104 protein-coding genes, 3 pseudogenes, 1 riboswitch and 1 other annotated feature (1 of these 109 only partly in view) are annotated in these 115343 nt (G+C 34.3%); of the genes and pseudogenes, 77 read left to right on the plus strand and 30 right to left on the minus strand.

Annotated features, from left to right (window positions below):
- The 6 genes from addB to ACFVR1_RS00525 all read left to right on the plus strand — a co-directional run.
- Positions 1–412: the final stretch of a helicase-exonuclease AddAB subunit AddB gene (addB, locus tag ACFVR1_RS00500; RefSeq protein ID WP_387578974.1), read on the plus strand. It extends 3083 nt beyond the left edge of the window; the window shows 412 of its 3495 coding nt (coding positions 3084–3495); the start codon falls outside the window, past its left edge; the stop codon is at positions 410–412.
- 1 nt (position 413) lies between these two features.
- Positions 414–4100: a helicase-exonuclease AddAB subunit AddA gene (gene addA / locus ACFVR1_RS00505; protein WP_387579929.1), complete on the plus strand. Its 3687-nt coding sequence runs from the start codon at positions 414–416 to the stop codon at positions 4098–4100.
- Between the two features lie 17 nt (positions 4101–4117).
- Complete coding sequence (locus tag ACFVR1_RS00510; protein ID WP_387579932.1) at positions 4118–5278, plus strand: DUF418 domain-containing protein; 1161 nt, start codon at positions 4118–4120, stop codon at positions 5276–5278.
- Between the two features lie 208 nt (positions 5279–5486).
- Positions 5487–6383 carry a fumarylacetoacetate hydrolase family protein gene (locus ACFVR1_RS00515; RefSeq protein ID WP_387578977.1) on the plus strand — a complete coding sequence of 299 codons (897 nt, stop codon included), beginning with the start codon at positions 5487–5489 and terminating at the stop codon, positions 6381–6383.
- 56 nt (positions 6384–6439) lie between these two features.
- Entirely contained in the window at positions 6440–6802 is a 363-nt protein-coding gene (locus tag ACFVR1_RS00520) for a YisL family protein (RefSeq protein WP_387578979.1), read from the plus strand.
- Between the two features lie 103 nt (positions 6803–6905).
- Positions 6906–7076 (plus strand): hypothetical protein, encoded by a 171-nt coding sequence (locus ACFVR1_RS00525; RefSeq protein WP_387578982.1) that lies wholly within the window; start codon positions 6906–6908, stop codon positions 7074–7076.
- A 677-nt stretch (positions 7077–7753) separates the two neighbouring features.
- Here the strand turns inward: ACFVR1_RS00525 and ACFVR1_RS00530 are convergent.
- Positions 7754–8149 carry a hypothetical protein gene (locus tag ACFVR1_RS00530; protein WP_387578985.1) on the minus strand — a complete coding sequence of 132 codons (396 nt, stop codon included), beginning with the start codon at positions 8147–8149 and terminating at the stop codon, positions 7754–7756.
- Between the two features lie 87 nt (positions 8150–8236).
- On the opposite strand from ACFVR1_RS00530, the gene ACFVR1_RS00535 reads away from it, so the two are divergent.
- The gene (locus tag ACFVR1_RS00535) at positions 8237–9682 is read left to right on the plus strand and encodes an alpha-amylase family glycosyl hydrolase (RefSeq protein WP_387578988.1); all 1446 of its coding nucleotides are present in this window, start codon (positions 8237–8239) and stop codon (positions 9680–9682) included.
- A gap of 181 nt (positions 9683–9863) precedes the next feature.
- Here the strand turns inward: ACFVR1_RS00535 and ACFVR1_RS00540 are convergent, their stop codons facing one another.
- Both ACFVR1_RS00540 and ACFVR1_RS00545 read right to left on the minus strand, forming a co-directional pair.
- Positions 9864–10715, minus strand: a complete 852-nt coding sequence (locus ACFVR1_RS00540; RefSeq protein ID WP_387578991.1) for a DegV family protein — start codon at positions 10713–10715, stop codon at positions 9864–9866.
- 18 nt (positions 10716–10733) lie between these two features.
- Positions 10734–11549, minus strand: coding sequence for a Cof-type HAD-IIB family hydrolase (locus tag ACFVR1_RS00545; RefSeq protein WP_387578993.1), 816 nt, complete (start codon positions 11547–11549; stop codon positions 10734–10736).
- Between the two features lie 132 nt (positions 11550–11681).
- Here ACFVR1_RS00545 and ACFVR1_RS00550 point away from each other — a divergent pair, with 132 nt between their 5' ends.
- Both ACFVR1_RS00550 and ACFVR1_RS00555 read left to right on the plus strand, forming a co-directional pair.
- Complete coding sequence (locus ACFVR1_RS00550) at positions 11682–12440, plus strand: prolyl oligopeptidase family serine peptidase (protein WP_387578995.1); 759 nt, start codon at positions 11682–11684, stop codon at positions 12438–12440.
- Positions 12441–12488: 48 nt separating this feature from the next.
- Positions 12489–12797, plus strand: coding sequence for a metal-sulfur cluster assembly factor (locus ACFVR1_RS00555; protein WP_387578997.1), 309 nt, complete (start codon positions 12489–12491; stop codon positions 12795–12797).
- Between the two features lie 125 nt (positions 12798–12922).
- Here ACFVR1_RS00555 and ACFVR1_RS00560 read toward each other — a convergent pair whose 3' ends face one another.
- Complete coding sequence (locus ACFVR1_RS00560; RefSeq protein ID WP_387578999.1) at positions 12923–13618, minus strand: Crp/Fnr family transcriptional regulator; 696 nt, start codon at positions 13616–13618, stop codon at positions 12923–12925.
- Positions 13619–13841: 223 nt separating this feature from the next.
- On the opposite strand from ACFVR1_RS00560, the gene ACFVR1_RS00565 reads away from it, so the two are divergent.
- Positions 13842–15980, plus strand: a complete 2139-nt coding sequence (locus ACFVR1_RS00565) for an ATP-dependent Clp protease ATP-binding subunit (RefSeq protein ID WP_387579001.1) — start codon at positions 13842–13844, stop codon at positions 15978–15980.
- A gap of 125 nt (positions 15981–16105) precedes the next feature.
- Here the strand turns inward: ACFVR1_RS00565 and ACFVR1_RS00570 are convergent, their stop codons facing one another.
- On the minus strand, positions 16106–16294 hold the full coding sequence (locus ACFVR1_RS00570) for a YjzD family protein (protein WP_387579004.1): 189 nt from the start codon (positions 16292–16294) through the stop codon (positions 16106–16108).
- 162 nt (positions 16295–16456) lie between these two features.
- Here ACFVR1_RS00570 and ACFVR1_RS00575 point away from each other — a divergent pair, with 162 nt between their 5' ends.
- The 8 genes from ACFVR1_RS00575 (at position 16457) to ACFVR1_RS19560 (ending at position 25528) form a co-directional block, all read left to right on the plus strand.
- Positions 16457–17392: a beta-ketoacyl-ACP synthase III gene (locus ACFVR1_RS00575; protein WP_387579006.1), complete on the plus strand. Its 936-nt coding sequence runs from the start codon at positions 16457–16459 to the stop codon at positions 17390–17392.
- Between the two features lie 28 nt (positions 17393–17420).
- The gene (fabF, locus tag ACFVR1_RS00580; protein ID WP_387579008.1) at positions 17421–18653 is read left to right on the plus strand and encodes a beta-ketoacyl-ACP synthase II; all 1233 of its coding nucleotides are present in this window, start codon (positions 17421–17423) and stop codon (positions 18651–18653) included.
- Positions 18654–19454: 801 nt separating this feature from the next.
- A complete protein-coding gene (locus tag ACFVR1_RS00585; protein WP_387579011.1) occupies positions 19455–20462 on the plus strand; it encodes an ABC transporter ATP-binding protein in 1008 nt (335 codons plus the stop codon).
- Positions 20459–21406, plus strand: coding sequence for an ATP-binding cassette domain-containing protein (locus ACFVR1_RS00590; protein WP_387579014.1), 948 nt, complete (start codon positions 20459–20461; stop codon positions 21404–21406). Before ACFVR1_RS00585 ends, ACFVR1_RS00590 begins: the two co-directional genes overlap by 4 nt.
- A 1-nt stretch (position 21407) precedes the next feature.
- Positions 21408–22370, plus strand: coding sequence for an oligopeptide ABC transporter permease (gene opp4B, locus ACFVR1_RS00595; protein WP_387579017.1), 963 nt, complete (start codon positions 21408–21410; stop codon positions 22368–22370).
- Between the two features lie 32 nt (positions 22371–22402).
- Positions 22403–23305: an ABC transporter permease gene (locus ACFVR1_RS00600; RefSeq protein ID WP_387579020.1), complete on the plus strand. Its 903-nt coding sequence runs from the start codon at positions 22403–22405 to the stop codon at positions 23303–23305.
- A gap of 75 nt (positions 23306–23380) precedes the next feature.
- Positions 23381–25243 carry an oligopeptide ABC transporter substrate-binding protein gene (locus ACFVR1_RS00605; RefSeq protein ID WP_387579022.1) on the plus strand — a complete coding sequence of 621 codons (1863 nt, stop codon included), beginning with the start codon at positions 23381–23383 and terminating at the stop codon, positions 25241–25243.
- A 63-nt stretch (positions 25244–25306) separates the two neighbouring features.
- Complete coding sequence (locus tag ACFVR1_RS19560; RefSeq protein ID WP_483880167.1) at positions 25307–25528, plus strand: YuzI family membrane protein; 222 nt, start codon at positions 25307–25309, stop codon at positions 25526–25528.
- On the opposite strand, the gene trpS is transcribed toward ACFVR1_RS19560, so the two are convergent.
- On the minus strand, positions 25488–26474 hold the full coding sequence (trpS, locus tag ACFVR1_RS00610; RefSeq protein WP_387579024.1) for a tryptophan--tRNA ligase: 987 nt from the start codon (positions 26472–26474) through the stop codon (positions 25488–25490). The two genes, ACFVR1_RS19560 and trpS, sit on opposite strands and share 41 nt — an antisense overlap.
- A 245-nt stretch (positions 26475–26719) precedes the next feature.
- Positions 26720–26936 (minus strand) — a binding site (T-box leader).
- 51 nt (positions 26937–26987) lie between these two features.
- Complete coding sequence (locus ACFVR1_RS00615) at positions 26988–27332, minus strand: DUF3899 domain-containing protein (protein WP_387579027.1); 345 nt, start codon at positions 27330–27332, stop codon at positions 26988–26990.
- Between the two features lie 236 nt (positions 27333–27568).
- Between ACFVR1_RS00615 and ACFVR1_RS00620 the strand changes: the two genes are divergently transcribed.
- From ACFVR1_RS00620 to pepF, 10 genes and pseudogenes are all read left to right on the plus strand, one after another.
- A complete protein-coding gene (locus ACFVR1_RS00620) occupies positions 27569–29278 on the plus strand; it encodes a peptide ABC transporter substrate-binding protein (RefSeq protein ID WP_387579029.1) in 1710 nt (569 codons plus the stop codon).
- Positions 29279–29479: 201 nt separating this feature from the next.
- On the plus strand, positions 29480–30412 hold the full coding sequence (gene opp3b, locus ACFVR1_RS00625) for an oligopeptide ABC transporter permease (RefSeq protein WP_387579031.1): 933 nt from the start codon (positions 29480–29482) through the stop codon (positions 30410–30412).
- Positions 30412–31430 (plus strand): annotated as a pseudogene (gene opp3C / locus ACFVR1_RS00630) (oligopeptide ABC transporter permease). Before opp3b ends, opp3C begins: the two are co-directional and overlap by 1 nt.
- Before the next feature lie 16 nt (positions 31431–31446).
- The gene (locus ACFVR1_RS00635; protein ID WP_387579033.1) at positions 31447–32511 is read left to right on the plus strand and encodes an ABC transporter ATP-binding protein; all 1065 of its coding nucleotides are present in this window, start codon (positions 31447–31449) and stop codon (positions 32509–32511) included.
- On the plus strand, positions 32511–33452 hold the full coding sequence (locus tag ACFVR1_RS00640; protein WP_387579034.1) for an ABC transporter ATP-binding protein: 942 nt from the start codon (positions 32511–32513) through the stop codon (positions 33450–33452). Before ACFVR1_RS00635 ends, ACFVR1_RS00640 begins: the two co-directional genes overlap by 1 nt.
- Before the next feature lie 1028 nt (positions 33453–34480).
- Positions 34481–35689: a putative glycoside hydrolase gene (locus ACFVR1_RS00645; protein ID WP_387579037.1), complete on the plus strand. Its 1209-nt coding sequence runs from the start codon at positions 34481–34483 to the stop codon at positions 35687–35689.
- A 392-nt stretch (positions 35690–36081) separates the two neighbouring features.
- Positions 36082–36477, plus strand: coding sequence for a transcriptional regulator SpxA (gene spxA / locus ACFVR1_RS00650; protein ID WP_053590237.1), 396 nt, complete (start codon positions 36082–36084; stop codon positions 36475–36477).
- Positions 36478–36757: 280 nt separating this feature from the next.
- Entirely contained in the window at positions 36758–37426 is a 669-nt protein-coding gene (gene mecA, locus ACFVR1_RS00655) for an adaptor protein MecA (protein ID WP_387579039.1), read from the plus strand.
- 470 nt (positions 37427–37896) lie between these two features.
- Positions 37897–39051 (plus strand): competence protein CoiA, encoded by a 1155-nt coding sequence (locus tag ACFVR1_RS00660; RefSeq protein WP_387579041.1) that lies wholly within the window; start codon positions 37897–37899, stop codon positions 39049–39051.
- A 64-nt stretch (positions 39052–39115) separates the two neighbouring features.
- Positions 39116–40936, plus strand: a complete 1821-nt coding sequence (gene pepF, locus ACFVR1_RS00665; RefSeq protein WP_387579043.1) for an oligoendopeptidase F — start codon at positions 39116–39118, stop codon at positions 40934–40936.
- A 1046-nt stretch (positions 40937–41982) separates the two neighbouring features.
- On the opposite strand, the gene ACFVR1_RS00670 is transcribed toward pepF, so the two are convergent.
- The 4 genes from ACFVR1_RS00670 to ACFVR1_RS00685 all read right to left on the minus strand — a co-directional run bounded on the left by ACFVR1_RS00670 (position 41983) and on the right by ACFVR1_RS00685 (position 44840).
- Complete coding sequence (locus ACFVR1_RS00670) at positions 41983–42822, minus strand: DsbA family protein (protein ID WP_387579045.1); 840 nt, start codon at positions 42820–42822, stop codon at positions 41983–41985.
- Positions 42819–43217: a globin domain-containing protein gene (locus tag ACFVR1_RS00675; RefSeq protein WP_387579047.1), complete on the minus strand. Its 399-nt coding sequence runs from the start codon at positions 43215–43217 to the stop codon at positions 42819–42821. The genes ACFVR1_RS00670 and ACFVR1_RS00675 overlap by 4 nt, the downstream gene beginning before the upstream one ends.
- Before the next feature lie 393 nt (positions 43218–43610).
- Entirely contained in the window at positions 43611–44258 is a 648-nt protein-coding gene (locus ACFVR1_RS00680; RefSeq protein ID WP_387579049.1) for a lytic transglycosylase domain-containing protein, read from the minus strand.
- A 6-nt stretch (positions 44259–44264) separates the two neighbouring features.
- Positions 44265–44840: a CYTH domain-containing protein gene (locus ACFVR1_RS00685; protein WP_387579052.1), complete on the minus strand. Its 576-nt coding sequence runs from the start codon at positions 44838–44840 to the stop codon at positions 44265–44267.
- Between the two features lie 75 nt (positions 44841–44915).
- Here ACFVR1_RS00685 and ACFVR1_RS00690 point away from each other — a divergent pair, with 75 nt between their 5' ends.
- The 7 genes from ACFVR1_RS00690 (at position 44916) to ACFVR1_RS00720 (ending at position 50106) form a co-directional block, all read left to right on the plus strand.
- The gene (locus ACFVR1_RS00690) at positions 44916–45323 is read left to right on the plus strand and encodes a UPF0738 family protein (protein WP_387579055.1); all 408 of its coding nucleotides are present in this window, start codon (positions 44916–44918) and stop codon (positions 45321–45323) included.
- A gap of 30 nt (positions 45324–45353) precedes the next feature.
- Positions 45354–46031 carry a GTP diphosphokinase gene (yjbM, locus tag ACFVR1_RS00695; protein ID WP_387579057.1) on the plus strand — a complete coding sequence of 226 codons (678 nt, stop codon included), beginning with the start codon at positions 45354–45356 and terminating at the stop codon, positions 46029–46031.
- Positions 46028–46834 (plus strand): NAD kinase, encoded by an 807-nt coding sequence (locus ACFVR1_RS00700; protein ID WP_387579059.1) that lies wholly within the window; start codon positions 46028–46030, stop codon positions 46832–46834. The genes yjbM and ACFVR1_RS00700 overlap by 4 nt, the downstream gene beginning before the upstream one ends.
- Complete coding sequence (locus ACFVR1_RS00705; protein WP_387579062.1) at positions 46831–47739, plus strand: RluA family pseudouridine synthase; 909 nt, start codon at positions 46831–46833, stop codon at positions 47737–47739. Before ACFVR1_RS00700 ends, ACFVR1_RS00705 begins: the two co-directional genes overlap by 4 nt.
- Before the next feature lie 259 nt (positions 47740–47998).
- On the plus strand, positions 47999–49354 hold the full coding sequence (gene mgtE, locus ACFVR1_RS00710) for a magnesium transporter (RefSeq protein WP_387579935.1): 1356 nt from the start codon (positions 47999–48001) through the stop codon (positions 49352–49354).
- 60 nt (positions 49355–49414) lie between these two features.
- On the plus strand, positions 49415–49828 hold the full coding sequence (locus ACFVR1_RS00715; RefSeq protein WP_387579064.1) for a hypothetical protein: 414 nt from the start codon (positions 49415–49417) through the stop codon (positions 49826–49828).
- A gap of 104 nt (positions 49829–49932) precedes the next feature.
- The gene (locus tag ACFVR1_RS00720) at positions 49933–50106 is read left to right on the plus strand and encodes a hypothetical protein (protein ID WP_387579067.1); all 174 of its coding nucleotides are present in this window, start codon (positions 49933–49935) and stop codon (positions 50104–50106) included.
- 605 nt (positions 50107–50711) lie between these two features.
- Here ACFVR1_RS00720 and ACFVR1_RS00725 read toward each other — a convergent pair.
- Positions 50712–51230 carry a CotY/CotZ family spore coat protein gene (locus tag ACFVR1_RS00725; protein ID WP_387579070.1) on the minus strand — a complete coding sequence of 173 codons (519 nt, stop codon included), beginning with the start codon at positions 51228–51230 and terminating at the stop codon, positions 50712–50714.
- Positions 51231–51361: 131 nt separating this feature from the next.
- Between ACFVR1_RS00725 and ACFVR1_RS00730 the strand changes: the two genes are divergently transcribed.
- The 7 genes and pseudogenes from ACFVR1_RS00730 to ACFVR1_RS00760 all read left to right on the plus strand — a co-directional run bounded on the left by ACFVR1_RS00730 (position 51362) and on the right by ACFVR1_RS00760 (position 54440).
- The gene (locus ACFVR1_RS00730; RefSeq protein ID WP_387579072.1) at positions 51362–51754 is read left to right on the plus strand and encodes a hypothetical protein; all 393 of its coding nucleotides are present in this window, start codon (positions 51362–51364) and stop codon (positions 51752–51754) included.
- Entirely contained in the window at positions 51754–52209 is a 456-nt protein-coding gene (gene spoVAC / locus ACFVR1_RS00735) for a stage V sporulation protein AC (RefSeq protein ID WP_387579075.1), read from the plus strand. Before ACFVR1_RS00730 ends, spoVAC begins: the two co-directional genes overlap by 1 nt.
- Positions 52203–53210 (plus strand): stage V sporulation protein AD, encoded by a 1008-nt coding sequence (locus ACFVR1_RS00740; protein ID WP_387579078.1) that lies wholly within the window; start codon positions 52203–52205, stop codon positions 53208–53210. The genes spoVAC and ACFVR1_RS00740 overlap by 7 nt, the downstream gene beginning before the upstream one ends.
- A 1-nt stretch (position 53211) precedes the next feature.
- On the plus strand, positions 53212–53577 hold the full coding sequence (gene spoVAE / locus ACFVR1_RS00745; RefSeq protein ID WP_387579080.1) for a stage V sporulation protein AE: 366 nt from the start codon (positions 53212–53214) through the stop codon (positions 53575–53577).
- A 129-nt stretch (positions 53578–53706) separates the two neighbouring features.
- A pseudogene (locus tag ACFVR1_RS00750) lies at positions 53707–53781 on the plus strand (YjcZ family sporulation protein); the annotation flags it as partial.
- A 34-nt stretch (positions 53782–53815) separates the two neighbouring features.
- Positions 53816–54061: a stage VI sporulation protein F gene (locus ACFVR1_RS00755; RefSeq protein ID WP_387579083.1), complete on the plus strand. Its 246-nt coding sequence runs from the start codon at positions 53816–53818 to the stop codon at positions 54059–54061.
- Between the two features lie 73 nt (positions 54062–54134).
- Positions 54135–54440, plus strand: coding sequence for a hypothetical protein (locus ACFVR1_RS00760; protein ID WP_387579086.1), 306 nt, complete (start codon positions 54135–54137; stop codon positions 54438–54440).
- Between the two features lie 220 nt (positions 54441–54660).
- On the opposite strand, the gene ACFVR1_RS00765 is transcribed toward ACFVR1_RS00760, so the two are convergent.
- A complete protein-coding gene (locus ACFVR1_RS00765; RefSeq protein ID WP_387579089.1) occupies positions 54661–55077 on the minus strand; it encodes a hypothetical protein in 417 nt (138 codons plus the stop codon).
- 231 nt (positions 55078–55308) lie between these two features.
- Here ACFVR1_RS00765 and ACFVR1_RS00770 point away from each other — a divergent pair, with 231 nt between their 5' ends.
- From ACFVR1_RS00770 to ACFVR1_RS00785, 4 genes are all read left to right on the plus strand, one after another.
- Entirely contained in the window at positions 55309–55929 is a 621-nt protein-coding gene (locus ACFVR1_RS00770) for a hypothetical protein (RefSeq protein ID WP_387579091.1), read from the plus strand.
- Between the two features lie 103 nt (positions 55930–56032).
- Complete coding sequence (locus ACFVR1_RS00775) at positions 56033–57652, plus strand: hypothetical protein (RefSeq protein ID WP_387579094.1); 1620 nt, start codon at positions 56033–56035, stop codon at positions 57650–57652.
- A gap of 2 nt (positions 57653–57654) precedes the next feature.
- Complete coding sequence (locus tag ACFVR1_RS00780) at positions 57655–58332, plus strand: DUF2642 domain-containing protein (RefSeq protein ID WP_387579096.1); 678 nt, start codon at positions 57655–57657, stop codon at positions 58330–58332.
- Between the two features lie 237 nt (positions 58333–58569).
- The gene (locus ACFVR1_RS00785) at positions 58570–59928 is read left to right on the plus strand and encodes an arsenic transporter (protein ID WP_387579099.1); all 1359 of its coding nucleotides are present in this window, start codon (positions 58570–58572) and stop codon (positions 59926–59928) included.
- A 512-nt stretch (positions 59929–60440) separates the two neighbouring features.
- On the opposite strand, the gene ACFVR1_RS00790 is transcribed toward ACFVR1_RS00785, so the two are convergent.
- The 3 genes from ACFVR1_RS00790 to ACFVR1_RS00800 are packed head-to-tail and all read right to left on the minus strand — an operon-like array spanning position 60441 to position 62166.
- Entirely contained in the window at positions 60441–60872 is a 432-nt protein-coding gene (locus tag ACFVR1_RS00790) for a GNAT family N-acetyltransferase (protein WP_387579102.1), read from the minus strand.
- 3 nt (positions 60873–60875) lie between these two features.
- Positions 60876–61391: a YjcG family protein gene (locus ACFVR1_RS00795; protein WP_387579104.1), complete on the minus strand. Its 516-nt coding sequence runs from the start codon at positions 61389–61391 to the stop codon at positions 60876–60878.
- Positions 61392–61443: 52 nt separating this feature from the next.
- Complete coding sequence (locus tag ACFVR1_RS00800) at positions 61444–62166, minus strand: alpha/beta hydrolase (RefSeq protein WP_387579107.1); 723 nt, start codon at positions 62164–62166, stop codon at positions 61444–61446.
- 147 nt (positions 62167–62313) lie between these two features.
- Between ACFVR1_RS00800 and ACFVR1_RS00805 the strand changes: the two genes are divergently transcribed.
- Positions 62314–62898 (plus strand): phosphatidylglycerophosphatase A family protein, encoded by a 585-nt coding sequence (locus ACFVR1_RS00805; RefSeq protein WP_387579110.1) that lies wholly within the window; start codon positions 62314–62316, stop codon positions 62896–62898.
- Between the two features lie 200 nt (positions 62899–63098).
- Positions 63099–63938 (plus strand): DNA-3-methyladenine glycosylase family protein, encoded by an 840-nt coding sequence (locus ACFVR1_RS00810; RefSeq protein WP_387579113.1) that lies wholly within the window; start codon positions 63099–63101, stop codon positions 63936–63938.
- 58 nt (positions 63939–63996) lie between these two features.
- Here the strand turns inward: ACFVR1_RS00810 and ACFVR1_RS00815 are convergent, their stop codons facing one another.
- Positions 63997–64140, minus strand: coding sequence for a hypothetical protein (locus ACFVR1_RS00815; RefSeq protein WP_387579116.1), 144 nt, complete (start codon positions 64138–64140; stop codon positions 63997–63999).
- Positions 64141–64463: 323 nt separating this feature from the next.
- Between ACFVR1_RS00815 and ACFVR1_RS00820 the strand changes: the two genes are divergently transcribed.
- Positions 64464–65852, plus strand: coding sequence for an aldehyde dehydrogenase (locus ACFVR1_RS00820; protein WP_387579119.1), 1389 nt, complete (start codon positions 64464–64466; stop codon positions 65850–65852).
- Between the two features lie 257 nt (positions 65853–66109).
- Here the strand turns inward: ACFVR1_RS00820 and ACFVR1_RS00825 are convergent, their stop codons facing one another.
- On the minus strand, positions 66110–67693 hold the full coding sequence (locus tag ACFVR1_RS00825; protein WP_387579121.1) for a two-component system sensor histidine kinase NtrB: 1584 nt from the start codon (positions 67691–67693) through the stop codon (positions 66110–66112).
- 107 nt (positions 67694–67800) lie between these two features.
- Here ACFVR1_RS00825 and ACFVR1_RS00830 point away from each other — a divergent pair, with 107 nt between their 5' ends.
- The 5 genes from ACFVR1_RS00830 (at position 67801) to ACFVR1_RS00850 (ending at position 76521) form a co-directional block, all read left to right on the plus strand.
- Entirely contained in the window at positions 67801–68850 is a 1050-nt protein-coding gene (locus ACFVR1_RS00830; RefSeq protein WP_387579123.1) for a M42 family metallopeptidase, read from the plus strand.
- A 163-nt stretch (positions 68851–69013) separates the two neighbouring features.
- On the plus strand, positions 69014–70588 hold the full coding sequence (locus ACFVR1_RS00835) for a peptide chain release factor 3 (RefSeq protein WP_387579125.1): 1575 nt from the start codon (positions 69014–69016) through the stop codon (positions 70586–70588).
- 227 nt (positions 70589–70815) lie between these two features.
- Positions 70816–73878 carry an efflux RND transporter permease subunit gene (locus tag ACFVR1_RS00840; RefSeq protein ID WP_387579127.1) on the plus strand — a complete coding sequence of 1021 codons (3063 nt, stop codon included), beginning with the start codon at positions 70816–70818 and terminating at the stop codon, positions 73876–73878.
- Between the two features lie 255 nt (positions 73879–74133).
- A riboswitch (yybP-ykoY riboswitch) is annotated at positions 74134–74230 on the plus strand.
- Positions 74231–74290: 60 nt separating this feature from the next.
- On the plus strand, positions 74291–75064 hold the full coding sequence (locus ACFVR1_RS00845; RefSeq protein WP_387579130.1) for a TerC family protein: 774 nt from the start codon (positions 74291–74293) through the stop codon (positions 75062–75064).
- A 104-nt stretch (positions 75065–75168) separates the two neighbouring features.
- On the plus strand, positions 75169–76521 hold the full coding sequence (locus ACFVR1_RS00850) for a TrkH family potassium uptake protein (RefSeq protein ID WP_387579133.1): 1353 nt from the start codon (positions 75169–75171) through the stop codon (positions 76519–76521).
- 138 nt (positions 76522–76659) lie between these two features.
- Here the strand turns inward: ACFVR1_RS00850 and ACFVR1_RS00855 are convergent, their stop codons facing one another.
- Positions 76660–78396 (minus strand): B12-binding domain-containing radical SAM protein, encoded by a 1737-nt coding sequence (locus ACFVR1_RS00855; protein WP_387579135.1) that lies wholly within the window; start codon positions 78394–78396, stop codon positions 76660–76662.
- Positions 78397–78624: 228 nt separating this feature from the next.
- Here ACFVR1_RS00855 and ACFVR1_RS00860 point away from each other — a divergent pair, with 228 nt between their 5' ends.
- Together ACFVR1_RS00860 and ACFVR1_RS00865 are read left to right on the plus strand one after the other, a co-directional pair.
- Entirely contained in the window at positions 78625–79713 is a 1089-nt protein-coding gene (locus ACFVR1_RS00860; protein WP_387579138.1) for an ATP-binding protein, read from the plus strand.
- Between the two features lie 56 nt (positions 79714–79769).
- Positions 79770–80216 carry a MarR family winged helix-turn-helix transcriptional regulator gene (locus ACFVR1_RS00865; RefSeq protein ID WP_387579140.1) on the plus strand — a complete coding sequence of 149 codons (447 nt, stop codon included), beginning with the start codon at positions 79770–79772 and terminating at the stop codon, positions 80214–80216.
- 749 nt (positions 80217–80965) lie between these two features.
- Here the strand turns inward: ACFVR1_RS00865 and ACFVR1_RS00870 are convergent.
- The 3 genes from ACFVR1_RS00870 to ACFVR1_RS00880 all read right to left on the minus strand — a co-directional run bounded on the left by ACFVR1_RS00870 (position 80966) and on the right by ACFVR1_RS00880 (position 82578).
- Positions 80966–81559, minus strand: coding sequence for a hypothetical protein (locus ACFVR1_RS00870; protein WP_387579143.1), 594 nt, complete (start codon positions 81557–81559; stop codon positions 80966–80968).
- Between the two features lie 156 nt (positions 81560–81715).
- A complete protein-coding gene (locus ACFVR1_RS00875; protein WP_387579146.1) occupies positions 81716–82324 on the minus strand; it encodes a CPBP family intramembrane glutamic endopeptidase in 609 nt (202 codons plus the stop codon).
- Positions 82325–82389: 65 nt separating this feature from the next.
- Positions 82390–82578 carry a YkvS family protein gene (locus ACFVR1_RS00880; protein ID WP_387579149.1) on the minus strand — a complete coding sequence of 63 codons (189 nt, stop codon included), beginning with the start codon at positions 82576–82578 and terminating at the stop codon, positions 82390–82392.
- A gap of 125 nt (positions 82579–82703) precedes the next feature.
- Here ACFVR1_RS00880 and ACFVR1_RS00885 point away from each other — a divergent pair, with 125 nt between their 5' ends.
- The 7 genes from ACFVR1_RS00885 to ACFVR1_RS00915 all read left to right on the plus strand — a co-directional run bounded on the left by ACFVR1_RS00885 (position 82704) and on the right by ACFVR1_RS00915 (position 88492).
- A complete protein-coding gene (locus ACFVR1_RS00885) occupies positions 82704–82892 on the plus strand; it encodes a hypothetical protein (protein WP_387579152.1) in 189 nt (62 codons plus the stop codon).
- Positions 82893–82985: 93 nt separating this feature from the next.
- A complete protein-coding gene (locus ACFVR1_RS00890) occupies positions 82986–83162 on the plus strand; it encodes a Spo0E family sporulation regulatory protein-aspartic acid phosphatase (protein ID WP_387579154.1) in 177 nt (58 codons plus the stop codon).
- Positions 83163–83183: 21 nt separating this feature from the next.
- On the plus strand, positions 83184–84122 hold the full coding sequence (locus ACFVR1_RS00895; RefSeq protein ID WP_387579157.1) for an AAA family ATPase: 939 nt from the start codon (positions 83184–83186) through the stop codon (positions 84120–84122).
- On the plus strand, positions 84119–85273 hold the full coding sequence (locus ACFVR1_RS00900) for a DUF58 domain-containing protein (protein ID WP_387579159.1): 1155 nt from the start codon (positions 84119–84121) through the stop codon (positions 85271–85273). Before ACFVR1_RS00895 ends, ACFVR1_RS00900 begins: the two co-directional genes overlap by 4 nt.
- Positions 85273–86511: a hypothetical protein gene (locus ACFVR1_RS00905; protein ID WP_387579161.1), complete on the plus strand. Its 1239-nt coding sequence runs from the start codon at positions 85273–85275 to the stop codon at positions 86509–86511. The genes ACFVR1_RS00900 and ACFVR1_RS00905 overlap by 1 nt, the downstream gene beginning before the upstream one ends.
- A gap of 141 nt (positions 86512–86652) precedes the next feature.
- Positions 86653–87522, plus strand: a complete 870-nt coding sequence (locus ACFVR1_RS00910) for an NAD(P)-dependent oxidoreductase (RefSeq protein ID WP_387579164.1) — start codon at positions 86653–86655, stop codon at positions 87520–87522.
- Positions 87523–87589: 67 nt separating this feature from the next.
- Positions 87590–88492, plus strand: coding sequence for a chemotaxis protein (locus ACFVR1_RS00915; protein WP_387579166.1), 903 nt, complete (start codon positions 87590–87592; stop codon positions 88490–88492).
- Positions 88493–88529: 37 nt separating this feature from the next.
- On the opposite strand, the pseudogene ACFVR1_RS00920 reads toward ACFVR1_RS00915, so the two are convergent.
- Together ACFVR1_RS00920 and ACFVR1_RS00925 are read right to left on the minus strand one after the other, a co-directional pair.
- Positions 88530–88794: pseudogene (locus ACFVR1_RS00920) on the minus strand (transposase); the annotation flags it as partial.
- 478 nt (positions 88795–89272) lie between these two features.
- Positions 89273–89731 carry a YkyB family protein gene (locus ACFVR1_RS00925; RefSeq protein ID WP_387579169.1) on the minus strand — a complete coding sequence of 153 codons (459 nt, stop codon included), beginning with the start codon at positions 89729–89731 and terminating at the stop codon, positions 89273–89275.
- A 193-nt stretch (positions 89732–89924) separates the two neighbouring features.
- On the opposite strand from ACFVR1_RS00925, the gene ACFVR1_RS00930 reads away from it, so the two are divergent.
- The 13 genes from ACFVR1_RS00930 to ACFVR1_RS00990 all read left to right on the plus strand — a co-directional run bounded on the left by ACFVR1_RS00930 (position 89925) and on the right by ACFVR1_RS00990 (position 107734).
- Positions 89925–91970, plus strand: coding sequence for a sensor domain-containing protein (locus ACFVR1_RS00930; protein WP_387579172.1), 2046 nt, complete (start codon positions 89925–89927; stop codon positions 91968–91970).
- A gap of 106 nt (positions 91971–92076) precedes the next feature.
- Entirely contained in the window at positions 92077–92844 is a 768-nt protein-coding gene (gene fadH, locus ACFVR1_RS00935) for a 2,4-dienoyl-CoA reductase (RefSeq protein WP_387579175.1), read from the plus strand.
- A gap of 115 nt (positions 92845–92959) precedes the next feature.
- Positions 92960–93403: a cyclic-di-AMP-binding protein CbpB gene (cbpB, locus tag ACFVR1_RS00940; protein ID WP_387579177.1), complete on the plus strand. Its 444-nt coding sequence runs from the start codon at positions 92960–92962 to the stop codon at positions 93401–93403.
- 70 nt (positions 93404–93473) lie between these two features.
- Positions 93474–94943 (plus strand): MDR family MFS transporter, encoded by a 1470-nt coding sequence (locus ACFVR1_RS00945; RefSeq protein ID WP_387579180.1) that lies wholly within the window; start codon positions 93474–93476, stop codon positions 94941–94943.
- Between the two features lie 2 nt (positions 94944–94945).
- Positions 94946–95821 carry a transcriptional regulator CcpC gene (locus ACFVR1_RS00950; protein WP_387579182.1) on the plus strand — a complete coding sequence of 292 codons (876 nt, stop codon included), beginning with the start codon at positions 94946–94948 and terminating at the stop codon, positions 95819–95821.
- Positions 95822–95890: 69 nt separating this feature from the next.
- On the plus strand, positions 95891–98290 hold the full coding sequence (locus tag ACFVR1_RS00955; protein ID WP_387579185.1) for a hypothetical protein: 2400 nt from the start codon (positions 95891–95893) through the stop codon (positions 98288–98290).
- Positions 98291–98292: 2 nt separating this feature from the next.
- Positions 98293–99222 (plus strand): ABC transporter ATP-binding protein, encoded by a 930-nt coding sequence (locus ACFVR1_RS00960; protein ID WP_387579188.1) that lies wholly within the window; start codon positions 98293–98295, stop codon positions 99220–99222.
- Between the two features lies 1 nt (position 99223).
- Positions 99224–100078, plus strand: a complete 855-nt coding sequence (locus tag ACFVR1_RS00965) for an ABC transporter permease (RefSeq protein WP_387579191.1) — start codon at positions 99224–99226, stop codon at positions 100076–100078.
- 13 nt (positions 100079–100091) lie between these two features.
- Positions 100092–101504, plus strand: a complete 1413-nt coding sequence (locus tag ACFVR1_RS00970) for a hypothetical protein (protein ID WP_387579194.1) — start codon at positions 100092–100094, stop codon at positions 101502–101504.
- A gap of 12 nt (positions 101505–101516) precedes the next feature.
- Positions 101517–102509 (plus strand): AAA family ATPase, encoded by a 993-nt coding sequence (locus tag ACFVR1_RS00975; protein ID WP_387579196.1) that lies wholly within the window; start codon positions 101517–101519, stop codon positions 102507–102509.
- Positions 102506–103381 carry a DUF58 domain-containing protein gene (locus tag ACFVR1_RS00980; RefSeq protein WP_387579197.1) on the plus strand — a complete coding sequence of 292 codons (876 nt, stop codon included), beginning with the start codon at positions 102506–102508 and terminating at the stop codon, positions 103379–103381. Before ACFVR1_RS00975 ends, ACFVR1_RS00980 begins: the two co-directional genes overlap by 4 nt.
- A gap of 11 nt (positions 103382–103392) precedes the next feature.
- Positions 103393–105150, plus strand: a complete 1758-nt coding sequence (locus ACFVR1_RS00985) for a vWA domain-containing protein (RefSeq protein ID WP_387579198.1) — start codon at positions 103393–103395, stop codon at positions 105148–105150.
- Positions 105134–107734, plus strand: a complete 2601-nt coding sequence (locus ACFVR1_RS00990) for a VWA domain-containing protein (protein ID WP_387579200.1) — start codon at positions 105134–105136, stop codon at positions 107732–107734. Before ACFVR1_RS00985 ends, ACFVR1_RS00990 begins: the two co-directional genes overlap by 17 nt.
- A 944-nt stretch (positions 107735–108678) precedes the next feature.
- Here ACFVR1_RS00990 and ACFVR1_RS00995 read toward each other — a convergent pair.
- The 6 genes from ACFVR1_RS00995 to ACFVR1_RS01020 all read right to left on the minus strand — a co-directional run bounded on the left by ACFVR1_RS00995 (position 108679) and on the right by ACFVR1_RS01020 (position 114609).
- Positions 108679–109827: an MFS transporter gene (locus tag ACFVR1_RS00995; RefSeq protein ID WP_483880168.1), complete on the minus strand. Its 1149-nt coding sequence runs from the start codon at positions 109825–109827 to the stop codon at positions 108679–108681.
- Between the two features lie 422 nt (positions 109828–110249).
- Positions 110250–111323, minus strand: a complete 1074-nt coding sequence (locus tag ACFVR1_RS01000) for an ABC transporter substrate-binding protein (protein WP_387579204.1) — start codon at positions 111321–111323, stop codon at positions 110250–110252.
- Complete coding sequence (locus ACFVR1_RS01005) at positions 111320–112123, minus strand: ABC transporter permease (protein ID WP_387579206.1); 804 nt, start codon at positions 112121–112123, stop codon at positions 111320–111322. The genes ACFVR1_RS01000 and ACFVR1_RS01005 overlap by 4 nt, the downstream gene beginning before the upstream one ends.
- Positions 112107–112931 (minus strand): ABC transporter permease, encoded by an 825-nt coding sequence (locus tag ACFVR1_RS01010; protein WP_387579208.1) that lies wholly within the window; start codon positions 112929–112931, stop codon positions 112107–112109. The genes ACFVR1_RS01005 and ACFVR1_RS01010 overlap by 17 nt, the downstream gene beginning before the upstream one ends.
- A complete protein-coding gene (locus ACFVR1_RS01015) occupies positions 112921–114027 on the minus strand; it encodes an ABC transporter ATP-binding protein (protein ID WP_387579210.1) in 1107 nt (368 codons plus the stop codon). The genes ACFVR1_RS01010 and ACFVR1_RS01015 overlap by 11 nt, the downstream gene beginning before the upstream one ends.
- 39 nt (positions 114028–114066) lie before the next feature.
- Positions 114067–114609 (minus strand): helix-turn-helix domain-containing protein, encoded by a 543-nt coding sequence (locus ACFVR1_RS01020; protein ID WP_387579212.1) that lies wholly within the window; start codon positions 114607–114609, stop codon positions 114067–114069.
- Between the two features lie 278 nt (positions 114610–114887).
- Between ACFVR1_RS01020 and ACFVR1_RS01025 the strand changes: the two genes are divergently transcribed.
- Positions 114888–115337 carry a TlpA family protein disulfide reductase gene (locus ACFVR1_RS01025; protein ID WP_387579214.1) on the plus strand — a complete coding sequence of 150 codons (450 nt, stop codon included), beginning with the start codon at positions 114888–114890 and terminating at the stop codon, positions 115335–115337.
- Positions 115338–115343 lie beyond the last annotated feature (6 nt).

Consider the following 115343-nt stretch of genomic DNA (forward strand, 5'->3'; position numbering starts at 1 on the left):
CATATATAAATCGTACAAAATGAATGGATTATTATTAGATGAACCTGAAGTCATTATGGAAATGGATGAACAAATAGAAGGATTTTCGAAAGTTATTCCGGTACGAATGAATAAAGATGGCAATTTATCAAAATCGTCGTCAAAAGTAGTAGACAAAGAAAATATGAATTTGCTTCAATCTTTCGTACGTAAGAAACATGAACAAGCTGGAAATGGTATGAATGCAGGAGATACACGTGTTTTTCCATATCGTTTAAAAGACAAAATGCCTTGTACGTATTGTTCCTATCGCAGTGTATGTCAGTTTGATCCGCAAGATCCTGACCAACAAGTACGCCAATTGAAAACAGAAAATCCAGAAATAGTGACTGAAAAAATGAAAGAGGAGATGGGTCCAAGTGAACATTCCTAATATGCCAGATGAATTAACATGGACACCAGAACAATGGAAGTCAATTTGGGCTACTGGTTCAGATGTGTTAGTCTCTGCGGCTGCGGGGTCAGGCAAAACCGCTGTATTAATCGATCGACTTATTCAAAAAGTAATTGCAGAATTTAATCCAATAAACGTAGATGAATTATTAGTAGTGACATTTACGAATGCGTCGGCTGCTGAAATGCGTCATCGAATGGGTGAGGCATTGGAAAAAGCAATTGCAAAGGATCCTTCATCTAGTCATTTACGAAAGCAATTAAGCCTTTTAAATAAAGCACAAATTTCTACACTTCATTCGTTTTGTCTTAATATAGTACGTCAGTATTCCTATATGCTGACGATTGATCCAGGATTCCGAATCGCAAATGAGACAGAAGCAGCATTAATGCGTGACGATATTCTAGCGGAAGTCCTTGAAGAAGCTTATCATGTAGAAAATCCTGAACCGATGTATCGGCTTTCGGATAGCTTTACTTCAGATCGAGACGACCAGTCGATTGAGACAATGATTGAAAAGTTATACACGTATGCGCGAGTACATCCAGAACCGAAGAAATGGTTACTTGCAATTCCAGAAGCATATTCTTTAAGCGAAGATACGTCGATTGATGATCTTCCGTTTATTGGACCACTTAAGCTCGCAATTATACATCATTTAGAAGAGGCCATAGCATTGACAGAAGAAATTTGTAGGCTATCAAATCTGCCGAATGGTCCTGCTCCTTTAGCGGTAACTGCGGTAAATGATCAACACATGATTCAAGAAGTGATTTCGTTGATGAAAAATGGATCATGGCAAGACGTTTTTCATTATTTTCAAAGTCTTTCATGGGGAAAAGCTGCTTCCATCAAAAAAGATTCTTGTGATGAAACAATGAAAAAACAAGCAACAGATAAACGAAATAAAGTGAAGAAAATTGTCAACGAATTAAAAGAAAATTATTTTACGAGAACACCAGAACGATTATTAGAAGAAATGAGACGGATGACACCTCAACTAATAACATTAGTCGATTTAGCAATTAAGTATGGGGAGAGATATTCTGCAGCTAAAAACGATAAAGGACTTGTAGATTTCTCCGATTTAGAGCATTATGCATTGGATATATTAAGTGAACGTAAAGAAAACGGAGAGCTAGGTCCTTCCGAGATTGCGAAAGAATATCAAGCACGTTTCAAAGAAGTATTAGTCGACGAATATCAAGATACAAATAGATTGCAAGAAACTATTTTGCAACTTGTGAAAAGTGGCGATGAGAAGAAAGGTAATATGTTTATGGTTGGTGACGTTAAACAATCTATTTATCGCTTCCGATTAGCAGAACCGATGCTTTTTTTAGGAAAGTATTTGACCTTTAACGAAATGCCAATAGATTCTGGTGTGAAAATTGACTTAAATGCAAACTTTAGAAGTCGAAAAGAAGTGCTACATGCAACAAATTATATCTTCCAGCAAATTATGGGTGAAAACGTTGGGGAAATAAATTATGACGATGCTGCTTCCTTAAAACCAAGGGCACCATATGACGAAAGAGAAGCAACGGTTGAACTTGCTCTTCTATATGAAGTAGAGGACGGCGAGGCGGAAGTTTCAGAAGAGGAAGAGGTTAGTGAAGAAGAAGAGTTAAAAAAATCGCAAGCAGAAGCCCGATATATCATTTCAAAAATTAAAGAAATGAAAGAGACAGGAGCAACTGTTTACGATCCATGGAAGAAAACGACTCGTCCTATTCAATATAGTGATATTGTCATCTTAATGCGCTCGATGACCTGGTCACAAGAAGTAACGGATCAATTTAAGGATGCAGGGATTCCTTTATATGCAGAACTATCGAAAGGTTATTTTGAAGCAATTGAAGTACTGATTATGCTTCATACACTTCGAACAATCGATAATCCTTATCAAGATATTTCATTAGCAGCAGTTTTACGTTCTCCTTTTGTTGGCTTATCAGAGTCAGAACTTGGGCTTATTCGTTTAGCCGCTCCAAAAGAGCCTTTTTATGAAGCGTTAAAAACTTTTATATCTACTGGAAGAGTCGGCATGTCAGCGGAGACAGAAGAAAAGCTTCAGCGATTTGTACTGCAGTTTGAAGATTGGCGAAATCTAAGTAGAAGAGGTTCTCTTGCAGATTTGATTTGGCGAATTTATTTGGATACGAATTATTATGAAATGGTTGGATCTATGCCAAATGGCAAGCAGCGGCAAGCTAATCTACGGATTCTACATGACCGCGCAGTAGATTATGAGAAAACTTCTTTTCGAGGGTTATTTCGATTTTTACGTTTCATCGATCGTATGCGAAAACGTGGTGATGATTTAGGTGCAGCCCGTGCCATTAATGAAAAAGAAAATGTTGTACGATTGATGACGATTCACTCTTCGAAAGGACTGGAGTTTCCAGTTGTTTTTCTTGGAGGGATGGGGAGACCATTTAACCAAATGGACTTTAATGAAGCTTATTTATTTGATCAATCATTTGGACTTGCAGTGAAAGCAATCGATCCAGATAAACGCATCTCCTTTACTTCCTTGCCTTTCTTAGCAATGAAGGAAAAGAAACAAATGGAGTTAAAGGCTGAAGAAATGCGCGTTCTATATGTTGCGATGACAAGAGCGAAGGAGCATTTATTCCTTATTGCCTCTATAAAAGATTTAGCAAAGACTCTCACAAAATGGGAAGATGCTCAATCGATTCTATCGAATGAAGTGTTGCCGGGTTATTTACGAGCAAAAGCAAAAGGCTATTTAGATTGGATAGGACCAGCAATTGCTAGACACGCGGACTATAAACAAATTGGCAATGTAATGGAAGCAAACGTTGTGGAAAGTGAATCTACGTGGAAGATTGTTACAAAATGCATAGATGAGTTGAAAATGCGTACAGAAGTAGAGGTAACTGAAAAGGTATCGTTGGATGTACTATTAAATACAGTCAAATTACCTTCATTAACAACTATTAAAGATCGTTTTGAAACTGCCTATCCTTTTGAACTTTCTACACATAAACGATCGAAACAATCCGTTAGCGAAATTAAGAAGATTCAATTGTTAGAGGAAAGAGAAGATCAAGATTATTTTCAAACGGCTAATCCTATTGGGGGAGTGACTCGTATTGCACAAAGACCTTTTTTCCTCCAACAAGAAAAATTGACTGGAGCAGAAGTAGGGACAGCCGTCCATGCTTTTATGCAAAATGTAGATTTAAGCGAGTCAAAAACGATAGAAAAAGTCGAGGCATTTGCTGAAACGCTTGTACAAAGAGAAATATTAACAAAAGCAGAACAAGCTGCAATTGATCCAAAGAAAATGGTTCCATTTTTTCATTCGGAAACAGCAGAGCGTTTAAAAAGAGCGAAAGAAGTTATGCGAGAGTTTCCATTTACCTACTCTTTAAAAGATGCGGAAGGTGATAGCCAAATTATTCAAGGCGTTGTCGATTGCCTGTTTTTAGAAGAGGATGGTCGTTGGGTATTACTAGATTACAAAACAGACAAGGTACAGCACTTAGTCTCGAACGAATCTAATTTAATACAAATGATGAAAAATCGTTATAATATCCAATTATCCCTTTACGCACAAGCAATTGAATCTATTATGAAAGTAGAGATAAAAGAGAAAGTTCTTTATTTATTTGATATAGACAAAACGGTTTCATTATAGGGGGAAAAAAATTGTTGATGCGTCCAACAGAGTTGAAAGAACGAGTTTTTTCGATTGATGTGATGAGGGGCTTTGCACTTCTAGGAATATTTATCGTAAATATGCTGTTTTTTCATTCACCAATACTATACTTTAATCCATATACATGGTTTCATATGAGAGGCGATTTTGAAACGTACAAGTGGATTGATATTTTCGTTCAAGGTAGTGTATATCCATTGTTTTCTATGTTATTTGGATATGGTCTTTCTATGCAGTTCATGAAAACGCAGGAGAGAGGTACTTCGTTTAAAAAGTTAGCAGTTCGTAGACTATCGGTATTACTTCTAATTGGATGTGTTCATGCGTTTCTTATTTGGGCGGGAGATATACTGATTACGTATGCACTGGCAGGTTTTGTACTGTTATTAATGATTCGTTTAAAGCCGAATTGGTTATTTTTAATAAGTGCCGTATTATTTTTTATTCCAAATGGATTATTACATTCATTATTATTTTTTATGTCTAAATTCGATCCAAATAGTGTCATCCTTTATGCAGGAATACAACAGATTGAATCTTCTGTTGCCGCATATTCTCATGGATCTTGGGGCGACATTTTCGGGCAACGTTTAAATGATTGGTTATACATGACCCAAAATGGAGCATTTATTCTCGTAATGTTGTTTACGATTGTGCCGTTTTTATTGATTGGAGCAGCTGCTGCAAAGGTGAAGCTAATAGAACGAGTAAAGGAATTAAAAGTATTTTGGATCGTAACGATCTTAATTTCATTAATCGTTGGAACTGTTATTAAATGGATTCCTTATATAAGTGAAGCAAATATATTCACAGTTTCAGTTCAGGATACATTTGGAGGTCCTTTACAAGCAATCGGCTATGCAGGAATCCTTGCACTTGTTTGTACAATACCTGTTATGCAAAAACTACTTTCCCCTTTTGCGAAAGCAGGCCGTATGTCTATGACCATCTATTTAATGCAGTCGATTATCGCTACAACTATTTTTTATTCATATGGATTTGGACTTTATGGAAAGATTGATATTCAAACCGGTACTTGGATGGCAATAGGTATTTTTGTATTACAGCTTGTATTCGCTGAAATGTGGTTTATAAAGTTCAAGCAAGGACCAGTAGAAGCTTTGTGGAGAAAATTGACTTATCCTGTTTCTAAGTAAGAAAACTTATAATGTTTTTATCCCTCTGAGGCAAATGTGAAAAGGTTACGCTTGTCGGAAGCCAGGGCTTTGTATAATGCACTCCGGAATTGTGCTCTTATAGGGCGCTTGCGTTGTTTGTCTTAGTTGTCGAAAAAAGGTGAAAAGAAAGTCAATTTGTAATAGACTAAGGATATGTTCCAAAACAATTTGAAGGAGTGTCGACAGGATGAAATTATTATCATACAGATTAAATGATGGAATTTACTTCGGACCGAAAGTAAAAAAAGAAGAAGCAGTATGGGATGTACTAAGTATTCAAGAGACCCTTCAAGTGTTACCGAGCTTTCCGCAGACTATTGTCGAAGGAGTAAGTGTTGGTATTGATTTCGTTGAACAAATTAGAAAACTAGTAGAAGCAGCTTTAAAAAGTGACAATCCAAATAACTTTAAGCATCCATTTACAGAAATCGAATGGCTATCACCCATTCCTCGAACTCCAAAAAATATAATGGCAGTAGGTAAAAACTACGCTGATCATGCAAAAGAAATGGGAGGAGTAGCAAATACTTTTGTCGTATTTACAAAATCTCCAACTGCTATTGCGGCGGACGAGCAAACTCTTTCCGTACATGCAAATAAAACCTCCTCTTATGATTACGAAGGAGAACTTGCAATTGTGATCGGCAAAAAAGGAAAAGATATTCCTTCAAAGCTTGCATATGATTATATATTCGGTTATACAATTGCAAATGATTTAACTGCTCGTGATATTCAAAAGAGTCATCAACAATATTTCTTAGGTAAAAGCTTAGATGAATCATGTCCACTTGGACCTTATATTGTGACAAAAGATGAAATTCCGAATCCTCAAGACTTAACGATCGTTACGAAAGTGAATGATGAAATTCGTCAAAATGGAAAAACATCGGATATGGTCTTTTCAGTCGAGCAAATTATCGCAGAAATTTCGAAAACAGTGACGCTAGAGCCAGGTGATGTTATTTTAACAGGAACTCCTGCAGGTGTTGGGAACGGATTTAATCCTCCTAGATTCTTGAAATCAGGCGATATTGTGAAAGTTTCAATAGAAGGAATTGGTACTCTAGTGAACAAATTCGAGTAATATACTAGCCGAAATGGTAAGATAGATATGTAAAGAAAACGATAGAGGTGAAATATATGGATATTCTAGCAAGGACAGATTTACACATTACAACATGGGTGATTGCAATCATTTTGTTTTTTGTAGCATTAGCGATGAAAAACCCAAAAGTAATTCACATGATTTTACGAGTATTTTATATTTTGATCATTGTTTCAGGAGTTGCATTATTCATTAAAGGTATGGACTTTGGTCAAGGTATGCTTTACGGATTGAAATTTTTAGCTGGTATCCTTGTCATTGGGATGATGGAAATGTCTTTAGTGAAAAAGAAAAAAGGAAAACCATTCACAACATTTGTTGTATTGTTTTTTGTCTTTTTCTTAATTGCTCTATTCTTAGGATTCAAATTACCAATGGGCATTCATTTCTTAGCTTAGGAATACCACAAAAAGGAGCTTTCACCGCTTAGGGAAAGCTCCTTTTCATTTATTGAAAAATATGTTAATTTGAAAATAATAAATGAAAAGGAGGGAGCGGCAAATGCTAGGTTTATTCTTACTTATATTCGTTATATTGTTGATGCTATTATTTGTTATCGCTTCATTTTTCATTTCGAAGCAGCAAACGTCCAATTCTAATGGAAATGAACTTAATGCAGGAAATCAAAGTATTATTCAGCAGTATGATAATAAAGTGAAGTCTCCAAAATAATTGATGACTTCAGATTGAAGACAAAAGGTTTCCGGAATGTAAAAATTCCTAAACCTTTTTTTTATGCCATGACATTATTTCTATTACATGAGCGGGTTGATTTCCGCTGCAGGCGGACGCTTTCTTACCTCTAGTCAAGGGTAATTTCTATAAAAAACAAATTAAAGATAGTGATCCATGCATCGAGTTGTTGCTTTCCATTCCGGCGCTCGCTTTCCGCGGGCATGGCTTGAGCCTCCTCGTTCGCTTCGCTACCTGCGGGGTCTCAAGGCTCATGCTATTCCCGCAGGAGTCGAGCACCTGCACTCCAAGCAACAAACCTAATAAGGAAAGAATAATATACTTCGTCCAATTAATGAACTGTTGTACTTTTTTGCATATCAATGTAAGCGAAAACTGAGAAGAATAGCACTATACAAGTTATGCGCAACATTTTGTTGGTTATTCGCAAAATTATTAGTCATATTCGCAATATCTGATGATCTACTCGCAATATATAAGCTATGCGCAACATTTTGTCCATTCCCGCAACTTTTAGGCCGTATTCGCAATATCTGAAGAGCTACACGCAATATTATTGGTCATATTCGCAATATCAGATGAGCTACTCGCAATATTCCGATCCATACGCGCAATATATAAGCTATGCGCACCATTTTGTCCATTACCCGCAACTTTTAGGCCGTACTCGCAATATCAGATGAGCTACCGGCAATATTTCGATTCATACGCGCAATATATAAGCTATGCGCACCATTTTGTCCATTACACTCAACATTTTGTTGGTTACTCGCAATATTATTGGTCATATTCGCAATATCTGATGATCTACTCGCAATATTCCGATTCATATGCGCAATATAAAAGTTAAGCGCACCATTTTGTCCATTACTCGCAACGTTATAGGCCGTATTCGCAATATCTGATGAGCTACTCGCAACATTCCGATGTATATGCGCAATACTTGCAAGATGACACAGTTTGGACGAATTATAAGCTAATTTTTGTACTTTCTTGCTTAAACGATAGCGATTAAAATGTAGCTTTGATAAAATAACGTTGATATGTTCCAATTAATTACTAGCTTCAGATTCAAGCAGTTCCGGATTACTGGAGCGAAATGATATCCTGTAGCTTTTCTAAATAGAGGAGGACTTTACGTGAACGTTAACTTAAAAAAGTGGGTTGTGACCGTATTATTAATAAGTGGTCTTTGGTTAACAACTACGCAAAATACGAATGCTGAGCCGAATGGTTCCATACATAACGAAAGTATTTATGATTTATTAGTAGATCGTTATTTTAACAAAGTAGTTTCTAATGATGTGGATGTGAATGCTCAAGATCCTAATGCATTTGCAGGTGGAGACTTTCTTGGGATTATAGAAAAGATGGATCATATTAAAGATATGGGATTCACTATTATTTCGATCGGACCAATTTTTGCTACAGAAACATATGATGGAAAGCGTATTCTAGATTTCAATGAGATTGAAAAAAGATTCGGAACGCCTGAAGAGTTTCAAGAACTAATAAAAGTAGCGCATAAAAAAGGAATGAAAATAGTCGTAGGTTTTCCGTTGAATAATTATAGTGAAAATCATAATTGGAGTATGGATCCTTCCAAAAAAGATTGGATTGTTAAAACTGAAAATGGTGTTATGCAAGTGGACCTTACTAATCCAAAAGTCCAACAAGCACTGAAACAGACGATTGTGGATTTCACTAAAAAGTATGATATTGATGGTGTTAATTTTTCTGAATTACAAGGTGCACCTATTTCTTTTGTTAATGATATGATTGCTGGAATAAAAGAAGTACGTAATCCAATGTATGCTATTGCTTTAGAAGAATCAGATGCAAATTTTGATACCCATTATTCCAATCAATTACTCGTAGATTTTAGAGAAGCATTTAAAAATACGGATTTACCTTCAGAAAGAATTGCTTCTACAAATGACAATGATTTATTAATGATTGATCAATTGAATACAGAGAGATTTACTTACTTTAGTGCACTTGAGAATATGTTCCCACCAACACGTATTAAGACAGCAATGGGTGCAATTCTAGCTATGCCAGGTGTGCCGTATATGAGCTACGGAACGGAAATTGCTATGAACGGACAAGTACCACAAGAAAGTCATCAAGTAATGAATTTTCGAGTGGATGAAGATATTACAAATTATTTAAAAGATATCAACTCCATTCGCAATAAATCGGAAACGCTTCGTTCCGGTAAAACAGAATTGTTGAAAAATGAGAATGGTTATATTGTATTTAAACGATATTCTGATAAAGAAACATTCATTGTAGTTATTAATAATACTAGTGCTACACAAAGAATAGATTTATCTAGTGATGTTGTTGGAGAAAATAAAGAGCTTAGAGGTATCTTTGAACAAGATGTAGTTCGTCCAGACAAGGATGGAAAGTACAAGTTAGTACTAGATCGTGAACTAGTCGAACTTTATCAAGTAACCGACCGTAAAGGTTTAAATACATCTTATATAGTAGCAATGTGTGTTGCCTACCTAATGTTTATCATATTTTTAGTTATTGTTTGGAAAAAAGGAAAACAAAAAAACTCGAAGCAAAATAACTAATTGAAAATGAGCTGACTAGTTTCTGAAGTCAGCTCATTATAATGTAACGGGTCTCTTTCAAATTTTCACATTAAATTTCCAAATTACACTCTAAACTATAAATACTTTCATGATATTCTTCATGTGAGCTGAAACAAAATAGCCGAAATTCTATAGATTAATAGAATTCCGGCTTAATATTTTAAGATAATTTATTTAAAAAGAATAATGCCAATGTGTCTGGACCTGCATGTGCTCCAACAGTTGAGCCAATCAGATGAATCTCAATGCTTTTTGGATGATATTGTTCTTCTATTAATTGCTTTATTTCAAGTGCTGTTTCTTCATCATCACCGTGACTAATAGCGATATTTTGTTCCTCTAAACGCTCGCCACGTTCCCCCATTAAATCTATCATGCGTTTGATCACTTTTTTGCGTCCACGTATTTTTTCAATTGGAACTAGTTTACCTTCTTCAACATGAAGAAGAGGTTTAATGTTGAGTAGTCCACCAATAAATGCACTTGCTTTAGAGACTCTTCCACCACGAGCCATATAATCCAAGTCTTCTACAGTGAAAAGATGTTCCATGTGAGAAGCCGAGAATCTGATTTTCTCTTCAATAATTGATAGGGAAAGTCCTTCATCTCTTAAACGAACTGCCTCTTTTATTAGAAGTCCAATTCCAAGCGATGCACATTTTGAATCGATAATGGTTAATTTTAAGTCAGGGTATGTTTCCATTAGCTGTTCTTTCATCATCACCGCTGTGCTATAAGTTCCGGAAAGAGCAGAAGAGAGGGCAATGTAGAAACCTTCTTCTCCTGACTTTGCAAGTTCTTCAAACAGATTCAAAAAAAGTTCTGGAGAAGCTTGAGATGTTTTTGGTTGTTTTCCAGCTCTAATTGCTGCGTATACTTCTTTAGAATCAATCCCTATAATATCTTCATATTCATCATTGTCTATATGCACTCTAAGTGGTATTAATTCTACATTATGTAATTCAAAAAAAGATTTAGGTAAATCACAAGCACTATCGGCGAATAATTTCATTTCCATCCTCCTAAATTATCACAATTCTTTTAACTTTAATCTATCCATTAAAAACTCCGCAATACCATCTTCATTGTTGGATAAAGTTATTTCATTTGCAATCTGTTGAAGTGGTGAAATTGCATTTCCCATTGCCACACCAACTCCAGCGTATTCAATCATTTCTAAATCATTGTCTTCATCTCCAAAAGCGATGATTCTTTCTTTTGGAATGTCTAAATACTCGGATACTTTTGCTAAGCCAACTGCCTTGTTTAATCCATGTCGTACTATTTCAATTACGTCCCAAGGAGCTCCCCAACGACGATGATCAATTACTTCGGCATGAACATCTCGTAAATGATTACGAACTAAGTCTACAGAATCTTCCTCGGCATGAATTAGCAAGCTTGTAGGATCCGTTCTTAAAAAGGTCCGTAAATCACCAGTAGTAATATGTGGATTACCAAGTGCAAAAGCGGAAATCATTTGTTCATCATGATGATGTAAGTATACGTCATCTAGTACTTCGGCGAGCATATTTTTAATAGAAAAGTTTTGAACAGCTTCTACAACTTCTTTGACAACTTGAAGTTCTATTGGTTTATGTATGGTATTCCAGGAAGAATTTTTTGGATGATGCACAAATGCACCATTAAAGTTGACGATAGGAGTATTTAAACCAAGCTCCTTATAATACATCTCACTTGATCTATATGGTCTTCCAGTCGCGATCATTACTTCATGACCTTGATTTTTGGCTTCTTGTAATATATTCTTCGTTTTATGTGAAATTACCTTCTCATCTGTTAATAAAGTTCCATCTAAATCCAAAACAATTAAGTGACGTTGCATAATAACTCTCCTTTCCTTCTATTTAAAGTGTATCGTTTTCCAGTATAAACGTCAAAATGATAGTACCTATGCTTTTGTATATTTCAATTTACTTTGTTAATATAATAATTAGAAAAGAGAGGTGGGTTATGAATGATTGTACAAATAGAATCATGGGGTAATATACCTTTACTACATATATATAATGATCAAACAAATAATCACTCTCCTATTGTGATTTTTTTACATGGTTTTGAAAGTGCGAAAGAGCATAATCTGCACTACGCTTATCAGTTAGTAAATCAAGGGTGCCGAGTAATTTTACCAGATGCACATTTACACGGTGACAGAGATGAAAAATTAGACCAAATAGAAATAAGTCTTCGTTTTTGGGAAACTGTTTTAACTTCCATTGAGGAAGTAGGAAAAATAAAAGAGGAACTCATGGAACGTGGATTTTTGAATGACCAAAAAATTGGTATTGGTGGAACGTCAATGGGTGGTATCACGACACTTGGTTGCTTAACCGTTTATCCTTGGATAAATGCTGCCAGCATTATGATGGGAACTCCAAGTTATGTTCAATTAGCGAAAGCACAAATTGAACAAATCGAGCAAAAAGGATTTCAAATTCCATTGAATTCAAAGGAAAAAGACGATATGTTCCATACCTTATCTACATTCGATGCTTCCATTCATATGGAGAAACTATCAAATAAACCATTGTTTTTTTGGCATGGAGTAAAAGATACTGTAGTACCTTTTGAGTCAACTGCTCTTTTTATTGAGGCTTTTGAAAAACAATTCGGAAATGAATATCTTGTTTTTATGAAAGAAAAATCGGCAGGGCATGCAGTTAATCGAAAAGGAATGTTAGCTGCAACTAAATGGCTTGCAAACAATTTGGCATAACGAGAGTACTTTGTTATGATGAAGAAAAGTAGTAAGGGGGTTTATAAAATGGATCAAGATATGAAAGATAGTATGATGAGTGCACTTGAAAATGTAATCGACCCTGAATTAGGGATAGATATTGTAAACTTAGGATTAGTATATGATGTTGAGTTAACAGAGGAAGGAATTGCAACTGTTACGATGACTCTTACTTCAATTGGGTGTCCAATGGGACCAATGATTGTAGACCAAGTAAAAACGGCACTAGGTGAATTGCCTGAAGTAAAAGAAACAGAAGTTAATATTGTTTTTAATCCACCATGGTCGAGAGAAAATATGTCTCGTTATGCCAAAATTGCACTAGGTATTCGATAAAAATATCGCTTAACCAACAAAACAAAGGCAATAACACGATATTGCTAACTATAAATATTTATCACGTATAAATTAGGGAAACTCTTATTGTGAGAGTTTCCCTAATTTTTATTAAAAAAGTATTTCTAATCTATCCGACAAATATGCAGTGGACAATTATCACACTCAATTTCTTTTCTTAAAAAGTTTAAATCGTTAATTGTTATAAGTCCTTTATTAAGTTCAATGACACGAGACTTTTTAATATCGTTTAACATTCGATTTACAACTTCTCTACTAGTTGCACATAGGTTAGCTAATTCTTGATTGGTCAAATAGTGATCTATAAGGATGCTTCCATCCTCTTGGGTAATTCCATAAGTATTAGAAAGACGAACTAGTGTTGAAAAAAGAGCTCCCTTTTTTCCATGTAAAAGTAAATCTCGAAATCTTGTCTCGTTTTTTAAATGATTTAATTGAATAAATTTCATCCATTCCATCATAAGTTCAGGAGAAGTGCTTAAAAACTTTTCTAGTTGAGATCGAGAAAGGGATACAATTTTTGTAGGCTCTATAGTATGAGCAGATACAGAATGATAAAGAGTTTCACAAAAAACAGATGTTTCCCCAAGAATACTTTGTGAATTAGTAATTTTTAGTGTGAATATTCTACCGCTTTCCGTATCTTTCGTAATTCTTACAGAACCTTCTAAAACATAATATACTTCATCGGAACGTTCTCCTTCATGAAATATCGGACGGTCTTTTTCTATTTTATTAATGGAACCAAATTGTTCAAATAATGAATAAATCCCCATGAATAAAGGAGTATTCTCGTTCATATAAAATCACAACCTTTCCACATAAAACAATAATAGCATAATAAACCTATTCTTATAATCACTTTTCTTTACAAATTATATGAAGAAATATTATAATTGAATTAGTCAAAGAAGGTCAAACTTTTAATATTTATGCTGTAAGTATTCCAAAACACATTTCAATGCCTACAGCTGGGTTTGACAGATATTAAACCGAGAAGTAATAGTTAAGGAGATGTTTGGTATGCAAATGAGGCAACAAGACGAAAAAAGTCCGTTAGAAACATATGGACGTAATTTAGTTACTGCTGTGAAAAATGGAAAAATGGATCCTGTCATTGGGCGTGATCAAGAAATTAGAGACGTTATTCGTATATTATCTAGAAAAACAAAGAACAATCCAGTGTTAATAGGAGAACCTGGAGTTGGGAAAACAGCAATTGTAGAAGGTTTAGCTCAAAGAATTGTGCGAAAAGATGTTCCAGAAGGATTAAAAGAAAAAGAAATCTTTGAACTTGATATGAGTTCTTTAATTGCAGGTGCGAAATATCGTGGAGAATTTGAAGAACGACTACAAGCTGTATTAAAACAAGTGAAAGATAGCGAAGGTCAAATTATTTTATTTATAGATGAAATTCATACAATAGTAGGAGCAGGAAAAACAGACGGAGCAATGGATGCAGGAAATATGTTAAAACCTATGCTTGCACGTGGAGAATTGCATTGTATTGGAGCAACTACATTAGATGAATATCGGATGTATATCGAAAAAGATCCAGCTCTCGAAAGAAGATTCCAGCAAGTACTTGTAAGAGAACCATCTGTAGAAGACACGGTTTCTATTTTACGTGGACTAAAAGAACGCTTTGAATTACATCATGGAGTTCGCATTCATGACAGAGCAATTGTTGCAGCTGCGGAATTATCTAATCGTTATATTACGGAACGTTTTTTACCGGATAAAGCAATCGATTTAGTTGATGAAGCATGTGCAATGATTAGAACAGAGATTGACTCGATGCCTCAAGAGCTTGATGAAGTCACAAGAAAAATGATGCAGCTTCAAATTGAAGAACAAGCGTTAATGAAGGAAAAAGACGCTGCAAGTAAAAAAAGACTTGAACAAATACGTAAAGACTTGAAAGAATTAGAACAATCCTCAAGTGAAATGCGTAACAAGTGGCAACAGGAAAAAGAATCAATTCAAGTTATTCAACAAAAAAGAGAAGAACTTGATAGATATCGTCGAGAATTAGAAGACGCAGAAAACAAGTACGACTTAAATAAGGCTGCCGAGCTTCGTCATGGGAAAATTCCTACATTAGAAAAAGAACTTCAAGTATATGAACAGCAAGTAAACGAGGAAACAGAATCTCGCTTATTACGGGAAGAAGTAACTGCTGAAGAAATTGCTTCTATCGTTTCTAGATGGACTGGAATTCCAGTTACAAAATTAGTGGAAGGTGAACGGGAGAAGCTTCTTCGTTTAAAAGAAACACTTGGTGAAAGAGTAGTTGGACAAGACCAAGCTGTGCAATTAGTAACAGAAGCTGTATGGCGTGCACGAGCTGGCATTAAAGATCCTAGAAAACCTATTGGATCTTTCTTGTTTTTAGGTCCAACAGGTGTAGGAAAAACAGAACTAGCCAAGTCGCTCGCAGCAAATTTATTTGATTCAGAAGAGCATTTTATCCGAATTGACATGTCTGAATATATGGAAAAACATAGTGTATCCCGGCTAGTTGGTGCACCTCCTGGATATATTGGATATGAAGAAGGTGGCCAATTAACCGAGGCGGTACGTAGGAACCCTTATTCTGTAGTACTATTAGATGAAATCGAAAAGGCACATCCAGATGTTGCTAATATTTTATTACAATTAATGGACGATGGTAGAATAACAGATAGTCAAGGTAGAATAGTTAATTTTACAAACACTGTCGTAATATTAACTTCTAATATTGGCTCACAATATCTTGGAAATGCTACTGGGCTTATTAGTGAAGAGGAAGAAAGCCTCGTAATGGCTTCTTTAAGGGAGCATTTTAAACCAGAATTATTAAATCGTTTAGATGACATCATTATGTTCCACTCTTTGACCACACAACATTTTGAAAAAATTGCTGAGAAATATGTCAAACAACTTCAAGATCGTGTCCGCGAACAAGAAATTAATTTGCAAGTGGATGAAGAAGTTATTAAATGGATTGTAGCAGAAGGTACAGATGCTGCATTTGGTGCAAGACCACTAAAACGATTTATTCAAAGAAACTTAGAAACTGCAGTAGCGAAACAGTTAATCGGGGGGACAATTCTTCCTGGCAGTACGATTAAAGCAACTATTGAAGATGGTCAACTAGTCATCGCAACAATAGCAAAATAGTACTTTCAAATCGCAAAATAGAGGATTTAAATCGCAAGAATGATTTACAGAATCACAAAATATATAGTATTTGCAGTGACACTAATATAAAACAGCTCCCGCATTTTGATTGCGAGAGCTGTTTTTTAGTGTTGTTCTGATGCAGTTGGTTCGTTTGGAATAATTGCAGAGATGATAAAAATCATAATTGCAACTGGAATAGACATGATCAAACCGTTATTTAATTCAAATGGTACGTTTTGTACTGAACTAACAACGTAATTCAACATACTAACTAGTATTACAGACCAAATAATTGTAACGATATATTTCATTTGTTTCACCTCAAGCTATTTTTACTATGTTTATCATATCATAACGCCAACTATTTCAAAAGAATATTTGTAGATTCAAACTATGTTGTTGAAAATTGTTCACTAATTCGTTATTATTATTACCAGGTACTAATAATAGATTATAAGAAAAGAGGAAACTTTGTGAATGCAGGAATAATTGGATTAGGAACTTATTCACCAGAGCATATTTTAACAAATGAAGACCTTGAGAAAAAAGTAGATACATCCGATGAATGGATTCGAACGATGACTGGTATAGAAGAAAGAAGAATTGCTGGAACTGAAGAGGATACTTCACACATGGCATTTAAAGCAGCTAATGAAGCAATTAAAGAAGCAGGAATTACACCTGATCAAATCGGACTTATTCTTGTAGCAACAGTAACACCTGATCGTCCGTTTCCTAGTGTTTCCACAATGCTTCAAGATCAACTTGGTGCAAAAAATGCAGCAGCAATGGACATCTCTGCTGCATGTGCGGGTTTTATGTACGGTTTAGTTACTGCAAAACAATTCGTAGAGTCTAACACGTATTCTCACGTACTTGTTGTTGGAGTAGAAAAACTTTCAAAAATCACAAATTGGGAAGATCGAAATACAGCTGTTTTGTTTGGAGACGGTGCAGGAGCTGCTGTTATTAGTAAAGTTTCAGAAGGTCGTGGAATCTTATCTTTTGAGCTAGGAGCAGATGGAATTGGCGGCAAGCATTTATACCAAGAAGGACCTTATCTTTCAATGAATGGCCGTGAAGTTTTTAAGTTTGCGGTTAGACAAATGGGTGAGTCAGCAGTTAATGTTATAGAGAAAGCTGGACTTTCGAAAGAAGATATTGATATGTTAATACCGCATCAAGCGAATATTCGTATTATGGATTCTTCAAGAGAAAGATTAGGATTACCTGTCGAAAAAATGTCGAAAACTATCCATAAGTATGGGAACACTTCGTCCGCATCTATTCCACTTTCACTAAAAGAAGAAGTAGTGAATGGGAAAGTAAAAGATGATGACATTGTTGTTATGGTTGGATTTGGTGCCGGTTTAACTTGGGGTGCTATTACATTAAAATGGGGAAAATAAAAGTAAAACATCGGAAGGATGATTATTCATGACAAAACGTAGGGTTGTAGTAACAGGAGTCGGTGCTGTTACACCACTAGGAAATGACATAGAAACAACATGGGCAGGTATTAAAGAAGGAAAATCAGGCGTGGGTATGCTTACACGATTAGATGCAAGCCAATTTTCTGCAAAAGTAGCAGCGGAAGTAAAAGATTTTGATATCGAGAAATACATTGAGAAAAAAGAAGCTCGTAAAATGGATCGTTTTACTCACTATGCGCTTGCAGCGTCTATTATGGCAGTGGAAGATGCTAATTTAACGATTACAGAAGAGCTTGGACTTCGAACTGGAGTTTGGATTGGTTCAGGAATCGGTGGAATGGAAACATACGAAGCACAGTTTCGTGTATTTTTAGAAAAAGGAGCTCGTCGTGTTAGTCCATTTTTTGTTCCAATGATGATTCCAGATATGGCAGCAGGTCAAGTTTCTATACATTTTGGAGCGAAAGCGATCAATTCATGTTCCGTAACAGCTTGTGCATCAGGAACAAATTCGATTGGTGATGCATTTAAAGTAATTGAGCGCGGTGATGCGGATGTAATGATTACAGGTGGTGCGGAATCGCCTATAACACATATGTCTGTTGCTGGATTCTGTTCAAACACAGCACTTACATTAAACACGGATCCTCAAACTGCTTCTAGACCATTTGATGCAAACCGAGATGGCTTTGTCATTGGAGAAGGAGCAGGAATTATCATTTTAGAAGAATATGAGCATGCAGTTGCTCGTGGAGCAAAAATTTATGCAGAAATTATAGGGTATGGATCAACAGGTGATGCTCATCATATTACTGCTCCTGCGCCAGAAGGAGAAGGAGCTGCTCGTGCAATGAAACAAGCAATAGCAGATGCAGGTATTAAACCAGAGCAAATCGATTATATTAATGCACATGGAACGAGTACTCCATATAATGATCAGTTTGAAACAATGGCAGTAAAAACAGTTTTTGGTGAACACGCATATAAATTAGCAATGAGTTCAACAAAATCAATGACTGGTCACTTACTTGGAGCAGCGGGAGGAGTGGAAGCAATCTTTACAGTACTAGCTTTAAAAGAAGGAATTTTGCCTCCAACGATGAATTTAGAAACCCCTGATCCAGACTGTGATTTGGATTATGTACCAAATGCCGCTAGAAATGCTGATATTCAGTATGCAATGAGCAATTCATTAGGTTTTGGTGGTCATAATGCAAGTATTTTATTCAAAAAATAATGTTAAATATGTTATAAAATTAGATATTAGAGTTATTTTCATAAATAGCATTTAATTATTAAAACACGAATAATAATTATTTTATTGTTTGAGCGGCAGGCGGTGAGTCCAACGGGATGACTGAGACAGATGAGACATCGCAAACGACGCGAAAGCGGCGGTGATGGCTCATCGCTCACCGCTACCCCCACGGAAAGCGTCCGCCGATAGCGGAAATCATTCTGATTTATGAAGAGTATATGATACATATTCTCACATTTAACTTTAATATTGTTCGTGTTTTATGATCAATCTTTTAATGATGAAATTGATTCATTAAGTAATGCATAGAAAAAAACAAAAAAGTATTTTCCAATTTGAATGGAAAATACTTTTTTGTTTTGTCTTAAAACATCAAATGCTTCAACGATTCAACGGGTTAAACCGATAAAATTTCGATAACTAAATTTCCAGATGGTTGCTTTTCATTGTTTAATTTGAGTGAATTTATTATTTTATTCAAATAATTTATCTAGTTCCAACTTTTACAACAAATCGTTGATATAACTGAATTCATAAAGAATTCTTCAATTTCAAAAAAGAGTAAATTAAGGGAATGATGAAAAAATGTATTGCGATTGTAATGATACTGTAATAGAATTTACACGAGAGATGAATTAACAGAAAAATTGGAATTTGAAGTTGTGTACAAAATAAAAAGGTTTTAAAAAAAATACCTCTCTTTTAAAAAATTTAACGTCATGAGAAAAACGGAAGAGAATAGATCAAAGTCTGAATCTAGAAGGGAGTTTTATTTTTAACATGACAAATGAACTTTTAAATATTAAAGATTTACACACTGGTTTTCGCATAAAAGATACATATTACGATGCAGTCGATGGTGTTTCGATTACATTGAAGAAAAATGAAATTCTTGCAATCGTTGGGGAGTCCGGTTGTGGGAAAAGTACACTAGCAACATCTATTATCGGACTTCATGATCACAACAAAACGAGAGTACAAGGTGAGATTAATTACAACGGAGAGAACCTAGCACGCCTTGATGAAGAAAAGTTTAATAAAGTAAGAGGTGAAGAGATTGGAATGATATTCCAAGACCCTTTATCTGCATTAAATCCACTTATGCGCATAGGTGAGCAAATTGAAGAAGGATTAATATATCATACGAAAATGTCTAAAAATGATAGGGAAAAGCGTGTTCTTGAGCTGTTAGCACAAGTTGGTATACCTAATCCTAAGAGGACTGCAAAGCAATTTCCTCATCAGTTATCCGGTGGAATGAGACAGCGAGTTATTATTGCAATTGCAATTTCTTGTAAACCAAGAATTATTATTGCAGACGAACCGACCACAGCTTTAGACGTTACAATTCAAGCTCAAATATTAGATTTGCTAAAAGATCTGCAAGCGGAAACAGAAGCTGGAATTATATTAATTACCCATGATTTAGGTGTAGTAGCTGAAGTTGCAGATCGTGTTGCGGTTATGTATGCAGGAGAAATTATTGAAGAAGCTCCAGTAGATGAGTTATTTTCAAATCCAAAGCACCCTTATACTAGATCTTTATTTAACTCTATACCACAAATGAATAGTGAAAATGAAAAACTTCAGGTAATACAAGGTATGGTGCCTTCTCTCATGAAATTACCGCGATCTGGATGTCGATTCTCAGCAAGGATTCCATGGATTCCGGCTATCGCACATGAGGAAAATCCCACACTTCATGAAGTTTCTCCAGGTCATTTAGTTAGATGTACTTGCTGGAAGCACTTTCATTTTGAAAGTGAAGAAGGAGGAAATTCCCGATGAGTTTTATGCAAATTAATGATTTACGTGTTCACTATCCAATTCGTGGTGGATTTTTCAATACAGTTATTGATAATGTTCATGCAGTAGATGGAATCAGCTTAGAATTTGAAAAAGGGAAGGCTTATGGATTAGTTGGAGAGTCTGGTTGTGGAAAATCAACAACAGGCAAATCAATAATCGGTCTGGAGAAAATAACTTCTGGGAGCATAATTTATGAAGGGGAAGACGTAACAAATAAGCGTCGTAACCCAAATTCAACTTTCAATCGTGACATTCAAATGATTTTTCAAGATGCTAATTCCAGTCTAAATCCACGCAAACGGGTTCAGGATATTATTGCAGAGCCAATACGGAACTTTTTAAAACTTACACCAGATGAAGAAAGAAGAAAAATCAATGAGTTACTAGCAATCGTTGGTATGGGGGAAGATGCGAAAGTAAAATACCCACATGAATTTTCAGGTGGACAAAAGCAGCGAATCGGAATTGCACGTGCGATTGCTTGTAATCCAAAGTTAATTATAGCGGATGAACCCGTATCGGCTTTAGACCTTTCCGTGCAAGCACAAGTGCTGAACTTTATGAAAGATATTCAAGAGGAGTTTGGTTTAAGCTACTTGTTTATTTCCCATGATTTAGGCGTGGTTAAACATATGTGTGAGCATATTTCTATCATGTATAAAGGTAGATTTGTAGAGTCTGGTAATCGTGAAGACATTTATACAAATCCGCAACATATTTATACGAAGCGATTATTATCAGCTATTCCAGATGTTCATCCAAAAGGACGGGATGTTCGAAAAAGAGAACGTATAAAAGTGGAATCTGATTATGTAATTGAGCATAAAAATTATTATGACCAGAATGGAAGAGTATTTGACTTAAAACAATTGACAGATACGCATTTTGTAGCAATGAATGCTCACGAAAAGGGGGGCATGTAATATGTGGAAAACAATTGTAAGACGAACTTTAATTATGATTCCACAGTTGTTGGTTTTAAGTTTATTAATTTTCATTATGGCTAAATTTATGCCAGGGGATCCATTTACGGGATTGATTACACCAGAAACGGATGCTAACCGTATAGAAGAACTACGTGAGTTAGCTGGTTTAAATGATCCGTGGTATGAACAGTACGCACGTTGGATGTTAAATGCAGTGCAGGGGGATTTCGGAAAAAGTTATACGTACAAAATAAGTGTATCAACTTTGATAGGTGAAAGAGCTGTAAATACTTTTTGGCTATCTTTAGTAAGTGCTATTTTGTTATATATAATAGCGATTCCACTTGGGATTATAGCAGGTCGTTATCAAGATACATTATCAGATAAGGTAATTGTCTTGTATAGTTTCATAGTTTATGCAATTCCGACTTTTGTTTTATCCTTAATTTTCTTATTTTTATTCGGTTATAAACTTCATTGGTTCCCTACAGTAGGTAGTGTAGATATTAAATATGATGCAGGGACATTTGGTTACCTTTGGAGCAAACTGTATCATATGCTGTTGCCAGCTATAACTTATGCTGTATTAGCTACGACAGGCGTTATTCAGTATTTACGCTCTGAAATTATTGATTCTAAAAGTCAAGATTATGTAAGAACCGCAAGAAGTAAAGGGATTCCAATTAGTAAGGTTTATTCTAGGCATATTCTTAGAAATTCCTTGCTACCAATTGCAGCTTTTTTAGGATTTACAATAACTGGATTACTAGGTGGTTCTATCTTTATTGAAACAATCTTTGGTTACCCTGGGATGGGACAGCTATTTATTTCATCTATTGCATCACGTGATTACAGTGTAATTACGGCACTTGTTATGTTATTTGGATTCTTAACGTTATTAGGTAGTCTACTGTCCGATATTATCATGAGCATCGTTGACCCAAGAATAAGGATAGAATAGGCGAATAATATGTTAAGGAGAGGTGAATAAGAATGGCTAATAAAGAGAACAAGAAAGAAAAAGTTGAAGTAAATGCTCCAGCAACTGGAATGCAAGTTATTTTTCGAGAGTTTAAAAAAGATAAATTGGCAATGTTTTCTCTTATTGCATTAATAATTGTTATTGTAGGTGTATTTATATGGGCAAAGCTTATTGATGAACAAACTTTGATGCGAGTTAGTTTACGAGATAAATACGCTCCACCAGGAGATAAATTCTTTTTAGGAGCAGACCAAGGGGGTAAAGATATTCTTGGTCAGCTTATAATTGGAGCTAAAAATTCAATTACAATCGCCATTTTTATTACAATTATTACTGGAATATTCGGTATTGTTGTTGGCTTAATTTGTGGTTATTTCGGTGGATGGATCGATAATATCTTTATGCGGATCATTGACTTTTTCATTACAATACCTTCATTAATGTTAATTATCGTATTCGTTACGATTATACCTAAATATACAATTACGATGTTCGTCCTAATTTTGAGTTTATTCCTCTGGACTAGTACTGCACGACTCGTAAGAAGTAAAGCATTATCTGAAAGTCGTCGTGATTATGTGAATGCGTCGAAAACATTGGGAACAAATGGATTTGTCATAATTTTTAAAGAAATAATGCCGAATTTAAGTTCAATCTTAATTGTTGATATGACTTTAAACTTTGCAGGAAACGTCGGAATTGAAACAGGTTTATCTTTTCTTGGATTTGGTTTACCACCAGCAACTCCAAGTTTAGGAACTCTAATAAGTTACGCGAATAACCCACTTGTACTGCAAGATAAATGGTGGGTATGGTTACCTGCATCTATATTTATTTTGTTAATGATGTTAGGAATCAACTATGTAGGGCAGGCATTACGCCGTTCCGCAGATGCAAAACAACGTCTTGGATAAATCCAAAACGAATTTGGTATTAAACGGTTAACGTTTGATATAGAAATAAGAGAGAATAAAAAGGAGGAAATAGGAATGAATAAAAAGCTTTGGACATTACTTGCGGTACTTATAGCTTTCATGCTAGTTCTTGGTGCTTGTAACAAAGATAGCGAAGAGCCTGCAAAAGGAACTGATGAAGGCAAAACAGAAGAGGGCAAAAAAGAAGAAGGTAAAACAGAAGAAACAGCGGAAGAACCAGTAGCTGAAGATTCTGATGCACTATTCCCATTAGAAGTAACAAATGATGGAAATGCAATTTCAGGCGGTATATTAAAAGTGGCGATGGCAAAGGATGAGCCATTCCAAGGTATTTTCTCATCAGAATTATACGAAGATGCTTATGACTCAGAAATTATGGGATTTGCAAGTAACTCTCTTTTTGGATCGGATGGAGACTTTTTAATAGACGATTCAGGTATTGCAAGTATGAAAGTTGATCAAGCTAATAATAAAGTAACAATCAAAATCCGCGACGGTATTAAATGGTCTGACGGTGAACCATTGAAAATCGAAGACGTAATTTATCCTTATTTAATCATTGGAAGCAAAGATTACACTGGTGTTCGTTATGATGCCAATTTCCAAAATATTGTTGGAGCGGAAGAATACCATAATGGAAAAGCAGATTCAATCTCTGGTTTAGTTAAAGTTGATGAAACAACTTTAGAAATGTCATTAAAACAAATATCACCAGCAATCTTTAGTGGTGGAGATGGACTTTGGACATATGCTGCACCGACTCATATTCTTAAAGATATTAAAATTAAAGATTTAGTAGAATCGGATGCGATTCGTAAAAACCCTGTAACTTTAGGCGCGTTTAAATTTGACAAAATTGTACCAGGTGAATCAGTACAATTTGTAGCAAACGAAAACTACTGGAAAGGTAAACCAAAACTTGACGGTGTTTTAATGAAAATCGTACCAACAAGTTCAATTTCAGTTGCAATGGGTCAAGGTGAATATGATATTGCGTTTGACTTTAGTGCTTCTAAAATGGAAGAAGTAAAAAACTTTGATAATATTGATATTCTAGGTCGACAAGAACTTTACTATTCTTACCTTGGTTTTAAATTAGGTAAATACGATAACGATAAAGGTGAAGTTATAACAGATCTTGCTGGTTCTAAAATGGGAGACGTAAAATTACGTCAAGCGATGGGCTATGCAATTGATGTAGAACAAGTAGCTGAAGTATTCTATAATGGATTACGTGAACGTGCTAACTCTTTAATACCACCAGTATTTGCATCTTTCTATGATTCTTCTTTAGAAGGTTATACGTTTGATCCAGAAAAAGCGAAGGCATTATTAGATGAAGCAGGCTACAAAGATACTAATGGCGATGGAATTCGTGAAGATAAAGATGGTAAACCATTCGAAATTAAATTCGCTACAATGGCTGGTGACGATATCGCTGAAGATATTACGCAATTCTATTTACAAAACTGGAAAGATGTTGGTTTAAATGTAACGTTGACTACAGGTCGTACTATTGAGTTCAATAGTTTCTATGACAAAGTTCAAGCAGATGACCCAGAAATCGATATTTTCATGGCTGCTTGGGGAACAGGTACAGATCCATCACCTATGGGCCTATACTCTAAAACAGCACAATATAACTTTAGCCGTTTCTCATCTGACTTCTTAGAGAAAACATTAGCAAATATTGACTCTCCAGAGGCATTTGATGCTACTTACCGTGCAGGCCAATTCCGCGCATGGCAAGAATATATGGCTGAAGAAGCTCCGGTAATTCCAACTATGTACCGTTATGAGTTAGTACCAGTTAATAAACGTGTGAAAAACTTCAATATCGATTATGCAAATGAAAGCTTGAGCAATTTACAAGAAGTTGAACTAGTTTCTGATACTGGAGTTAAATCTACAAAATAATTAATAAAAAACCGTTCCTTTACGCAAGTTTAGGAACGGTTTTTCATATGGTTTAAGAAGGATGTGATACATATTAGACTTTTACTTTTTTTAATCAGTTATGGATTAGCTGTAATTAGCTGTTCACATTTAGTACTGTATTTAAACTTTTTAGCATTAGGCCACTCTTGGAATGCTGTCGCACTATTTATACTAAGTTCAAATGAATTTGTATTATTTTGTTTATCACTATTGTCTTTATCGGTTATCGTCTTCTTCCGAGGCCCATTGCGGCTTCCATCTTAGACAAGGTTTGTTGTGCAAGAGTATTGGCTTTTTCTGCACCTCGGTCTAAAATGTCATCAAGCTCTGAAGAGTTTAATAATTGTTCATATCGAGCTTGGATTGGTGCAAAATGATCATTTATCACTTGAGCAACCGATGCTTTAAAATTACCATAGCCTTTTCCTTCGTATTTTTGTACAAGCGATTCACTAGATACATTCGTTAACGCAGCTTCGATTGTTAGTAAATTGGATACTCCAGGTTTATTTTCAGGATCAAAAGCAACAATGCCTTCGGAATCCGTAACTGAACTTTTAATCTTCTTTTCAATTTCTTTAGGTGTATCTAAAATACGAATGGTTGCTTTTTGGTTTGGATCGGATTTACTCATCTTTTTTAATGGATCTTGAAGCGATTTTATACGGGCACCGCTTTTCGGAATTTTTATTTCAGGTATTGTAAGAACTTCCCCGTAGCGCTTATTAAATCTTTCTGCTAAATCGCGTGTTAACTCAACATGTTGCTTTTGGTCATCTCCAACAGGAACGATATCGGTTTGGTACAAAAGAATATCTGCTGCCATTAATGGGGGGTATGTTAATAGGGCAGCCGAAACCGCATCTTTTCCGTCGGATTTATCTTTGAACTGTGTCATTCTTTCTAATTCTCCAATATAAGAAACACATTGCATAATCCAGCCAGCTTGTGCATGTGCAGGTACCTCAGATTGAATAAATAATGTCGATTTTTCTGGATCGATACCTACAGCCAGATATAATGCGGCAAGTGAACGAATATGTTTACTTAATTCCTGTGGATCTTGAGGTACAGTAATAGCATGTTGGTCGACTATACAAAATACACACTCATAGTCGTCTTGTAGTGCTATAAACTGTTTAAAAGCTCCAATATAATTCCCCAGAGTGATTGTTCCTGTTGGCTGAACACCAGAAAAGATTTTTTTCATTTACAAACTCCTCCTTAAATTAGATAAAAAATTTGCTCTGTTAACCAATACTGTTGATTTTCGTTACAGGCGGACGCTTTCCGCGGGCGGTCCGTGAGCCTCCTAGTCGCAAGCTCCTGCGGGGTCTCACCTGGACACGCTTTTACCGCTGGAGTCGCCGCCTTCCACTGCAATCAAGTGAATATTTAAAATCAACAATTTCATCTAACATTGCCAAAAAATAAAAAAACATCATACATCCCTAAAAAAGGGACGAATGATGTATAATCCGTGGTACCACCCAGTTTGCTAAAAGTAAATTAGCCACTCTTCTTCGTAACGTGAAGGGGACGGTATATGCTACTCATATTTCACATATACTGCTCGAAAGCCCATTCTATTTGACGTATGTTCTGTTCACACCAACCACAGACTCTCTTCACATACATTTTCAAATATACTATTCTCTGTCATAGCATCTTTTATTGTTTAAAACATTATAGTATAGAAGAAACTTAAAAATCAAGTTGAAAACTAACTATAATATACAAATAAAGCAATACACATACAAAGTAAACTAGATAACCCTAAAGCGATAATCGGCTTATAAGGAAATGAAAAAACTTCTGAAGGTAATCGCATTTGATTCACATCTTTTTTCATATGCTTTGGAGTAAAAACTTTTCTTGAACTTTCGATGAAAAAATCAAAGAAACCACCCGAGACTACATAAGATATTAAACCAAAGAAAGTAATTAAGCCTCCAATATAAAACGACATATTAGCATAAGAAACTAGGTTATAATTTCCATAAAATAAAAACATTAGTATTAAAATAAGGAGTTGTAAACCTATAAAATAGATAATTTTTGTTTTCATATTTCACCTCTACAAGAATTGATTATAGAAGATAATATAAAAATAATCAAAATTTTAGTTAAATATTTGCAAAAAACAAGAAATTCCTTTGCCAAAGATTCACAATTGTTAGGACAATGTAATGATTTTGTTACAATTCCGTAAAAACTTTTTTAAAAAACCTGTACAAGTTAAAAGGAAAATGTATAATAAATATTGTAATGAATTTTTCAGAATATTTAAAGGGGGTTATTCTTTTGAAGAATAGCAAGTTTTTATGGCTTTTTAGCCTAATGTTAGTTCTTAGTATTTTCCTTGCTGCTTGTGGCGACAAAGAAAAAGCTACTGAAACTACTACTGACAAACCAGAAGACAAGACACCAACAACAGAAGAAACAGCTGCACCAGATGAGGAGCAAGTTCTTAACTTAATGCAGACTGCTGAAATTCCAACTCTTGATACATCTTTAGTAACGGATGCTGTTGGTCTTGATTTACTTAACAACATAAACGAAGGTTTATATCGTTTAAACCAAGAAAACGTTGCAATTCCTGCAATTGCTGAAGAAGAACCAACTATTTCTGAGGATGGATTAGTTTACACATTCAAGTTACGTGATTCTAATTGGTCTGACGGATCTCCTGTTACAGCAAATGATTTTGAGTATGCTTGGAAACGCGCTATGAATCCTGATATGGCATCAGAATACGGTCCGTTCATGATGAATGGTGTTATTAAAAACGCATCGGCTATTTCAGAAGGTAAAATGGACTTCAATGAACTTGGAGTTAAAGCACTTGATGAAAAAACATTAGAAGTAACACTTGAAAAGCCGATACCTTACTTCCTATCTTTAATGTCATTTGGAACATTCTATCCACTTAAAGAAGAATTCGTTAAAGCACAAGGCGATAATTACGCTAAGAATTCTGAATCTTTACTTTACAATGGACCGTTTACATTAACTAATTGGGATGGAACTGGTCTAACTTGGAAATTAGTTAAAAATGATCAATATTGGGATAAAGATACTGTAAAACTTACAGAAATCAATTATGATGTAGTGAAAGAAAATGCTACTGCAGTAAATCTATATACAAACGGTGAAAAAGATCGTACTGGACTAACTGGTGAATATGCGATGCAATATGCAGATGACCCAGAAAAAATAGTTCAACCAGATACTTCAATCTTCTGGTTCAAATTTAACCAAGAACGTCTTGGTAAAAAATCTCCATTAGCTAACAAAAATATTCGTGAAGCTATTTCAAAAGCATTTAACAAAGAAGACTTAACAAATGTAGTATTAGCAAATGGTTCTGTACCAGCAAACTATATGATTCCTAAAGATTTCGCATTTGATGCAGATGGAAACGACTTCCGCGATGTGAACGGAGATATGGCTACTTTCAATCCAGAAGAAGCGAAAGCTGCTTGGGAAAAAGGTTTATCTGAACTAGGTGTAACGGAACTTTCTTTAGAAATTCTAGGTGGAGACACTGAAACTTCTAAAAAAATGGATGAATATTTGAAAAACCAATTAGAAACAAACTTAAAAGGTTTAAAAATCTCACTTAAAGAAGTACCATTCTCAGTTCGTCTTGAACTTGATACTAAACAAGATTACGATATTCAAGTTGCTGGTTGGGGACCTGACTATCAAGATCCATTCACTTTCTTAACACTTTGGGAAACTAAAGGTGGAAATAACCAAATGTCATATTCAAACCCAGAATATGATCAATTATTAAAAGATATTAATGGTTCATTAGCACTTGATCCTGTAAAACGTTGGGAAGCAATGGCTAGAGCTGAAAAAATTATCGTTGACGAAGATTATGCAATCGCACCAATCTATCAACGTGGTTTAGTATTCTTAGTAAAACCATATGTAAAAGGTATTATTTCTCACCCATTCGGTGGAGACTATAGTTACAAATGGGCTTACATCGAAGGTAAAAACTAAGAGTAGTTTTAAGTCTTAAAAATCTCATAGTTAGAGAGTATATGGAATCCTTTTGGGTCATATACTCTCTTTTTAAATGAATCAGAATTCACTAAATATTTTATTATTTTTTTTGGTTTTGACAATTACTAAGCTTTTCTGTTTAGATATATATAGATTAATATAATCTCAAAGAACATATTTTATTTAGGAGGTGCAAAGATGGCGAAATATATTATTCGACGTGTCATTTATATGTTTATTACGTTTTTCCTGATTGCAACAGCAACGTTTTTCTTAATGAAGGCGCTTCCAGGATCCCCGATTAGCTCAGCTCCAAAACTATCCCCTTCCCAACTTGCGATGGTGGAAGCGAAATATGGATTAGATCAGCCTGTAGCTGTTCAGTATGGTAAATATATGTTGAATTTAGCAAAAGGTGATTTAGGTAACTCATTCCAATTCAAGAATGCGAGTGTCACTGACTTAATTATTAAGCGTATGGGACCATCCTTTCTTCTTGGATCTCAAGGTTTAATACTTGGTGTAGCTCTCGGAATATTGTTAGGTATGATTGCTGCATTAAGGCAAAATACTATTTGGGATTATGGTAGTACTCTTATTGCTATCATTGGTATTTCTATTCCATCATTCGTTTTTGCAACTTTTCTTCAGTATTGGTTAGCAGTTAAATGGGAAATATTCCCTGTAGCTTTATGGAAAGACGGTTGGATGTCGAGTGTTCTACCTTCTATAGCTCTAGCAATGGGTCCACTTGCGACTGCATCTCGTTTTATTCGAACAGAGATGATTGAAGTATTAAGCTCGGATTATATTACACTTGCAAAATCTAAAGGTGCTAGCGGATTTGAAGTTGCATTTAAGCACGCTTTCCGTAACGCATTAATTCCACTTGTAACAGTATTAGGTCCTTTAGCAGCAGGATTACTTACGGGTTCACTTGTAATTGAACAGATATTTGCAATTCCAGGGATTGGGGAGCAATTCGTTAAATCGATCTTCTCAAATGACTTTTCCATTATTATGGGAACAACATTGTTTTTCTCTGCGTTTTTAATTGTTGTAATATTCTTAGTAGATATTCTTTATGGAATAATTGATCCACGTATTCGTTTGTCAGGAGGTAGTAAATAATGAGTCAAGAACTAAAAAAAATACCTGCTGATTCCTTTGAGAGAATTAATATTGATAGTACCCATGCAGAGAGAATTTCTAAACCTAGCTTGAGTTTTTGGCAAGATGCTTGGTTACGAATTCGTAAAAATAAAGCTGCAATCGTTAGTGTTTTCATTTTACTGTTTATAGTTATCATGTCTTTTGTTGGGCCGATGATTAGTCCACATGATGCGGAAACTCAAACAATTACTCATGCTAACTTACCACCTAAAATTCCAGGTCTTGAAAACTAGGGATTTTCGATGGTGTTGGTGTGATGGCAGGAAAAGAAGTAGATTTATATAAAATGAAAAATGTAGATACGTATTATTGGTTTGGTACTGATGGTCTAGGACGTGATATGTTCTCACGAGTTTGGAAAGGTACACAAATTTCATTGTTCATCGCGTTTATGGCTGCTTTAATAGACATGGTTATTGGGGTAGCATACGGTGGGATTTCAGGATTCTACGGTGGTAAAGTAGATGACATTATGCAACGTATCGTAGAAATCTTATATGGTATCCCAACACTAGTAATTGTTATCCTTATGGTTCTTGTTATGAAACCAGGTCTTACAGCGATTATTATTGCTATAACGATTACTGGATGGATTGGAATGTCAAGGGTAGTACGAGGACAAGTATTAAAATTTAAAAATCAAGAATTTGTTCTTGCTTCACGTACTTTAGGTGCTACTAATGGGCGAATTATTACGAAGCATATTCTACCAAACATTTTAGGGATAATTATTATAAATGCTATGTTTACGATACCAAGTGCGATTTTCTTCGAAGCCTTTTTAAGCTTTATCGGTTTAGGTTTACAACCACCAACCGCATCTCTTGGTACCCTTATTAATGACGGTTACAAACTGATCAAATTCCAACCACATATTTTATTGTACCCTTCGATCATTATTAGTTTATTGATGATTGCATTTAACTTATTAGGCGATGGCTTACGTGATGCATTTGATCCTAAAATGAAAGATTAAAAGGAGGAAAGCCGAGATGGAAAAAATATTAGAGGTAAAAGACCTAGAGCTTTCCTTCCATACATTTGCAGGAGAAGTTAAAGCCATTCGTGGCGTAAATTTCGACTTGTTAAAAGGGGAAACTCTTGCGATTGTTGGAGAGTCTGGTTCTGGAAAGTCCGTTACTACAAAGGCAATTATGCGTTTGTTGCCTGAACATAGCTCTGAATTTAAAAATGGTCATATTCTATTTAATGGTAAAGACTTGACAACATTATCGGATAAACAAATGCAGAAAATTCGTGGGAAAGACATTTCGATGATTTTCCAAGATCCAATGACTTCTTTGAATCCGACTATGACAATAGGCAATCAAATTATGGAGCCTATTTTAAAGCATCGCAAAGTAAGTAAATCAGAAGCTCGAAAATTAGCAATAGACTTATTACGTTTAGTTGGAATGCCAAAACCTGAAGCACGGATCAAACAATATCCGCACCAATTCTCTGGTGGGCAACGTCAACGAATAGTTATTGCAATTGCACTTGCATGTAATCCACAAATTCTTATTGCGGATGAACCTACGACAGCACTTGATGTGACTATTCAAGCACAAATTTTAGAGTTAATGAAAGATTTGCAGAAAAAGATAGATACGTCTATTATCTTTATTACCCATGATTTAGGAGTAGTAGCAAATGTAGCAGACAGAGTTGCAGTAATGTATGGCGGACGCATTGTAGAAATTGGTACGGTTGATGAAATTTTCTATAATCCACAGCATCCATATACTTGGGGTCTATTAAGTTCTATGCCTTCTTTAGATGTGGAAGAAGAAAAGTTATATGCAATTCCAGGAACGCCTCCTGATTTATTATATCCACCAAAAGGAGACGCGTTTGCATTGCGTAGCGAATATGCGTTGAAAATAGATTTAGAAGAAGCTCCACCTTTCTTTAAAGTAAGTGATACTCATTATGCTGCAACTTGGTTATTACATCCGGATGCTCCTCAAGTAGAGCCACCACTTTCTATTATTGAGCGAATGAAAAAGTTTCCAGGAAGTCGTTACTATAATGGAACTGAAGGAGGTGCTTACTAATGGCTGAAAAATTATTAGAAATTAAAAATTTAAAACAATACTTCAATCAAGGTAAGCCAAACGAAGTTCGAGCAGTCGATGATGTTAGCTTTGATATTTACAGAGGTGAAACACTAGGTCTTGTTGGTGAGTCTGGTTGTGGAAAATCAACAACAGGTCGATCGATTATACGTCTATACGATGCAACTGATGGCGAAGTAATTTATGACGGAGTGAACGTCCACGACAAAAAATCTAAAAAAGATTTAAAAGTTTTTAATCGCAAAATGCAAATGATTTTCCAAGATCCTTATGCCTCATTAAATCCACGTATGAAAGTACTGGATATTATTGCGGAAGGTCTAGACATTCATGGACTTGTGAAAAACCCGAAAGAACGAAAAGAAAAAGTTGTTGAGTTATTAGAAACAGTTGGTTTGAACCGTGAACATGCAGATCGTTATGCACATGAGTTTTCAGGTGGTCAACGACAACGTTTAGGTATTGCTAGAGCACTTGCAGTAAATCCTGAATTTATCATTGCCGATGAGCCAATATCTGCTCTTGACGTATCCATTCAAGCACAGGTTGTTAACTTATTGAAGGAATTGCAAAAGGAAAAAGGCTTAACGTATTTATTTATTGCCCATGACTTATCCATGGTCAAATACATTTCGGATCGTATTGGAGTTATGTATTTTGGTAAACTTGTAGAGCTTGCTTCTGCAGAGGATTTATACAAGAATCCGTTGCATCCATATACGCAGTCACTTCTATCAGCTATTCCGCTTCCTGATCCAAATTATGAACGTACTCGTGTCCGTAAGTCTTACGATCCAGCTACTCATAATTATCAAGAAGGCGAAGAAATAGCGATGCGTGAAGTTACACCTGGGCATTTTGTATATTGCTCTCAAAAAGAATATGAAACGATGAAGGCTATTTCAATCTCACGTCCATAATAATTAGGTGTGGTTGATGTTCATAATTTAAGTTGAATATTGATAGTTGAATTCTCGATAGAGACTGTAGACAAATTCGATAAAAATCGAGTTTATCTACAGTCTTTTTTTAAGATATGAAAGTATATGGATTATTGTCCTGCGAAACCAGTGTTCATATAGTACTTTAAAGAATTTGATAATACCGTGGATTTCCGTTTCATGTGGACGCGATCCGCGGGGGCGAGCGATGAACCATCACCGCCGCTATGCATCGTTGTGATGGATCATCTGTCTCACAGAGGAACAAAGGCTAAGAGCGCCACATCGTGTGGCAACGCCTTCGTGACCAACATCCTGTTGGCCTCCGACTGAAGCCGCCACCTTTCACTACAATCCATTAAGTGAGTAGTATCTAACAGAGGATTTAGCCCAGCTATCGCTAAGAGGATAAAATGTAGTTCTATAACTAATGTACATAGTGTTTAAATGTAATCTATCTTACTAAGCAATTATAAATCGTCCCATGTAACTGGCAGATTGGAGTGCAGGCGGTGACTTCTGCGGCAATAGCAGATGTTTACTGCACCGAAAGCGAAGCGGCAGGTGCTTGAGCGGGATGGCGTCGCAGGAACGCAGGAGAGGGAAGGAAAGCTAAAGGCGCCTCTTCCCTAAGGCAACGCCTTCATGACCAACATCCTGTTGGCCTAGGAGACTGAAGCCATGGCCGCGAAAATCGTCCGCCGTAGCGGAAATCAACCATTTCTAAGTTTCTTTTCTTAAATGGACCTGGCGTCTTGCCCGGTTTTTCTTAAAAGATAAGAAACTATCATTGCAAATACAGCGTATGAAGTTGCAACTACTACTAATTTTGCGATTAAGTACTCGACCTTATGATCCACTAAAACGTTTGTGTAGCCTACTATTAGTCCAATCGATAAAGTAAATCTAAATTTTACTTTTACCTCTTAATTCTAAATACTCTTTCATTTGAATTGTAAAATTGATAAAATGAAGGAATAAAGTAGAAAAGGAGGGTTATTATTAAAATGGTGAACACTTTTAAATGGCTAGCTTCATTTAGTCTATTTACAGCATTATTGATTCCTGGTACTGTTTCCGCAGAAGGAAATTTTTTCTCAAAGGACTTTTCACTTAAACAATTTAGTTTTCAAGAAATTAACGAGTCCCTCGTTTCGACTTCTAAGTTATTTATTTACGATTCTGGTCTTACGTTTAAGTATCCAGATGCCGTTAGAGGAGTATATGTAACTGGTCATTCGGCTGGAGGTTCTCGATTTAATGATTTATTGAAATTAATCGACTCTACAGAATTAAATGCAATGGTAATAGATATTAAAGATGATTTTGGAAACTTAACATATATACCAAGTGAGGATTCCACCTTAGCCAAGAGTAATATTGGAAAACCATACATAAAAGATCCGCGTTCAATGCTTAAAGTAATGGAAGAAAAGCAAATTTATCCTATAGCTCGCGTCGTGGTTTTCAAAGATACCGAACTGGCTGAAGCTCATCCAGAGTTGTCCTTTGTTGATGGAACTTCGGTTTGGAAAAATAGACGTGGGGAGGCATTCGTTAATCCATTTTTACAAGAAGTTTGGGATCATAACGTAGAAATAGCGATAGAAGCAGCAAAAATGGGCTTTAAAGAAATACAATTTGACTATGTTCGATTCCCAGAAGGATTTGAAAAAAGAGAAGATACACTCAAATACTCAATGGGGAAATATGAAACATTGGGACTTGATCCTGTACAAAGACGAGTGCAAGCTGTTACCGATTTTGTTGCGTATGCAAGAGAAAAATTGAAACCATATGGTGCTCAAGTTTCAGTAGATATATTTGGCTACTCTGCAACACTACCTGAAGCACCAGGTATTGGACAAAACTTTTCTAAAATATCAGAAAATGTGGATGTCATTTCATCTATGATCTATCCGAGTCATTGGACGTCTTATTTCGGTATTGCAAAGCCGGATTTAGAACCATATCGTTTAGTACAAGAATATGCAAAGGTTGAAAATGCTAAATTGGCAGAATTGAAAAATCCACCTATTTCTCGCCCTTGGATTCAAGACTTTACTGCATCTTACTTAGGTAAAGGGAATTATCAAATATATGGGAAATCACAAGTTGAGGCACAAATTAAAGCACTTAAAGAGGCTGGGATAAATGAATATTTACTGTGGAATGCCGGAAATAAGTATACTCCAGGTGTTGACTATACACCTTAATTAAACATAAAAAAGACATGAATGAAAAAAATCATGTCTTTTTTTTGTTTTTTTTGAAACTTTATTTCATAGGAAACGTATTATTTAGTATAACAGTCATTTTCAATTGTATTCTTAATTGAGAATATTAATAATTTCATTGAAAAGGATGTTTAAAGTAGAAAAGAGTTGGGTATAAGATGAATATATAAATTATAAGCCTTTTAAGTCTAAGCATGGCTTATATTTTCTTCAAAATTGTGTCTGCGTTATTAAATAGTAATATTTTTCTTCTAAACATATTTTAAATATCAAAAAATTGGTGTATACTTGAAAAGTAAAGCATTACATTAAACTAATTATAATCTACTTTATATAACACAATCACTTACTGAAAGGAAGTGTTTTTATTGATGGTAACATTATTTACTTCACCTAGTTGTACTTCATGTAGAAAAGCAAAAGCGTGGTTGGAAGAGCATGATATTCCTTATACAGAGCGTAACATTTTTTCTGAACCACTTAGCATAAGCGAAATAAAAGAAATTTTAAGAATGACAGAAGACGGTACTGATGAAATCATTTCAACACGATCTAAAATTTTTCAAAAATTAAATGTAGATGTAGAAAGTCTTCCACTACAACGTCTTTACGAGTTAATTCAAGAATATCCGGGATTATTGCGTCGACCAATTATTTTGGATGAAAAACGACTTCAAGTTGGGTACAATGAAGATGAAATACGTAGATTTTTACCAAGAAAAGTGCGTGCTTATCAATTGCTTGAAGCACAACGTCTTGTAAATTAAAAATAAATTAAACTGGTTGCTTTTCAAAAACATGAAAAGCAATCAGTTCTTTTGGACATTTTATTAAAACGCATGCTGGTCAAAGGCGACTGCCTAGATTTTGTTGTGCGTTTTTTAATTTTTTTCTTGCATTGTTATTTAAACTTATTTAGAATGCATATAATCTCGTTTTATTGTAAAAAGGTGAGCACGAATCCTTTTCTTTTTTTGTTAAACAACATACAATAGTAGTAGACATTGCAATAGGTAAAACGGTAGGAAGCGAAAGGAGATGTGTTAAATGGATATCGAGCGTATCAATGATAACACTTTCAAAGTATACATTTCATACATCGACATTGAAGAAAGAGGCTTCAGCCGAGATGAAATTTGGTTTAACAAAGATAAGAGCGAGCAGCTTTTTTGGGAGATGATGGATGAGGTTCATGATGATGATCATTTTGAAGAATTAGATGGTCCATTATGGATTCAAGTTCATGCGATGGAAAAAGGTTTGGAAGTGATTGTAACCCGAACGGAAATGACCAAAGGGAACGATCGATCAGAATCAAGTTTTGAAATAGAAGACCACACTGGTAAAATTTTCAAAAACGGTACTTCGAATTCTTTAGATAATCATCAATTTGAAGATTTTCCTAGCTATATGGATGATTTAGAAGAGTTACCATCGGATTATACGTTTGTTTTTAACAATTTTGATGATATTCTACCACTGGCCAAAAAAATGGATAAAAAGAATATTCAATCATCGTTATATCACTACGAAGATAAATATTACTTAAACGTTTATTTTAACTTTGATATGAACGAAATTGTTACCATTCTGGATACCATAAGTGTGATATCTGAATTTGCTAACCGTACAAACAAGACAATTCATGTCATTCAAGAATACGGAAAAGAAATAATAGCAAACGATGTATTTACCGAATTAAATAAACATTTTTAAACCTTCCTTAAAAAGAAGGTTTTTTTGTTTGAATAAAAAAGTATTTTCTATTATTTTGAATACGCTGCACAGTCAAGGGTATTGATTTGCTTACTAATCCCATAGGGGTCACCGCCTTCTGCTACAATCTAGTTTCTAAACGGTAAGAATATACTTTTGTCCAGTTAATAAACTGGTGTACTTTCTTTTGCTTATCAAGGAAGGTAGAATCGGAGAAAAAATAGTTAGTATTAACGGATAAAGAAGCGGTGGTGGCGGCGACTGCAGGAATAGCATGTGTTTGAAGATTCCGCAGGAACTGGTGGAGTGGAGACCAAAGCCATTACCGAGAAAAGCGTGCACCAAAGCGGAAATCAAACAGTATTTCCACGATTTCTCTTCTTAAAAGGACTTAGCTTTTTTTGCCCGATTTTTCTTCATAGTTGTACTTGCTATTTTTACGGAAAATTCATACAATTGAAGGGGAGGAGTTGGTCACTATTTTAACAGCGGTTACGAAACAGGGGTATCTATTAATTCCTGCGAGGTATACCCAAGAACAACTAACTGATATTAATAAAAATACTTCTTTTCTATGCATGCAATGTAAGGAAGAGGTCATATTAAAAAATGGGAGGATTAACATTCCACATTTTGCTCATAAAAGAAAATCACAATGCACTAATTCATTTTCTGAAGGAGAAACGGAGGATCATTTGAATGGAAAACTCCAATTATATGAACTTTTTAAGCGACAAAATGTACAAGTTCAATTAGAAGCATCTATCCCATCTATTAAGCAACGTCCAGACATATTAATACGTAGCAAAGAAAATATAGTTGCTATTGAATTTCAATGTAGTCAAATTTCGACCTCTATTATTACTGAAAGATCCAAAGGATATCTAAATCATTCTATAATCCCACTTTGGATATTAAGATCCCCAGCGATTTCCGAGTTTCCCACTCGCGAAATTGGAATTATGAAACTGTCAGTGTTTAAACAACAGTTCTTCCGAGCATATCCCACATTCGGTAAGATTATTCTCACTTATTGTCCTCAAACAAAGTATTTTCACTATATTTCGAACACACTTCATATTCGTTCAAATACTTTTATTGTCAAAACAAAAAAATTATCTTTGGATAATCAAACATGGCCATTTGCATTAGTTAAACGTATATCTTTTGTGGAGTATAAAAAGTATTTAGAAATCTATCGTATACAACGATTTAAGCAATTAGAAAATATATATTACTATAATAGAAAAGGTGTACAATCAGTCTTTTTACAAATTTGTTATAGATGGCAAATGTACCCTACCAAGCTTCCTTTGTTTATTGGAATACCGACATCATTTGCTGAAGCATTTCATATTCATGCAGTTGAATGGCAACTTCAATTAGTCGATTATATAAAGAAAAGAAATATTACCATTTATCAAGTAAATGAATCTCATTGTGAGGAGTTTCTATACGATCGTCCAATGGGATCTAATGATATGAATCAAAAACTAAAAGCAGTAAAGGCTTATATCCAAGTCTTGAGAGATAGTGTTATTAAGTTAGATGCGGAGTTATATTTGTCCAAAATGAACTACTCAGAAATGAATCTGTTACTTTATAGAGAATTTCTTGCAAATTGACTAGAATATTGAGAAAATAGTAAGTGTTAAAAGAATTTAGATGTAAATGGAAGGGGAGTTCATCTTGACAATAGAAACAAAAAACAAGATATTAACAAGAGAAGAAGTAGGAGAGCATTTAACATGGAAATTAGAAGACATTTTCGCTTCTAATGATGTATGGGAGAACGAATTTAAAGAAGTTTCGGAGCTTTCACAAAAAGCTACTACTTTCCAAGGAACAGTTGAAAATGGTGCTGATGCTTTATTAGCTGCTTTAACATACCGAGATGAACTAACTGGACGCTTACGCAAGCTCTATTCATATGCACATATGCGCCATGATCAAGATACTGGTAATAGCTTATATCAAGCAATGGAAAGTCGTATAAAATCACTTTATGTAAAGATTTCTACAGAATTATCCTTTTTAGTTCCAGAGATTTTATCTGTCGATGAGGCAGTCATTTCTCAATATTTAACGGAGAATGAAGACTTAAAAGTATATAGTCAACTACTGGAAGAGATCAATAAAGAACGTCCTCATGTTCTTTCACAAGAAAAAGAGGCGTTACTTGCACAGTTCTCGGAAATTGCTGGTGCATCATCGGATACGTTTGGCAAACTAAATAACGCGGATTTAGAATTTCCATTTATTAAAGACGAAGAAGGAAATGAAGTACAATTAACTCATGGCAGATATTCTCGCTTCTTGGAAAGCAAAGATGGCCGTGTACGTGCAGACGCATTTAAAGCAATATATGATACTTATGGAAAGTTTCGCAATACATTTGCATCTACGCTAACAGGAAATGTTAAAGGGGATAATATACAAGCAAAAATTAGGAACTATGCATCTGCTCGTGAAGCAGCAATGTCACAAAATCATATACCTGAAAGTGTGTATGATAACTTGGTAGAAACTATCAATAAAAATGTTCATTTACTTCATAAATACGTGGGGTTACGTAAAAAAGTTTTAGGTCTTGAAGAGCTTCATATGTGGGATTTATATACACCACTTGTAAAAGAGGTAGATATGGAATTTACGTATGAAGAAGCTTGTGAAACAATGCTTAAAAGCTTTGAACCACTTGGTGAAGAATATGTATCTATTGTGAAACAAGGCTTGGAAAATCGCTGGGTTGATGTTGTTGAAACAAAAGGTAAACGTTCAGGAGCGTACTCGTCAGGTACTTATGGAACAAACCCATATATCTTAATGAACTGGCAAAATAACGTAGATAATCTTTTCACGCTTGCACATGAATTTGGACATAGTATTCATAGTTACTATACACGTTCAAATCAACCATATGTATACGGGGATTATTCTATTTTTGTAGCTGAAGTTGCTTCAACATGTAACGAAGCATTGTTAAATGATTACTTATTAAAAACAATTGAAGATCCTAAAAAACGGATTTATTTATTAAATCACTGGTTAGAAGGTTTCCGTGGAACAATATTCCGCCAAACAATGTTTGCAGAATTCGAACACATAATTCATAAGCTTGACCAGGACGGAGAAGCCTTGACTGCTGATAAGTTAACAGAGGAATATTATAATTTAAATAAAAAATACTTCGGTGACGAAATAATCATTGACGAACAAATAGGATTGGAATGGTCGAGAATCCCTCATTTCTATTACAATTACTATGTGTATCAATATGCAACCGGCTTAAGTGCTGCAACAGCTTTGAGCAATCAAATTCTAACTGAAGGAAAACCAGCAGTAGAACGCTATATTAATGAATTCTTAAAAGCGGGATGTTCAGATTATCCAATTGAAGTATTGAAAAAAGCTGGTGTAGACATGAATACAGCTGCTCCAATTGAAGAAGCTTGTCGTGTGTTTGAAGAGAAATTAAATGAATTAGAACAATTACTATTAGAACAATAATTACTAGGTCTGGCATATGCCAGACCTTTTTTAAATGAAAGAAAAAGCTCAAGGCCAGGGTCTTGAAGTGCTTACTAATTCCATAGGAGACGACCTTTAGTCCAGAGCAATTTGGAAAGGTGAAGGATTAAAGGTGCTTCCTGTTTTTTTAAAAGATAAAAAAGCATATGGATTATCGTCCTGTGAAACTAGTGTTCATAGTACTTTAAGAATTAAATAATATCACGGATTTCTGTTTTAGGTGGACGTGTTCCGCGGGGGCGCCGCTACGCGTTCGTTGTGATAGCTCATCTGTCTCACAGAGGAACAAAGGCTAAGAGCACCACATCGTGTGGCAACGCCTTCGTGACCAACATCCTGTTGGCCTCCGGCTGTAGTCGCCACCTTTTACTACAATCCATTAAGTGCGTAGTACCTTACAAGAAGATTTAGAACAGCTATCGCTAAGAGGATAGAAATAGTTTAATTAAACGTAGTGATCATGTCATCCTGTAATCATTCTTACTATGCAATTATAAATTGTCCTAAAAGCGTCTGCCATAGCGGAAAGCAACGACATCCATCTGCTACACTTCTTGAAAGTACGTGGCGTCTTTTTGCCGGGTTTTTCTGATAGCAGAATAAGTTTAGATCTGCACAAATTAGGGCAATGCTTAAATAATTCGTAAAAGTTGGACGTCCTATGTATGACGAATTTGTGAAATGAGTATCTAATATATTGTATTTATTAAACTGACATGTTAAAGTAAGAGTGTGAAATAAATCACAAGATAACATACACCCCTTTGTTTGAACGTGAACATTTCTCCCATCCCCTTTGTAAAAAAGAAAATGCCCTTTCCTCAGTTGGAGGAAAGGGCATTTTCTTTTTTAATCTTACACAAAAGACGTAAACGAGACGTTTCCTTTCGATTAAATTATTAGAATCTACTTTCACAGGAATGAAATGAAAAGGTATTAACTTCAAAATAGGAAGAGATAAATCTTCGATGAGCTAATTGTTCTCTACGAGATATTTAAAATCTAGTAATAGAAAAGCAGCCTAATTAACGAGAATTAGGCTGCTTATATTTATTTAATCTCCAGAATATAGTGTCTTGTAAAATCAATCGTTCTACTTCTTGCAATAGAAGGCGTTTTTTCATTTCACGTTCTGCTTGCTGTTCTGTAATACCATAATAGCAAGCTATTTCACTAGTAGTTAATGAATGAAAACGGTCAAATAACTTTTCTAGAGTTGGTGGTTGTTGTTTTTGTGGTTCTTCATAAAGCATTTCTTGTAAGATTTGTACATATATTTCGTATGGATAAATTCCGGAAACTTTAATACCTTCATCCTCAATGTTTTCATTAAAGAAAACAATACTTGGAAAGGACGTAACTTGCATTTCACTAGTTATGGATAAATCATTTTGAAAAGAACGAGCACATTCCTTCGATTGAAAATCACTAGTGAATTCATTTACGTCAATATTGACTTCATTTGCAATATTTTGCAGGACTGCAAATGATGTTACATTCTTTGTTTTCAAAAAAAGATGTTCTTGAATTTTGTTAAAAAAACGAAGAGCAGCTCTTTTTCCCTGAAATTCTGCTGCTTTCACTGCAATAGAAGGAAGTACAGGGTGATCTAATTCGGAAATGTCACAATGACTTTTTAGTATTTGTTCATTTTGTTTGTTACAAAAATTGTTCAATTTACTTAGCTGAGTACTGAGTACATTGCGGATTGTAAAATACTGTCCATATTCCACTTGCAATTTCCGAATGATTGGTTGCAAATCCCAACATGCTGAACAAAGAGGATCAAGAAAAATATACATTTCAATTGGCTTGTTCAAAAAAGAAGGAGCAATCGTTTCAGTCGGAATTTGAATTCTTGTCACATTTTTTCCTCCTCATGATTCATTTGATTAACCATGTGGTTGGCAGTAAGTTCAAGTCTTCTATAAAAATCGTTGCGAAATTTCCCGTCAAGACCTACTTTATCCATTGCATCACTCATACAAGCTAGCCATGCTTCTGCCCGCTGAGGGGTGATGGGGAATGGATTATGACGCATTTTCATCATCGGATGTCCGTGTTCTTCTGTATATAAATTAGGTCCGCCTAAATATTGAGTTAGAAATTGTTTTTGCTTTCTCGCTGTTTCCGTTAAATCAGCTGGAAAAATTGGCTTAAGCTTAGGGTGTTTTGCTACATTTCCATAAAAAGTATCGACTAGCTGGGATAATTTATCTTCACCGATTTCATCATATGGTAGTATTGGTTTCTCTGTCATATTTGTTACTCCTTTGCTTTGCTCTATTTACATTCTATCAATCAGCAACAAATATCTCAAACAATTAGACTGAACTAATAATAAGAGTTCGTTCCTACGCAAGCAAGTAAAATTACTTCCGTACAAGCACTACTGAGTAAATTGTACTATGAATTCAGCGGTCTTAACAAAATGCATTTAAAGGATGCACTTTTTTTATAAGGCACACTTTGATAAAGAAGGGCAAAGCATCCGAAATTAAATGATATCTTGGATGCTCGGAAAAATAGAACAGGTTTATTCCCTAATATTGAAGTCAAAAGCACTTTGACTTCACGTATTCCAAGATTTAAGGAGCATAAAGTGAAGTCACCTCACGCTCCTTATATAAATATCGCTTATTTTTATCTTAAGTTATGCTTGAAAATAATTCATTACTTTCTGCACGTAATTTTGGGTTTCTTTATATGGAGGAATGCCATCATGTTTTTTCACGGAACCAGGTCCAGCATTGTAAGCAGCTAGTGCTACTTCTATGTTCCCATTAAATTGATTAAGCATTTGTCGTAAATATTTTGCTCCACCCATAATATTTTCTTCAGGATCGAATAAGTTATTGACACCTAAATATTTTGCCGTACCAGGCATTAATTGCATTAATCCGGAAGCACCAGCTGAACTTACAGCGGAAGCATCAAAATTGGATTCTTGTTTGATGACAGATGAAATAAGTTTTTCCGGTACATTAAACTTATCTGCTGCACGTTGAATTATTTCTTCATAGTTAGAAGATGAAGAACTATTTGATAGATAAGTTGAAGCAGACTTGACTAAATTTTCATTTTGAAATGAAATATTAGATGGAATAAATACAGATGAGCTACTATTGTAATATAGTGAAGAATCTAAATTGGATGGATACTCACTATCACTATTTTGAAGAACTTCTCCAAGTAACTCTGAAAATAAGGAAGTACTATTCGAACTTTGAGAGCTTTGGACTGCACCTAACGACTGCATTGCATTTATTTCCATTAATGTTTTTAATGATTGAACATCCATAAGGTATCAACCTTTCAACGAATTATTATAGTTTACAAGTCGGGCAATTTTTTTATCGGTATTTCGAAGAGGGATTCTGTGAATTGCTAAAAGTTCCAAAAACTTTTTTCGCCCATTTTCGACATCTTTACTTTCATATTCTACCTCAAAATCCTCCGTTTGGCTATAAATGGAATGGTCAAAAAATAAAATGCCATTTTCATAATTTATTTGGGCTCGATTTGTTTGCATGCTACCAATACAAACTAAGGGACTTTCATTTTTTATTTGCTGGAGAAATGGTACAGGTGGAAATTGCAAATTGTTTAGAATGTCATCTCTTTCTATACCCGTAATTAGGTGGGTTGTTTCATTCATAATATGTTCTTTTTCTGGGACCTTTAGCGTTAATTCGTTTCTAGTCGGCAACACACGCAATCTAAAGCCCATTTTATTATTTTTAAAATAGTGATTTGGTGTGTCAAAATAATAGTTGGTTTGCATTTGGAAACTAGAGTGTTTTATGTTGAAATGTTTAACTAATTTTTGGAATTCATCCTTTGTAAGTAAGTTCTTAAACTCAATTTCTTTTTCGGTATGCATTAATTCACGACCTTTCATATTATTTCTATTATAGACCGTTTGCAAAGGGATTCAATATGTTAAAATAGTGGAAGAATGGACAGAAAGGAAAGATTTATTTTGCCTATTACATATAATGTGCACAGTGGCGTGCAATTTGAGAACGATATTCGTTTTACTCTGGAAGAAAATTCAATGTTAGAAAAAATAGCAGCAGGAGGTCAAATGATTACTGATTCTGATTCGTTTGCTTTTATCTACTTGTTAGAAGATGAAACAGGATATCATTATTTAAAGTTCGGCCAAGATGTTTGGCCGATGCTTGTAAGTACATTAAAAGCAACGGATGAACCAACTTTACAAATTGGAGATACCGAGCTAACTTTGAATATGTTTAGAGAAGAACTCGAAATGCTTATATTCAATATTGAAGGAAATGATAACTACGGGGAAGAATTTTCACAAGCAGTAGAAGATGCATTCGAAGAGATTCTAAAATCGTAGAAAAAGTCATGTGAAGTGGAGGTGACGCTTATGGGGCAGTGGGAACGTTTTTTAGAGCCTTACAAGCAAGCAGTTTCTGAGTTGAAAATTAAGCTAAAAGGAATGCGTTCACAATTCGAAATAGAAAATACCAATTCTCCTATAGAATTTGTTACAGGGAGAGTAAAACCTTTAGCGAGTATTTATGATAAATCACTTGGAAAAGGAATTGTTTTCGAACCTTCAGATACGTTAGCAAAAGAAATTCCGGATATTGCTGGATTACGAATGATGTGTCAATTCGTTGATGATATCGAAACTGTCGTGAAAATGTTACGAGCTAGAAAAGATTTAACTGTTGTCGAAGAGCGAGATTATATTTCACATAAAAAGCAGAGTGGATACAGATCTTATCATATGATTATTGAATATCCTGTTCAAACGATACACGGTGAGATAAATATTTTAGCAGAAATACAAATTCGTACACTTGCGATGAACTTTTGGGCTTCAATCGAGCATTCATTAAATTATAAATATAAAGGCATTTTCCCAGAAGAAATAAAGAAAAGATTACAATACGCTGCCGAAGCAGCATTTCGTTTAGACGAGGAAATGTCTCTAATACGAGGAGAAATACAAGACGCACAAAAATACTTTAGTGCTAACAAGGAATTGTCCACCCCTAGAATACATGAAAGTAAAACGGAAGAGAGGCGCAGACTTTGAAATTTTTCATACAGTCTCGAAATGATGAACTATCTAATAAGTTAATGCAAAGTGCCAAAGCGTACTTAATAGACTTTGGTCTAATTTTAGATGAAGAAAATCCAGATATTGTGTTATCTATTGGGGGAGACGGTACACTTCTACATGCATTTCATAAGTACAAGCATTTGGCATCATCTGTTGCATTTGTCGGTATTCATACTGGTCACTTAGGTTTCTATGCGGACTGGAAACCTGCTGAAATAGAAAAATTAGTTATTAGTATTGCCAAAAAAGAATATGAAGTGATTGAATATCCATTACTTGAAGTGACTATTAATTATCGTCATGGGGAAGATAGTTCCGTTTATCTAGCGGTAAATGAGTCTACAGTAAAATCTCCCGATGTAACTTTAGTAATGGATGTAGAACTGAATGGAAATCATTTCGAACGCTTTAGAGGAGATGGACTATGTATGTCCACACCAACAGGCAGTACTGCGTATAATAAAGCTTTAGGTGGAGCCATTGTCCATCCTTCGTTAGAAGCCATGCAACTAGCAGAAATTGCTTCTATAAATAACCGCGTATTCCGTACAGTTGGATCTCCTTTAGTTTTACCAAAGCATCATTCTTGCTTATTAAAACCAGTAAAGGGACCAGATTTTATGGTAACGGTGGATCATTTGCAATTATTACATAAAGACGTTCAATCTATTATGTACAGAGTTGCAAAGGAAAAAATTCGTTTTGCTCGTTTTAGAGCATTTCCATTTTGGACAAGAGTGCACGATTCATTTATAGATAGTGATCTTGAAAGATGAAAAACAAACGAGTAACTTTATCTTTTGAAATGAAAGAACATAATATTGTCTTAAGAGATGCCATAAGAAAATATGGTATCTCTAAAAAAGCGTTGACAAGTATAAAATTTGAAGGCGGTAATATTCTTGTTAACGGTGAAGAAAAAACGGTTCGACATATGCTAGAAATAGGGGATGTAGTAACTATTACTTTTCCAAATGAGAAGAAAAGTGAAGGATTGGTGGCTGAAAAAGGTGAATTTCCAATACTTTTTGAAGATGACCATTTATTAATTCTTTCGAAAAAAGCTGGAATAAGTACAATTCCTTCCAGAGAGCATCCAAATGGCACGATTGCAAATTATGTAGCTGGTTATTTGAAAGAAAGTGGATTGACTTCGACAGTTCATATAGTGACGAGATTAGACAAAGATACTTCTGGTATTATTTGTATTGCGAAACATCGCCATGCTCATCATTTATTAAGTGAGATGCAGAAGTCACGTACAATTTTCCGGACATATGAAGCAATTGTTCATGGTCATCTCGAAGAAGATGATCTGACTATAGATGCTCCTATAGGACGTAAAGATGGTAGCATTATTGAAAGAATAATCACACCAGATGGAAAAAATGCAAAAACAACCGTTCAAGTAATAAGACGTTTTTCTATTCAAGGAGAAAACATATCACATGTAAGATTAAAGCTACATACAGGTCGGACCCATCAAATACGAGTGCATATGATGTCTATTGGTCATCCACTAATAGGAGACGATTTATATGGAGGATCTCACTTGTTGATTAAGAGACAAGCTTTGCATGCAAAAGAATTAGGATTTATACATCCTTTTACAAATGAAGTGATTCAGATTCAAGCAGTTTTTCCTCAAGATATGAATGAAATACTAAATAAAACCTACTAAATTTTCCATTAAGACAGGAGTTTTTAGTAGGTTTTTTTTAGATAAGATTTCATATGAAATAAGATGAAAATTTCCCAGGGAATAATTAGAGAGACTCACTTCATTCATCTTATACAGGTCTCAAAAAGATTGATTAATAATAGAAGGAAATTCTTCTCAAATACTTGTTTTAGCTTTTCTTTCGGTTGCTTAATCGCAATAAACCCCATACAATATATAAGGATAACCGCGGAAAGGAGTGAGAAACGTGAAAGAAGAAATGAATCAGCTACAATTAGAAGAGTCGCACTTAGTTGAATTTTTAAGTAATGATTCGATGGACGAATTTAGAGATGAATTTATGCAACTTCACCCATATGACCAATCGTTATTTTTTGAAAAGGTGGAGCCAGATATACGAAAGAAAATCTTTCACTACCTCTCTCCTAAGGAAATGGCGGAGCTTTTTGAAGCGACAAAGTTTGATGAAGATCATTATGAATATTATTTAAAAGAAATGGATACAACTTACGCTGCTGATATGCTTTCTTATATGTATGCGGATAATGCAGTGGACGTGTTGAACGAGTTAGGAAAAGACCAAGTAGCCAGTTATTTAAGTATAATGGATGAGGAATCTGCACAGGAAATAAAAGACCTTCTACATTACGAAGAGTATACTGCTGGTTCTATCATGACAACAGAATATGTAGCGATTCCAGAAACCTCAACTTGTCGTTCTGCAATGACCATTTTACGAAACGAAGCACCAAATGCAGAGACTATTTATTATTTATTTGTGGTAAATGAATCACATCAACTAACGGGAGTAATTTCATTGCGTGATTTAATAATTGCGGATGAAGATACACTCATTAAAGATATTATGAATGAACGTGTAGTAAGTATTTTAGTAAGTGAGGATCAAGAAGAAGTAGCCCGAACAATTAAAGATTACAATTTTCTTGCAGTACCTGTTGTTGATTTTGAACAGCATCTACTCGGAATTGTAACAGTTGATGATATAATCGATGTTTTAGACGAAGAAGCATCGGATGATTACTCTAAACTTGCTGGGGTATCTGACATGGATACATTTGATAAAAGTCCGTTTCAAGCAGCAAAGAAGAGATTGCCATGGCTTGTGATTCTATTGTTTTTAGGAATGATGACTGCAAATCTCATGAGTATTTTTACAGAAACATTATCGAAAGTAGCTTTGCTTGCCGTTTTTATTCCATTAATATCAGGGACTGCTGGTAATAGTGGAACGCAATCTTTAGCTGTAGCCATTAGAGGAATTGCAACCGGTGATATTGAAGAACAAAGTAAGCTAAAATTATTATTACGTGAAGCAGGAACAGGACTAATAACCGGCCTATTATGTGCAATGCTAGTAGTAGGAATCGTTTTCTTTTGGCAACATGACTTGGTAATTGGGTTATTAGTTGGAGCGGCTCTTCTAGGTTCTATTTTTGTTGCAACAATTGGTGGTTCGTTTATTCCATTATTAATTCACCGTATGAAAATTGATCCGGCTGTTGCATCTGGTCCTTTTATTACTACAATTAATGATGTTATTAGTATTTTAATATACCTTGGACTTGCAACATTATTTATCTCTTCAATATCATGAGTAGGCTTTTTTCACACTTTTAACTAAAGGTGCATAAAGTAAAGGAAAAAGGATGTGTCTGTGAATTCTTTCAATGATCCTTTACTTTATATAAAAGGTCCACCTGTTTTTCATCTATATCCAATTCAGTCTAATATTCAGATGGAGGCTGTGATGAACGTAGGTCTTGAGGTACCAGCTATGGAGGTACCAAAGGAAGTGCAAGAAGAAAGCACATCGATATATGAAATACGTAGCAGTATGTCCAAGAAAACTCTTGCAATATTAGAAAAGCTAATTTTTCTTGCAAAACCATTCCAACGAAGAGCATATCGTCCACTTGTTTTTCATCTTGCAGGAGGAATCTATCTACAAGGTGAGGTTGAAAAAGTAGATGATGAATTTGTGACTTTTGCTGTTGGGTCTGGAGAATCAATTACTTATCGAGTTGATCAAGTTGATAAAATCGTTTGGCGAGGTACGGAAATGAAGTGAATCTCGAAAACTATCCTGAGTAGGATAGTTTTTTTTTTTCAGAAATAAAATCATTATTAATAGCTATGCCATGAACAGGTCCGCTCCAGGGGGGAAGCATAAGGATGCTTCCCTTGCTCCTGCGCAAGCTCGTCGCAGAAAAGATTTTGCTCCTGCGCAAGCTCGTCGCAGAAAAGATTTTGCTCCTGCGCAAGCTCGTCGCAGAAAAGATTTTGCTCCTGCGCAAGCTCGTCGCAGAAAAAGATTTTGCTCCTGCGCAAGCTCTTCTCAAAAATTAATTTCTCAGCGCTTTTGGCCAGGGTCTTGAATTGCTTGCTAAACCGCTAGGAATCTCCGTCTTCCGCTTCACTCAAAAGACCTAATTAGGAAAGAGTATACTTCGTCCAAGTAATGAACAGATACTTTCTTTTTGCTTGTACAAATGGCAAGCAGACCCAGAGAAAAATAGGTAGTATTTACCGATTAAGAAGTGAAGAGCTTCCAAAATGGTATCTTCGGAAGCTTTAAAAGAGTAGTAAAGAATTCTTTCTTTAATTATCCAAACAAAATACATTTATGCCGGACAAATTTCAAGAGGGCTTTGGACAAACATTCGCCACTAGAAGGTCAAAAAAAGAGGAGTTGGAAGTGGAGTCACTTCCAACTCCTCAAATCCACCGGTAATAGTGTAGCCAAAGTTTTTCTGCAACGAGTATCAACAGGAGCAAATGGTTCGTCCCAAGCAATCAGTGAATAGTGAAGACAAGATGCACTGAAAGGACCCTTGCCTTTTTCTTATGTATACAAATATAGTGCTCTTTAAGAGGGCTTAATCACTTTCCGTTTCAAAGTAAAACCGTCCGGGTACTTCCCGAACGGAGTAGACACTGCAAGGGAGAAACGATTAGTCACATACATCTAAAAATACGTCTGCTACGCATTCAATAGCGCAGAAACAGTTTAAATCAACCGTGATACAGCTACCTGTTAATCTAAAGTTTCTTACGTCACAAAGTTTTCTTAAATTTAATTTAGTTCCATCAGCATTCAATAAATCGACTTCACGTCTTTCACTATTAAGTGGTTCAAGAACACGTAAAGTTGCACAACAACTATCAAAAATATCTTCTACACGGAAAAATACTGAAATACAATCGTTATCACAAACATCTCTGTCGCGGAAAAATGCTTTAAATGGAGTACCATCTTCAGTTAATAGCATAAAAACTCGGGTGTCCGCTTGGTGACGACGAGCAGGACTTACAAGTCCCCCAAGAGGTTCTAAAAAACAATTTGTTGGACAAAAATCACAATCATTAGATACCGCTTGGTCTTGAATATCTTTAATTGCTCGAACAACATCGCAAACACATCGATTATTATTTTTTACTTCTGCTACGTCTTCAATTCTTCCACATCCCATTAATTTTCACCTCCTTATCTCTCTATTTAATTTATGTAGCTTCTCCATTAAGGGAAGGGCAAATATCTCAAATGCCTTCGTATATTTCATTTTTGAATGCTCATACTAACTCGAAAAGGAGCAATTATCTGATGAAAAAAATTGTTTGGTGGTCAATTCCTTTCGTCCTATTAACTGCATGTTCAAATAATGTGGCTCAAGAAATATATCCTGAAAATGATGTGCCGGAAATTGTACAAGTATTGAATGAGAATAAGTCAATTAATGGATACAAAAGCATTACAGATAAAAATGATGTTATCGTTGCAATTGATATACGAAGAATGAGTAGATTTAGTAAAGACAAAATAGAAAAAAAAATAAAGAAACAATTAGAAGAAAAGTTTCCGGAAAAAGAAGTTCTTGTAACAGGGGATTTAAAAATAAGATGGGAAGTTGAAAAAATAATAAAAGAAAATATGCAAACAGACAAACTAAAAAAATCAATTGATCAAATAAAATCACTGTCAAAGGAAGCGACGTAATGGATCAAAAACAATTCGAGAAAATTGTCGATAGCCAAACACCAAAAGCTCCACTTTTTGTTAACATTTTAAAAGCTTTTTTTGTGGGAGGAATAATTTGTACAATTGGACAACTTATTACTTTATTTTATATACGTTTTTTCCCATTTACGGAACGAACAGCTGCGAATCCTACCGTGGCAACTATGGTATTCATTGCCATGCTACTAACTGGTACAGGGTTATATAAAAAAATTTCCCAATTTGGTGGCGCAGGGTCTGCTGTACCTGTAACTGGATTTGGCAATGCGGTCATTTCCGCGTCCATTGAACATAAGTCGGAAGGGTACGTATTAGGCATTGGAGGAAATATGTTCAAGCTAGCGGGTTCTGTCATTGTTTTTGGAGTACTGTCTGCTTTTTTTGTTGCATTAATTAAAACAATTTTAGTGAAAATGGGAGTGATCTCATGGTAAATACTGCAGGAACTATTCAATTTAAGGAAAGTCCAAGTATTGCTAGCACAGCTGTTATTGTTGGCCCAATGGAAAAAGATAGCCCATTTGCCGACTCGTTTGATGAGGTTTTACCATTAGAGAATGAAAAAGATGAGACATTTGAACAAGGAAACAGTAGGTTTATTGAAAAAGCTTGTTCTTTAGCAGTTCGCAAAGGTAATGAGCAAATGGAAAACATTGATGTATTTATCGGAGGAGATTTGATAAATCAACTTTCTCCTACTAATTTTGCAGCACGTCAATTGGCTATTCCTTTTTTAGGAGTATTTTCTGCTTGTGCAAGTTCAATGGAATCGGTTATTCTTGGAAGCCTTTTAATAGAATCAGGCAATGCATCATCTATTTTAGCTGGAGCCTCTAGTCATCATCCAGCAGTAGAAAGACAGTTTAGATATCCACTTGAATATGGATCTCAAAAACCAGGAACTGCTCAATGGACAGTAACTGCTGCAGGTTTTGCCTTATTGCAAAAAGAAGCAAAAAACTCGCCTATTATAACACATGCAACAATTGGAAGGGTAGTGGATGGCGGCCAAACAAATCCATTACATATGGGTGCTGCCATGGCACCTGCTGCAAGAGATACTATCGAAAGACATTTAATGAATACTAACAGTAGGATGGCAGATTATGATGTTATTATGACAGGTGATTTAGGAAAAATTGGGTTGTCAATTTTAAAAGAAATGTTTCAAGATGAAAATAGTGGAGTAATTTTACAAGATGCTGGAGCACAATTCTATGGAGAAAATACTTTTTTTAATTCTGGGGCAAGTGGTGCAGGATGTTCCGCCGCAGTTTTTTTTAGTCATATGTATAAGCAATTAAAAAATGGTGTATATAACCGCGTATTACTCGTAGCAACTGGTGCACTATTATCACCATTGACTTTTCAACAAGGAGAAACAATTCCTTGTATTGCTCATGCCATTGAATGCCGTATGGAAAAGAGAGGATAATATGATTTCTTCATTGATTATTTCATTTATTGTCGGAGGTCTCATCTGTGTTGTAGGGCAGATATTAATGGATGCATTTAAGCTCACTCCAGCACATACACTATGTATATTAGTTGTTAGTGGTTCAGTTTTAGCAGGGGTAGGATTATATGAGCGTTTAATCGATTTTGCAGGAGCAGGTGCAACGATTCCAATTACATCGTTTGGAAATTCATTAACGCAAGGAGCATTAGTAGAAGCGGAAAAACATGGTCTAATAGGTGTCTTAACAGGAATGTTCGAAGTTACAAGCTCGGGAATTAGCGCAGCTATATTGTTTGGAGTAATTGGTGCATTTATATTTCAGAAACGTAATACTACTTACTAGTTGATACGCCCTTTTTTCTAACTCGACTTTGCATACAATAAGTCGAAGAGGAGAGGAGGAAAGAGTATGTATGGCTACTGTGGTGGAGGATATCCTGGCTATGGACCTGGTTATGGCTATGGTCACGGCCGAAGCTCAACTTTTGTTCTAATCGTAGTACTATTTATATTATTAATCATTGTCGGTAGAAGCTTTCTCCCTTAATCCAAGATAAACAAAAATGTGAGGGGGAAAATAAATGCAAAATTCATTTTTTAAAGCAATCGAAAATAAAACAGGTGTTTCAATGGAAGAACTTTTTACACTTGCCAATACTATCTCATCTGCTGATTTTTCGAATGAAGATCAAGTTCGTAAAATTGTACGTAAAGTTGGCATGGTAGCAAAGAAACCAGTTTCCAAAGAGTTAGAAGATGAGCTTACAAAATCCATATTACAAAAAGGAAACTCGTTAAGTCTAACTGACATTGAAAAATTATTGTAGTCTAAATATTTTTTTGGGTTTCACTAGAGGAGGCAAAGGGTATTAAGTATTTAAGAAATGGGAGGTGGAGAAAATGGGATATATCATTCCAGTTCAACCAATTCAGTCTCAAATTTACGCGAATCGTTTGTTAATGGATGATTATAATTTTGCTTTTATTAATAATATTGATGGTATAAGAATGAAATCAATATTTGAGGAACGTCTTGTTGATCAAGAACGGAAACTTAAAAATAATAAAGAAAAGCAACTATTACATGCTGATGAACCATCTATCCTACCACTGTTTAAAAACTTTATACAGCCAAATCCAGTAAATTTATCACCTGAAATTGCAAAAATTAATGGTAAAGGAAACACAATAAACTTCTATATTTAGTTAAATAAAAAATGTCGATATTTTCATCGACATTTTTTTTTATTCTTTTAAAGTATTACATTCGAAACAAAAGATATATTAGGGCTTTTACTTGAAAATATACAGATATTTCTCGATTATTAAATAATAGAACATCAAAATAAATAAAGGTCCAACAACCCTAATAAGGAATTGTTGAACTAAAAATGTTTAAATTATACAATTGTTTGTTGCAAAAACATTAGTTATTTTTATTCTTTTTTTCACTATTTGCTTTTTCATGCTTAGTGTTTTTTTTGTTACCATTGCCTTTTTTATGGCCATCCTCTTTTTTTGTGGAATCATCCTCAACGTCTCTTTTAGGTTCAGAGTTTTTTTTATCAGGACTTTCCTCTTCTTTTTTATGACTATCCTTTTTTGAGTTTTTCTCTTTATCAACTTCTATTTTACGATCATCTTCTATTTTTTCATTATCAACAGAGTCCCTTTTGTGAGGGGATTCTTTTTTGTCGCCAGTGCCTTTCTTGATTTCAGATTCTTTTTCAGTTAAGTCAGAAAGATTTTTGTCTTTTTTAGAGTGATGACCCTTTTTTGCTTTTTGAGTACCTTCCGACAAAAGCGGATCATTTTCTTTCTTTTTATTTTCTTCTTCAGTCAAAACTTTTCACTACTTTCTATAATGTAATGTCATTATTACAGACTATGTAAAATAGTGATATTCTGTTCAATTTATAAGTAGGTTTTTGGAAAAATTTTATTTACTTTTGAAAACATTTCAGCAAAATGTAAAAGAGCTTAAACAATTATAATAATATGGGCGTTTAACCAATGCTTTGCCAACTCAAGTTACATATAAATATTAAGATACTAAAAAAGGGGGTTAGAAAAAGTGAATAAGAAGATGTTACTTTCTCTAGTAGATAAAGTTATTAAGGTAGATAGAGGTGGACCGGAATCTCGTGTTGGTATGCTATTATCAACAGCAGATGATCACTTTACATTGCTAACAGAGGATGATGGAATTGTTTATTATAATACTCAGCATGTGAAGAGCGTAACGTATAATTCGAAAAATCAAGTAGATTTTAACCTTGAAATTCCAAGAGACTTTAATTTCATTAAAGCTAATGATTTTAAAGGGATTTTGGATAAATTAACACTACATTGGGTAAAAATTAATCGTGGTGGACCAGAAACATTAGAGGGCGTTATGGACTATGTTTCGGATGATTTTGTAATAATTGTAGCAAATGAAGAAATTATTAGGGTTTCGATGTTCCATATTCGTAATATAAGCTATGGTGTAAAAATTGAAAAAACAAAAGACACTAAAAACAAAAAATCCAATGAAAAAGATAATAAAGATGGAAAAGATAACAAAGACGGAAAAGATAACAAAGATGGAAAAGATAACAAAGACGGAAAAGATAACAAAGAAGGAAAAGATAACAAAGAAGGAAAAGAAAATAAAGAAGGAAAAGAGAAGAAAGAAGTAAAAGAAGATAAGTAAAATAATAAATAAGAAGAGAAAAAAAGATACTAAATAGCTAGGTGGGGCATTCGTCGCTTTTAAGATATGAGCGACGAATATTCTAGGAAGGAGGATCCAAATATTGCTAGAGGAAAACTTTTGGGAAGTATTATGCGCTCATAAGAAAATGAAAATAGGTATTTATTTGAGTGACAATCAATTTGTAGAAGGAATATTGTTGGATGTTAAACAAGACCATCTAGTTGTTGATGTGAATCGGAATATAATATATTTGGCAATAAATAATATCCAAGCTCTTTCTAAAAATGCTAAAGAATTTAGTGCTTCTCCAAATCTTTGTTCTTACCTCGACAGAAATGACTTAACAGATGTATTAATAGCTCTAAGATACAATTGGGTCACCATTAATAGTCTAAGTAATGATGCACTAAATGGCGTTCTAACTACGATATTGCAAGATCACATAATTCTAATTAATAGTAAGGATTTACTTTTTATTTCTAAATCATATATTGCAAATATTTATAGCAATTTATCGATAGATGATATTCATTTTTTAAATAACAAAGAGCAACTTAATATCCAACAGATATATAAAGCAAACATAAATAAAACATTGGAAATAAAAGAGCATTGCTTGGAAAGTAGTCAGGAAAAAGCTCTTCAGAACTACGTCTTCCCTATGAACGATGAGTTAGCAGTACAGCTTGACCCTATACTGGAGGAAGGAAAACTAGTTCATCAAAAAGAAAGACAAGTTGGCATTAGTCATATTGAAACCTTAATAAATGTTAATACTGAAGTTATTAAAGAACCTCTAGAATCTAATTTGGACTCCAATTTTAATACTGTCCCCAATTTAACTCACAATAATGAAGAGCCAGTCGATCATGAAGCTTTCTTTCAGCTAGAAGAAACAGAAGATCTAAAGAAAGATGTGCAAACTGCCATTTATAATAATGAAATGAACGTGGAAGAACTCAACTCAAATTCCACAGCAATAATTGAAACTAATCTATCACAATTGGATACTTCTGATTTCATAAAGAGTGATGAAGAAGTTATTCAAAAAATTAATTCACATGAAATTTTAAAAAATAATAGTGCTACGAAACAAGAGCAATTAATACAAGAAAATACTCGGTTAAACCACAGAGGCAAAAAAATACTACTCACTGCATGGAGTGCTTTAAATAGTGATCAATCTACAATTCCAATTCCCAAAAGAACCACTCCAAAAAGTGAAAATCCAGTTCAACAAGAAAACTCAACTAATATTGAAGACAATTTAGAAAATGAATTAACTAATAAAAGTATCTCAAGCGATAAGCAGAAAAATGTCGATGAAGTTTCGTCAGTGAATGGGAAAACACCTCTTGCTGAAAAAATTTTATTTTCTAGACCTGTAAAACTATTAAGTGCAAAAGAAGAAAGAGAGATGTTAGAGAAGCAGTATTTTGCATTAATGAAATATGCTGCAAATAAAGCACAAAAATTAATTAGGTTACAGCAACAATCTGTTCGAACTAATTCTATTAATTATCAGAGGTTTAATAAAAGCAAAAATAATATAGAATATAGCGATTTGCCTATAACGCTAGAAAAAAATAAAATTCACCAATCGACAATATTAAATAAAGAAGCTGACATGATGGAAAAACAGTATTATTCTTTAATGATGCATGCGGCAAAGATGTATTATCAAGTAAGAGAACATCAACTAGAAATTAAGGAGATGTGACCTTGAATAAAATTATACAAAGCCTTATTAAGGAAGTAGTTGAAGTAGAAATTTCAGGAAAGAAACTAATTAATGGAACTATTATTGATTTAGGAAGTGACATATTTGTACTTTTTAATGGTGCAAATTATATGTACATCCCTTTAAATCATGTTCAAAGTTTAAGAGTACGAAGTAAAACTGAATACGATATTCTTGACCCTATAGAGCTCCCAGGTATTATTGGAGATGAAAACAAAGAAGATTTATCTTTAATAGAAGTTCTTGCTCAAGCTAAAGAGAATAATGTTGAAATTTTTGTAACAAATGATAAAACACTTCATGGTTATATAATGCAGATCAAGGATAACTATTTTGAATTTTTTTCTCCTATATATAAGACGATGTATATTTCTATAAAGCATCTAAAGTGGCTAATTCCTTATTCTCAAAATGAAAAACCATATGGTTTAGATTACAAAAAGCTCCCATTACAGATAAGTAATGAACTATTGGCTAGCACATTTGAAGCCCAAGTTGAAAACTTAAAAGATACAATTGTCGTGTTAAATATAGGAGGTAGTAAGAGTCACATAGGAAAAATAAATAATGTGCATGAGCAAATTATTGAGATTCAAGGAGCAAGATCACATTCGATATATCTAAACTTAGATCATATTAAAACTCTGCACAAAGTATAAACTTAGGATAATAATTAGCTCTTAAAATTTAATAATAGAAGCATGGAATCTTTCATGCTTCTTGAAAAAAATACCAAGAATCAAATACATAAAATCGCCTTTCAATTATGGAAGGCGATTTATTTAATATATAAAATATTTTCATTTCTATGGACATACACCTCGATTCTTGTAATACGAAGTGAATATACATACAAAGAAACGGACAAACATAAAACGAGAGGAAATGGTATATGTATGAGTTTTCAAATTGGAGTCGCCAGTTTGGTGTTCCTAACAACTATGTTGGTTATATTTTGGAGGCCAAGAGGAATTAATGAGGCATGGCCAGCATCAATTGGTGCAGTGATTATCTTACTAGCTGGAATTGTATCACTAAATGATGTTGTAGACATCACTGGTAAAATCGGTGGGGCCTCGATCACTATTATGTCAACTGTTGTTATGGCTGTTATATTAGAGAGTTTTGGTTTTTTCAACTGGGCAGCTGCAAAAATAGTAAGATTGTCAAAGGGATCAGGTCACCGACTTTATTGGTATATCCAGTTGTTATGCTTTTTAATGACATTATTATTTAATAACGATGGAAGTATATTAATAACAACCCCTATATTAATAATGCTGTTAAAAAACATGAGGATAAAACCTCAACAACAAATACCGTATTTGTTAAGTGGCGCACTAATTGCAACTGCTTCAAGTGCACCTATTGGTGTTAGTAATATAGTTAACTTAATCGCCTTAAATATTGTCGAAATGTCACTTTGGATGCATACTGCAATGATGTTTGTTCCTGCTACACTTGGATTAATGTTCATGTCTTACTTGATGTATATCGTTGTAAAGAAAAAACTACCAAAAACATTACCAGTTTCAGTTATAGATATAGAAGAATCTTTTTTCATGAAAAATTTTCATCCATTAAAAACGAAAATCTCAGTTGAAACAAAACGAAAGCGAACTAAATTTATGTTAAAGATATTGCTATTCGTCTTTATCATCCGAAGTCTACTTTTTGTAGCATCTTATGTGAACATTCCAATTGAAATTGTTGCAGTACTTGGTTCTGTAATCTTGCTGTGTTGGAGATGGTACCATCTACGAACTAACCCTGTAGACATTTTAAAGAAGACTCCTTGGCACATTCTAATTTTTGCTTTCTCAATGTATGTGATTATTTATGGTTTACACAATGTAGGACTTACAGCATTGTTAGTGCAATTGTGTGAACCAATTGTAAACCAAGGGTTACTTCACGCTAGTTTTATCATGGGAGGATTAGTATCGCTACTTTCTAACTTATTTAATAACCATCCAGCATTAATGATAGGAACGATTACTTTAACAAAAATGGGGTTAGATCCAATAACATTAAAAACTATCTATCTAGCAAATATTATTGGAAGCGACATGGGGTCATTGCTATTACCTATTGGTACACTTGCTTCCCTTATTTGGATGCATATAATTAGAAAAAATAAGATAAAAATTACATGGAAAGATTATTTAAGTGTTACATTGATCGTCATACCAATCACAACAATTGTAACGCTGACATTTTTATATTTTTGGGTACAATTGGTTTTTGCAAATTAAATCTCCAAATTTAACGTTTTTAAACATAAGATATAGTAAGTATGTCAGGGAATCTTTCAAATAGGTTGATTTCCTGCATATCTATATTTTACATAGTAAATGTTTTCAAAACTCTTATTTGTACAGTTTATAAACAAATAAAAGAATCCATTATTAAAAAAACCTTATTCCCTAGTAAGAATCCAGTAAAAAGTCAGGGAGTTTAAGATATTGCTAATAAGATTCCATATGCTATCAATGATTAACTTTCGAGATGCTTTTTAGGAGGGGCTCATACAATTCTGCAACTTTTAATTTAGGATAAAGAAAAAAATAAAGAACTAGAATCAACGTATCTGAAGTTGAGTACATATATCCAGTTCTACATAAAAACATCTATGCCATTTTTTCAAAGTCTTTCTCTCTATATATATGTTGTTCTAAGAAGAAGTGTTACAATTTTATCTTTTATTCCAGCGGCTATAAATAAAACAAGTGAGATGATTAAAATTAAATCATCTCACTTGTTTCATCTAATTCAATCGCTTCTCCATTGCTCTATGTGGAATACCAGCTTCTAAAAACTCGGGTGATGTAATCGAATAGCTTCTTTTCTCATAAAATGGAATAGCATAACTTTGAGAATTCAATTTGAGCTTTTGGTAGCCGTTTTGTTGAGCGTAATCTTCCATACATTGCATAATTAAGTTGCCTAATTTTTTTCCTCGATATTCGGGAAGAATACATACACGTTCTATTTTTCCTACAAGGGGTTCTGCGGTTCGAATTCTTCCTGCTCCAAATGGTATTTCTTCATCGTAAGCAACAAAATGAATAGCTTCCGGGTCATATTCATCCAGTTCTAAATGTAGAGGAACATCTTGTTCCTCTACAAAAACTTTTCTTCTAATTGATACAGCATCCTGATATTCTTTATCTGTTTCAACGATTTTTGCATTAACCAATTATTACTCAGCTCCAGACAATCTAAAAGTTTCATATACAGTCCAAGAACCGTCTTCTAGTTGATAAAGCAGATGAAGTCGATCGATTTCTTCTTCAAATTCCGCTCCAATCATTTTTAATTGTGGATAAATATCATCATGTTCACTAGAATTCATTTTTTGAGCAATTGTTATATGGGGTACAAATGCATAATTTTCAGTGTCGTTAAATTCTATTGCATTTAAGTCACCACGTAAAGCCATCAATTCGTCTGTTGGTTCAACTTTAAAATAAATTGCATTTGTTACAGGAGCAAACGAACTTACTTTAGAAGTTTTTAATGTAAATGGTTTATGACCTTTCACAACTTCTGCAATTTTTTCTGCAATTGTTTTAATTTCATTTTCATCGGCTTCAAATACACCTTTAACAGTCATATGAGGTGTAATCCTTGAGTAGTGAGGGTCGTAACGCTTTCTGTAAGAATTAGCGAAATCCTGAACTTTTTTTGATGGGAAAGCAACAATACCGTATTTCATTTTTCATTACCTCCTCTAATTTTTATAGCAGATTACATTAACATTATACCATTTACAAGCCGAAATTTCTTTTGAGTGATCTTTTCATATCTGGTTGCCATAGCTTCCATGTATGATCTCCATCTAATTCGTCATAAAAAGTCGAAAATCCTTTTTTTAATAACAAATTGTGCAATTCTCTATTTGGCGTTACAAAATCAGTAATTAAACCATCACCTGTTTTAACTGAAGTCTCTTCTTTTCCGATTACATGATATAAAGAAAATGCATGTATTTCTTTATGATTCTCCACTTGAGACAATACGTATTCATTTACCAGTGGAGAATGTAAAATAACTTTTCCGAATGTATTAGGATATTGAAGGGCTGTTAATAATGATACAGTGGCAGCAAGAGAGTCGCCTATTAAAGCTCGCCCCATACCAATTTGATACGTTGGATAATTTTCATCAATATAAGGAACAAGTTCTTGTGCCAAGAACCGTATGTAAGCTTGATGTTTTTGGCCATCTGGATGATACTTTTCTCTTCGATCTTTTACATTTTTATAAGGAATTCCTACAATTATTAAATTTTCTATTTCCTTTTCTTCATATAACTCGTCCGTTACACGAGAAATTCTGCCTAATTGAAAATAATCTTTTCCATCATTTGCGATAAGTATGCTGTATTTATATAATGGAGAATAATTTGGTGGTAAATAAATAAGTAGCTGCATTTCTTCTTGAAGAGCATCGCTAAAAAGAGTCAAATCTTGTACAATTCCACGGTTCATATAGTTCCTCCTAGAAAGTAATCATGTTGTATAGAAATTGTAACATATACATGATCAGAGGTATAATGAACACCAATTAAGAATTCAAAAGCGACTGTTATTCCAATAAGTAACAAAGAAAAAACTTTCAAAAAGGAGATTATCAATTTGGATAGACAAACATCAAGAGTTCATTCGAGAACTGTAGAGAAAGCTGCTAATGATGCGTTACTTCGGAGAGGTGTTACCATTGAAGAAATAGCGAAAATCGTTTATGAAATGCAAATACCATACAATAAAGGACTCACATTGGAACACTGCATTGAATCGATTAAAAGTGTATTGAAAAAAAGGGAAATGCAACATGCTATTCTAGTTGGGATAGAATTAGATGAGCTTGCAGAGAAAAAGTTATTATCAAAACCATTGCAACAAATTGTAGAAGCAGACGAAGGATTATTTGGAGTGGATGAAACTATCGCTTTAGGATCAGTGTATACGTATGGAAGTATTGCCGTAACTACATTTGGACATTTGGATAAAAATAAAATTGGAATTATTTCGAAATTAGATACAAAAACCGGTGGAGGAGTTCATACCTTTTTAGATGATTTAGTAGGAAGTATTGCAGCATGTGCTGCTTCTCGACTAGCTCATCGAACGAGAGATTTAGAAGAAGCAAATGAAACCTTTGAAGATATACCACCAGAAGAAACTGCACCAGAAACAAATATTAAAGGTGTACGAACATAAGTAAAAGTAAATAAGAGAAGCCCTAAGGTTTATTATGAATACTTGGGGTTTCTTATAAAAATTTTGTAACTTCCCAATACCTTAATGCTCAAAGATTGAAATGAGGAAATTTATCATATCAAAGACTTTGACGAAACTTTTTTAAGAGATTGTAAGTTACCTAGAAAATTTTTATTACATAGAAAGGTGAGAAGCATAGGATGCATACAATTGAATTACCTTTTGCTTATCGTTTTGATGAAGTAATTACAAGACTAGCTTTAGATCCTTTAAATACCGTAGATATAAACAAACAATTAGTAAAAGTCCCTTTAGAGGAGTCGATAATAACGATTCAAAGCGTTGGATCATTTCTTGAACCTAAATTCCAACTTTCGGGAATCATGTCGAATGAACAGATTCAACGCATTTCATCCATTTTTCACTTTGATCGTAGTTTAGAATCAGTCAATGATCACTTTTCCAAAACAAACTTAAAGAATTTATTCAGCAAATTTGAGGGAACACCGATCATTACCGATTATTCTTTATATGCGAATCTAATTAAAAGTATCATTCATCAACAATTGAATTTATCTTTTGCAAGAACGTTAACTACAAGGTTTGTTCAAACATTTGGCGAACAAGTGGATGATGTATGGTTTTATCCTACAGCAGAGAAAATAGCAGTGATAGATGTCGAAACCCTTCGAAGTATGCAATTTAGTTCTAGAAAAGCTGAGTATATTATAGGGGTGTCGAAAGCAATAGCGTGTGCAGAATTAAATCTAGAAGCATTGAGTCAAGAAACGGATGAAATTATTATAAAAAAATTAACTACACTTAGAGGCATTGGTCCTTGGACAGCGGAAAGTTTTTTACTTTTTGGACTTGGTAGAAATAATTTATTTCCAGTTGGAGATGTAGGACTCCAAAATTCATTAAAACAACTTTGGAAATTGGAGAAAAAGCCAACGAAAGAAGAGATAGAAATCCATTTCGAAGCTTGGTCTCCATTTCTAAGTTATGCAGCATTGTACTTATGGAGAAATATTGAATAAAAAAATCAGCTTTTCCTTTATATTTTGTGGAAAAGCTGATTTTATGTAGAATAATTTTTCAATTATTATTCTCCAATTCGCTTTGGTCTTCTTTAAAATATAAAAATGATTCTTCTTCCAATTCCGTTAAGCGTTCTTTATTTATTCCCATTGCAAATGCACCTGTAAATATTGTTTCCCACCATGTTTCTGTTTCTGTCATCTTCATTTTCCTCCTTTAAATTCTTTTTGTCCATTTGACCAATATATACCCATTTCAGTTTCCAGAATAAACTTGTTATCAGAAAATGAATCGAATATCACGCATCCAAAGTAACGCTTATAGACTAATGAATTGAAAAATGTAAGGAAAGATTCTCTCTACATAAAGAGTATTTCCACATTTCATATCTTTCATGTATTTATTAAAACGATTATATTAAACCAGAATGTTAGTATCTTTCCTACACTCGAAAAGAATAGTATGATTCACATTAAACAGATGTTTAGTTTTAGTCATTAAATAAAGAAAAGGAGATGTTTTTTATGAATTTCACAGCACAACAAATAGAAGATTTTATGGAGGAACATCAAACATTTTTTTATTCTGGGTTAACTAGAACTGCCAAGTTTAGAATCGATCAACTACAAAAGTTAAAAAACTCTATAAAAAAATATGAAAAAGAAGTTATTCAGGCACTTTATAAAGATTTGCGAAAAAGTGAATTTGAAGCATATACAACGGAGATTGGACTTGTCTATGACAATATATCTTATATGATGAAAAATCTTGAGAAATGGATGAAACCAAAGCAGGTCAAGACGCCTATAGCTTTAATGCCATCTAAAAGTTGTATTGTAAACGATTCGTACGGTACTGTTTTAATAATTGGACCATTTAATTATCCGTTTCAATTAGTGATGGAACCACTTCTAGGAGCCATAATAGGAGGAAACTGTGCCATAATAAAACCTTCTGAAGCAACACCTTATACTTCTAAAATTGTTAAGAAAATAATTGAAGAAACATTTGAAGCAAGATACATTCGAGTGATTGAAGGTGAAAAGGAAGTCACATCGTTATTAATTCATGCACCATTCGACTTTATCTTTTTCACCGGAAGTGTTAAAGTCGGAAAAATTGTGATGAAAGCTGCATCTGAACGTTTAACTCCAATAGCACTCGAACTTGGTGGAAAAAGTCCGGCAATTGTAGACCATACTGCTAATCTAGAAGTAGCAGCAAAACGTATTATATGGGGCAAATTAGTGAATGCAGGTCAAACATGTGTAGCACCAGACTATGTATTAGTAGAAGAAAACGTTAAAGAAGAGTTTGTTGGACTTTTAAAACAAACGATTCAGAGTTTTTTTGGTAATTCGATTCAGGAAAGTGTGGATTTAGGAAGAATTGTGAACGAAACTCAGTTCGATCGTTTAAAAAAAGTTCTAGAAATTGAAAAAGATCAAATTATATTTGGAGGGCATTCTGATAGAAATGATTTATATATTGAACCAACTTTATTAGATGGAGTAAGTTTCTCAAGCCCATCGATGGAAGATGAAATTTTCGGACCCATATTACCAATTATTTCATATTCTGATTTACCAACCGTTATTCGCCAAATCCGTAAATTACCAAAACCTCTTTCTGCTTATTTTTTTAGTGAGCATGAAAGAGCTCAGAACTATTTTTTACAGGAATTTTCGTTTGGTGGGGGATGTATAAATGATACACTATCACATGTCGGAAGTTCTTTCTTACCGTTTGGTGGTATTGGAAATTCTGGAACTCAAGCTTATCATGGAGAAGCAAGCTTCACTTTATTTACTCATCAAAAATCTATCATGAAAAAAAGTACGAAGTTACCCGTAAATATTATATTTCCACCATATAGAAACAAAGTAAAGCTTGTTAGAAGCCTTCTAAAGTAAATTATCAATATCTTATAACATAGAAAGTAGGAAGTATCCAAACCAGAAAAAGATACTCTCTTTCAGCGTATGAACCATTGAGCCGATTCCTCAGCACAAGTCTGTTCATGGTTTCAATGGTGTTTTTTAAACAGGAGTATCGCACATTTTTCTTCTATGTTAGTGTGTAGGAGAAATGAAAAAAATTAAAAGGTTTTGGGAGTTTTTATTTTCCCAAAACCTTTTTTCTTTAACTAGGGACTGCTAAAAAAGCAATCCTAAACTTCTTTATATGGAATTTGAATGGCGACAGTAGTGCCTTTTCCTAATTCGCTTTCAATGGAAATATTTCCGCCGTATTCTGTTATAATCTTTTTGGATATCATCATTCCTAAACCTGTTCCTTTTTCTTTTGTTGTAAAGAACGGATCAAATAGCTTTTCTACAATAGAGCTATCCATGCCGGATCCATTGTCGGAAATTTTTAGTGACATTACTTCACTTCGACTATCTTCATAAGTAATATTAATGTAACCATCCTCTATAATCGCTTCAATCGCGTTTTTTAATACATTTATTAGCACCTGCTTCATCTGATTTTCTTCTCCGAATAAGAAAATATCTTTCGAAGATGTTTCCAAACTTAAGGTGATTCCTTTTAAATGTAATTCTGGTTCAAAGAGTAAGATTATATTGTCCAATGTATGATTGAAATTGTATTTTTTTCTTTCAGTAATGTGTGGCTTAGCTAATATTAAAAACTCACTCATAATATAATTAATTCGCTCAATTTCTGACTGAATTAGTTTTGTATATTCATAGTATGGTTGTTCTTTATCTTCATTCATCATTTGTATGAAACCAGAAACAACTGTCATCGGATTGCGTATTTCATGAGCAACACCAGCAGCCATTTCTCCTGCAATTTTTAATTTCTCTGATTGTACTAGTATTTTTTCAGCTTCTTTTTTGTAGCTTATATCTCTACTAATAGCTGATAATGCAATTAGTTTACCGTTATAATCATAAATGGGGGAAAGCGTTATTTGAACATCAAAATAAGTTCCATCTTTTTTCATATCTTGGGTTTCTAGACAATGATAACTTACTCCATTCAATACATCACGATAGCGCAATTCTGCTACTTCTCTGTTTTCAGGTGGTACAAAACAAACGCATTGTCCTATAAGTTCTTCCCTTTTCCATCCATACATTTCTTCAAATGCATGATTGACTTCTATAATATTATTATTTAAATCAAATACAGCAATTGCATCTTTTGCATAATCAAAAAATAACTGCAAATACCCTTCCCTAGAATTTAACTCTTTAAGCATTGAATTATTTTGTTCGGAAAGCTTTTTCCAACTTTTATTTTCCATTATAGAGTTTGCAATGGAGGTTTGGACTATAAGGACTAAAAATATAATTAAAAGAATGAGATCATTTACGGTAAAGTAATGATAATAAGCTTCTTCTTTAAAAAAGATTAATAATGCTACTTCCGAAATAGTTGCGATTAGCAAAATTATTCTTGGTAAGATATTACGATATAAAATGGATGCGTAAATAGGATAAATAAGAAAAACAAGAAATACTATGTTTGAGTTATGTAAATTAATAAATAAACTGTATAGGTTCAAGAATGCAAGTATAATATACTGATACTTGACCGAATGAATGCGAGAATTAAAAATAAATAATATAATTAATAGGAGTATGTAGATTACCTCGTAAAAGATAAAAGATTCTACTTTGCTATCAGGCAAAAATAATGAAGTTATTAAATGGATGCAAGTAAATATTACAGAAATACCAATAAACAATTGATTCCTTTTTTTTATAAAACTCTTGGTTTCCATTTCCCACCTCATGTTTATATAGATGTGTCTAATACTATCTCATTTAGTTATATAAGAAAATAATAATTTTTGGTAAGATATAGAGGTAAATAAAAGGAGGAAGTAAAGTGTCATTTACTTTTAATAAAGAAGAAACGGTTTCATTGTTAAAACAATTAGTTGAAATTCCTAGTCCTTCTGGATATACAAAAGAAATTATGGACTTTATGGAAAAGATTTTATTAGATTTACAAGTATCTTATAAACGTACTAATAAAGGGGCTTTAATAGCTACAATTATTGGTGAAAATGATGACAACCATCGTTTGCTTACAGCTCATACGGACACTCTTGGTGCGATGGTAAAAGAAGTGAAGTCAAGTGGAAGATTAAAACTTACAATGGTTGGCGGATTTAATTGGAATGCAGTTGAGGGTGAATATTGTACCATTCATACAGCAGACGGTAAGAAGATCCGAGGTACCATTCTTATGCATCAAACAACTGTGCATGTCTATAAAAATGCTAGTGGATTGGCAAGAGACGAGCAAAATATTGAGGTTCGTGTGGATGAAAAAGTAACGAATGCAGAGGGAACACGTTTGTTAGGAATTGAAGTTGGAGACTTTGTTTCTTTTGATCCTCGTTTTGAAGAAACAGAAACTGGTTTTATCAAATCTCGACATTTAGATGACAAAGCAAGTACTACTTTATTACTTCAATTAATTAAATCAATAAAAGAAAATAGTATTGTTCTTCCAAATACAACACATTTCTATATTTCGAATAATGAGGAAATAGGCTACGGCGGTAACTCGAATGTTCCAGAACAAGTAGTAGAGTATATTGCAGTAGACATGGGGGCAATAGGAGACGGGCAAACATCCGACGAATATACAGTGTCTATTTGTGCGAAAGATTCCTCTGGACCTTACCATTACGAATTAACTCGCCAATTAGTAGAACTTGCAAAAGAAGAAAATATCGATTATAAATTAGATATTTATCCATACTATGGTTCAGATGCTTCGGCTGCTATTCGCGCCGGTTACGATGTGAAACATGCGTTATTTGGACCAGGAATAGAAGCTTCCCATGCATATGAACGGACGCATGTGGAATCCTTAGAACAAACAGCAAAACTTTTATATGCTTATGTAAGCTCTAAAATGTTATAAGATAGAAGAAAGCTTTTATAGATCATTAATAAAATCTAATTGAATCAGCAGCCGTTTCTGCGATTTATTTCGTTAGAAAACGGTAAGCTGGTTCTTTTTTACTTGTATTTTAGTGCTCAAATCCATATGATAAAAAAGTAAATAAGAAGGAGATACAAAATATATGGACTTAAATTTAACAGATGAAATATTAAAAAGAAGAACCTTTGCAATCATTTCCCATCCCGATGCTGGTAAAACAACTATAACAGAAAAGCTTTTATTTTTTGGTGGAGCAATTCGTGACGCGGGAACAGTTAAAGGGAAAAAATCCGGTAAATTTGCAACATCTGATTGGATGGAAATAGAAAAGCAACGTGGTATTTCGGTTACCTCTTCTGTCATGCAATTTGATTTTAACAATTGTCGTATAAATATATTAGATACTCCTGGGCATCAGGATTTTAGTGAAGATACGTATCGAACATTAATGGCAGTTGATAGTGCTGTTATGATCGTTGATGCGGCAAAAGGAATTGAAGCACAAACCTTAAAACTATTTAAAGTTTGTCGTATGAGAGGGATTCCGATTTTCACGTTCATTAATAAACTTGACCGACAAGGTAAAGAGCCATTGGAGCTTATGGAAGAGCTAGAAGAGGTTCTTGGCATTCAATCATATGCAATGAATTGGCCAATTGGTATGGGAAAAGAATTTTTAGGAATTTATGATCGCTACAATAAGCGGATTGAACAATTCCGAGTAGAAGAATCAGATAAATATCTTCCTTTAGATGAAAACGGCGAACTTGCAGTTGATCATTCCATGAAACAAACTTCCTATTACACACAAGCGATGGAAGATATTCTACTTTTAGATGAGGCTGGAAATGATTTCGATAAAGAAAAAGTACTATCAGGAGATTTAACACCTGTCTTCTTTGGTAGTGCATTAACGAATTTTGGAGTACAAACATTTTTAGAAACATATTTACAATTTGCTCCTACGCCACAGCCTCGTAAAACCGATAATGATGATGAAGTAAATCCATTAAATGAAGAATTCTCAGGGTTTATCTTTAAAATTCAAGCGAATATGAATCCGGCTCACCGTGATCGTATTGCTTTTGTCCGAATCGTTTCTGGTAAATTTGAAAGAGGAATGAATATGACTCTTGCTCGTACTGGGAAGAATTTCAAAGTAACGCAATCTACACAGTTTCTAGCGGATGATCGTGAAACGGTTGAGGTGGCTGTCGCTGGGGATATTATTGGTCTATATGATGTAGGAAATTATCAAATTGGTGATACAGTCGTTGGAGGAAAGAAAGCATTTAATTACGAAAAGCTTCCTCAATTTACACCCGAACTATTTGTAAAGGTAACAGCTAAAAACGTATTGAAGTCGAAGCACTTCCATAAAGGTATTTTACAGTTAGTACAAGAAGGTGCTATTCAATACTACAAAACTCTTCATACAGAAGAAGTAATTTTAGGTGCAGTCGGTCAACTTCAATTTGAAGTGTTTGAGCACCGTATGAAAAATGAATACAATGTTGATGTACGAATGGAGCCAATCGGTTCAAAAGTAGCTCGATGGATAGAAAATGAAGAAGAAGTAAAAGAATCGATGACTGGTCCAAGAAGTATGCTAGTGAGAGATCGTTACGACAATTACGTTTTCTTATTTGAGAACGAATTTGCAACAAGATGGTTCCAAGATAAATATGAGCATATTAAATTATATAATCTTCTTTAAAATGTGTGACCACCTTTCTATTAAGGTGGTCTTTTATTATGGAAAGACAAACAAATTCGAATCGCAAGGTCCATCCTCGAAATCGCAAGATCCCACACCCGAATCGCAAGTAGACTTTGTAAATCTCAAAATAGTCTCTCATAATCACAAGATATTTATTTAAAGATTTGAACTCTTCGTTAATGGAGAATATGATAGTAATAGCAAATATAAAGGGGTCCCCGAAAATGAAAATTAGTGATTTCTCCATAAAAAGGCCAGTATTCACCACGGTAATAATGTTTTTGATCATCATCCTCGGTGGTGTTTCATTTTTTAAAATTCCTATCACTTTAATACCAGACTTAAACCCTCCAATCGCAGTAGTGGTTACAAGTTATCCGGGAGCGAATCCGATTGAAGTTAATGAGAAAATTACGAAACCACTAGAAAATTCTTTAAGTACTTTACCAGGAATAAAATCCATTAAAAGTACTTCTCAAGAAGGGGCAAACTTTTTATTAATGGAATTCGAATGGTCCACGAATATGGATGATATTGAATTAGACGTTATGCAGCGGATTGACATAACACCAATGCCAAATGGAGCGGCAAAACCACAGTTTTTAAAGTTTGATCCAGCTCAGTTTCCTGTAATTCAGTTGTCACTTAGCGATTCAAAAGCTAATGAAGATATAAGATTAGTCGCAGAGAAATTAGAAAAAGAACTAATTAGCACAAAAGGAGTCGCTAGTGTAAATGTTTCCGGAAAGATTGTAGAGGAAGTGCAAATTCTACTTAATCAGAATAAGTTAGAAGAAAAGGGATTAACACAGAATGACATTGTACAACTAATACAAGCAAATAATATCTCACTCCCCGGTAATCCTATAGAAACAGAAGACAATAAAATGCTAACAACAAGAATTGTCAGCACACTTACAACTGTAGATGATATTAAAAATCTAGTTGTTACTGTTAATCCACTCAACGGTCAAAAAGTGACGATTGCAGACATTGCAACGGTTCAACTGACTGAACCAGAACAGAATTCTGAAACAAGGGCAAATGGCAAACCTGCCGTTTTATTATCTGTTTTTCAAGAATCGAAGGCAAATACAGCTAATGTTTCAAAAGCATTTAAACAATCATTGGACGAGCTACTGTCAAAAAAAGAGTATAGCGGTGTAAAGGCGAATATATTATTTGACCAAGGAGATTATGTTCGATTGGCAATAAATAATATCGGAACAACGCTCGTAACTGGCGGTATTTTAGCGATGCTCATATTATTTGTATTTTTAAAGGGGATTAAGAGTCCGATTATAATTGGGGTAGCTATTCCATATTCTGTAATAGTAACATTCGTATTAATGTTCTTTGCGGGATTCTCCTTAAACATAATGACACTTGGTGCATTAGCGCTTGGTATCGGAATGTTAGTTGATAATTCAATTGTTGTAATAGAAAATATTGAAAGGCATTTAGGGTTAGGAAAGAATCCTAGAGAAGCTGCTTTTATTGGAACAAAAGAAGTTGTGGGAGCTATTACCGCCTCTACTTTAACTACGGTTGCTGTTTTCGTGCCTGTAATATTTCTCTCTGGCTTAATTGGACAGATTTTCACAGAATTTGCATTGACTATTTCGTTTAGTTTATTTGCTTCGTTAGCCGTGGCAATTACGGTAATTCCAATGATGGCTAGTAGAATGCTAAAGAAACCAAAAGGGGATTTGGAAGCAAGAAGACGACGTTCGAAAGCATATAATAATTTTGAAAGATCAGTTAGATGGTCATTGTCTCATCGTACTTTAGTTCTTTCGATTACATTAATTTTATTAGCTATTTCAACGTTTGGTTTATTCCGTACGGGAACAGAATTTTTACCAGCTACAGATGAAGGGTTTGTCACGATTGCAGTAAGACTTGAAAATGGAGCATCTTTTGCAGCAACTGATAAAGTAGTTAAGAATATTGAGAAGGAATTGCAAAAAGAGAAAGATGTAGAAGTATATGTTAGTTTTGTTGGAGGAAACCAAGAAGGACAATCTAGAGGAACATCTAAGTCTAATACTGCAGAAATATCTGTAAAGCTAATACCATTAGATAAGCGAAAGCGATCTACTTTCACTTTTGTAGATGAAGTCCGACCAAAAGTAATTCAAGCAGCAGGAAAGAATGTAGAAGTAAATTTTAATATGCAGACGGCTGCCGGTTCATCACCGAACTCCTTATCGTTTACATTATCATCTGCAAGCAAAGATAATTTGAATAAAGCTGTAAATTCAGTTTCGAAACAAGTTGAAAAGATAAATGGCATCACAAGTATGAGAAATGATCTAACAGAAACTATTGATGAAGTACAAATGACTGTAAATAAAGAGGCAGCAACAGAATATGGAATTGCTTCCATTCAAATTGCTCAAACGGTAAACAATGTGACGAGAGGTGTATTTGCTACCCAAATTATTTCTGAACAAGAAGAAGTCTACGGGGTTTATGTGAAATATGATGAAGCTTACCGTAATAGTGTGGAACAACTGAAGCAACTGAAGCTAAGAACCCCTTCCGGTCAATATATTACATTACAAGAGGTAGCTAATATCAAAATAGCAGAAGGCCCTTTAACGATTCGAAGTGTAAATCAAACTGGCGCCGTTACGTTCACACTAAAATACGGGTCCCAATATTCTCTAGGTGAAATATCCGATTTAGTGGATGAAGCAATTATCAAAGCTAAGTTACCAGACAATGTTCTCATTTCTTTTGGAGGAGATAGAGAATTATTGGATAATGCAAAAAATGATATGATTTTAGCTGTATTATTAGCAATAGTTTTAGTTTATATAGTATTGGCTGCACAATTTGAATCGTATAAATATCCTTTCGTTATTATGTTCACTGTCCCACTTATCACTATAGGAATTTTTATTGGCCTATTTTCAACAAATACACCTATAAGTATTTCTGCAGTAATCGGTATACTTATTTTAGTAGGAATTGTTGTAAACAATGGGATCGTTTTAGTTGATTATATAAATCAAAGAAAAGCCTCTGGGATAGGTTCTTATGAAGCGATAATAACCTCTGTAAGGGATCGTGTTCGTCCTATCCTTATGACAGCACTAACGACCATTTTAGGACTAGTTCCGCTTGCATTAGGGATAGGAGAAGGAACTGAGATCAATCAACCGATGGGAATTACAGTAGTTGGAGGATTAATTAGTTCCACATTTTTGACTTTATATGTTGTCCCTGTTATTTATAGTTTGTTTGATAAAGAAACAAGGAAAAAAGCTAGATCTAATTAATAGGGAAATGGATCGTGAAGTGACGAAGACACTTTACGATTCATAACTCTAACTATAATAGTGTAGATTATGTTTTGTCCAAAGCACTTAGGAAAAGGCGAGAAAAAGGTACTTCTTAAAGAAGGCTTGTGTTTTTTCTTATGTATAAAATAGTATCTTAATGATGATAACTTTTTTATATTCCCCTCTAATAGTTCTACTTCTATAATTTTAAACAGTATGATATAATAAATAACATAATTAAATAGACTTTTGACATATGTCAAAGGGGAGTAGCTATAGGGAAACCTATTTCATAGTCGTCATTACATGGCTTTTGCCATCGGTTATGATAGTAATTATTCAATTGCTTAGCGAGACCTTTGCCTTTTTTAAGGCAAAGGTCTTTTTATATGCAAAAAGGAGGATAATAATGGAAGCAATTTTATTTCAGTATGGATGGGTATTACTTGTATTAGTTGGATTGGAAGGTTTACTTGCAGCAGATAATGCAGTAGTGATGGCTGTAATGGTAAAACATTTGCCAAAGGATAAACAGAAAAAAGCATTGTTTTATGGATTAGTGGGAGCGTTTATATTTAGGTTTTTGGCACTTTTTATGATTACATTTCTAGTGAATGTGTGGCAAGTACAGGCATTAGGAGCAGCGTATTTGCTGTTTATTTCGTTTAAACATATTTATGATAAATCGAAAAATAAACAAGAAGATCATCCTGATTTTGATATGAATACATCAAAAGGATCAAGTTTTTGGTTTACTGTATTAAAAGTTGAGGTAGCTGATATAGCTTTTGCTATTGATTCGATGCTTGCTGCAGTAGCAATTGCGGTAACTTTGCCAGAGCTTGGTGAATTACATATTGGGGGCATAAACGGTGGACAATTTGCAGTAATGTTCTTAGGAGGAGTAATTGGACTTATCATAATGCGTTTTGCTGCTCATAAATTTGTTCAGTTGCTTGAAAAATATCCTTCATTAGAAACAGCTGCTTTCCTTATCGTAGGATGGGTTGGAGTAAAACTAGCCGTTTTGACACTTTCACATCCAAAAGTTGGTTTACTTGATGAACATTTTCCACACTCGGCTCCTTGGGAAATTACATTTTGGACGGTTTTATTAGTCATTGCAATTTTGGGTTATGTTTTTGGTATTGTATCAAACAAAAAAGTTTACAAGAAGAATTAATGGGAAAAAGCATAAAAGATAGTTGGTTGTAGCTATCTTTTTATGCTTTTTTTTCTTACAATGAGGGAACAGTCTCTTCGTTTTAGCGAAAGGAAATTATTGCTATGATAAAAAAACGATTAAAAACAAAATTAAATTCTACTCCAGCTCAAGCGATTGTAACTTATTATTTTATTGCAATCGCAATCTCAGTAATTCTTCTACGATTACCGGGTGTTCACAAGCCGGGAGTTCACGTTGATTTTATAGACAGCTTATTTACGGCTGTAAGTGCTGTAAGTGTCACAGGATTATCAGCGGTTAATATCTCTGAAACATACAGCGTATTTGGATATTTTATGATAATACTTGTCCTGCAATTAGGTGGTATTGGAATCATGGCTTTAGGTACGTTTGTTTGGCTAATTTCAGGTAAAAAAATTGGACTTCGTGAACGCCAACTGATAATGGTAGATTACAACCAATCAAATTTATCAGGAGTAGTAAACTTAATTAAAGAAATCGTAAAAATATTATTGCTAATCCAGGTAATAGGAGCATTATTGTTGACCTTGTATTTTATCCAATATTACGATTCGTTCAAAGAAGCTTTGACCCATGGTATTTTTACATCAGTCTCTGCTACGACAAATGCGGGTTTTGATATTACAGGAGATTCCTTAATTCCTTATCATCATGATTATTTTGTTCAAATGATTACAATTTTTCTTATCATTTTTGGAGCTATTGGCTTCCCTGTTTTAATAGAAGTAAAAGAATTTCTATCCAATAAGAATAAAGGATTTCGTTTTTCTCTATTTACAAGACTTACAACATTAACCTATGCAATTCTTTTAGTATTTGGCACCATAATGATCTATTTATTAGAAATGTTCAATTCCTTTAAAGGAATGCCGTGGCATGAAAAATTCTTTACTGCTTTATTTCATTCCGTTTCTACACGGTCTGCAGGATTAACCACGATTGATGTTACTCAGTTTCAGGAAGGTACAAACTTTCTAATGAGTGTACTCATGTTCATTGGTGCATCCCCAAGCTCCGTTGGTGGTGGAATTAGGACGACTACATTAGCTATTGCCGTATTATTTCTAATAAACTTTTCTAGAGGAAAAGATAGTGTGCAAATTTTTAATCGTGAAGTGCATTTAATCGACATATTTCGAGCATTTGCAGTGATCACTTTAGCACTTGCAATGGTATTTGCTGCAACTATATTATTATCAGTTACAGAAACCAATGTTCCAATTACTTCATTAATCTTCGAAATAACATCGGCCTTCGGAACTTGTGGGATGTCTCTTGGAATAACAGGGGACCTGTCCAATATGGGAAAAATAATTATTATGGTTCTAATGTTTATTGGTCGTGTAGGCTTGATTTCATTTTTATATTCATTAGGTGGAAAAAGTAATAAAACAAAATTCCGCTATCCTAAAGAACGCGTTACTATCGGTTAAAAAAACCGAGCATAAAGTCCATCACTGGACCTAATGCTCGGTTTTATTAATAAGAAACAGTTTTGATCGCACAATTTCCGCCTAAGCGAAGTACTTGCCGTCTTTGCGAGAGGATTCGTCACTAATGCGAGAGCAAACTTATTTTTCAATAAAAGAAAGATGGGGTGCATTGCTTTTCCCAAATGTAGTTAATAAGTAGCCTTCTTTTTCTTGGATTATTCCTTTTTTATAAGAATCTATACAGATGGAGATTGGTGTAATAAATGTTTGCTTATATAATTCACGTTCGTTCAGTTGTAGGTTTGCAAACTCTTCTCCTGCAATAGACGGATCGCTTAATAGTTGTTTATAAAGATACGATTGCTCTTCTTTATCCATATCATTTTCCCACCATGGTTTACGAGGCTGAAACTTTTGCTTGGATAAATAATCTAGTTTCATTACACTTTGAACAACTGGTAATGAGATGTTTTCTACACTTGCTAGGAAGGAATTCAATCTTGTATATAAATCCTCTAATTGATGACCAATTTTCGACCAATTTCGTTCTTCCCAGAACGTTCCAAACTGTTGGAAAAAGTCGAATGGTGTATCGAATATATCCTCGAATAAATACTCAAGTGTACGATCCATTCTGTGAGCGTTCCAATATTTTTCTAATACATCTTCCACTTGTTTTATCCGAAGAATATCATCAAATGTTAATACATTATTAGAGAATATTTCATAGGGTGCTTGATCTACATAAACATAACCATATTTTTCGGCTTCTACACGCAATCCAGTTCCTCTTAGTAATTTTAAAAAGCCAAGTTGTAATTCTTCTGGGCGCATTTCAAATACTTCATTAAAAGTTCGTCTAAAGGAACTATAATCTTCTTCAGGTAGACCAGCGATCAAATCGAGATGCTGATCAATTTTCCCTCCGCTTTTGACCATTGTCACCGTTCGTTTTAACTTCTCAAAATTTTGTCTACGTTTTACAAGTTCGTTGGTCAGATCATTTGTAGATTGAACACCAATTTCAAAACGGAATAGTCCAGCCGGAGCATTTTCATTTAAAAATTCTATTACTTCCGGTCGCATAATATCAGCAGTTATTTCAAATTGAAATACAACACCTGGTAAATGTTCATCAATTAAAAATTGAAACATTTCCATTGCATAACTTCTACTAATATTAAATGTTCGATCCACAAATTTTATCGTTTTCGCTCCGTTATTCATCAAAAAGCGAATATCTTCTTTTACTTTATCTCTATTGAAATATCGTACTCCTACTTCAATGGATGAGAGACAAAATTGACAGGAGAAAGGGCAACCACGGCTAGTTTCAATGTAAACGATACGTTTCGACAGATTAGGAATATCTTCGGCAAAACGGAAAGGTGTTGGTGATTCTCTTAAATCTAATTTTGGAGGTAGCGCATTTAGAATAAATTTGTCGTCTTGTACATATGCTACTCCAGGAACATCTTTTATTGATTGTTTTTTATGTAAGAAGTTTAATAATTCTTTAAAAGAATGTTCTCCTTCTCCAACAACAATATAATCTATCTCTTTGACTTGTTTTAACCATACATTTGTATCATAAGAAACTTCTGGACCTCCTAAAATAATCGTTATGGAAGGATCTACAGTCTTTAGTATCTTTATGACCCTTATGGTTTCTTCGATATTCCAAATGTAACAGCTAAATCCTACAATATCAGGTTTTTTCTGATATAAGTCAGCAACAATATTAAAAGCTGGATCTTTTATTGTATATTCAGTAATGAGGGGGGAATATTCAGGTTCGGCATACGCTTTAAGGCAGCGTAAGGCTAAATTTGTATGGATGAATTTTGCATTTAGTGTAGTTAGTATTATATTCATTTTTTAAACTCCTTTTTAACGTATATATATTGTAACAATGAATATAGTTGTCGACAATATAGGAAAATAGAATCATTTCTTTCTCGAAAAGGTTATGAAATAATCAGAATTAACAAACATTTGAATTAGTTGATGAAAAATTTAATCTATTATTTATTAATTAAGGTATACTCCATTACTCTTATTTCTTTTAATGGAGATGGTTTTTCAATCGCAAGGAGAGGTTTGGTGGTATTGGTGCTGGCTGAATACAAAAAAAAGTTTGAACATGTTTTTCAGTTTTATTCATCTGGGCTTATTTTCATCAATGAAAAAGGGATAATTTTAGAGGTTAATTCTAATATAGAAGAAATGTTTCAAACTAGTAGGGATGAATTATGTGGAATGAATGCTCTTCCTCTTTTAGAAAGGTTAAATAAAAGTTTTGAGGATAAAAAAACTTTTATTCAAACTTTACTTAGGGATGGAAAAGCTGAGCTTTTTAGTGAGATTCAAGATAATTTGGGTGAATTAAAGTATATACGAATTAGGGTATCAAAACAGAAAGATACTAAACTATATTTAACTGAAGTTCATGATGAATCGGAAAAGATGAGCATGAAAAAAAGATTAGATCATAGCGAATCACTTAGTACACTTGGGCAACTTGCAGCGAGTATTGCACATGAAATTCGTAATCCAATGACTTCCTTAAAGGGCTTTACACAGCTGCTTTATAAAACAGCAAATGAGGATGGTAAAAGATACTTAGCAGTTATTAATGATGAATTACAACGAATGGAAGAAATTTTAACAGAATTTTTACAAGTCTCAAAGCCTACAAATTATAAGTTTTGTTATTTTGAGATGAAGGACTTGATTCAAGAAGTTGTTAATTTTATGGCTCCCCAGGCTCTATTGAAAAATATCAATTTGTCTATAAATTACGGAGATACAAAGGAAAGTGAAATTTCAGGTGATCGTAGCCAATTGAAACAAGTTTTTATGAATGCTATTAAAAATGCTATCGAAGCAATGCCGATGGGTGGAAATATTAATGTGAACATTGCTGAGGGAAGAGACATACAAGATAATTCATTCTTATGTGTTTCAGTAGAAGATCAAGGGTATGGAATTGAAGAAAAGAATTTGGAAAAAATTTTTAACCCTTTCTTTTCCACAAAAACAGGTGGGACAGGTCTTGGTTTACCTCACATTTATAAAGTAATTGAATCACATGGCGGGACAATTGAAGTCGATAGTTCTGTTGGAAAAGGAACCGTTTTTAAATTTATTCTTCCAAGTAAAGTACAAAATAAACCTATTTTGACAATTTGATTGTATGACCTATATAATAGTTGTTAATGTATTATATATAGGTGAGGATGACGATAATGTCAAATGAACAATCGAACGCTGCGTTAAAGTTATTTATTGTTTTATCAAGAGCACATAAAGTAATTCATGAAAGTACAAATTATTTTTTTCAAGAAAATGGACTAAATCCTACAGAATTCGCAGTTTTAGAACTTTTATATCATAAAGGGAAACAGCCACTTCAACAAATCGGCAATAAAATTTTATTAGCGAGTGGTTCTATTACCTATGTAGTAGACAAGTTAGAGGCTAGGGGCTATATTAGTAGAGTTTCAAGCGAGACAGATCGTCGTGTCACTTTTGCAGAAATTACAACAGCAGGTATTACTTTTATGGATGAAATTTTTCCAAGACATGAAGAGCAACTGGTTGAACTAATGAGTGCCTTGTCCAATGAAGAAAAGCAAATAGTTATTGATTTAGTGAAGAAACTAGGATTATCTATTAAAGATCTTTCAAATTAATAAAACAAGCTTCCAACGCTGTTTAGCGTTAGAAGCTTGTTTTATTATTTGTAAAGAAAATAGAAGAACGTTTTTAAAAAAGTAGGACAGGATATTATCTTTAATTTACTCAAACCAAAAGCACCTTGCCTTTAAATAATTCAAGAGGGCGACGGACAAACATCCGCCGCAAGATTACCGAAAAAAATGGATCGTGAAGTGACGCGTCACTTCACGATCCATTACTCTAACGCTAATGATCTAGCCAATGTTTCGTCCAAAGCACTCCAGAAACGGTAAAGACACAGTTGTTTTATCAATCTATGCGTCTCCAGTAGTGCACAAGTAGATTGAAGCGGAGGAGGAGACTTCTGCGGGAATAGCAGATGTTTTCTGCACCGAAAGAGAAGCGGCAGGTGCATGAGCGGAAGGCACTCTAGAACATACAAAGGAACAAAGTCTAAGAACGCCACCTCGTGTGGCAACGCCTTTGTGACCAACATAGTTGGCTTGAGGAGACTGAAGCCATGTCCCTGAAAAGCGTCCGCCATAGCGGAAATTAACCATATCTCAGATTCTCTTCTTAAAAGGGGCGTCTCGCCCGTTTTTTCTTAAAAAAGAAGTTCGCATTGGATCGTATCAAGTATTCATATTTCAAGAATAATAAAAAAAAGTGGGGCATGGAGAGACACAGTCACTTCAGCCCCACAATTTATTCGGTTATAGTGTAACGGATGTATCGACGAAACAGAATTCTTTTAAAAGAGTAATTAGTCTTTATTAATTGTTTCTGCCATTTTAACGAACTTATCTAAAGCAGGATTTTCATTTGTATCAAATATCGTAAGTTTTACGATTAATCCTTCTCGTTCAAAAGTATATCCTGAAACCATACCTTCTGGTGTATCTATCTGATAACCCTTAACTTCTTTAATTCCTTCGTTATTAGGAAGTTGATTTTTATCCGAAATTTCTACTAATTTTCCAGATTCATTGGATGCCTTAAGGATTTCTACTAAATTATTCGTAGTTTCATCTAAGTTGACTTCACTTGAATCAAATGTTTCAATTCTCATGGATTGTGCATCGTTTTCGGTGTTAAATAGCATATCTTTATTTGGTTCTTCTCCAGTTAATTCAAAACCATCCATCAAAGTAACAGAATAGTTTTGGCTTTCGCTTTTTGTTAAAGTCCCTTTAATTTCTTCTTTTGTCTCCGGAGTACTTCCTGTTGCTTCTGTTTGTTCTGCATTCTTAATTTCAGTGTCAGGTTGATTTGCATTTTCATTTCCAGTTGTTGTACCGCATGCAGCTAATAAGGTAGTAATTAATAGAATGGAAAGTAATGAGTTTATTTTTTTCATGATCATTCATCTCCTTTTTAATGATTAACTAGTATAACTTTTCAAAAATTTCATGTCCAGCATAAAGACTCAAATATTAATAGTCACCTGAGCAAGATAGTCACAAAGTATGCGACAATCTCTATTCTAAATAGACGAGAGAAGAAGATAAATGTTTCATATAAGTGGAAACACTATAAATAATAATACTAACATGGTTATATGTGCCAGTATGGTAAGTTGCATACTTTTTTTCCATTCATATAAAAGACCAAACAGGATACCTACAACGAAAGCACCTAAAACTCCTAACCAAAATCCGCTAAAAACTAAAGAAAGACTAAATAATGCAGAACTGATAACAACAGCATAAAAAGGTTTAAACCAATTCTTTAATTGTTGTTGAATATAACCTCTCCAAAATAATTCTTCCCCTGGTGCGATAAGAATGAAAAGGAATACATATTGTGAAATAGAAGAAGGAGCAAATTTGGTTATAAAATGATTTATGCCTGAAGCTGAAATTATAGGCAATATATGGATTAATTTGTAACCAAATGCTATAATAGCATATATAAGTGTTCCATATATTAAACCCCAAAAAATATAAGGAAGCGTTTTGACCTCATCTTTAATTTTAGTATAAAAGTAAGCAATAGACATGAGGAAAAGGATCGTAAAAGTGTAAAAATACCAAAATTCTTTCTGATTTGAAAATGATATCCAAGTGAATAAATAAGCAAAAACCAAAGACAGTATTAATCTAACTAGTATCTTACTGTTCATAAAAAAACACATCCTAACAATTATGTAAAATACCGTTCATCTATGAAAGAGGAACGGCATGACGTTTAATCTTCATTGCTATATAATATTTTATAACGTTTATGATTTACTACCGTTTTTTCTTCTATTTCGAGTTCATCAAAGTTCTCCATAAATGTTAAATTTACTATAACAGAGTTTTCGTTAACTTTTTCAACAATACCTTGAAGACCATCACTAAATTCTATTATATTACCAACTTCTGCAACTTTCACAGACTGTCCCTCCCCTTTTTAGAACTTATTACATTACAGTTTGCCCTAAAAAAAGGTATTCGTAAAGTATTTTAGTCAAAAGCATTAAAATTATACATCATTCAATAAAAGAAAGGAATGATTTGATGAAAACATATGAAGAAATGTTGGACCAACTTAAAAGTGGGGAAATTCAAACATTAGAAATTGAAAAAAATGATTTTCTTGCTTTTAGAGAAGTATTGATCAAAAGAGATGATTTTAAACATTTTTCTGGAAATGCAATGCAAGGTGCTCAAGTGGTATTTACTTATTTAAAAGTTCCAAGAAGTTAAATTGTCTATAATTGTCGAGAAGTTCTCGGTTTAAAACTTCATGCAAAAGGTATACTGAAAAGAATGTATATATTGTTAAAGGAGCGATTCTATATGCTAGAATCTATTTTGAAGCGAGTAGAATATACGAGAGAAAAAATGATACAGTCTGCTACTGAAAATGGAGTTTCCAATCAAGAAACAATTCGTTTAAGTGAAGAGTTGGATCAGCTTTTAAATGAATTTCAATATTTAGACAATTGTGATACGATTGAAGCGAAAATAGATTAACTTATAAAGGGAGAAGTGGTTATGAGTGGTATTTTATTGCTTCAAGAAGAATTGAACAAAGCAATTGTTGGAAGAAAAAAGGAAATTAAATTAATGCTAATGGGTCTTATAGTCCATGGGCATGTACTTTTAGAAAGTGTACCTGGTTCTGGTAAAACAATGATGGCTAAGTCATTTGCTGAAGCAATTCAAGGAGAGTTTAAGCGATTACAATTTACTCCAGATGTTTTGCCCTCCGATGTAACTGGAATTAGTTATTTTCATCCACAAAAACAAGAATTTGTACTTAGGGTTGGACCGGTAATGAGTAATATACTGTTAGCGGACGAGATAAATCGGGCTACGCCAAGAACACAGTCCAGTTTACTAGAAGCAATGGAGGAAAACCAAGTTACAATTGATGGCGAAACGATTAAATTACGTACTCCTTTTATGGTTATAGCTACTCAGAATCCAGTAGAGTCTCAACAAGGGACTTTTCCACTTCCTGCAGCTCAATTAGACCGATTTTTATTTAAAATTACAATTGATTATCCATCACTGGAAGAAGAAAGAGTTATACTTCAACAATTTGGTCGTTCACCTGGAGAGGTAAAATCAAAAAAAATAGTGACGTTAGAACAAATTGAAGAATGGGCTGAGAAAGTAAAGGAAGTAGCAGTGCATGACGATATCATGACGTATATCATTCAAATTGTACATAGAACTAGAAACCACCCATTGATTGAACTAGGCTTAAGTAGTCGAGCTTCTCTGGCGCTGTTGCAAGCTGCTAAAGCATACGCTTTTATAAACGATAGAATGTACGTAACACCAGATGATGTGAAAAATGTTTTAGAACCAGTGTGTTTACACCGTATGAAACTTTCTTCGCAAGGAATGCTCATTCATAACCTAGCAGAAGTTATGAGAGATCTAGTAAGTGAGATTGAAGCCCCAGTAGAGGCTTATATTCGATGAATTGGAAGCGGCAAGATATCGATTTAAAGTATACGAAAATATATGTAAATATATTAGTTATCACATGTTTCTTTAGTTTTCTCTTGAAGCAATATGTCTTTTTATCTGTTATTTCATTCTTACTAATCATTGCTCTTGTACAAATGTTTTACTATCGAAAAGTTGGTGAGAAATTAGAGCTGTTAAATGAAAAAAAGAGAGTCCGTTTAATGAAAGATACAGCTTCTAATATAGTACTTAATTTTCAAAATAAAGGTTTGCCTATTTGGAATGCTACTCTATTAATCTCTTTTCAAACTGATATATCACCAAATGGTATTCAGCATGTATCAGTTGGTGGTTTTCACGAAGTACAAGTACCTTTCTCGATTGGTTATAATAAGCGAGTAACTTTAAAAATTCCTATAAAAGGTGTTCATAGAGGGCTCGCTAGGATTAAAGAAATCGAACTTCAAATTCCGCATCCTTTAACGGATGGATCAATATTGCTTAGTTTTAAGTCATTTATTTTAATGGATGCAATTGTTTTTCCACAAATCTATCCCATTAATGAGGAGCTTATTCCATCAAAGTTTAAGCAAGGACATTTAGAATTAAATTCTTCTTTATTTGACGATCCTTTTTTCCCAGTAGGAACAAGAAAATATGAGCCAGGGGACCAATTTCATCATATTCACTGGAAAGCTAGTGCTAAGACGCAAGAGCTACAAACAAAAATCTTTACAAAGGTAGCAAATGTCTCCGTTCTATTTGTTGTAAATCTTAAGGAACAGTTTAGTGTAGTTGCAGATTTTGAAGAAAAAATCGAGTGGCTCGCTTCTCATATAGACGATTGTTATAAAAAAGATATTCCTTTCTCTTTTGCAATCAATATACGGGCATATGGAAAAATTCCTTTTGTTTACTTACCTTTAGGTAGCGGTGATGCGCATCGGATACAAGCACTAGAGATTCTATCTATCTTGTCTGTGAGTGACATTCTTATTCCATTTGAAAAGATAATTAGTTTCATAGATTCACATGAAGAGCTTCCTGTTGCAGTGTATATAATGACACATAACCTAGAACATTTTTTACCTTTTCTTGGCCCATGGGAGCAACGTACAAACGTTTTATATCCAACGGTTATTGGTGAAGGGGGTAGAGCTTAGTGAATACCTCCATCCGATATATTAATATTCAAGTACAGTCGTTTGGAAACTATATGAGAGATATATGGTTTATTGCATTGATATTTGTATTGATTTCCAATGAAATGAATAATGCCTTACCTTTTATTTGGATTGGACTACAATTAGTCATTGCTGTTGCTTGCTTATTTATTTTCAGAAAAACTGGCCCAAATATGGTTATTCCGTTTATAATCCCTACAATAATTCTTTTAATCCTTTTCTTAGTTGGGGCTCCTTTTTGGTTGTTTATACTAGGTTCCGTCTTTTCTATATGGCGAATTCAAGCAAGATTTAATACAGTTCAAAATATGCAGACTTTAGATAGTAGTTTTTCGCTCTTATTTATCACTACATTTCTTTTGGTGCATTTTATTTGTTTTATTCTTGAATATGAAGGATATCGTTTCCTTCTTTATTCAGTGTTCGTAACAGGTGTAGCTATATTTGTTGGAATACGATTATTCTCTGTTTTGATTTACACGGACAAGCAAAATTCTCTCCCAAAAATGAAATTAGTAGGAGTTTATATTGTTAGTATCGTAACAGTGACAAGTATATCTGTTTTTATTTATTTCTTAGCTCCAATATTGCGTAAAATGTTTGATGTTCTGTTTGTAGCTATACTCCATGTAGTACTCATCCCTTTTGGACCTCTAATGGGTTATATGGAAGGTTTGATTGATATGTTTCAAATTAGAGAAATGGAAGAGGACAACCATACAGAGGTAGGGGAGCTAGGCAAACTTGAAACAAAAGATATTATTGTTGAAGAAACTTCCATTCATTTCCCTTTCGAATGGGTATTTTTTGGTCTAGCTGCAATTGTAATTATATTTTTCATACGATATTTGTTGAAAAATAAACCAGACAAACTAGAAATCGAGCAAATTGAAATTGATTATGAAAATAGTCAATTAGATGAAGAAGAAAAACAAAAGAGCCATTCAAACTCCTTATACAAAGTTGAAACATCACTTTTGCGTGAAAGGTATGTAGCGTTTGAAATGGAAGCTCAGTCAGTTGAAATAGAGAGAAATAAAAGCGAAACAGTAAGAGAATGGTTTAAAAGAATGGGATGGAAAGTAGACGATAACTTTTTTCAAATATACGAAGAAGTGAGATATGGAAAACAAACGATTAGTGCTGAAAAAGCGGAACTATTTTTGAAGACATTAAATGAAACAAAAAATATTTTTTTTATTGAAAAAGATGTTTAAAGAAATGAAAAACGGGGCATATTAATATAGAACACAGCAACATTCTCATTTCCCCCTTTTTAAGGATCATCCAAAATTTTTTGGGTGATCCTCTTTTTTTGGTACACTAAAGAAATAAAAAATATTTATGGAGGAATAGACATGACGGAGCATTTAAAAATAGGTTTTATAGGTACAGGAGTTATGGGGAAAAGTTTAGTTAAGCATTTATTGAAAGCGGGTCATGAACTAGCTATATACACGAGAACGAAAGAAAAAGCGGAAGAACTTGTTTCTATAGGTGCAACTTGGGCAAGTTCGCCACATGAGGTAGCTAAAAACGCTCAAATTTTATTTACGATGGTTGGGTACCCACACGATGTGGAGGAAATATATTTTGGTGAGAATGGTATATTAGGAGCAGACAATAAAGGATTAGTTGTAATAGATATGACTACCTCTACACCGACACTTGCCCAAAAAATTGATAAATTTGCAAAAGAAAGAGGAATGCTTGCCCTCGATGCGCCAGTTTCAGGTGGAGATATTGGTGCCCAATTAGGAAAACTTTCTATTATGTGCGGTGGAGAAAAAGGAACATTCGATCAAGTGCTACCTGTTTTGAGTCTCTTTGGCGAAACAATTTTGTACCAAGGACCAGCGGGTGCGGGGCAACATACGAAAATGTGTAACCAAATTACGATAGCAACAGGAATGATAGGTGTTTGCGAAGCACTTGCCTACGGAAAAAAAGCAGGGTTAGATTTGGACCAAGTGTTACGTTCCATATCAACAGGAGCAGCAGGTTCTTGGTCACTGAGTAATTTAGCTCCTCGAATGATAGCTGGAAACTTTGAACCTGGTTTTTATATTAAGCATTTTGTGAAAGATATGAAGATTGCATTAGATGAAGCAGAAAAGATGAACTTACAACTTCCAGGATTACAACTTACAAAATCTATGTATGATGAATTAGTAGCACATGGATACGAGGATAATGGTACACAAACATTAATAAAATCATACGAATGATATAGGGGATAATTACTACTTTATGATACAATAGATACAAATCAATGAGCAGGAAAGGACGATTCGTATGAATGATCATAAAGGTATTTTACTTGAAAGCGGCACAAATGAATTAGAGATTGTAGAATTTCAAGTAAGTTCTAATAAATTTGGAATAAATGTTATTAAAGTAAAAGAAATAATTCAGCCAATTACAGTTACATTTGTTCCACATGCACATCCACATGTGGAGGGGATTGTTCAACTTCGTGGAGAAGTTCTTCCAGTAGTCAGTATGGCGAAGGTTTTAGGACTACCTGTAGTTAGAAATGAACAGGAAAAATATATTGTTGCGGAATTTAACAAACAAAGAGTCGTTTTTCATGTAGATAATGTAACACAAATTCATCGTATCTCATGGGATCAAATTGAGAAACCTTCTGATATATATCAAGGAAGTTCTTCGCATGTAATTGGAGTTATTAAGCGAGACGATGAAATGATTCTTTTACTAGATTTTGAGCGAATCATTGTAGATATAAATCCAGAATCCGGTATTAATGTAGATTCAGTAAAAAAGCTTGGAAATCGTGAGCGTTCAAATAAGAAGATTGTTATTGCTGAAGATTCACCGCTTCTAAGAAAACTTTTACATGATACTTTAAATGAAGCTGGTTACGTAAACTTAGATTTCTTTGAAAATGGAAAAGATACATTAGATTATCTAGAAAGCCTAGAAAAAGTGTCACCAGATGTTTCGGAACATGTCCAAATGATAGTTACTGATATTGAAATGCCACAAATGGATGGACATACTTTAACTAGAAAAATAAAGGAAAGTGGTAATTTATCTAAACTGCCTGTTCTAATATTCTCTAGTTTAATAACAGAAGATCTTCGACATAAGGGCGATCAAGTAGGGGCAGAAGACCAAATTAGTAAACCAGAAATTGCAGAGTTAGTACTAAAAATTGATCAATTTATTTTATAAAAACTAGCGTGAAATAGTTATATTTCACGCTAGTTTTTTTTTCAGACATATCATACTTTGAACGTTCTACCACATTACATCCGATACATAAAAAATAACTTTTAATAATAGATATTTAAACATGCCTAGCGGCGGAATCGCATTACAACATTATCTAAATAGTATTTTGTTTTTATTTCTTCGAAGATAAATGTAATATCCACCAGGTCATTGATTTGTCGAAGCATATTATCTTTTAGCACAATCAAATCGTATAGTTCCATATACGGGCATAGATTAATGGATTCTTGGTTTGAAATCATTCGAGAAACCACCATCATTTAGTCTCTCTATTATAAATAAAAAGAGCCAGATGAGGTGTCTTAAAAATAAAAAAAAGTAGAGGCGATCCAACAATCCACACTCTACTTTTTATTTCTAGAAAATCGTTGAAAAAGGCGACACTCCTGCGGGAATAGCGTTAGTCGAAGACCCCACAGCGAAGCGAGGAGGCTGAGGCAACGCCCGCGGAAAGGGAGCCGTTTCAACGATTTTCTTATTAATTGGACTATTGGAAAACCTCATCTGGCAAAGTCGAATTATAGGGACTTTTTCAGTGCCCTCAACGGAGTGACAAGGAGACTGAAGGTATGCCTGCGAAAAGCGTCCGTCTGCAGCGGAAATCAACTTGTTTTTCTCAAAAAGTCTTCAAAACAAGCAGAGAATCAGAAAGATTTCGGGAATGTTAGACATTCTCGAAATCTTTTCTCATCTATTCAAAATGAAGAATAAATTCTTCACTCATCGATCTAAATATGATTGATTTGCTTTACCGTTAATTCTGGAAAATTTCTTTGTATACATAGGAGATTGAGTAGAGGTTTTCCTAATGAGCGGTTGAGGTCCTATATAATCAGAAAGTAATTGCTTAGCCATACGTAAATTCATTTTTCGAATAGGATTTCGATAGGTGTCATCTAAATGGCCAAGGTGAGGTAGGTTTTTAAAATCTTCCTTTACTGGAATTACATGAAAAAAATAGTCTGCACATTGGATTAATACAGAGGATTGCTGCTGACTAAATTTGGGATTACGGACAAAGTGAAGACCTACTTTTTTTGCTCTGTTTTCTTTTAACATTTTTTGAAGAGCTAATTTTTTTAATTCATATAGTGGTTTGTTATCAATTGCTGTTTTTGCATGACGATTAACGGTATATATTGCCGTAGCAATACGTTCTTCATCTGTTGTCCTTATCATGAAATCCCCACCTAATAAGATTAGTATTTAGAATATCATACCAATTTCCAGTGAAATTGTATACAAATATCAAATAATTATATGAAAATATAGTGAGTCGCAATAAACTAAAGTTATTAAGAATTTTGTCGATAAAATAATATGAAGTAAACTTCTACACTTTTAACGTACGAACTATGTATTGGAGGACTATATGTACAATTCAGACAAAAGAGGTCTTGCTATTCACAATTATTTAGTTGATCTAATACACGAAAATTCGTTTTTATATACTTTACTAATCGGAAAAAATCAAAAAAATGAGTTTTCTATAATATACGTTAATAATGCAGCTGCAAATTTTTTTACTAACACTATTCAAAATTCACAACAATTTCTTTCAGGGGAAGTTTGGAATGAGTTGTACCTATTAATAAATATTTATTTAACTCAAAAACAAAATAAGTTTTATAATATTCCTATTATTTATCAAGATAGTTTACATATTTTTGATATTTCAATTGTCTCATTCCAAGATAAAGCAAATGAAGTATTTGGAATAACAATGAATAATAGGACGGAAAATGAAAAGGAAAAACTTGCTTTAACAAACATAAAAGAAAAATACTATTCTTTGGTAGATAATAACACAGATCCCGTTTTATTAATTGATGAAAAAGGGATTATTCATTATTCCAATCCAATAGCTCTAAAAATTTTAGGTTATAGTTTGGAAAGACTGTTAGAACATTCAATTGAACACTTGATTGAGGAAAACTCGGTGAGAAGTTTTAAAATTATGATGAAGCAGTCGTTAAGTGGTTACGCTAGCGAAATGCAAAATTGCCTTATTCAACATGAAAAAGGGCATTATTTACATCTATATTTGAAAGCAATACCAGTTCAGCATCAAGACAATGTAAAGGAATTTCATTTAGTTCTAAGAGATACGACAGTCAACTCTGAAGAAAAGGATCAACTATATTTTTTAGCTTATCACGACCATTTAACTGGATTATGGAATCGCCGAGCTTTAAAAGAGCATTTACGTGAAAAATTAATCCAAGAAGATGGCTTAACAAATGAAATTGCGATTTTACGTATTGACTTAGATCGTTTCAAACTGATCAATGAATCCCTTGGATATAATTATGGTGATGAGTTATTGAAGAAAATTGCAGATAGACTTATTCCATACATAGATAAGTCAAATAATTTATACAGACAAAGTGGAGATGAATTCGTATATATTTTGAAAGGGAAATCGCGAGAAGAAACCAGTTTGTTTGCAGAGAGTATTTTAAAAGAACTTTCGAAACCAATCTACTTGGATCATCAAGAGTATTTTGTTACTGCATCCATCGGAATTTCTATGTTCCCTTCTGATGGCAAAAAAATGGATGAGTTACTCATTAAAGCCGATCAAGCTTTATATATTGCGAAAGACAGAGGAAGAGCACATTACCGTTTCTACCAAGAACAAATGAACCTGTCATTTCCAAATGAAGTATTAATGGAGTCTCATTTGAGAAGAGCAATTGAAAAAGAAGAACTTTCTATCCATTTTCAGCCACAAGTAAATTTAGTGACAGGTGAAACTAATTCCTTTGAAGCTTTACTCCGTTGGAATAATAGGAAGTTTGGATACGTGACACCTATGCAGTTTATTCCGCTTGCTGAAGAATCGGGTATTATTATGCAAATTGGTGATTGGGTATTAGATGAAGTCTGTAAACAATTAAAATGTTGGCAAAAAAAAGGATATCGTCCAGTTCGTATTGCTGTAAATATTTCACCAAAACAATTCAAACAAGAAAATTTTGCTTTAAAAATCCGAGAAAAACTTAACAAGTATCAATTAAGTCCTAATTCATTAGAAGTAGAAATTACGGAAAGTGCAATGACTGATATGCAAGATACTTTTACTATGTTAAAAGAGTTGAAGGATATTGGTGTAATTATTTCTATCGATGATTTTGGCACTGGTTACTCTTCTTTGAGCTATTTAAAAAAATATCCCATTGATATAATTAAAATTGATCAATCATTTATTAAAGATATTGAAATAGATGAAAAAAATGCAGCCATTGCCACAACAATTATTCAGCTTGCTCATAGCTTAGGAATGGAAGTTATTGCTGAAGGAGTTGAAAAGGATAGACAAGTAGAAATCTTGAAAGAAGCAAATTGTCAAAAAGCCCAAGGCTATTATTTTAGTAGACCTGTTCCAATCGATGCTATTGACTCAATATATATGTAACTTACAAAACCGTGAATTTCTTTTTAGAGATTTACGGTTTTTCGATATCTGGTGTGATAAAATATTGAGTGAATGTTCATTCAATTAATAAAAGGGGTGTGGATTGATGTTGAAAGGTAAAACAATAATTGTTACAGGTGGATCAAATGGAATGGGAAAGTATATGGCAACGAAATTTGTTTCTGAGGGTGCAAATGTTGTAATAACTGGCCGGGATTTAGAAAGGTTGGAAAGTGCGAAAAGAGAAATTGATGCAAAAGGGGAGACCATTGCTACTTTTCAAATGGATGTACGCAATCCAGAACATGTGGAGGCAATGATCGCGTTTACTGATAAGAAATATGGTCAAATAGATGGTTTAGTAAATAATGCAGCGGGGAACTTTATTGTAGAAACAGAAAAACTTTCTCCAAATGGTTGGAAGACAGTAATTGATATTGTGTTAAATGGAACGTTCTATTGTTCACATGCAGTTGGCAACTATTGGATTCAAAAAGGCACGAAAGGTTCTATATTGAATATGCTTGCTACCTATGCATGGGGAGCTGGAGCAGGCATAGCTCATTCAGCGGCAGCAAAAGCTGGAGTTATGTCTCTTACAAGAACTCTTGCAGTAGAGTGGGGGAGAAAATATGGGATTAGAGTGAACGGTATTGCCCCAGGTCCCATTGAACGAACAGGTGGAGCTGATAAACTTTGGGAGTCAGAGGAAGCTGCGAAAAGAACGCTAAAATCGGTGCCACTTGGACGACTTGGTAAACCAGAGGAAATTGCGGAACTTGCAACGTTTATCTTGTCTGAAAAGGCTTCTTATATGAATGGTGAAATCGTAACATTAGATGGGGGGCAATGGTTGAATCAATTTCCATTCTAAAAATATATAAACAGTTTGTAAGCGATTCCATAGTTTTTTATTCCTTGCATATGATATTATAGTTATATAGGTTATGTTTTCATAAAATGAAAACAAACAAAGGAGTAGAATGCGAATGTTATCTGTAAGCAACAAAGACTTTTTACAAATTCCGATTGAGGATTATATCATCTCCGCGGAGAAAGTAGCGCATGTCCAATTAGGTAATAATGCGGAGCACGCGTTGTTAGTACTAACGAAAACTGGATACTCATCTATTCCTGTTTTGGATGTAAAATACAGACTTCAAGGATTAATAAGTACCCAACAAATAACCGATGAAATCTTAGGATTAGAGCATATTGAATATGAAAGACTACCATTCTTAAAAGTGGATGACATAATGAAAACAGATTTAGCAGTAATTCATATAAAAGAAAAATTTCAAAGAGGTCTAGATCTATTAGTAAACAATCCTTATGTATGTGTTGTCGACGATGAACGCACTTTTTTAGGGATATTAACAAGAAGAGTAATTCTAAAGCAAATGAAAAAATACTTATACCAATCGCACGAGTAATAAGGAAAATAGGGAAATGGAAGAAGGCCTAGCTCCAGAGGCTTTCTTTTTTTTGAAATGAGGGATTTTTTTGAATAGTAAAGTAACAAAACGTTCTTTTGTGTTAATAGCTATTATGCTGGCTATGTTTATGAGTGCTGTGGAAGCAACTATTATTGCTACAGCTATGCCAACTATTACAGCGGAGTTGGGAGGTTTTTCAAGATATAGTTGGGCTTTTTCAGCGTATTTATTAATGAGCACGATTATGGTTTTGATCTATGGTAAGCTTGCTGATTTGTTTGGAAGAAAAATTATTTTTTATATAGGTGTGAGTTTGTTCTTAATAGGATCTTTTTTATGTGGTTTTGCCGATTCTATGGAGCAGCTTATAGTATTTCGACTAATTCAAGGATTAGGTGCAGGAGCAGTTCAACCTATGGCTACAATTATTATTGGAGATATTTATCAAGGAAATGATCGAGCAAAAATCCAAGGATATTTGTCGAGTGTATGGGGAATATCTGCAGTCTCTGGTCCAGCAATCGGTGGAATATTAGTTGAAACGATTGGTTGGGAATATGTATTTTGGGTGAACATACCAATTGGGATTATTTCTATGATAGGTATCGCACTGTATTTACATGAACCAGTGCAAAAGAGTAAGCCAATAGTTGATTATAAAGGGGCGTTATTATTAGCAGCTATTTTATCTTCTTTATTATTTTGGTTAGTAGAAGGTGGACAAACATTTCCTTGGATTTCTATAGCAAGTTTTGCCCTATTGTTTATCGCGATTGTCGGTTTTTATGTATTTGTGAAAGTTGAGAGAAAAGCAATTGATCCATTTATGCCGTTATCAATATGGAAGAATAAAACGATTTTATTTGCGAATGTAATTTCCTTTTTTACAGGAGTGATATTAATTGGATTATCAAGTTATTTACCAATGTATGTAACAGGAGTAATGGAACAAAAAGCAATTATAGCCGGTTTTACTTTAACCTCTGTATCCATTGGATGGCCACTTGCTTCGACGATTGCTGGAAGGCTTCTACCTAAATATGGTACATATAAACTGTCGTTTGTAGGTACACTATTTTTGATGGTTGGTACTTTTTCGTTTGTATTAATTAGTTTAACATTAAGTCCAATAATTATTGCTTGTTGTAGTTTTTTAGTTGGTATAGGAATGGGTTTAACTAGTACGTCATTTATCGTAACTATACAAGGGGCAGTTGGACATGAACTAAGAGGAGTTGTGACGGCAAGCAATTTATTTATGCGCAACTTTGGGAATACGGTAGGTGCTGCACTTCTTGGAATGATTGTTAACCATTCATTAAGTGAGTATTTAAAAAACGATGGCCAATTATACAATTTAAGTATAGTAGATAAATTGCTAGATGAAGAAAAGCGAAAAACATTCTCGATAGAACAACTGTCCTATTTACAAATAGGATTAGACCAAGCTCTTCATGCTGTATTTATTGCATCTTTTATATTTGCTTTAATTAGCTTTGTGTTTGTATTTGGAATACCTAAAAAGAAAGGGATATAAAAATGACATCGGATTTTCTAATAATTAAAGTATTAGCGGAAGAACAAAATATGCGAAAAGCAGCGGAGCGACTTTTTTTATCTCAGCCGGCACTTTCGTTACGTTTACAAACGATTGAAAAAGATTGGAATGCTAAACTTTTTTTACGGTCACAAAAAGGGGTAACTCCTACTCCAGCAGGTGAGCTCGTTATAGAGTTTGCAAACAATATGCTGCAACAAAAAGAAGATGTATTGGAAAATATTCAATCTTTAACATCCAAAGTCCATGGAACTTTAAAAATTGCCTGTGCCTCGATAGTTGGACAAAATTGGTTGCCAAAAGTATTAAAGGATTTTGTTCAAACCTATCCTGAAGCTAAAATTTCCCTTCTAACTGGATGGAGTTCTGAAATCGTAAAGTCTCTCTATGATGGAGAAGCCCATATTGGTATTGTCCGTGGACAAACTGATTGGAAAGGAACAAAAACACATTTGTTCCGAGACACTCTCTATTTAGTAGATAAAGAAATGACTTCTATCGATGATGTTTTAACGACAGAGAAGCCATTTATACAGTTTAAAAGTGATTCAAACTATTATCAAGAAATACAACAATGGTGGCAAAAACACTTTTCCACTAATCCAAAAAGACAAATAATAGTTGATCAAATTGAAACATGTAAACAAATGGCGTTAAATGGAATTGGGTATGCCATCCTACCATCTATTACACTAAATGGTCATGAGGATGTACATAAAATTCCTTTAACAAATCAAGAAGAACAATTTGAGTTAACAAGAGATACTTGGCTAATAGGTTACGACGCAGCATTTGAACTTCCTCAAGTAGATGCATTTGTTAATATTGTAAAAAAACATGCGAAAAAGTTTCAATAACCATTTGAGAAAGGAACTTCCATTTGTAATTAACGTACTAATACATATAAAGATAAAGGAGGACAAAATATGTTTATCCGAAAGTTTGCGATGGTAATCTCAGCACTATTAATATTCCTTACATTATTACCGACGATTAACGCCTTAGCTGCTCCTAATTTGCAAGTAAAAGCTACAGCTGGGTTTAATGGCAAAGTTAAATTTGGAGAAGGCTTGCCAATTACAATTACCGTAGAAAATAAAGGAGATGCATTTTCAGGAGATATCGTACTCGATATTTTGGAGTCTTATAATCTCGGTAATGCTCAAGCAATCCCTTTTGAAGTTGGTGCAGGCGAGACAAAGACAATTCAAATTGTTGCATCAGGATTGACCGAAGACTATATGTATCAGGGGTCAAACGCCCAATTGATCCACTTTTACGAAGGTGGTTGGAAAAAAGGAAAGTCAATCGATTATAAAGGAACAAAAAATTTAAAAGCAACTTTTTTAGACCAAGCTACTCCTACTTATTTTACATTAACAAATAGTGCTGATCGTCTGAAAGTACTTAGTCAAATCAAACAACAAAATCAATTAAGTAGTGAAGTAATCCATGTAGCACAACTAAGTAATTTTACACTACCAACGGAATCGGAAGCTTGGCAAATGGCTGATTACATACTAATCGATGAATTTGTTTTGGCAGACTTAGTTGAGAAACAGCAACAAGCTCTCATTGATTATGTAAGTACAGGAGGAATTATTGTTGTAGGGGCTTCTGATAATATTGCTGCGGAGATGGGGGAATTAGGGAATTATTTACCTTTGTCATTACAAACAAGCACTCAATCAATAGCAGCGGAGAAAGTGAGTGCATTTACTTCCAATAATATATTGTCAAATGATTTAAAGGTTCATAATGCTTCTTTGAACGAAGGAGCAACAACATTAATCGATTTGAACGGTACTATATTAGCTGCAAAGAAAAAATTAGGTAGTGGATCAATCATCCAAACTTCATTTTCCCTTGGAGATGACCCTTTAGCCAAAGATCCAGTTTATAGCGATTTAATGTATTCTATTTTGCAGTCTGTTAAGGTACAAACACCTTCTAATATGTATGGAAACAATAGAAAAGATCAATTAGTGTATGAGTTAGGAAATACAAATTCGTTATTTAGTTCGTTTAAAGTATCCACACCATTAATGATTGGTATTGTTATAGTTTATATGATTTTAGTTGGACCACTTTTATATTTCATATTGAAACGAAAAGATAAAAGAGAGTATGCGTGGGGAATAATTCCTCTAACTGCTATTATTGCTTCAGCTGCAATCTTTGGATACGGGGCTAAGGATCGTATTGCCCGCCCTCAAGTTCAGCAATCTTCCTTTCTATATGTCAACGAAGATAAGAGCTTAAATGGATATTATACTGAATCTCTTTTAAGCAACAAAAGTGGAGAATTCTCTTTTGTAGCTCCGTCCTCTACCTTAATGGTAGCTCAAAGAAATATGAATTCATTCACTGGGCAATCTCCTAACATCCATGAAAAAGTTATTTTAGAAAAACATGCGACAAACAGTGAATTAACTTTTAGAGACGTAGGTTACTGGTCTGTTTCTTCTTTTTTAGGTGATGCACATCTTGAAGATGTGGGTAGTTTTGGGATAGATTTACGCGTAGAAGCAAGTAAAGTGATTGGAACAGTTCAAAATAATTTTCCTTTTGCCCTAAAAGATGCAGCTATATGGTCGGGAAGTAAATTGATTAAATTAGGAGACCTTCAACCAGGAGAAAAAATAGAAGTGAACAAAGAACTAGGTTCTGTTATGCTGACACCAGCTTCTAATCCGTATATTAATAGAAATTATGGTATGCCAGTTACTAATTTAGACGATTTAATCGATCAAAGAAAACAATCACTATTTTCTTCTAGCCAAATGTTTAATCAGCTAGGAACTAGTCCAGCGGTAACTGCATTTACAGATGATAATATCATTCCAATTGAATTAAAAAACAAAAAAGTGGAAATGTCTTCACTACATTTAATTATTCAACCATTTAAAGCTAAGACAACTTTAGCGGGTGATTTTGTACTTCCAGCAAATACGTTTACTGTAAATGTAACTACAGATGCTTACGGAAAGTATATGCAACCAGTTGAAAATAGTAACTTAGAGTGGTATTTAGAAGATGGGGATTATAACGTATTTTGGAAAATTCCAGATTCAATTCCTATAGATAAAGTAACATGGACTCAATTACAGATAGCGAATACAGATCGTAATTCCCATACAATTGAAATTTGGAATGTTGCCACTCAAGCATTTGAAGAAATTGATCAAAGTCGTTATACAGTAACCGAAAATATAAAAAATTATATTAACGATTCAGGGGAAATATATTATAAATTGCATAAAAAATCTGTTCAAGGTGATTCGTACACTAGGCTTCCAGAGATTCGTTTAAAAGGAGAGGTTTAATTATGATTGAGATTAAAGGATTAACAAAAAAATATGGCTCCTTTTATGCTTTAAATGATTTGAATCTCACTTTAAATGAAGGAACTGTATTCGGTTTTGTTGGAGCAAATGGAGCAGGTAAGTCTACAACATTCTCGATTTTAGCTACACTTTTACAACCAACTGCTGGAGATGCTTTTGTTAATGGGAAAAGTGTGAAAACAGAAGCGCATGAAGTGCGCAAGCAAATTGGATATATGCCAGACTTTTTCGGTGTATATGATCAATTAAAAGCAAATGAATATCTTGACTTTTATGGAGCAAGTTATGGTATTTCAGAATCTGAAAGAGAAAAATTAATACCTCAATTATTAGAGCTTGTTAACTTAACACATAAGCGCTATGAATACGTGGACCTTTTATCGCGTGGGATGAAGCAACGTTTATGTTTAGCTCGTGCATTAATACATGATCCTAAAGTATTAATACTGGATGAACCTGCATCTGGACTTGATCCACGGGCACGTGTGGAAATGAGGGATATATTAAGACAATTAAAGGATATGGGGAAAACAATATTAATATCTTCCCATATATTACCTGAACTTGCAGAGATGTGCGATGAAATTGGAGTAATCGATGGAGGAAGATTAATTGCACATGGTTCCGTTGGGGAAATTCAAGCACAGCTTGCTGGTGAAAGACAAATTTCAGTAAAAATAAAAGGATTATTAGAATATGCAGTTACATTTTTTGAAGAAGATCCTTTCGCTTCCAAAGTAGAAATCCAGCAAGAAAAAAATAGTGTTATTTTCAATTATCGAGGTACAGAAGAAGATCAAATTAGCTTATTGAAGAAAGCATTGGATCATAATATAAGAATTATTTCTTTCTCTGAAACAGAAACTAATCTTGAAGATGTCTTTATGGAAATTACAAAGGGGGCTAAGTAATATGAAACAAGCCTTTACTAATCCAGTATTGAAAAAAGAGATTAAATTACGTTTTCGTTCGCTTAAAAGTTTTACTGGAATTCTCTTTTATTTGATAGCGATGTGTATTTTTGTTTTTGGATTTATTATGTTAACCACTTCCTTTACAGGTACTGGCTATTTTCGACCAGATGAGAGCTTTTTTATGTTCTCCATGCTGACGTTTATTCAACTAGGGCTTATTCTGTTTATTACGCCTGGGTTAACTGCAGGAGCAATTAGTTCGGAACGTGAGAAACAAACATTAAACATATTATTAACAACTTCTCAAACTTCGTTTCAAATAATAACAGGGAAGCTCACGTCGTCAATCGCATTTCTTCTTTTATTAGTAATAGCTGGCTTACCTATCTATAGTTTAGTTTTCCTATTTGGTGGTGTCTCACCAGGACAGCTTGGAATCATTTTCTTATTTTACTTTCTAACGATGATTGCTATTGCTGGAATAGGAATTATGTTTTCCACGATTATTCGTAAAACGATTGTTGCAATGATTGCAACGTATGGAACGATGATTTTTCTAACAGCAGTTACTGGCTTTATTTTTCTAGTTATAACTAGAATGAATATGATGGCAACTGGAATGGCAACTGGAACACCAACTGCCTCACCGGTTGGTCACTTTTTTGCAAGTATTAATCCAGTTGTTTTAATGCTTACGCTTATTTCTCAAGGATCTGATAGCTTTATTACACAATCTACACAAATAGATTTTCCCATTTGGGCAGGATATACGATTTTTTATGCTTGCTTGACTTTAGTAACTATCTTTATTTCTGTGAAAAAACTACGCGTTAATATGAAACGTACTAAATGAGGAGGAACTTTGGATGAATAGTCCACATAAGCTTATTCGTTTTATCCAAAAAGCTAGACTTAGACTTGCTATGGAGCATTATATTAGAATACTTCAGGCAGCATTGTTTATTGGATTTACTTTTGTTGCGGCTATTCTGCTAGTTTCTCGTTTATTTGTATTTCCTTACTATATCCGAACAGCTGTTATTGTCGGAGCTATTTGTTTTGTAGCAGTGTTCTTTTATGCATTTTTGAAGAGGCCATCATATGAGGATGCCCTACAAAAACTGGATTCCTTTTTTCAAAACAATATATTAATTACCGCTATTTCGTTTCTTCATGAAAAATCTTTGCTTATTAAAGGGTTACTTGAAAAGGCAGACCAAGAAAGTAAAGAAGCATTTGAGAAGTTTAAGCAACGTGAAAAACATTATATACAACCTAGGTGGCTTATAGGAGCAATTCTTACTTTTACTGCTGCGCTTGTTTTATATGTATTTCCTGCAACAACTCAATTAGAAGCAAAAGATATTGAAAAAGAACATCAAGTTGTCATTGACATGAAAAAAGATATAGAAAAGTTAGAGAAAAAGAAGTTAGCTGAATCAGTTAAAAAAGAGCTAAAAGAACTAAAAGAGAAATTAAAAGAAGTAGATACCGCCGAAGAAGCGTTACGTGAAGTAGTGAAAAAGCAAAAAGAATTGGCTTTGAAAGAACAAAAACTGGAAAAAAAGAAAGAGCTTTCAGAACAAGAGGAATCCATGGAATCTTCTTTATCTGCGGAGGAACAAAAAGAATTAGCTTCCTTAGAGGATGTAAACAATGCTTTATCTAAGAGTTCCTCTTCTACTCAGTCTGCATTAAGTAAAATGGGTAAATCATTCCCATTTACTTCGAGTGAGGTAGCTCAGGGAAATGCGAATTCGAATAATAATAAAAGTAATTCGAGAAAATCAGAGTCTGGAAATGAAGAACAATCAGGCTCTGAAGGAAGTAAAAATAATGATAAAAATAACCAAAGCCAAGGCAAAGGCAAAGGTCAGGGTCAAGGCAAAGGTCAGGGTCAAGGCAAAGGTCAGGGTCAAGGCCAAGGCCAAGGTCAAGGCCAAGGTCAAGGTCAGGGTCAAGGCCAGGGCCAAGGCAGTGGGAATGGTAATGGTCAAGGAGCAGGTAAAGGCTCAGGTGGAAGAGACCTGCTTTCCATTCCATCCAGAATTGGAGGGAATGGTGAAACGACTATTGATGGTGGAAAACTAGGAGAAGGAGAATCTGCAAGTCAGCAACCTGGTGAGGTACCAGTGACTCGTGGTTCAGTGAAGTCCTATGAGGCAATAGTTAATGAATACTCAGAATCGTATTTAAAAAGCTCGGAGAGAATGCAACTTCCATCAGATCTACAAAGGCTAGTTCAAAATTATTTTTCATCAATTGAGAATAAGGAATAGTGGAGGTAACTTATGACTTTTACAACAGAAGATTATATCAATATGAGTAAACGTTTAGAAGAAGTTCGAAGCGAAATCGGTCATTTTATCGTTGGTCAAAAAGAAGCAGTGGAGTTTACTATCTACAGTGTTTTAGCAGATGGCCATGCACTTCTTGAAGGATTACCGGGTCTTGGTAAAACGATGCTTATTCGCACAGTATCAGAGGTGCTTGATTTGTCATTCTCACGAATACAGTTCACTCCTGATTTGATGCCATCCGATATTACTGGAACTAGTATGATTGAACGATTAGAAAATGGTAAACAACAATTCACCTTTCAAAAAGGACCAATATTTAGTCAAATGGTTTTAGCGGATGAAATAAACCGTGCAACCCCCAAAACTCAAAGTGCATTATTAGAGGCAATGGGTGAAAAAACAGTGACAGTACTGGGTGAAACAAAGCAAATGGAAAGGCCATTCTTTGTACTTGCTACACAAAATCCAATTGAAATGGAAGGAACATATCCACTCCCAGAAGCTCAAATGGACCGTTTTCTCTGCAAAATTCTAGTATCGTATCCAACAAAAGAGGAACTTATGGAAATTACTAAACGTACTACAGGTGGTCAGTCCATTGTATTAAATAAAATTATGCGAGCGGAAGAAATTGTGCATGCTCAACAAATGGTGAGAGAAGTATTAATTGCCGATGATATGTTGGAGTATGCTGTAGATATCATTTCTGCTACACATCCAGAAACCTCTGTTATTCCCGAAATAACACAATATATCCAATATGGAAGTGGGCCTCGGGGTTTGCAAAGCTTAATTAAGCTTGCCAAAGCACGTGCTTTAATTGCTGGTCGATATCATGTGTCGATTGCGGATATAAAATCAGTTGCAAAACCCGTGCTAAGACATCGTCTATTACTTAATTACGAAGGAGAGGCAGAAGGGAAAACAGCTGATAACCTGATAGATCTAATATTACAAACAATTAAACAAGGTCAAATCGTATGAGTAGTGATTCATTAGTTCCAAAAGATTGGGCTGGAAAATTGAGTCGACTATCCATCTCCACAAAATCAAAGCTTCGAGGACAACATAAAGGATCCCATCGTTCACAACGTTTCGGAGCATCACTGGATTTTTCGGATTTTCGTGAGTATTCTCCAGGTGATGATGTTCGCCAAATAGATTGGAATGTGTATGCTCGAACAGATAAATATTTTATTAAACGATTCTTAGATGAACAAGAAATGCGAGTACATATTTTACTCGATTCAACGAAGTCTATGGGTGATGAATTGAAGTGGACTTTTTCAAAACAGCTTGCTCTTTCTCTTGGGATACTTGTATTGCAACGGGATGATCGTTTATCTTTTTCAGCTGTAACAGAGGAAAGGCCATCACTTTTTAGACGTAAAGGTGCTACTTTTCGAAAGGCGTTCTCTCAAACTATTTCTGATTTAAAAGAGCCAACTATGAACCAACCATTTTCTAACAATGCTATATCATTTATTCCGAAGGATAGTACTGTTCTATTTATTCTTTCTGATTGCCTGGAAAGCCTTGAATCTTTCGAAAAGCTTCTACAAAAATTACCTAAGTTTGCAGGAGATATTCGTATCCTACAAATTGTAACAAAGGATGAGCTACTACCCTCATTCGCAGGCGATGTTCATTTAGAAGATGTGGAAACAACACACCAACTAAATGTATCTATGTCTCCCAAAGTAATTGAAGCATATGTGCGCGAAAGAAATTTACACCAGCACGGTCTAGAAATATTATGTAATAAGTTTGGAGTGAGACTACTTCAAGTAAACGTTGAGGATGGTATTTCACATGTCATATTCCATCAGCTACTACGCGCAAACTGGGTGCAATGAGGTGAGATTATTTGGGATTTAATCAATTAATATTTCTGTGGACTGGCATTTTTCCTATAGCTGTACTTCTTTATTATTTCTTTCGAAAAAAATATACAAAGCAGTCAGTTTCCTCCACTCTTTTTTGGCAGGAAGTGATGAAAGAAACGAAAGCTTCCCCTTATTTGCAACATTTACAACGTAATGCTTTATTTTATTTACAAATGCTTTCAATGATTTTACTTGTCATTGCATTATTGCAACCATTTTGGAAAACAAAAGGCCTTACTGGCGAACAAATCGTATTCATTGTAGATACTTCAGCTACGATGAAAGTAAATACTAATAATTCCACTCTTTTCGATCAACATATAAAACAAATGTCATATCTTGTTGAGGAGTTATCTGGAAAGCCCTTAACAATTATTACTACAGGAAATCAACCGAAAGTCATTGTTCGGCAAGAGACAAATCTTAACCGAATTAAAAATGAGATTAGCAAACTAGAAGTAAGTTATGAAGATGAAAACATGTTGAAATCATTAGATCTTGCTCAATCTTTTTTTCAAAATAAAGCTACATCGGTTTATATTTTTACGGATCATTTAGATCGTCAATCGATACCCTTACAATATGCAAATGTAAGTTGGAATGTAGAAGGATTAACAACTGAAGTATCAAATGTATCTATTAAACGATTTGGAGCCACTAAAACAAACAGTGGTATTTCTGCATTGATTCAACTTGAGAATCAATCGAATATAGAACAAATAACAGAACTAACGATTTCGAATGAACAGAATAAATTAGTGAAAGAAAAGGTTGAGATACCGCCAAATGATATTGTTACATTGTCCTTTAATGAATTAGTGGAATCATCCTTTTTAAACGCCACCATTGATATAAACGATCAATATGCTTTAGATAATTCAATGACAGTATTTATGCAAAATCAATTATCGAAAGTGTTTATTGATTCTTCTATGCACTCACTAGTAAAGACTGCATTTCAATCGATGGATATAGAAGTAAGCAGTATCCCTACTGAACAAGTTGGGTTGCTACAGGAAGAAGGCATTTTCGTAACAAATCAATTTGAATCTATTGATAAATTGGATCGCCCTACCTTATTTATCGGAAGAAATGATTCTTCAGCAAAGGATGTAAATGGAAGAGTACAAACGATGGAGCATGCCATATTTTCTTTTGCTAATTTATCCGATATTTATGTCAGTGCTGTTTACCCTCCTGTAGATGGCTTTGAAACAATTGCAACTGTGGGAGAAGAGCCATTTATACAAGTTTCACCACGCGGTGATATTATAATACTGTCCGATATTCAAATGACTGATTGGCCGCTAAACCCATCATTCCCTCTTTTTTTATGGAGTGTGAAAGAACAGCTTTCTGCTGGAAACTCGTATTTAGGTACTTTTTCACCGAACGAACGAAAGTCATTATCTCTTGGAAGTGTTGCGAATGAATGGGAAATATACACGATGAACGACACCTATGAATATTCAATAGAGAATGGTGGAGCATTTATCGCACCACAAAAGCCTGGGTTATACAGGCTTATTTCGAAGGATACTGAAAAAAACTTTGCTGTTGCTTTATCTCAAAAAGAAAAAGAAATTACAAAGGGAACATCCTATAAATTAACTGGGAAACAGATAGAATCAAAAGCAAATTATAATCAGCATTCGATTGTTCCATATTTATTAATAGTATTGTTATTATTGTTTGTAATAGAGTGGGAGGTGCAAAGACGACGTGGATTTACGAGTTGACCAACCGCTATGGCTCCTGTTATTACTGCCAATTTTCATGTACTTTTTTTGGACATGGAAAAAAGATATTAAAGTATTTCGAAGTGAAGGAAAAGTAGTATTATTTATTCGTCTTTTAGCTATTTTATGTTTAATCTTAGGATTAACGAATCCTTATCTTTTATTGCCAATTAAAGACGAACAAGTAATCTTCTTAGTTGATCGATCTGCTTCTGTTCAAGGCACAGATCAACAAGTGGTAGAATGGATAGAAAAAAGTTTTTCATCAAGAAAGAATTCGCATCTGGTTGGAGTATATACATTTGCAGAAGACTTTCAGACAGAGGTTGCATTAACTTCTGGGGAAGTAAATTTACCAGTTTTCACACCAATGAAAGCTCCTGGAAAGACAGATATTGCAAGAGCATTGCAACTCTCAACAGGTATTGTAGAACCCAATAAAGCTACTAGAATCGTCCTTTTTTCGGATGGGTTAGAAACAAGCGGTTCTGTTTCAGATGAGCTAGGGAAAATAGCTGGTGGGAATGTCACTATTGATGTCGTGCAATTGGAAAGAATAGCTTCTGAGGATGTTGCAATCACTTCATTAGAAACACCACCAGTTGCGTTTGAAGGAGAGCAACAACAACTAAATGTCAAATTAGAAGCGACTACCGATACAAAAGGAGAACTACTTCTTTATCAAAATGATCAGCTGTTATCCCGTGAACAAGTTTCTTTGGAACAAGGTACAAATAGTTTTACATTCCGAAATGCCTCTACTGGGGAAGGATTATTAAAATATGAGGTGCAAGTTATAGTTCCAGGTGACGGATTAATTGAAAATAATAAATTAACGAGCGTAACGAACGTGGAAGGATCCCCAAAATTATTAATCGTTACTAATGCTGGGAATAGCTCTAATATTCCTAACGTTATTGATCAAGCCACAATTAAAACAGATGTTATTGACGCAACAGCGCTTCCATATGATTTATCGAATTATTTAGCGTATGATGCAATAATTTTTGATAATGTTCCTGGTCATGTTGTTGGAGAACAAAAAATGAAGGTACTTGAACAAGCAGTGAAAAATTTCGGTGTTGGATTTATGATGGTTGGGGGGAACAGCAGTTTTGGTTTAGGTGGTTATTTTAAAACACCAATTGAAAAGTTACTTCCAGTGGAAATGGAAATTAAGGGAAAACATCAGTTGCCATCCCTAGGCTTAGTTATTGTTATGGACCGATCAGGTAGTATGAGTGGCTCTAAATTTGAATATGCAAAAGAAGCAGCAGCTCGTTCGGTTGAAATGTTACGTGAAGGAGATACACTTGGATTTATAGCATTTGATGATCGACCATGGGAAATAATTGAACCAGCTCCTCTTACAAATAAAGAGGAAGCTTTGGATGCTATTTTATCGGTTGGGGTTGGTGGTGGAACTGAAATTTATCCGGGTCTTGCACTTGCCTATGAACGTTTAGCTCCATTAAAACTTCAGCGGAAGCATGTCATATTATTAACCGATGGGCAGTCATATACACGAAGTGATTATCAAACTTTAATTGAAGAAGGGGAAAAGGACAATATTACAATTTCGACTGTCGCGGTAGGACAAGATGCGGACCGAGCACTACTAGAAAGTTTAGCAGAGATGGGAGGGGGAACCTTCTATGATGTCGCGGATGAATCAACTATTCCTGCTATCATGTCGACGGAAACAGCGATGATATCTCGCACATACATTGAAGATAATCCTTTCTATCCGATTATTTATGGTGATCCATCATGGAGTAGTTTATTTGCTGAAGGGGTTCCACAGATGAATGCTTATATTGCAACAACTCCGAAGCAAACGGCATCCATAATAGCGGAAAGTGAGAAAGAAGATCCAATTATAGCAGAATGGATGTATGGGTTAGGTAGAACAATTGCTTTTACATCTGATTCTACCGGAGAGTGGAGCGGGGATTTCGCAAGATGGAATAATTGGGGGAATTTTTGGAACACAGCTGTTTCACGGTTATTACCAGCATATAGTGAAGTTCCTTTTCAAATTCAAAAAGCGAGTGATGGCAGCTATACAGTAACTGATCCATCCGGAAAATCTTCATTTATTGAAATAGCTGCTGTGAATGAGAAAGGTGAGGAATTACCTGTTACCTCAGAGCCTCTTGCTCCTGGAAAATCTCGAGTTACGATCGAAAGCGAACCTGGACTTGTATTCTTCCGAGTTTCAAACGAACAAAATGCGGTGTATCAAACAGGTGTTTCGATACCTTATAGTGAAGAATATAAGTTGCAAAAGCCGAACACAAGTAAGTTAGAATTAATAACAAGTAGGACAAGTGGAAAGTTGCTTACAGATGCTTCAGAGATATTCCGCCCAATGGACATAAAAAGCGCAGAGAAGCAATCCATTCAGCAAGCACTTATTCTAGCAGCTATACTATTATTTTTTATTGATATCACAATTAGAAGATTTGGTTTTAGACAATTAGTTGCGCCTCTTTATAAAATGAAACAGAATAAAAAATCAATAGAGACTACTATCGAAACAAGTAATGTTGAAAAGCTTGTAAAAGAAAAAAAGAAAAGATGATAAAAAACTGGAAGTGAAAAAATTCACTTCCAGTTTTTTTGAAGAACAAGAAAGTTGTAAATTAGGTATGATATGATTCTGATTCATGGTAATTTTAGTTGTACTTGGTGTTTTGGGTCATCTCATATAAAGTTAACTCTTAAAATTGAGAAATGGTTGCTTTTACGATAAGTTGGTTGCTCTCGTCACTGAATTAGTTGCTCTCCGTGTAAAATTGGTAGCTTTCACCTTATAATTGGTTGCTTTGAGACAATTTTTTCCTTTTCCCCTACTTATATCTGTATAAAAAGAACTAGAAAAATAAGTAGTATTTATTTATATAAAAGAGTGCGTTCGCTTTCAATAGAGTATTCATACCCTCTGCATCAGATAAGAATGTAGATGAAATGATGACAGGAACAGGTTGATTTCCGCTGCAGGTGGACGGCTTTCAAGGGGGCAAGCATCAAGCCGCTTCGGGCCAACACGCCTTTGAACAATTTAACGCTACGTCCAGGGTCTTGATTCGCTTGCTATTCCCCTAAGAGTCGCCGCCTTCCACTCCAATCAAACATGCAAATAATAAAGCCATTATGCTTTGTCGAAATAACGAACTGGCACTTTCTTTTGCTTAGCCATATGGCAAGCGGGACCAGAGAAAAAATAGATAGTATCTAAAGATAAAGAAGAGAAGAGTTTCCGAAATGGTATCTTCGGAAGCTCTTAAAAGAGTAGGGGAGTATTTTTACTCTAATTAGCTAAAACAAACGCATCATGTCCTCAAAAATTCCAAGAGTGCGACGAACAAACATCCGCCACAAGATTACCGAAAAAAAGTGTAGCTGGAAGTGACGCAGTCACTTCCAGCTACACAATCCCAACGGTAATAGTGTAACCTATGTTTCGTCCAAAGAACTCGGGCATTAGTGAAGCCAAGATGCACTTAAATGGGGTTTTCGTACTTCTTAATTAATAATTGGCTTACTTCTCTTTATCCAGAGCAATGTAACAACCCATGCACTTAATAAAATACCCGAACCAATCATAAACGGAAGATTGATGTTAATATCAAAAAACATACCCGCAAGTGCAGGACCAATCATATTACCTAAACTCATGTAGGCATTATTCATACCTGCTGCAAAACCTTGTTCATGACCTGCTAGCTTTGAAACGACTGTATTAACAGAAGGGCGAATAAGCGTTGTTGCAGTTGAAAAAATAGCAGCTACGATTAATACAAGCCCGAAGCTATTTACTAAGAAGAATAGTAAAAGTGCTAAAGCAGCAACAACTAAGTTGACTAAAATAACATTTAATTCTCCGAAACGATTAAATAATTTTCCTACAATGACAGATTGGACAATAACTCCTATAAATCCACCGACAGTTAAAACAATAGCAATATCTTGTGGAGTGTAATTATATTTATGATCGACGTATAAAGAAAATGTTGTTTGGAAATTTGCGATACCAAATGAGAAAACAAAAATGATGATTAATATCATAAAATAAGGAGTTTTAACCGATCTTTTCATTTGAGTAAAGATATTTTCACTCTTTTTCTTTCCTAAAGGTACTTTAGAGATAGCGTTTTTAATATCAGGTAAAATGAAAAATGAGATTATTGCAGAAAGGATAGCCACTAAAGAAGCCATGTAAAATGGGAAGGTTAAACTAACTTTTGCTAAAAATCCACCTAGTGCTGGTCCAATCATGAATCCCAGGGACATCGAAGCACCTATTAAGCCCATTCCTTTTCCACGGGATTCAATCGTTGTGAGGTCAGCAACAAATGCCATCGTAGCAGGAATTAAAAAAGCTCCTCCAATTCCACTTATAAAACGTGCAACATATAGCATCCATTCATGAGTAGCAACTCCAAACCATAATTGAGATGCCGAAAAGATGACTAATCCAGTAATAATAAGTTTTTTGCGTCCATACTTATCAGATAGATCTCCAGCTAAAGGTGACAATAAAAATTGTCCTAAGGCGAAGGAAGCAATAATAAAACCAAGTGCTTGACCTGCAACGCCGAACGTTTGTAAATATTGAGGCATTACCGGAATAACTAGTCCTATTCCTGCCGTTGCAATAAACATATTAAACATTAGAATGTAAAGTGCAAATTGATTTGATTTCTTCAACGGATATTTCCTACTTTCTCGTTAATCTTTATCAACGTCTATCGATTCTACCATATTCTCATAAGAATAAAAACCTTCGTGTCACGAATAATTGAAAATGGTTACTAACTTTCAAATTAGTCTGTTGTTTTTTAGAAGCATATATTTTGTGACGAAAATTCGCGAGAGTCCTACGGAAAAAAGTGTTACAAAGACCCTACAGCGATCTTGCAATAGGAAGGAAGGCTAATGGCGCCTCTTCCTGAGGCAACGCCTTCATGACCAACATCATGTTGGCCCAGGAGGCTTGGCAGTTCGTCCGCGGAAAGCGTGCAGATTTTCATTATCATTTATTTGAGGCAAAATAAAAAAAATCTAGAATCGCCTATTATAGACGATTCTAGATACTAGTTTGTCCCCATTTTAAACTTTAAAAACAACTCGTTGTATTCCCCAAGCATTTTAAGACCAAGATTATTATAAACTTCTAAGTTGTCTCGCATTTCTTCTGTGGGATAAAAACGCTCATCCGAGATAACATCTTCATCCATTAAATCCATTCCAGCCTTGTTAGGAGTGGAATATCCAACATAATCTGCATTTTGTGCAGCTATTTCCGGTTTAAGCATAAAGTTGATAAAGGCATGAGCACCTTCTATATTTGCGGCTGTTTTAGGAATAACCATATTATCAAACCATAAGTTGGAACCTTCTTCAGGTATTGCATAGTCAAGGTCTTCATTTTCTGACATCATATCGGCTGCTTGTCCTGACCAAGTGAGCGCAACAGCTGCTTCTTTATTTACCATAAGCTGAGTCACTTCGTCACCAATTATAGCTTTTACATTTGGAGTAAGTTTTTTGAGCTTGGCTGATGCTTCTTGTAATTCATGTTCATCAGTAGAATTCAACGAAAAACCTAAGCTATTTAGACCCATTCCAATCACTTCACGAGCACTATCAACTAATAAAACCTTTCCTTTTAAAGATGGATCCCAAAGTGCATCCCAACTTTTAAAAGTTTGTCCATTTAACAAGGTAGGATTATAAACAATGCCGACAGTTCCCCAAAAATAAGGAATTGAAAATTCGTTTTTCTTATCAAATGATAAATCTAAGAAATATGGATCAATGTTTTTTAAATTAGGTATTTTGGCGTGATCAATTGGTAAAAGTAAATGTTTTTCTTTCATCTTTTCAATCGCGTATTCAGAAGGAATTGCGATATCGTAAGAAGTTCCACCTTGCTCAATTTTTGTCATCATTGCTTCGTTCGAGTCAAATGTTTCATAAACCACACGATACCCTGATTCTTTTTCAAATTGAGCAATTACATCTGGATCAATATATTCACCCCAGTTGAATATAGTTACCGTATCACTTCCTGCTTTTCCAGAACTCTTATCTAATAAATCGTTTGCAACAAATAGTAAAATACATACAACAACAATAGCAATTATTGCTTTTACAATATCTTTCATTTTCGAACCCCCATTCCAATAGGGTTTTTACCACGCTGGCTCATAAAGTAATATCCTACCACAAGAACAAGTGTAACGATAAAGATAATACCAGATAATGCATTAATCGTTAATGTAATACCTGCACGTGCCATTGAGTATATTTCAACAGATAATGTACTGAATCCATTTCCAGTTACGAAAAAAGTAACAGCAAAATCATCAAGCGAATAAGTTAATGCCATAAAAAATCCTGCAAATATCCCCGGTTTAATAAATGGAATAATAACACGCGTAAAAATATCTCTTCTCGTTGCACCAAGGTCAGCAGCAGCATCAATGAGTGAACTATTCATTTCTTGAAGTTTCGGTAAAACCATTAGTACAACAATTGGAATACTAAATGCAATATGCGAAATTAATACAGATGCAAAACCTAATTTAACACCAATCATCGTAAAGAAGATTAAAAAGGAAGCTCCAATAACAACGTCTGGACTAACAATTAGTACGTTATTCAGCGATAGAATGGAATTACGGATAGATTTATTTCTCATATAAACAATTCCAATGGAACCAAAAACACCAATTATCGTTGCAAATAATGCAGAAAGCAAAGCAACAATTACCGTATTTATAAGGATCATAATAAGTCTTGTATCAGAAAAGACCGCGGCATAGTGCTCCAATGTAAATGATTCAAAATTATTCATTGCGCCGCCACTATTGAATGAATAAAAGATAAGATAGAGAATCGGCGTATATAAAACTATAAAAACGAGGGCTAAATAAAACTTAGCGGTTTTACTTGTTTTTTCCATGAGAAATAGCCCCCTTATCTTTTTGACCGGTAATAATCATTATAATAACCATAAAAATGATTAAGAAAACAGCAATGGTAGAACCCATACCCCAGTTTTGGGTAACCAAAAATTGTTGTTCAATCGCAGTACCCAGAGTAATAACTTTATTTCCAGCGATTAAACGAGTAATCATGAATAGAGAGAGGGAAGGGATAAATACTGCTTGTATCCCTGCTTTTACACCATTAACGGTTAATGGGAAAATAACCTTTAAAAAAGTTGTCCAACTAGATGCACCCAAATCTCTACTAGCATCAATTAAAGAAGGATTTAATTTATCTAAAGCATTAAAGATAGGAAGAATCATAAATGGTATAAAAATATAAACGGATACAAAAATAAAACTAAAATCCGTAAATAATATTTGCTTATCCCCAATTCCAAACACATTTAAAAACGCATTAATTGGTCCGTATAAACCGAAAATTCCGATGAACGCATAAGTTTTTAATAGTAGATTAATCCAAGAAGGGATAATAATTAATAATAACCACAATTGTTTATGCTTTGTTTTTGTCAACCAGTAGGCAGTTGGATAAGCTATTAATAAAGTGAATAGCGTTATTAGAAAAGCGTACCAAAACGAGCTAATTGTTAATGTTAAATAAACAGATGTAAAGAAATTTTTATAGTTTTCTATTGAAAAATTACCATTTAAATCAAAGAAAGAGTAGTAAGTGACTAGTGCAATAGGAGCTATGACAAATAAAACAATCCATGCAAAATACGGGATTAGATAAAGAGACTTTGTATTTTTAGTCTGCATAAGCGTCTTCTCCGTATGATTCTAATCGTTTATCAAATTCTTCTTCTGTTTCATTTAATCGCATAACATGTATCGATTCTGGATCAAAGTCTAAACCAATAAATTCTCCAACTTCTGCTTTTTTAGTAGAATGTACGAGCCACTCATTTCCTTCATCATCATACGTTGATAGCTCATAGTGTACACCTCTAAACAATTGCGTATCCACTTTTACTTTCATCTTTCCTTTTTCTACGCTTGTAATTTCTAAATCTTCTGGACGGATAACAATATCAATATGTTCGTTTGGCGTTAGCCCTTGGTCAACACATTCAAATTCTTTACCTCCAATTTGTACTCGGAAGTCAGCTACCATAGTTCCAGAAACAATATTTGACTCTCCAATAAAGTCGGCAACAAAACGGTTAATAGGCTCATCATAAATATCCATCGGCGTTCCACTTTGTTCAATATGTCCTTCGTTCAATACGAAAATTTCATCTGACATTGCTAGCGCTTCTTCTTGGTCATGCGTAACAAATATGAATGTTTTCCCTAAACGTTGTTGTAGTTCACGAAGCTCATATTGCATTTCTGAACGAAGCTTTAGATCTAGAGCGGATAGAGGCTCATCTAGTAAAATAATTTCTGGATCATTTACAATTGCTCTTGCAATCGCAACCCTTTGTCTTTGTCCTCCTGACATTTCAACAATTTCTCTATTTTCATAACCACTTAAGTTAACAAACTTAAGTGCTTCTAATACTTTTTGTTCAATCTCTTTTTTTCCTATTTTTTTTATTCGAAGACCAAATGCTACATTTTCAAATACATTCAAATGTGGAAACAAAGCATAATCTTGGAATACGGTATTTACTTGGCGTTCATTTGCGGGCACATTATTAATAAGTTTTCCATTAAAATAAATGTTCCCGCTTGAGGGTTGCATAAATCCTGCGATTAATCGTAAGATGGTGGTTTTCCCACAACCCGAAGGTCCTAATAAAGTGTAAAACTTGCCACGTTCCAACTCAAAATTAATACTATCTAATACAGTAGTATCTTCGTCATAAAATTTTGTAACATTTTCGAAACGAATAATAGATGTCTCCAGCATAATAATCCTCCAATTTGTAGTTTGATGCTTGCACACTATTTATAAATAAGAGTTTGTGACAACATAAATAACTTGTGATTCGGCATCGGATATGTTTTCTAATAAATGGTTATCTGAAGCTTCAAAATAGATGGATTCTCCTTTTGAGGCTGTATATTGTTGTTTTCCAAGAGTCAGTTTTACATTCCCTTGTAATACATAGATAAATGTTTCAGAAAGAGAAGGTTCAAATTGTTTAAACTGGCCAGCTTTTCCTAATGTAATATGAACTGGTTCCATTTCATTTTCATTAGATTCGGAAATAAGCCAACTTAGTTTATAGTTTTTGTCTTCGTCTTCAAAAATTATTTGTTCATTTATTGAAAAAACGACTTTTGTTCGTGCATGTTCATCATCAAAAAAGTCTTTCGGTTTAGACCCTAACACATTTAATATAGCAAAAAGTGTTTCGATTGAAGGGGAATTAATATCTCTTTCTAATTGAGAAATAAAACCTTTACTTAAATCTGTCCTTTCCCCTAGTTCTTCTTGAGTTAATCCTTTTTCTAGTCGTAAACGTTTAATCTTCTTCCCGATCTGCATATATAGAAACTCCTTTGGAAGTGAAATGACGTTCTAATTTCAAACAAAGTTTATTTTAACACAACTTTAAGTTTACTTTAACAATTTATTTAATTTTATTCAAAAAAAATAAAAGCTTGGATGTTAACTGCAATTGGAATGTTTTCGGGGTTTCCTCCAAACAGACGGTTGATTATATATGTATTCAGTTTTAACAGTATTGGAGTAGCTAGAAGAACAGTCAATTTTATGTAAAATGCATACAATAGCTGAGGACTATACAAAAGGGGAGTGAACTAATGAAGTTAAGAGAGGAGTTACCAGAATTTCCACGGCATTTGCAATGGATTAATGGTCAAATAACAAGCGATCAAATTAAAGGAGATGTACCAGTAATTATACATTTTTGGTCTATTAGCTGTAATTCATGTAAAAATGCGATGGGGTACATCAATAGATGGAAAAGCTTATACGGTAATAGGTTTAAAATAATTAGTATTCATATGCCTAGAACGTCTGAAGATGTAAATGATTATCTTATCAAACAAACTGCTTATCAATTGAACTTGACTAACCCAATATGTCTGGATCACGAACTATTAGTAACTAAATTGTTTCAAACTAGAACTGTCCCTGCCTATTATTTATTTGATAAGAAAGCTTTGCTAAGACATTATCAATCAGGTGAACAAGGAATGCAGATGTTGGAAAGACGTCTTGTATATCTTATGAAAGAACAAAAAAATTGAGGTACA

This window comes from Psychrobacillus sp. NPDC058041 (genome assembly GCF_042885655.1).
Classification (GTDB): domain Bacteria; phylum Bacillota; class Bacilli; order Bacillales_A; family Planococcaceae; genus Psychrobacillus.

Coding starts and splice junctions, on each gene's coding strand:
- addA (WP_387579929.1), top strand. CDS start 414: ATGCCAGATGAATTAACATGGACACCAGAACAATGGAAGTCAATTTGG.
- ACFVR1_RS00510 (WP_387579932.1), top strand. CDS start 4,118: ATGCGTCCAACAGAGTTGAAAGAACGAGTTTTTTCGATTGATGTGATG.
- ACFVR1_RS00515 (WP_387578977.1), top strand. CDS start 5,487: ATGAAATTATTATCATACAGATTAAATGATGGAATTTACTTCGGACCG.
- ACFVR1_RS00520 (WP_387578979.1), top strand. CDS start 6,440: ATGGATATTCTAGCAAGGACAGATTTACACATTACAACATGGGTGATT.
- ACFVR1_RS00525 (WP_387578982.1), top strand. CDS start 6,906: ATGCTAGGTTTATTCTTACTTATATTCGTTATATTGTTGATGCTATTA.
- ACFVR1_RS00540 (WP_387578991.1), bottom strand. CDS start 10,715: ATGAAATTATTCGCCGATAGTGCTTGTGATTTACCTAAATCTTTTTTT.
- ACFVR1_RS00545 (WP_387578993.1), bottom strand. CDS start 11,549: ATGCAACGTCACTTAATTGTTTTGGATTTAGATGGAACTTTATTAACA.
- ACFVR1_RS00550 (WP_387578995.1), top strand. CDS start 11,682: ATGATTGTACAAATAGAATCATGGGGTAATATACCTTTACTACATATA.
- ACFVR1_RS00555 (WP_387578997.1), top strand. CDS start 12,489: ATGGATCAAGATATGAAAGATAGTATGATGAGTGCACTTGAAAATGTA.
- ACFVR1_RS00560 (WP_387578999.1), bottom strand. CDS start 13,618: ATGAACGAGAATACTCCTTTATTCATGGGGATTTATTCATTATTTGAA.
- ACFVR1_RS00565 (WP_387579001.1), top strand. CDS start 13,842: ATGCAAATGAGGCAACAAGACGAAAAAAGTCCGTTAGAAACATATGGA.
- ACFVR1_RS00570 (WP_387579004.1), bottom strand. CDS start 16,294: ATGAAATATATCGTTACAATTATTTGGTCTGTAATACTAGTTAGTATG.
- fabF (WP_387579008.1), top strand. CDS start 17,421: ATGACAAAACGTAGGGTTGTAGTAACAGGAGTCGGTGCTGTTACACCA.
- ACFVR1_RS00585 (WP_387579011.1), top strand. CDS start 19,455: ATGACAAATGAACTTTTAAATATTAAAGATTTACACACTGGTTTTCGC.
- ACFVR1_RS00590 (WP_387579014.1), top strand. CDS start 20,459: ATGAGTTTTATGCAAATTAATGATTTACGTGTTCACTATCCAATTCGT.
- opp4B (WP_387579017.1), top strand. CDS start 21,408: ATGTGGAAAACAATTGTAAGACGAACTTTAATTATGATTCCACAGTTG.
- ACFVR1_RS00600 (WP_387579020.1), top strand. CDS start 22,403: ATGGCTAATAAAGAGAACAAGAAAGAAAAAGTTGAAGTAAATGCTCCA.
- ACFVR1_RS00605 (WP_387579022.1), top strand. CDS start 23,381: ATGAATAAAAAGCTTTGGACATTACTTGCGGTACTTATAGCTTTCATG.
- trpS (WP_387579024.1), bottom strand. CDS start 26,474: ATGAAAAAAATCTTTTCTGGTGTTCAGCCAACAGGAACAATCACTCTG.
- ACFVR1_RS00615 (WP_387579027.1), bottom strand. CDS start 27,332: ATGAAAACAAAAATTATCTATTTTATAGGTTTACAACTCCTTATTTTA.
- opp3b (WP_387579031.1), top strand. CDS start 29,480: ATGGCGAAATATATTATTCGACGTGTCATTTATATGTTTATTACGTTT.
- ACFVR1_RS00635 (WP_387579033.1), top strand. CDS start 31,447: ATGGAAAAAATATTAGAGGTAAAAGACCTAGAGCTTTCCTTCCATACA.
- ACFVR1_RS00640 (WP_387579034.1), top strand. CDS start 32,511: ATGGCTGAAAAATTATTAGAAATTAAAAATTTAAAACAATACTTCAAT.
- ACFVR1_RS00645 (WP_387579037.1), top strand. CDS start 34,481: ATGGTGAACACTTTTAAATGGCTAGCTTCATTTAGTCTATTTACAGCA.
- spxA (WP_053590237.1), top strand. CDS start 36,082: ATGGTAACATTATTTACTTCACCTAGTTGTACTTCATGTAGAAAAGCA.
- mecA (WP_387579039.1), top strand. CDS start 36,758: ATGGATATCGAGCGTATCAATGATAACACTTTCAAAGTATACATTTCA.
- ACFVR1_RS00675 (WP_387579047.1), bottom strand. CDS start 43,217: ATGACAGAGAAACCAATACTACCATATGATGAAATCGGTGAAGATAAA.
- ACFVR1_RS00680 (WP_387579049.1), bottom strand. CDS start 44,258: ATGGATGTTCAATCATTAAAAACATTAATGGAAATAAATGCAATGCAG.
- ACFVR1_RS00685 (WP_387579052.1), bottom strand. CDS start 44,840: ATGCATACCGAAAAAGAAATTGAGTTTAAGAACTTACTTACAAAGGAT.
- ACFVR1_RS00690 (WP_387579055.1), top strand. CDS start 44,916: ATGGACAGAAAGGAAAGATTTATTTTGCCTATTACATATAATGTGCAC.
- yjbM (WP_387579057.1), top strand. CDS start 45,354: ATGGGGCAGTGGGAACGTTTTTTAGAGCCTTACAAGCAAGCAGTTTCT.
- ACFVR1_RS00705 (WP_387579062.1), top strand. CDS start 46,831: ATGAAAAACAAACGAGTAACTTTATCTTTTGAAATGAAAGAACATAAT.
- mgtE (WP_387579935.1), top strand. CDS start 47,999: ATGAATCAGCTACAATTAGAAGAGTCGCACTTAGTTGAATTTTTAAGT.
- ACFVR1_RS00720 (WP_387579067.1), top strand. CDS start 49,933: ATGCTTCCCTTGCTCCTGCGCAAGCTCGTCGCAGAAAAGATTTTGCTC.
- ACFVR1_RS00725 (WP_387579070.1), bottom strand. CDS start 51,230: ATGGGATGTGGAAGAATTGAAGACGTAGCAGAAGTAAAAAATAATAAT.
- ACFVR1_RS00730 (WP_387579072.1), top strand. CDS start 51,362: ATGAAAAAAATTGTTTGGTGGTCAATTCCTTTCGTCCTATTAACTGCA.
- spoVAC (WP_387579075.1), top strand. CDS start 51,754: ATGGATCAAAAACAATTCGAGAAAATTGTCGATAGCCAAACACCAAAA.
- ACFVR1_RS00740 (WP_387579078.1), top strand. CDS start 52,203: ATGGTAAATACTGCAGGAACTATTCAATTTAAGGAAAGTCCAAGTATT.
- spoVAE (WP_387579080.1), top strand. CDS start 53,212: ATGATTTCTTCATTGATTATTTCATTTATTGTCGGAGGTCTCATCTGT.
- ACFVR1_RS00755 (WP_387579083.1), top strand. CDS start 53,816: ATGCAAAATTCATTTTTTAAAGCAATCGAAAATAAAACAGGTGTTTCA.
- ACFVR1_RS00760 (WP_387579086.1), top strand. CDS start 54,135: ATGGGATATATCATTCCAGTTCAACCAATTCAGTCTCAAATTTACGCG.
- ACFVR1_RS00785 (WP_387579099.1), top strand. CDS start 58,570: ATGAGTTTTCAAATTGGAGTCGCCAGTTTGGTGTTCCTAACAACTATG.
- ACFVR1_RS00795 (WP_387579104.1), bottom strand. CDS start 61,391: ATGAAATACGGTATTGTTGCTTTCCCATCAAAAAAAGTTCAGGATTTC.
- ACFVR1_RS00800 (WP_387579107.1), bottom strand. CDS start 62,166: ATGAACCGTGGAATTGTACAAGATTTGACTCTTTTTAGCGATGCTCTT.
- ACFVR1_RS00810 (WP_387579113.1), top strand. CDS start 63,099: ATGCATACAATTGAATTACCTTTTGCTTATCGTTTTGATGAAGTAATT.
- ACFVR1_RS00815 (WP_387579116.1), bottom strand. CDS start 64,140: ATGACAGAAACAGAAACATGGTGGGAAACAATATTTACAGGTGCATTT.
- ACFVR1_RS00820 (WP_387579119.1), top strand. CDS start 64,464: ATGAATTTCACAGCACAACAAATAGAAGATTTTATGGAGGAACATCAA.
- ACFVR1_RS00825 (WP_387579121.1), bottom strand. CDS start 67,693: ATGGAAACCAAGAGTTTTATAAAAAAAAGGAATCAATTGTTTATTGGT.
- ACFVR1_RS00835 (WP_387579125.1), top strand. CDS start 69,014: ATGGACTTAAATTTAACAGATGAAATATTAAAAAGAAGAACCTTTGCA.
- ACFVR1_RS00840 (WP_387579127.1), top strand. CDS start 70,816: ATGAAAATTAGTGATTTCTCCATAAAAAGGCCAGTATTCACCACGGTA.
- ACFVR1_RS00845 (WP_387579130.1), top strand. CDS start 74,291: ATGGAAGCAATTTTATTTCAGTATGGATGGGTATTACTTGTATTAGTT.
- ACFVR1_RS00850 (WP_387579133.1), top strand. CDS start 75,169: ATGATAAAAAAACGATTAAAAACAAAATTAAATTCTACTCCAGCTCAA.
- ACFVR1_RS00855 (WP_387579135.1), bottom strand. CDS start 78,396: ATGAATATAATACTAACTACACTAAATGCAAAATTCATCCATACAAAT.
- ACFVR1_RS00865 (WP_387579140.1), top strand. CDS start 79,770: ATGTCAAATGAACAATCGAACGCTGCGTTAAAGTTATTTATTGTTTTA.
- ACFVR1_RS00870 (WP_387579143.1), bottom strand. CDS start 81,559: ATGAAAAAAATAAACTCATTACTTTCCATTCTATTAATTACTACCTTA.
- ACFVR1_RS00875 (WP_387579146.1), bottom strand. CDS start 82,324: ATGAACAGTAAGATACTAGTTAGATTAATACTGTCTTTGGTTTTTGCT.
- ACFVR1_RS00885 (WP_387579152.1), top strand. CDS start 82,704: ATGAAAACATATGAAGAAATGTTGGACCAACTTAAAAGTGGGGAAATT.
- ACFVR1_RS00890 (WP_387579154.1), top strand. CDS start 82,986: ATGCTAGAATCTATTTTGAAGCGAGTAGAATATACGAGAGAAAAAATG.
- ACFVR1_RS00895 (WP_387579157.1), top strand. CDS start 83,184: ATGAGTGGTATTTTATTGCTTCAAGAAGAATTGAACAAAGCAATTGTT.
- ACFVR1_RS00900 (WP_387579159.1), top strand. CDS start 84,119: ATGAATTGGAAGCGGCAAGATATCGATTTAAAGTATACGAAAATATAT.
- ACFVR1_RS00910 (WP_387579164.1), top strand. CDS start 86,653: ATGACGGAGCATTTAAAAATAGGTTTTATAGGTACAGGAGTTATGGGG.
- ACFVR1_RS00915 (WP_387579166.1), top strand. CDS start 87,590: ATGAATGATCATAAAGGTATTTTACTTGAAAGCGGCACAAATGAATTA.
- ACFVR1_RS00925 (WP_387579169.1), bottom strand. CDS start 89,731: ATGATAAGGACAACAGATGAAGAACGTATTGCTACGGCAATATATACC.
- ACFVR1_RS00930 (WP_387579172.1), top strand. CDS start 89,925: ATGTACAATTCAGACAAAAGAGGTCTTGCTATTCACAATTATTTAGTT.
- fadH (WP_387579175.1), top strand. CDS start 92,077: ATGTTGAAAGGTAAAACAATAATTGTTACAGGTGGATCAAATGGAATG.
- cbpB (WP_387579177.1), top strand. CDS start 92,960: ATGTTATCTGTAAGCAACAAAGACTTTTTACAAATTCCGATTGAGGAT.
- ACFVR1_RS00950 (WP_387579182.1), top strand. CDS start 94,946: ATGACATCGGATTTTCTAATAATTAAAGTATTAGCGGAAGAACAAAAT.
- ACFVR1_RS00955 (WP_387579185.1), top strand. CDS start 95,891: ATGTTTATCCGAAAGTTTGCGATGGTAATCTCAGCACTATTAATATTC.
- ACFVR1_RS00960 (WP_387579188.1), top strand. CDS start 98,293: ATGATTGAGATTAAAGGATTAACAAAAAAATATGGCTCCTTTTATGCT.
- ACFVR1_RS00965 (WP_387579191.1), top strand. CDS start 99,224: ATGAAACAAGCCTTTACTAATCCAGTATTGAAAAAAGAGATTAAATTA.
- ACFVR1_RS00970 (WP_387579194.1), top strand. CDS start 100,092: ATGAATAGTCCACATAAGCTTATTCGTTTTATCCAAAAAGCTAGACTT.
- ACFVR1_RS00975 (WP_387579196.1), top strand. CDS start 101,517: ATGACTTTTACAACAGAAGATTATATCAATATGAGTAAACGTTTAGAA.
- ACFVR1_RS00980 (WP_387579197.1), top strand. CDS start 102,506: ATGAGTAGTGATTCATTAGTTCCAAAAGATTGGGCTGGAAAATTGAGT.
- ACFVR1_RS00995 (WP_483880168.1), bottom strand. CDS start 109,827: ATGTTTAATATGTTTATTGCAACGGCAGGAATAGGACTAGTTATTCCG.
- ACFVR1_RS01000 (WP_387579204.1), bottom strand. CDS start 111,323: ATGAAAGATATTGTAAAAGCAATAATTGCTATTGTTGTTGTATGTATT.
- ACFVR1_RS01005 (WP_387579206.1), bottom strand. CDS start 112,123: ATGGAAAAAACAAGTAAAACCGCTAAGTTTTATTTAGCCCTCGTTTTT.
- ACFVR1_RS01010 (WP_387579208.1), bottom strand. CDS start 112,931: ATGCAGACTAAAAATACAAAGTCTCTTTATCTAATCCCGTATTTTGCA.
- ACFVR1_RS01015 (WP_387579210.1), bottom strand. CDS start 114,027: ATGCTGGAGACATCTATTATTCGTTTCGAAAATGTTACAAAATTTTAT.
- ACFVR1_RS01020 (WP_387579212.1), bottom strand. CDS start 114,609: ATGCAGATCGGGAAGAAGATTAAACGTTTACGACTAGAAAAAGGATTA.
- ACFVR1_RS01025 (WP_387579214.1), top strand. CDS start 114,888: ATGAAGTTAAGAGAGGAGTTACCAGAATTTCCACGGCATTTGCAATGG.